This window comes from Mesorhizobium sp. M6A.T.Cr.TU.014.01.1.1, assembly GCF_004022765.1.
GTDB classification, from domain to species: Bacteria; Pseudomonadota; Alphaproteobacteria; order Rhizobiales; family Rhizobiaceae; genus Mesorhizobium; species Mesorhizobium mediterraneum.
Genome location: NZ_RZPG01000003.1, coordinates 111,289 through 222,272, shown reverse-complemented (window position 1 = coordinate 222,272; position 110,984 = coordinate 111,289). Strand labels below are relative to the sequence as shown.

Sequence of the window (110,984 nt, the reverse complement as noted above, 5' to 3'; positions counted from 1 at the left end):
CCCTGAGATAGCGGATCTGCACGGCCAGCGATTTCAGGAATGCCCGGTAAAAGGGAAATTCAGCGCCCTGCAGCACCACCGAGGAATGCTGCAGCCAGGCGATGACGCGCTTGGCCGTCGTGCCGGGCTCCCAGGCGACACCGGAAATTTGGCTGCCATGGATAGTGATCCAGTCGGAGACCAGCGCGCGCGCGTTGGCGGCGGCAAGCTCGGTGCCGGCGGCGCGCATATGGCGCAGCCAGCGAAAACCGTGCAGGGCCTTTTGCCATCCGGGATTGGGCACGGCGATCTGGAAGGGCGATTTGCCGCCGGTCTCGACCAGATGTCCCGACAGCGGATAGCGGCCATAGTAGATCTCCAGCGCGATCTGGGGGTCGGCCAGGCGCAGGTCCGGCGGAGCGATCAAAACGCGTTCCGGCGTGCGGCCGGAGTAGCGCCAGCGATAGACCGGCCCGGCGCGCAGGCGCCGGCGCGTCTTGCGCCAAAACTCCTTCGCGACAAGCGTCCATAGACGTGTCGTGCTGCCGGCAGCGATCGCCAAAAGCCCTCCTCATAGCCCTCAAGCCGAAGACAAGTTTATATGATTCAAGAACTTATGCGAAGGCGAATTCATCGGAAGCTTTGGAGTTCAGCCTGTTTTCCGCAGGATTCAACCTAAATAGTCGTCAAATTTTTAGCATTAGCCGGCTCTGCGCATCCGGGCGGCGAAGAAGCCGTCCAGGCCGGACCGTTCCGGTGAGCCGAGATCGAGATCGGCGGGCGTGGTGCGCAGCGTGCCTTGCGGCGTCAGGAACGGATCGATGCCGGCGATCTCTCCCGGGCGGAGCGGATCGTCGACGATATCAGCCGTCCCGGCGAGGAACGCGCGGTGAAGCGCCTCGCCTTCGAGCGGGTCGAGCGAACAGTTGGAAAAGACGATGCGCCCGCCGGGCCTGACCAGGGTGACGGCGCGGGCGAGCAGCCTTGCCTGCAGATCGGCGAGCTTTTCGACGTCGGCCGCGGTCTTCGTCCAAGGCACGTCGGGATGCCGCCGCACCGTGCCGGTCGAAGAGCAGGGCGCGTCGAGGAGGACGGCGTCGAACAGTTCCTTCGGCTCATATTTGAGCAGATCGGCCTGAACGATCTCTGCGGACAGGCCGAGCCGCTCGAGATTCTGCGAGAGCCGCGCCAACCGGTTCTTTGAGGAATCGATCGCGGTGACCTTGGCGCCGGCAAGTATCAGCTGGGCGGTCTTGCCGCCTGGGGCGGCACAGAGATCGGCGACGCGCAAACCCTTTATGTCGCCGAAGAGCCGGGCCGGAAGGCTGGCCGCGGCATCCTGAACCCACCAAGCGCCATCTTCGAAGCCTGGCAACTCGGTGACGGAGGCGCTGAGCTTTTCCACCCGCACTGTGCCAGTCGGCAGCACGATGCCGCCGAGCCGCTCGGCCCACAACGCGGGATCGGACTTGACGGTGAAATCGACCGGCGCTTCGTGCCGATGAGCGGCGAGAATCTGCCTGGCCTTGTCGACGCCATAGGCGGCCTTCAGCCGGTCGGAAAACCATTTCGGCGCTTCGTCGGTAGCGGCAAGCGCTGCAGCCAGCTCGGCCTGCTTGGACCGCGCCAGCGTGCGCAGCACGCCGTTGACGAGACCAGAGAAGCGCACCGTGCGCGGATCGGACTTGGCGTGGGTCACGGCAAGGTCGACGGCGGCGCTGTCGGGAATGTCGAGGAACAGGATCTGTGCAGCCGCCACATGCAGAATATGCGAAAGCGCGGTGGCATTGGGCGGCAGCGGCTTTTCCAGGCGGCGGGCCAGCAGCCCTGATATGGTCATGCGGAAGCGCAGCGCGGTGACCAGTATGGCGCGCACCAGCGCCCGGTCGCGGAGATCCAGCGCCTTGTATTGCGGATGGCCGTTCTCATGGTCGGTCAGCCCGTCAAGTGGCGTCCTCGCGTCGATGACGGCAGCAAGCAGCCGTGCGGCCGCCTTGCGCGCGGCAAGGCCGGCAACGGGCTCGCCGGGGCTCACTGCATTGTTTTCATGATCGCCTGAAATTCGGTGCCGGCGTTTCGCTTCGCTCACGACCACGGACCCTTGGGTCCGGTCGGATTGCGGCCCCAGGGATTGGATTTCGGCCGGGCCGGTTGCGCCGGCGGCTGCTCGGGCTGCTGAGCTGCCTTCTCCCACGGGCCCGAAGGCTGCTGCTCACCGGCCTGCTCTGGCATCGGAGCTTGCGGCCGCGACTGGGCGGATCCGCCACCGACCGCCATGTCCCGCGCCATCGCCTGCAGGGCCGCGATGCGGTTATCGGTATTCGGGTGGGTGGAAAACAGACTGTCCATGCGCTCCCCGGAAAGAGGATTGATGATGAAGAGGTGGGCGGTCGCCGGATTGCGCTCGGCATCCGGGTTGCGGATGCGTTCGGCGCCACGGGCGATCTTGTCAAGGGCCGAGGCAAGCCAAAGCGGGTTTCCGGCTATTTCGGCGCCGCGCCGGTCGGCCTCGTATTCGCGGGTACGACTGATCGCCATCTGCACGATCATCGCAGCAAAGGGCGCCACGATCATCGCCACCAGCACGCCGACAAAGCCGAACGGATTGTTGCTGTCGCGGTTGCCGCCGAAAAAGAAGGCGAAATTGCCGAGCATCGAGATCGCGCCGGCAAGCGTGGCGACGATCGTCATGGTCAGCGTGTCGCGGTGCTGCACATGGGCGAGCTCGTGCGCCATCACCGCGGCGACTTCTTCAGGCGACAGTTGCTGCAACAGTCCGGTGGTGGCGGCGACCGCGGCGTTCTGCGGGTTGCGGCCGGTGGCGAAGGCGTTGGGCTGCGGGTTGTCGATCAGATAGGTTTTCGGCATCGGCAGGCCGGCCTGTCTGGCGAGGCTCTGCACGATGGCGTAATATTCCGGCGCATTCCTTTCGTCGACCTCGACCGCGCGGTGCATCGACAGCACCATCTTGTCGGCGTTCCAATAGCTGAACAGGTTCATGCCGGCGGCAATCAGCAAGGCGATCACCATGCCGCCCGATCCGCCGATCAGATAGCCGACGCCCATGAACAGCGCGGTCATCGCGGCCAAAAGCATGGCGGTGCGAAGTGTGTTCATCGTCTGCTCCGTTTCTGCCGGCGCTGCGTAAAAGGGGTCGATCCTTGTCGGCTCATCGCTATATGATGGGAAACGCTTGGCCCTGTTTCAATCCGGGAATATCGCATGATCGACGAAACCAGTAAAACAGGCAAAACCGGTAATACAAATGCCGGCCCCGGTCACCGTGCGCTGCAAAAGACGCTGACGCCGGCAGCCCGCCGCGCCTTGGCGGAAGCGGAAGCACGGCGCGAACACTACCGCCAGCAGGAAGCCGCGATGCCCCGGGAGATCGGCGGTCGTGGCGGCAAGGAGCCCGGCCGCTATGGCGATTGGGAGGTCAAGGGCCTGACCAGCGATTTCTAGGCACGACCCTGATACTTGAGGCTTAGCAGACCTCGGCGGCGCGCTCCGGCTCGAGGGCGATCCAGCCGCGGTCGTCAACAGCGATACCGATCGCGTCGTAACCGGCGATTGCGGCATGCGGCGTTTGCAGCGGATGCTGGTGCGTGGCGCTGATCACCATGACCGCAGCACCTGCCGCCTCGGCCGCCGATATTCCGGCGGGCGCATCTTCGAAAACGAGGCAGTCGCGCGCATCGACGCCCAGCCGCTCGGCCGCCAGCCGGAAGCAATCGGGCGCCGGCTTGCCGTGGGAAACGTCCTCGGCCGCGACAAGGACGGCGGGAAGCGGGATGCCGGCGGCCGCGATGCGCAGGAGAGCCAGCTCGCGCGGCGCAGAGGTGACGATGGCCCAGCGCTCGGGCGGCAGCGACGCCAGAAACGCCGCGGCGCCGGCGATCGGAAGGATGCCGTCGATATCGGCCACCTCGGCCTTCAGAAGCGCATCGGCTTCGCGCATCGGGTCGACGCCTGGAAGCGCCAGCCGAGCTATGGTCTCAATCGCCCGCACGCCGTGGATCGTCGGCAGGAATGCAGCAACGTCGAGACCTTGCCGGTGTGCCCAATCTGCCCATACCCTTTCTGCCGCGGCAATCGAATTGACCACTGTGCCGTCCATGTCGAACAGGAAGGCTGCGAATTTTTTGCCTGCGAACATCTGCTATCCCGGGAGGTTGTTTCGAAGAGACCAAAGCCTGTCGATCGACCGTAACGTCGTGTCGGCTGCATGGGAAGGCGCGAGGCCGCGTTTTCGACAATGCCAGGGAACCACGGCGAGCCGTCTCGCGTTCACCAGACTGTCTTCCGCGATGCTCAAAAAGGGGTGGAACCGCGATGCTGATCCGGCTCGGCTACGAAATCGCCATCGACTGTGCGGAAGCCACCCCGGTGATTTCGCTGCTCGAGATCCACAAGGAGCGGCAGGCCGACATCAAGCGGCAGACGCGCGTGCTGACCTCGCCTGCCGTCCCAACCAGGCTCTATCACGACCTTTATGGCAACACCTGCCGTCGCTTCACGGCGCCTGGCGGCGGCTTTCGCATCCTCTACGACGCCGTCGTCGAGGACAGCGGCGAGGCCGACGAGGTCAACCTACTGGCCAGGGAAGTGCCGGTGGCGGAGTTGCCCGACGAAGTGCTCTGCTATCTGCTCGGCAGCCGCTATTGCGAGACCGACCACCTAGGCGGATTGGCCTGGCAGGTTTTCGGCCCTGTTCCATCCGGTTGGGCGCGGGTGCAGGCGATCGTCGACTATGTCCACAACCGTCTGTCGTTCGGCTACGGCTATGCGCGCCCGACACGCACGGCGGCGCAGGCGCATGAAGAGCGCGTCGGCGTCTGCCGCGACTTCGCTCATCTGGCGATCACGCTCTGCCGCTGCATGAACATCCCCGCCCGCTATGTGAACGGTTATCTCGGCGACATCGGCGTGCCGCTCGACCCGGCACCGATGGATTTTTCGGCGTGGCTGGAAGTGTTCCTCGATGGCAAATGGTACACGTTCGACCCCCGCCACAACATGCCGAGGATCGGCCGCATCGTCATCGCGCGCGGCCGCGACGCGACAGACGTGCCGCTGCTGCACAGTTTCGGCCCGCACCGGCTTGGGCTGTTCAAGGTCTGGACCTACGAGCAGGAAAGCAACTTGTTCAACCCGCCCCATCGCGGCGTCGACAGGACCGTCAGCGCGCAGATGCTGGCATAGAAGCGCAGGCGAACGGCCTGCGTCCCATTCTAATCGTCATCTGAGCTGTGGCCGTCTTATGGGTCTGATACGCCTGATCCGCTTCGGCACAGCCGGCCTGTGCCGGATCGGGATCGAGTTCTTGTGCTCCACGGCAGATGGCGGGATCTTGGTAAACGCTTCGTAAACGAAACTGCCGCAGCGGCTTGTCGTTTACCGGTTGTTCACCCTGTTGCGTTCCCAAACCAAGCAGAAACAACGGTTTGACAATGAGCCGTTGGCTGTTGGTCCCTTGGCGGCGCCATCCGGCCGGATTCCTGCAATGCGCCTTCACGCGGCTTCGAGGTCGCGGCGAATGGAGGCGGAAGCATGCGGCATTTTGGGGGTCTTGTTGACGCGATCGGCGGCTTCGCCAGGGATCGCAGCGGAAATTTCGCGGTTCTGTTCGGCATCGTCGCTTCGGTTCTGACGCTGGGCGCCGGCTTTGCCGTCAACGTTTCCCAGCTCTACAACGCCAAGTCGAGCCTGCAAGGCGTGGTCGATGCGGCGGTGACCTCGACGGCACGCGACCTGACGACCGGCGTCATCAAGGAGGCCGACGCCAACGCATCGGTGCAGTTGTTCCTTGACGCCAACAGCGAGGCAGGCATCCTGCAGGCCGACCAGATCGTCCTCGACAAACTGACGGTCGACAGGACCGCCAACACGGTCCAGGCGGACGTCCACGTCGACGTCGGATTTTATTTCCCGCTTTTCGGCATGGGTGACGTGAAACGCGTCGAAGCGTCGACGACAGCGCTCTATTCGGACAAGCAGATCGAAGTGGCGATGATGCTCGACGTGACCGGATCGATGGCGGCCAGCTGGTATAAGAACACCGACAAAATTGGCGACCTGCGAACTGCGGCTTCGAAGGCCGTGACCGATCTGCTCAAATGGAACCGTGACGAGAACGATCCCCGCATACGCATCGCGATCGTTCCCTACGCCGAAGCCGTCAATACAGGCGGTCTGGCCGGCACGGTTTTCGTCGAGACGGAACATGGGCCAGAGGTACCGCCGCCCACCGATGCGCCGGTCTCGGTCTCTTCTGCGACCCCTGCCGAGGACGAATGCGCCACCGAGCGCAAGGACAAGGATGGCTATGCCGACTATTCGTCTGACGGGCCTTACACGCCGCGCGTGGACAACAACGGTAAAACCTATCTGGCCAAAGTGAATCGGGACTACGATATGCGCAATTGCCCGTTGGCCGCGCTCGTCCCCCTGACGGCCGACGAAGACAAGCTGCTCAAGACCATCGACGATTTCACCGCTGCAGGCGTGACGGCCGGCGGCATCGCCGCGCAGTGGGGTTACTACATGCTTTCGCCATCGTGGCGCTCGGCGATAGCCGATGCCGGGCTGGGTGCCGGTCCCGCCAATTTCGACAAAAGGAGGGTGGCCAAGATCGCCATTCTGATGACCGACGGCCTATTCAATACGGCTTTTGCCAAGGGGCGCGGCGCGCCCAACTGGCAGGGTCAGGGCCAGACCTCGCGAAGCAATGCCGAAGCCATCTGCGGCAACATGAAGCGCGATGGGATCGAGGTATTCACGATCGGCTTCGATCTGAACGACCCGACCATGACGGTGAACGAGAGGGACCAGGCGAAGAGCGTGCTCAAGAACTGCTCTACCGCGGACACGTCTTCGCTGAAACACTATTACGAGGCCGCCACGGGCCCGGAGCTAACCGACGCCTTCAGCGAGATCACCCGAAACATCGAGAAACTCACCATCAAACGCTGAAGTGCCCCGCACAGACGGATGAACGTTCGGAGAAAAGGAATTGCGGACAAGGAAAAGGCCGCCGCTTCTTTCGAAGTCGGCGGCCTTCCGTGTTTCCGTCCATGGCGCGGCCCATGGCGGCGACGTTTTACGTCACCAGCCGCGCATCTCGCGCCTTAACGGGAAGACTGCTTCCCGAAAGTGCAATCCGCTGAGGCCACGTTCTGGAAAACGAAATCACTCGACATCGGATCACCTCCTTTCGATTTGTTGAACACGCCCTCATGATGGGGTGTCGATCCGCAAATGGCAAGGCGCCATGGTGAAAATGCCGTGCGAGCTTGTCGCTAGCGGCTTGCGACTATCCGATCGGACAGGCAAAGTCGGCGCCGGACCGCCAGCGTGCTGAGCATGAGAGGACGGGAATGGAGGCAGCCGACAAGGCAGCACGGATTGTTCGAACGGCTATCGAAACGCTGAAGCCGGGTTTCGCGGTCAGGCTGTGGACCGGCGAGCGGATCGGGCCGGTCACCGGCCCTGTGCTCACCATCAATGACCAGGACATCGTCTGGCAGGTGATCCGCCGGCCGTCCCTTTCGACGCTGATCGAAATGTGGATTTCCAAGACAATCGACGTGGAAGGCGGATCGCTGTTCGATTTCTACGCCCTGCCTTCGCAAGGCAAGCTCAGGACGAAGCTAAAGACATTGCCGAAACTCGCGATCTTGCGCGACTTGCCGGCCGTGCTGTTTTCGAGAAAGCAGATGGCGGCGCGGACCAACCTTTCCGGGCGCAACCCCTTCGTCAGCGGGTCGAACAGGCAAGCGATCCAGCACCACTACGACATTTCGAACGCCTTCTACCGCCTCTTCCTCGATGAACGCATGGTCTATAGCTGCGGCTATTTCACCGATTTCGCCAACGGCATCGACCAGGCGCAGAAAGACAAGCTCGACCACATCTGCCGCAAGCTCCGGCTGAAGCCGGGCGAAAGGCTGCTCGACATCGGCTGCGGCTGGGGAGCCATGCTCATCCATGCCGCGAAAAATTACGGTGTCGTCGGCCACGGCGTCTCGCTGTCGGAAGCCCAGACCCAGCTAGCCCGCGAGCGCGTCCGCGCCGAGGGGCTGGAGGATCGCATCACCATCGAGATAAAATCCTACGCCGAGCTGTCCGGCTCCTTCGACAAGATCTCGTCGATCGGCATGTTCGAGCATCTGGGGCTCGCCAACCACGCGGCCTATTTCTCGACCATCCATCGCCTGCTCAAGCCGGGCGGCATCTATCTGCATCACGCCATCACCCGGCGCGACAAGGGCAGCATCAAGAAGACCTTGCGCAAAGGCCCGGAATTCAAGGCGCTGATCAAATACATCTTTCCCGGCGGCGAGCTCGACACGATCGGGATGACGCTCGGCAATCTCGAAGCGCACGGCTTCCTCGTCTACGATGTCGAGAATTTGCGCGAGCACTACGCCCGCACCTGCCGCCTGTGGGCCGAGCGCCTGCACGCACGCTTCGACGAAGCGATCGCCGAGGTCGGCGAAGCCAAGGCGCGCCTCTGGCTGCTTTATCTCACCGGCTGTTCGATCACTTTCGAACGCGCCTCGGCGCAGATTTTCCAGACCGTCGTCACCAAGCGGGCGCGGGGTCCAAGCGGTCTGCCGCCGACGCGAGCGGATTTGTATCGATGATCAGCACACATGTTGCGTTCTGCCGCGATCCTTCGCGCCCCCCTCTGTCCTGCCGGACATCTCCCCCACAAGGAGGGAGATTGGCCGTCACCACGGCTTTCGCCAATCGCCGGCGTGGTATTCTGGGCGCGGCGCCCGAACTGCCGATCTCCCCCAAGTGGGGGAGATGTCCGGCAGGACAGAGGGGGCGCTGTCCCGCCCTCATCTCAAATGTTCTGCACCGCCTAAACGAACCGCATCATCTCTCGACACGGGCCGGCCGGTCGACCAAGCAGTAGACGCCGAGATTTGCGCACGTTGTGGCGGTTGCTGCCTGCATCAAGCCCTCTTGTTTTGCCGGTTGGCGACGAGGTCGTCGACGACCGCCGGATCGGCCAGCGTCGAGGTATCGCCGAGCGCGGCAAAATCGTCCTCGGCGATCTTGCGCAGGATGCGCCGCATGATCTTGCCCGAACGGGTCTTCGGCAGGCCCGGAGCGAACTGGATCTTGTCGGGCGTGGCGATGGCGCCGATGTCCTTGCGGACATGGGCGATGAGTTCCTTGCGCAGCTCCTCGCCCGGCTTCTCGCCTGCCATCAGCGTGACGTAACAGTAGATGCCCTGGCCCTTGATGTCGTGCGGATAGCCGACGACGGCAGCTTCCGAGACCTTGTCGTGGCTGACCAGCGCGGATTCGACCTCGGCCGTGCCCATGCGGTGGCCGGAGACATTGATGACGTCGTCGACGCGGCCGGTGATCCAGTAGTAGCCGTCGGCGTCGCGGCGGCAGCCGTCGCCGGTGAAATATTTGCCCTTGTAGCTCGAAAAATAGGTCTGTTCGAAACGCTCGTGGTCGCCATAGACGGTGCGCATCTGGCCCGGCCATGAATCGGCGATGCAGAGGTTGCCGCTTGCAACACCTTCCAGCACCTTGCCGTCGCCGTCCACCAGTTCCGGCTTCACGCCGAAGAACGGCCGCGTCGCGGAACCTGCCTTAAGGTGGGTGGCGCCGGGCAGAGGCGTGATCAGGATGCCGCCCGTCTCGGTCTGCCACCATGTGTCGACGATCGGCACTTTGCCGTTGCCGACGACGTTGAAATACCACTCCCAGGCCTCCGGATTGATCGGCTCGCCGACCGTGCCGAGCACGCGCAGCGATTTGCGCGACGTCCTGGCGACATGGGCGTCGCCGGCGCCCATCAGCGCGCGCAACGCCGTCGGCGCGGTGTAGAAGATATTGACCTTGTGCTTGTCGATGACCTCCCAGAAGCGGGACTGCGACGGGTAGTTCGGCACGCCTTCGAACATCAGCGTGGTGGCGCCGTTGGCGAGCGGCCCGTAGACGATGTAACTGTGGCCGGTGACCCAGCCGACATCGGCCGTGCACCAGTAGATGTCGCCGTCATGATAGTCGAAGACATGTTGGTGGGTCATCGAGACATAGACGAGATAGCCGGCGGTGGTGTGCAGCACGCCCTTCGGCTTGCCGGTCGAACCCGACGTGTAAAGGATGAACAGCGGGTCCTCGGCTTTCATCTTCTCAGGCTTGCACTCCGCCTTAACCGTCGCGACCTCGTCGTGGTACCAGACGTCGCGTCCGGCCACCCAGCCGGTCTTGCCGCCGGTGCGGCGCACCACCACGACCTTCTCGACTTTCGTTCCGGCCTTGGCGGCGATCTCGATCGCCTTGTCGGTATTATCCTTCAACGGGATCGGCTTGCCGCCGCGCAGGCCCTCGTCGGCGGTGATGACGAAGGTCGACTTGCAGTCGTCGATGCGGCCGGCCAGCGCGTCCGGTGAGAAGCCGCCGAAGACCACCGAATGGATGGCGCCGATGCGTGTGCAGGCAAGCATCGCATAAGCGGCTTCCGGGATCATCGGCATATAGATGGTGACGCGGTCGCCTTTCCTAACGCCGTGCTTCTTCATCACATTGGCGAGCCGGCAGACATGCGCGTAGAGCTCGTTATAGGTGATCTTCCTGTCGTCGTAGGGGTTGTCGCCTTCCCAGATGATGGCAGTCTGGTCGCCGCGCTTCTTCAGATGCCGGTCGATGCAGTTCCATGAGACATTGGTCTCGCCGTCCTCGAACCATTTGATCGAGACCTTGCCGTCGAAGGAGGTGTTCTTGACCTTGCTGTAGGGCTTGAACCAGTCGATGCGCTTGCCGTGCTTGCCCCAGAACTTGTCCGGGTTCTTCACGCTGTCGGCGTACCATTTCAAATAGGTGTCATTGTCGATCAGCGCATTCTTCTTCCACGCCGGCTGGACGCGATGGACATGAACCTCGGACATTTCTTCACTTTCCTCCCGAAACCAGGCCGCCCGGCTTGACCGCCGTCGGCATCACGGCGAAGCGGCCGCGAATTCGCGCGCATTATTAACAGTTCCGCGGTGACGGCAACATTAGACGTTGGATTTGCGCGGCGGGATGCCGCAGAAGCTTTTCCCACCGTTGTCAGCACTCGGGGTTGACGGCTGCTAACTTTATGATTTTGCATAGTAAACCCGGCTTCAACCAAGAAATATCAATAGACGATTAAGCAAATAGCGCGCACAATTTCGCATTGGGAGGAAAGGAGAATCAACCCAGAGGATCGAAATGCGCGACCAATCCGAAATGGACCTGATGCTTAGGGGATATGGCTTGACCACGGCCAAGATTCTTTATCATTTTCCCGATCATCCGCATCTGCTGCAGAGCTTCATCTGGCAGGACTACGACATCGCTCCGAAATTTCCGGTGCTGATCCGGTTCATCGAGTTTTGGCAGACCAAGCTCGATGGCCCACTGCATTCGGTGAGCTATACGCACCAGAAGCTGATCGCACCCAATGAATGGCACAAGGTCGACGGCGAGTTCGTGCTGCATTAGGGCATGTCGATATTCAGGTGAGGCCGGCCTGCGAATGGCGGTTTCCTGCGCTTCCGGTGCTCACGTACTTTAAGTACGCTCCGCTCCGGTTCTCGGAAGCCACCATTCTCGGCGCGCCCTGACCTGAATCTCAACATGCCCTGTCCCCGGGGCATTTGATGTATCGAGCGGGGTCAAACCGCAGGCGGGCTGAGCCTGGCAAAACCTTCCTGCCGGCGATACGGAAAATACGGATAGGGCGCGGTGACTTCGCTTGCTGCGTCGAGCTTCTTCATCTGGTCTGATGTCAATGACCAACCGACTGCGCCGAGGTTCTGGCGCAGCTGCTGCTCGTTGCGCGCGCCGACAATGACAGAGGCGACGGTCGGCCGCTGCAGCAACCAGTTGATGGCGATCTGCGGCACGGTCTTGCCGGTTTCCTGGGCGACAGTGTCGAGCGCATCGACGACCCGGTAGAGATGTTCGTCATCGACCGGCGGCCCGAAGCTCGCGGTGTCGTGCAACCGGCTTTTTTCCGGCAGTGGCTCGCCGCGGCGGATCTTGCCGGTCAGGCGGCCCCAACCGAGCGGGCTCCACACCAGCGCACCGACACCCTGGTCGAGACCGAGCGGCATCAACTCCCATTCATAGTCGCGCCCGACCAGCGAATAATAGACCTGATGGGCGACGTAGCGCGGGTAGCCATGCTTATCCGCCAGGCCGAGCGATTTCATCACCTGCCAGCCGGAGAAGTTGGAAACGCCGACATAGCGCAGCTTGCCGGCGCGCACGAGACTGTCCAGCGTCGACAGCACCTCCTCGATCGGCGTTGCGGCGTCGAAAGCATGCAGTTGCAGCAGGTCGATGTAATCGGTGCCGAGACGCTTGAGCGCGTCCTCGACGGCTTTGATGAGACGCGAACGGGAGGAACCGGCATCGTTGGGTCCGTCGCCCATCGGCAGCGAGGTCTTGGTCGAGATCAGCACGGCATCACGGCGGCCCTTGATGGCCGCGCCGAGCACTTCTTCGGAGGCGCCGTTCGAATAGACGTCGGCGGTATCGAACAGGTTGACGCCGGCCTCGAGGCAGATATCGATTAGCCGCCGCGCTTCCGTCGCATCGCTGTTGCCCCAGGCGCCGAACAGCGGGCCTGAACCGCCGAAGGTTCCAGCGCCGAACGAGAGTGCCGGGACCTTCAGGCCCGAGGCGCCTAGACGTCGATAGTCCATGGTTTTGCTCCTTGATGATGTCGGATGAGTTTTTTGAAGAGTGATTGAGGTTTGCCGACCTATGACCGCACGATTTCTGGTGTGGCGAGGACGGTATTTTGGTCGAGGCGAAGCGCCAGTGCCGCCACGGCCAGGGCCGAGAGCGGCAGCAGGGCCGCGACCCAGGTGATGGCGCCGAGGCCGGGACCATGGGCGATGACCATGCCGCCGAGCCAGGCGCCGGCGGCGTTGCCGAGATTGAAGGCGGCGATGTTGAAGGACGAGGCGAGGCTCTGGCCGGCGCCTTTCGCTTTCTCCAGCACCCACATCTGCAGCGGCGCCACAGTGGCGAAGGCGGCGGCGCCGAGCAGGCCGACATAGATGACGGCCATTGCCTGGCTGTGCAGGGCGAAGGTCATCGAGCCGAGCACCAGCGCCAGCACGACGAGACTGCCGAGAACCGAAGGCACCAGCCAGCGGTCGGCGAATTTGCCGCCGGCGAGATTGCCGGCGATGAGGCCGCCGCCGAAGACAAGCAGGATCGGCGACACGGCTGCTTCCTCAAAACCGGTGATCTCGGTCAGCAAGGGGGCGATATAGGTGAAGACGGCGAAGACGCCGGCATAGCCAAGCACGGTGGTGGCGAAACCAAGCAGAACCGGCGCGCGGCCGAGCACGGCGAGATCGCCGCGCAGGTCGCTCTTCTCCGGCTCTGTCTGGCTGCGCGGCACCAGCAGGAGAATGATGGCGAAGGCAACGATGCCGACAAGGGTTACAACCCAGAAGGTCGCCCGCCAGCCGAAGGCCTGGCCGAGCCAGGTGCCGAAGGGCACGCCGAGGATGTTGGCAATGGTCAGGCCGGTGAACATCAGGGCGATCGCCGAAGCCTTCTTGTTGGGCGCCACCAGCCCGGTCGCAACGACGGAGCCGACGCCGAAGAAGGTGCCGTGGGCAAAGGCGGTGAGCACGCGGGCACCCATCAGTGTCCAGTAGTCGGGGGCGAGCGCACAGGCGAGGTTGCCCAGCGTGAAGATCGCCATCAGCGCCAGAAGCACGGTTTTGCGCGGCCAGCGGCCGGTGGCGATGGTCAGCAGCGGCGCGCCGATGACGACGCCCAGCGCATAGCCGGAAATCAGTTGGCCGGCGGCCGAGATCGAGACGCCGAGATCGGTGCTGACGTCGAGCAGCAGGCCCATGATGACGAATTCGGTGACACCGATGCCGAAGGCACCGGCGGCGAGGGCATAAAGAGCAAGAGGCATGGCGGTTCCCACTTCGATCGCGGTCGTTTGATGGGACGCCGTGTCTTCCCACGCCCCGTCCCGGAAGATCGTGTCGCGATGTGCTGTGAACCAGCCTTGCGTCGGGCACATTGTCTGTGAAATAGATTCACGAATGGCGAGACCCGACATCAACCGCTCCGGCGAGATCGAAGTGTTCGTCCGCGTCGTCGAAGCGGGCAGCTTTTCGGCCGCCGCTCGCGCCTTGCGGATGACGCCGTCGGCGGTGAGCAAGCTGATTGCGCGCCTTGAGGCCCGTCTTGGCGCGCGCCTGGTCAGCCGTTCGACGCGCAAGCTGCAACTGACACCTGAGGGGGCGGCCTTCTTCGGCAGCGGCGTGCGCATCCTGGCCGACATGGCGGCAGCCGAGCGCGAGGCGGCGGCCGGTGCCACCCCGCGTGGGCGGCTGCGCGTCAACAGCTACGTGCCGTTCGGGCAGCACCGGCTGATCCCGCTTTTGCCGCGCTTCCTCGAACGCTATTCGGAAATCGCCGTCGATCTGGTTTTGACCGACAGTGTCATCGACCTGTTGGAGGAGCGCGCCGATGTCGCAATCCGCGCCGGGCCGCTCGGCGAATCACGGTTGGTCGCCCGCAAGCTCGGGCAAAGTCCGGTGGTCGTCGTCGCCGCGCCATCCTACCTCAGGACGCATGGCACGCCCCGAACGCCGGCCGATCTCGATCGTCACAACCGGATGGGTTTCTGCTTCGTGCGCCATATCGACGGCTGGCCTTTCGTCGGCGCAGCCGGCGAGACCATTGTCGTCCCGATCACCGGAAATGCGCTGGTCAGCGATGGCGAGGCGATGCGGCTGATGGCGCTCTCCGGAGCGGGCATCGCCCGGCTGGCACGCTGGCATGTGGAGCCCGACATCGCCGCCGGGCGGCTGGTACCGCTTCTGGAGGACTTCAACCCCGGCGATGAGGAGCTCACCCATGCCGTCTATGTCGGCCAGGGCAAGCACTTGCCGGCGCGGGTGCGGGCCTTTCTCGACTTTTTGGTCGAGACTGTCCGGTTGTCCTGAGCCCAAAAAAGATCGGGAGCCCGCCGGCTTCCGAAACGTCAAGCCGAAGAGGAGATTGAACTACTTTTTCGGCGCAAAGGGCGCCGGTTGCCGGCCATCACGCTCATCACGAAGGGTTTTTGCCAGCCCTGGCAGAAAGGCGCCGCCTCAACCAACCAGGCGCGCCACGATCGCGAAGGCCGTCATGCCAAAGGCGAGGGCGGCGAGCGGCAGGAGGAGCTCGACCAGCGCGGTCTTGGCGCTCATGCGGCCTTGCCCGGTATCGAATTCGCCGGTCATCCAATCCTCGAAGCTGTGGGCGGTCGCGGACGTCCGACGATGGTGTCGAAGCCAGACGCGCCCTGCAATGGCGGGCAACGCCACCGAGATGATGATGAATCCGGTCATGACGACGAGAAGATAGTCGGTATAGCCGCCGTCCCCGAAGCCCGCCCAGGCCGACAGCGCGTACCACGCGGCAAGGCCGACCATCGCCAGATAGACGTGCGGGTGCAGCCCGTTGGAGACATATCGGCTATGGGGAACGTGTTCCTTGCTCATGTTGCCCTCCTTTGGCATTGCAAAGGAACGGCCATGCTTGGTCGCTCGGGTTCTCCCACGGAGCTAGCGCGCAGCCCAGGCGTCGCAATGCGGTGCTATGACGCGGCCGCTACGATCGTCCAGCATTGCGACCGCGTCGGTGCCGTGAGGCCGAAATGGAAGTCAGATAGCCCAAGGGTTGAGGACCGTCACCCCGGTATCGTCGAAGTCGGCGACGTTGCGCGTAACCAGAATGAGGTCGTGGACGAGCGCGGTCGCGGCGATGAGCGTGTCGGCGCTGCCTCGTGTGCGACCTGCTGAAATGCGGCCCCAGGCCAAGGCGACCTCTACGGTAAGCGCAAGAATGCGATCGGCATTATCTCGGCGAAGTTCTCGCAACCAGAGATCAAGACGCGTGGCTCGTTGAGGATCGACTTTACGCAGCTTGACGATCCCGCGCTCGATCTCGCCGATGGTGATAACGCTGAGACTTATCGAATCCGGATCTATGGAAGCCAGCCAGGCAGTCGGCTTGGGTAAGCGTCGTTCCACATCCGAAACGATGTTCGTATCAAGCAGGTACATCAGAGGTCGATGTCGCGGATCATCGTATCCGAGCGACGGTTGACCTCCTCGGCAAAATCATCATCCCAGACCGGACCGGTCAGAAGATACTCTGCCAGCGTCTTCTTTTTTCCCGCCAGACGGTCATAGTCTTCGGCAGAAAGCACCACTGCTGCGCGCTCGCCGCGCAGGGTTACCGTCTGCGGTCCCTCGCTGCGCGCGCGCTGAACCACTTTGGAAAAGTTGTTCTTTGCATCCTGAAGGTGCCAGTTCATTGGTCTCTCCTAGCTAGCTTGGCTAGATATATACCTGACATGTCTGGGCATCAAGGCTGGACAAACGGTGGCAAAACGAAACGTTCGTTAACGGCTACCGAAGATCGCCGAGCCGATCCTGACGCTGGTGGCGCCGAAGGCGATCGCTGTCTCGTAATCGCCGGACATGCCCATCGAGAGCTTTTCTACCTTGGCCTCAACCCCAAGTTTCTCCAGCAGCGCGAAATGCGGGCCGGGATTCTCGTCGGCCGGCGGAATGCACATCAGACCTTCGATGGCGAGGCCATGAACCGTGCGGCAGCGGGTGACGAAGGCGACGGCCTCACGCGGTTCGATGCCGGCCTTTTGCGGTTCCGAGCCGGTGTTGACCTGGACGTAGAGCCTTGGCGACCGGCCTTGTCTGGCGATCTCCTTGGCGAGTTCGGCGGCGATCTTCTCGCGATCGACCGTCTCGACGACGTCGAACAGCGCGACCGCTTCCTTCGCCTTGTTCGATTGCAGCGGACCGATAAGATGCAGCTCGATGTCGGGGAAAGCTTCCTTCAGCGCCGGCCATTTTCCTTGTGCTTCCTGGACGCGGTTCTCGCCGAAGATACGCTGGCCGGCCTCGATGACCGGGCGGATATCGTTGGCGTCGAAGGTCTTCGAGACCGCGACCAGCGTCACCGCGCCGGCCTGCCGTCCCGCCTCGCGCTCGGCAGCGGCGATCTTCGCCTTGACCGTGAAAAACTGTTCGACGGCGCTCGTCATGCCTATATCTGCCTCTAGTTTTGATACTCGCCGGATCGCCGCAGTTGACGGGTCCGGCAATCCATGGTGAACACCGCGACGACATTTCCTGAGCCGCCGGGCATTGTCCGGCCGTTCGCGCATGCTTTTAAGTGAAAAACATCCGATGGCAACCGAACGATACAACCCGCGCGCATCAGAGCCCAAATGGCAGAAGGCCTGGGACGCCAAGAAGCTGTTCGAGGCTGACAACGACGACCCGCGCCCGAAATACTACGTGCTGGAGATGTTCCCCTATCCGTCGGGGCGTATCCATATCGGCCATACCCGTAACTACACGATGGGCGACGTGGTGGCGCGCTACAAGCGGGCCAAGGGTTTCAACGTGCTGCACCCGATGGGCTGGGACGCCTTCGGCATGCCGGCCGAGAACGCGGCCATGCAGAACAAGGTCCATCCCAAGGACTGGACCTATCAGAACATCGCCGTCATGCGCGAGCAGCTCAAGGTCATGGGCCTGTCGCTCGACTGGGCACGCGAATTCGCCACCTGCGATGTCGACTATTACCATCGCCAGCAGATGCTGTTCCTCGATTTTGTCGAGAAGGGTCTGGTGACGCGCAAATCCTCCAAGGTCAACTGGGATCCGGAGGACATGACGGTGCTTGCCAACGAGCAGGTCATCGACGGACGCGGCTGGCGCTCGGGCGCGCTGGTCGAGCAGCGCGAGCTGACGCAGTGGTTCTTCAAGATCACCGACTATGCGCAGGATCTGCTGGACTCGCTCGAAGGCCTCGACGACTGGCCGGAAAAAGTGAAGCTGATGCAGGCGAACTGGATCGGCCGTTCGGAAGGCCTGCTGATCCGCTGGCCGCTGGCCACCCCAGCTACTGGCCCAGCCACTGGCAAGGTGATCGACGGCGAAGATGAGCTGGAGGTCTACACGACGCGGCCCGACACCATCTTCGGCGCCTCCTTCATGGCGGTCGCAGCTGATCATCCGCTGGCGAAGAAGGCGGCCGAAAGCAACCCGGCGCTGGCCAAGTTCATCGACGAGGTTCGCCACATGGGCACTTCGGTAGCGGCACTGGAGACGGCCGAGAAGAAGGGTTTCGATACCGGTATCCGCGTCGTTCACCCATTCGACGCCAACTGGACGCTGCCTGTCTACGTCGCCAATTTCGTGCTGATGGAATACGGCACCGGCGCCATCTTCGGCTGTCCGTCCGGTGACCAGCGCGACCTCGACTTCGCCAACAAATATGGCCTGCCGGTCATCCCGGTGGTGATGCCGGAAGGCGAGAATCAAGGAAACTTCCAGATCATTGACGAGGCCTATGTCGGCGACGGCGTGATGATCAATTCGCGCTTCCTCGACGGCATGAAGCCGGATCAGGCGTTCGACGAGGTGGCGAAGCTGCTGGAACAAAAGACCATCGGCAACCGGCCGATGGCCGAGCGCAAGGTGAACTTCCGCCTGCGCGACTGGGGCATTTCGCGCCAGCGCTACTGGGGCTGCCCGATCCCGATGATCCATTGCGAGGATTGCGGCGTGGTGCCGGTGCCGAAGGCGGACCTGCCGGTCAGGCTGCCGGACGATATCGAGTTCGACCGGCCGGGCAATCCGCTCGACCGCCATCCGACATGGCGGCATGTCAAATGCCCGCAATGCGGCAAGGATGCACGCCGCGAAACCGACACGATGGACACGTTCGTCGATTCGTCGTGGTATTTCGCGCGCTTCACCGCGCCCTGGGCGAACGACCCGACCGATCCCAAGGCAGCGACTGAATGGCTGCCGGTCGATCAGTATATTGGCGGCATCGAGCACGCCATCCTGCACCTGCTCTATTCGCGCTTCTTCACCCGCGCCATGCGCGAGACCGGCCATGTCGATCTCGCCGAGCCGTTCAGGGGACTGTTCACGCAAGGCATGGTGGTGCACGAGACCTATCGGGTCGGCAGTGGGTCGAACAGCCGCTGGCTTGCGCCCAGCGAGGTGCGGCTGGAGGACGTCGACGGCAAGCGCCGCGCCATCGAAATCGCGACCGGCGAAGAGGCTGTAATCGGCCCGCTCGAAAAAATGTCGAAGTCGAAGAAGAACACGGTGAGCCCGGAAGAGATCACCGACGGCTACGGCGCCGACACCGCGCGCTGGTTCATGCTGTCGGACTCGCCGCCCGAGCGCGACGTCGAATGGACCGACGAAGGTGCGGCCGGCGCGCATCGCTTCATCCAGCGCATCTGGCGCCTGGTGTCGACGGCCGCCGAATCGCTTGCCGGCACCCAACCGGCAGCGGCGGAGGAGGGCGAGGCGGGGACTGTTTCCAAGGCCGCGCATAAGATCCTGAAATCCGTCGGCGAGGATATCGAAAAGCTCGCCTTCAACCGCGCCATCGCCCGCATCTACGAGCTCGCCAATGCGCTCACAACGCCGCTCAACGAGGTGGCCGAAGGCAAGGCCGGTGCGGCGCTGAAAGGTGCCTGCCGGCAAGCCGTCGACATCCTTGTGCATCTGATCGCGCCGGTCATGCCGCATCTGGCCGAGGAATGCTGGCAGACGCTCGGCGGCACCGATCTGGTCGCCGAACTGCCCTGGCCGGCGTATGATCCGTCGCTCGTCGTCGACAGCGAGATCGTGCTGCCGGTCCAGGTCAACGGCAAGAAGCGCGGCGATTTGACAATTGCCCGCGACGCGGACCAAGGTGCGGTCGAAAAAGCGGTTCTGGCTCTCGACTTCGTGCAGAAAGCGCTCGAAGGTAAGGCGCCGCGCAAAGTGATCATCGTCCCGCAGAGGATCGTCAATGTCGTTGCCTGACTTAGGGAAGACAGAAGTGACGTATTTGCTGCGCCGCGCAGCGCTTTGCGGCCTGGTCGCTTCGGTTGCGCTGGTTTCAGCCTGCACGGTGCGCCCGCTCTATTCGAGCGCGCCGTTGTCGGCCGGGTCGCAAGTCGGCGCTGCCGCCGAACTCGGGTCCATCTCGGTCAAGCCGGTCAACACCCGCTACGCTCAGCAGGTCCGCAACAACCTGATCTTCGCGCTCGGCCAGGGTGCGGGGGAGCCGGCTTCACCTGCCTATTCGCTTGATCTCGGCGTTAGCGAACTTGTCGAGTCCGCTGCAATCGTGCAGGTCACAACCGATGAGGACGAGCCGACGGCGGGCACGGTGACACTGACCGCGAACTATGTGCTGACCGACGCCAAGACCGGCACGACCATCGCGACCGGCAAGCGCTCGATAGCGTCGTCCTTCGACAAGCCCCGTCAGGAGTTTGCCTCCTACCGGGCGCAGATCGATGCCGAGAACCGCGCGGCGCGCGAACTGGCGGAGCTGCTGCGCCTGTCGATCGCCCAGGATCTGGTCAAGCACGGCAAGACGGTGGCGGGTTAACTTTCCGGCCTCGATCAAGACGTTCCGGCTCTCGCCCACAGCCGCTTGCTGGCGCACAAAAAAGGCCGATTGCTCGGCCTTTTTCATGAACGCGGCGTCTTGTTTTCAGCCGATCTTCTGGCCGGTCTTAGCCCAGTCGGCGAGGAACTGCTCCAGGCCCTTGTCGGTCAGCGGGTGCTTGACCAGCGCCTTCAGCGTTGCCGGCGGCGCGGTGATGACGTCGGCGCCGATCAGCGCGGCCTGCTTGACATGGTTCACGGTGCGCACCGAAGCGGTCAGGATCTCGGTCTGGAAATCATAATTATCGTAGATGGTGCGGATGTCCGAGATTAGTTCCATGCCATCCCAGCCGGTGTCGTCGATGCGGCCGACGAAGGGCGAGATGAAGGAGGCGCCGGCCTTGGCGGCGAGCAGCGCCTGGGTCGCCGAGAAGCAGAGCGTGACGTTGACCATGCGGCCGTCCGAGCGGATATCCTTACAGGCTCTCAGGCCGTCGAGCGTCAGCGGCACCTTGATGCAGACATTGTCGGCGATCCTGGCCAGGATCTTGGCCTCCGCCATCATGTCCTTGTATTCGGTGGCGACGACTTCGGCAGAGACCGGGCCCTTGACGATCTCGCAGATCTCCCTGGTGACGTCGGCGATCTTGCCGCCGGATTTGAGGATCAGCGAAGGATTGGTGGTAACGCCGTCGAGCAGCCCCAGATCGTTCAGGTCACGGATTTCATTGACATCGGCAGTGTCGACAAAAAATTTCATGGCGGGTCTCCTGAAGATTTTCATGTGCATGCCATGCACATTTGGGGTCGGCCTTTGCTCTAGACGAAAGTCGGGGCAAGGTCACGCCTCATGATCGAAGATTCGCCCTTTGTCGCAGCCGCGCCAGTGCTGGTGCCGATGCCCGCCGAGCGCCCCTACACCTATGCCGTGCCCGCCGGCATGCGCGTGGTGCCGGGCTCGATCGTGCGCGTGCCGCTTGGTCCGCGCCAGGTTGCGGGCATCGTCTGGGATGGCGCCGTCGAAAAGGTCGATGCCAAAAAACTGCGCCCGATCGAGCAGGTCTTCGACTGCCCGCCGATCGACCGCGCCATGCGCCGCTTCGTCGACTGGATCGCGCAATACACGCTGTCGCCGCCCGGCATGGTGGCGCGCATGCTGCTGCGGGCGCCGGAGGCCTTCGACCCGGAACCGTGGATCGAAGGGTTGCAACGCACCTTTGCCAAACCCGATCGGATGACGGGTGCGCGGATGCGCGTGCTGGAAACAGCCGAAGGCGGGCTTGCCTGGACGCGGTCCGGGCTGGCGCATGCGGCCGGCGTTTCGTCGACCGTCATCGACGGGCTGAAAGCGCAAGGCGTGTTCGAGACGGTCATGATCCCGCCGCGACCGGTCGTCGCAGCACCCGACCCCAGCTACGCCCAGCCTTCGCTGATGCCGGACCAGAGCGATGCGGCCGCCATGCTGCGCACCAATGTCGCGGCCGGCGCATTCGGCGTCACGCTGCTCGACGGCGTGACCGGGTCCGGCAAGACGGAGGTCTATTTCGAGGCGGTGGCGGCGGCGCTCGACCGTGGCAAGCAGGTGCTGATCCTGCTGCCGGAGATCGCGCTGACCCACGCCTTCCTCGAGCGCTTCCAGGAGCGATTCGGCGCCAAGCCGGCGGAATGGCATTCGGACCTGCCGCCAAGGATGCGCGAGCGTATCTGGCGGCAGGTGGCGGAAGGTGGAGTGCGCGTCGTTGCCGGCGCGCGTTCGGCGCTGTTCCTACCGTTCCGGGAACTCGGGCTGATCGTCGTCGACGAGGAGCACGACCCCGCCTACAAGCAGGAAGACCGCGTCTTCTACAACGCCCGCGACATGGCGGTGGTGCGCGGCCATATCGGCGGCTTTCCGGTCGTGCTTGCCTCGGCGACGCCGTCGGTCGAAAGCCGGGTCAATGCGAGCCAGGGGCGCTATGACAGGGCGGTGCTTGCGGCGCGCTTTGCCGAGGCGGCCCTTCCCGACCTGAAGACGATCGACATGCGCCGCGCCCCGCCGGCACGCGGCGGCTTCCTGTCGCCGGTGCTGCTTGGCCGTATGCGCCAGACACTGGAGAAAAAGGAACAATCGCTGCTGTTCCTCAACCGGCGCGGCTATGCGCCGCTGACGCTGTGCCGGGTCTGCGGTCACCGCTTCGGCTGCCCGGTCTGCTCGGCCTGGCTGGTCGAGCATCGCTTTCGTGGCCAGCTCGTCTGCCACCATTGCGGGCACAATGAACGCCGTCCCGAGGCCTGCCCGGAATGCGGCACGCTCGATCATCTGGTCGCCTGCGGGCCGGGCGTCGAGCGCATCGCCGAAGAGGTCGTTGCGCATTTCCCCGACGCCCGAACCATCGTGCTGTCGTCCGACCTGATGGGCGGTGTGCGGCGGCTGAGGCTGGAGCTTGAAGCCATCGCCAATGGCGAGGCCGACATCGTCATCGGCACGCAGCTTGTCGCCAAGGGTCACAATTTCCCCAACATGACGCTGGTCGGCGTGGTCGACGCCGATCTCGGTCTTGCCAATGGCGATCCGCGCGCCGCCGAGCGCACCTTCCAACTGCTCAGCCAGGTGACGGGCCGCGCCGGAAGAACCGGCAAGAAAAGCCTTGGCCTGCTGCAGACCTTCCAGCCCGACCACCCGGTGATGCGGGCGATCGTCTCCGGCGACGCCGAGGCTTTTTACGAGCGCGAGATCACGGAACGTGAACGAGCGGCGCTGCCGCCTTTCGGCCGGCTCGCCGGCGTCATCGTCAGTGCGGCGACGCGGGCGGAAGCCGAAGGGCACGCCCGCGGCCTGCGGCGTGCCGCACCGCAGGCAAGCGACCTGTTCGTGCTCGGACCGGCCGAGGCGCCGCTGTCGCTGATCGGCGGCCGCCATCGCTTTCGCCTGCTGATCCAGGGCGAGCGGCGCGCTGACATGCAAGGGTTCATCCGAGCCATGCTGGCCGAGGGACCGAAGATACGGGGCTCGGTGCGTGTGCAGGTCGATATCGACCCGCAGAGCTTTTTGTGATGGGCGAAGAATTAAGCCCTTGGCCCGCCCTCGGCGAATGGGTTCAGGTACGGTACATCGAGGATGGCGAAATGCCGGACATTGGCTGTCAAGACAGACAGGCCGTTCAAACGAGCAGTCGCTGCGATCAAGACATCAGCCAAGCCCGGACTGACACCTCGTGCGATAGTTGCGTCTTCCAGTCGTCCGGCTTCTCGCGCGATTGCAACATCGACGGGGAGGATGCGCTGGTCAAATTCGACAAGTAAACTTTCGAACCAGCGGCTGATGCGTTCCACCTTCGCATGTCCGCCTGACCGCTTCAGTTTGGCGATGCCTCTTTCCACCTCTAGAATAACGATCGACGACATATGCCAGGAGCCACGCTCCCGTTGTTCAGCAACCCACTTCTGCACATGTTGAGGAATCGGAGTGCGGCCAGGTGCAAAGGCCGAGAGAAAAGACGTATCAAGCAGATAGTCGCTCAAAACTCGACTTCCCGCGATGGCGATTCGTTCCGCTCAAGCTCGATGCCACCTGGGTATTGAAGCAGGAAATCCACGAAGTCTTTTTGGCTGTTTTGCGGATAGAGCTTCCGTCCCTCATCGATCGGTACAACCATGGCTGTCGGCTTGCCGTGCTTGGTAATGACAGTAGGCTCGCCATTCGCCGCCGCCGCCACGAGCACGGAAAGGCTCGCCTTCGCTTCTCGTAGCTGCATTGTCTTCATGCGAGAACTCCTTGTGGTCTCATGTGGTCACAATATAGGAATCGCACAGGAAAAGGAACAGCCCATCATGAAAACCCTTGGCCTCATCGGCGGCATGAGCTGGGAATCGACAGCGATCTACTACCGCCTGCTCAACGAGATCGTGCGCGAGCGGCTGGGTGGGCTGCATTCGGCGAAACTGCTGCTGTGGTCGTTCGACTTCGCCGAGATCGCCGAACGGCAGCACGCTGGCGACTGGCAGGGGGCGGGCGTTCGGCTGGTCGACGCCGCGCGCAAGCTGGAAGCAGCCGGCGCCGAAGGGCTGCTGATCTGCACCAACACCATGCACAAGCTGGCCGACACGGTGCAGACGGCGGTGTCGATACCGCTCATCCACATCGCCGACGCCACCGCCGTTGCGATCAGCCAGGCCGGCGTCAAGCGGCCGGCGCTGCTGGCGACGCGCTTCACCATGGAACAGGATTTCTACAAGGGCCGGCTCACCGACAAATACGGACTTCAACCGGTGGTGCCTGATCAAGCCGGGCGGGATATGGTTCATCGCGTGATCTACGACGAACTTTGCCAGGGCATCGTCAGTACCGAATCAAAGGCGGCCTACGTTGATGAAATCGCTCGCCTGCGGCGCGACGAAAAGATCGACGGCGTCATCATGGGGTGTACCGAGATCACCATGCTGATCGGCCAGCCGGACTTCGACATTCCTGTGTTCGATACGACGCGCATCCATGCCGAGGCGGCGGTCGAATTCGCGCTAGGTTGATGCGCTTTTCCTAAAGTGCCGGCGCCCATCTGGCGCATGTCTCTTCCTTCGCTAGAATGCCCGAAATTTCGAAGCAGCCATTTACGAGGGGACAAGATGGAATTTGCGTTTCCGTGGCCGATGAGCCAGGGCGAGTGGCTGGCGTGGTCGAGCGCTGTCGTGACGTTGCTGTTCGGCCTGCTGCTGTTCCTGGCGCCGGGGCTGGCCTTCCGCATCCTGCGGCTGCAGGTCAAGCCCGAGAAGGCGGCGGCGATCGCCGAAGGGCGCGGCAGGATGTCGGGCTTCTATCTCGGCGTTAGCCTGTGCTGCATTCTGCTGGCGCAGCCGCTGCTCTACATGGCGCTTGGCTTTTCCTGGCTGTTCACCGCCTTCGGCCGGCTTCTGTCGATGATGTCGGATGGCGCCAACACGCCTTTCAACTGGGTTTCAATTGTGGTGGAACTGGTGTTGGCGGCGCTGCCGCTTGCCTTCGCCTTCGGCTTTGTGCCTTGAATCAAAGGCTAATTCGGGGCCAGTCGTTGAGCTCGGCCGCCAGATGCGACAATAGTGCCTAAAACCATGCAGGACGACGCATTGCGGTCTTAAAATGCCTGTGCTAGACGGCAATCGACTTTCGGCCGGGGATAGCGGAAGCCGCGCCTCCGTGCTTGGAAAAATGCAGTAAGGTCAAAGATTTAGCCAGAGTTCTCGCTCGCGCCAATAATCTGCGGCCTGTCAGACAAGAGAAAAGACGGTCCGTGGCCCAATCGTCATCGCCAATCTCAGGTGTTGCAGAACGCTATGCGGGTTCGCTGTTCGAGCTCGCGCTGCAGGCAAACTCGGTTGCTAAGGTTGAGGCTGACCTCAACAGTTTCGCGACGATGCTCGAAGGCAGTGCCGACCTCACCCGTCTGATCAATAGCCCGGTGTTCTCCAGCGAAGACCAGGCCAGGGCCATTGCGGCGATCGCCGACAAGGCAGGGATCACCGGCCTCACCGGAAATTTCCTGCGCGTCGTCGCCCAGAACCGCCGGCTGTTCGCCATCCCTGGCATGATCAAGGCTTTCCGCCAGATCGCCGCCGAGCATCGTGGCGAGACCGCCGCTGAAGTCACCTCGGCGCATGCGCTGACGGCGGCTCAGCAAACCGAGCTGAAGGCGGCGCTGAAAAGCGTTGCCGGCAAGGATGTCGCGATCACCGTGACCGTCGATCCGTCGCTGCTCGGCGGGCTGGTGGTCAAGATAGGCTCGCGTCAGATCGATACGTCGCTCAAAACCAAACTCAATTCGCTCAAGCTTGCACTGAAAGAGGTCGGCTGATGGACATCCGCGCCGCGGAAATTTCCGCAATTCTGAAAGACCAGATCAAGAATTTCGGCAAGGAGGCCGAGGTCTCCGAAGTCGGCCAGGTTCTGTCCGTCGGTGACGGCATCGCCCGCGTCTATGGCCTCGACAATGTCCAGGCCGGCGAGATGGTCGAGTTCCCCGGCGGCATCCGCGGCATGGCGCTCAACCTCGAAGCCGACAATGTCGGCGTCGTCATCTTCGGCGCCGACCGCGACATCAAGGAAGGCGACATCGTCAAGCGCACCGGCGCCATCGTCGATACGCCTGTCGGCATGGGCCTGCTCGGCCGCGTCGTCGACGCGCTCGGCAACCCGATCGACGGCAAGGGCCCGATCAAGGCGACCGAGCGCAAGCGCGTCGACGTCAAGGCGCCCGGCATCATTCCACGCAAATCGGTGAACGAGCCGATGTCGACCGGCCTCAAGGCCATTGATGCGCTGATCCCGGTCGGCCGCGGCCAGCGCGAGCTGGTCATCGGCGATCGCCAGACCGGCAAGACCGCGATCATCCTCGACACGATGCTCAACCAGAAATCGGTGCACGATCACGGGCCGGAGAAGGAAAAGCTCTACTGCGTCTACGTCGCCGTCGGCCAGAAGCGCTCGACCGTCGCGCAGTTCGTGAAAGTTCTCGAAGAGCGCGGCGCGCTCGACTATTCGATCATCGTCGCCGCCACCGCTTCCGATCCGGCGCCGATGCAGTTCCTGGCGCCGTTCACCGCCTGCACGATGGGCGAGTATTTCCGCGACAACGGCATGCATGCGCTGATCAGCTATGACGATCTGTCGAAGCAGGCCGTCGCTTACCGCCAGATGTCGCTGCTGCTGCGCCGCCCGCCTGGCCGCGAAGCCTATCCGGGCGACGTCTTCTATCTGCATTCGCGTCTTCTGGAGCGGGCCGCCAAGCTCAATGACGACAATGGCGGCGGTTCGCTGACGGCGTTGCCGATCATCGAGACCCAGGCCAACGACGTGTCGGCCTACATCCCGACCAACGTCATCTCGATCACCGACGGCCAGATCTTCCTGGAAACCAATCTGTTCTTCCAGGGCGTCCGCCCGGCAGTCAATGTCGGCCTGTCGGTGTCGCGCGTCGGCTCCTCGGCGCAGATCAAGGCGATGAAGCAGGTCGCCGGCTCGATCAAGGGCGAGCTCGCGCAGTACCGCGAAATGGCGGCCTTCGCTCAGTTCGGCTCCGACCTCGACGCCGCCACGCAGCGCCTGCTCAACCGCGGTGCGCGCCTGACCGAACTCCTGAAGCAGCCGCAATTCTCGCCGCTCAAGGTCGAGGAACAGGTCGCGGTGATCTTCGCCGGCGTCAACGGCTATCTCGACAAGCTGGCGATCGACCAGGTCAGCAAGTTCGAGCATGGCTTGCTCAGCCACATGCGCTCGGCCGGCAAGGAGGTGCTCGACGGCATCCGCAAGGAGAAGGCGCTGTCGGACGATCTGCGCGCCAAGCTGAAGGCGGAGATCGACACCTTCGCCAAGACCTTCGCTTGAACGAAGCCGGACGGACGGGATCAGGTTTGAAGCATGCCTTCATTAAAAGACCTTCGTAACCGTATCGCCTCGGTCAAGGCGACGCAGAAGATCACCAAGGCGATGCAGATGGTCGCCGCGGCGAAGCTGCGCCGCGCGCAAGAGGCGGCGGAAGCCGCGCGCCCCTATTCGGAGCGCATGGGCGCGGTGCTGGCCAACATCACCCAGGCGATCGGCGGCGGCGGCGAGGCCCCGGCGCTGATGACCGGCACCGGCAAGGACGACGTGCATCTGCTCGTCGTCTGCACTGCCGAGCGTGGTCTGTGCGGCGGCTTCAATTCGCAGATCGCACGCTTCGCCCGCGACCACATCCGCAAGCTTCTGGCCAACGGCAAGAAGGTCAAGATCATCTGCGTCGGCAAAAAAGGGTTCGACATCCTGCGCCGCGACTACGCGGAGCTGATAATCGAGCGCGTAGACCTGCGCGAAGTGAAGACGCTCGGCTTCGTCAATGCCGATGCCATTGCCAAGAAAGTCATCCAGCTTTTCAACGAGGGCGGCTTCGACATCTGCACGCTGTTCTACTCGCAGTTCAAGTCGGTGATCAGCCAAGTCCCGACGACCCAGCAGATCATCCCGGCAGGTGTGGCTTCGGCTGCCGCCGAGACGACGGACGGCGGCAATGCCGTCTATGAATACGAGCCGGAGCCGGGCGAAATCCTCTCCGACCTCATCCCGCGCAACATCTCCGTGCAGGTTTTCCGTGCGCTGCTCGAAAATGCGGCCGGCGAGATGGGTGCCAAGATGAGCGCCATGGATAATGCGACACGCAACGCCGGCGATATGATCAACAAATTGTCGATCACCTACAACCGCCAGCGGCAGGCGCAGATCACCAAGGAATTGATCGAAATCATTTCGGGCGCCGAGGCGCTCTAGGCGTGCTCCCACGAAGGTCTGTGACCTTCATCGGATCGCGTGAGAAACAAAGAGACGAAAAGGGTAAAGACGATGGCGAAAGCAGCGACCCCCCAGAAGGCGGCCCCGAAGACCGCCGCGAAGGCGGCAGCACCGGCAAAGGCTCCGGCAGCGGCAGCAAAGGCCGCTCCGGCCAAGAAGGCGGCAGCGCCTGCCAAGGCTGTTGCGGCGAAGGCGCCGACCGTCGCCATCAAGAAGACTGGCTTGGCCGGCAAGGTTCGCCAGGTCATCGGCGCCGTTGTCGACGTGCAGTTCGGCGAACATCTGCCGGCGATCCTGAACGCGCTGGAAACGTCCAATGTCGGCAATCGCCTCGTGCTCGAGGTGGCCCAGCATCTCGGCGAGAACACCGTGCGCTGCATCGCCATGGACTCGACTGAAGGTCTGGTTCGCGGCCAGGACGTCTATGACACAGGCGCGCCGATCACCGTGCCGGTCGGCCCGGGCATGCTCGGCCGCATCATCAACGTCATCGGCGAGCCGGTCGACGAGGCAGGCCCGGTCGACGGCATCGAGATGCGCTCCATCCACCAGCCGGCTCCGACCTATGTCGAGCAGTCGACGGAAGCGCAGATCCTGGTCACCGGCATCAAGGTTCTCGACCTGCTTGCGCCTTATGCCCGCGGCGGCAAGATCGGCCTGTTCGGCGGTGCCGGCGTCGGCAAGACCGTGCTGATCCAGGAACTGATCAACAACGTCGCCAAGGCGCATGGCGGCTTCTCGGTGTTCGCCGGCGTCGGTGAGCGCACCCGCGAAGGTAACGATCTCTACCATGAGTTCATCGAGTCCGGCGTCAACAAGAAGGGCGGCGGCGAAGGCTCCAAGGCGGCGCTCGTCTATGGCCAGATGAACGAGCCGCCGGGCGCCCGCGCCCGCGTCGGCCTGACCGGCCTGACGGTCGCCGAATATTTCCGCGACCAGGGTCAGGACGTGCTGTTCTTCGTCGACAACATCTTCCGCTTCACGCAGGCCGGCTCCGAAGTGTCGGCGCTGCTCGGCCGTATTCCTTCGGCCGTGGGCTACCAGCCGACGCTGGCCACCGACATGGGCGCGCTGCAGGAGCGCATCACGACGACGACCAAGGGCTCGATCACCTCGGTGCAGGCGATCTACGTGCCGGCCGACGATCTGACCGACCCGGCGCCGGCGACCTCGTTCGCCCACCTCGACGCGACGACCGTGCTGAACCGCGCGATCTCGGAAAAGGGCATCTACCCGGCCGTCGATCCGCTCGATTCGACCTCGCGCATGCTCGACCCGATGGTCGTTGGCGAAGAGCATTACCAGGTCGCCCGCCAGGTGCAGTCGATCCTTCAGCGCTACAAGTCGCTGCAGGACATCATCGCCATCCTGGGCATGGACGAGCTGTCGGAAGAGGACAAGCAGACGGTCGCCCGCGCCCGCAAGATCGAGCGCTTCCTGTCGCAGCCCTTCTTCGTCGCCGAAGTGTTCACCGGCGCGCCGGGCAAACTGGTCGACCTCGCCGACACCATCAAGGGCTTCAAGGGCCTCTGCAACGGCGACTATGACCATCTGCCGGAAGCCGCCTTCTATATGGTCGGCGGCATCGAGGAAGCGGTCGAGAAGGCTCAGCGCCTGGCGGCTGAAGCGGCGTAATCAAGGCAATAGGGAGTAGTCAGTAGTCAGTAGTGAATAGCAGCCGGGTGATCGGGACAATTGTCCTCTCCCTACTCCCTACTCACTATTCCCTACTCACTAAATTGACATGGCTGAAGCTTTCAAATTCGAACTGGTCTCGCCGGAGCGCCTGCTGGTTTCCGAGCAGGTCGAATCCGTCGTCATTCCGGGCGCCGAAGGCGAAATGACTGTCATGGCGTATCACGCGCCGGTCATGACCACGATCAAGCCGGGCGTCGTCACGGTGAAGACCGCCGCCGGCAGGGAAGAACGCTACGTCGTGTTCGGCGGCTTTGCCGACATCGTTCCGGCTGGCTGCACGTTGCTGGCAGAATCGGCGGTAGCCGTCGGCGACATCGACCGCGCCGACCTTGCCCGCCGCATCCAGGAAGCCAGGGAAGACGCCGCCGACGCCAAGGACGATCAGACCCGTACCAAGGCCGAGCAGTTCCTTAGCCAGCTCACCACACTCGAAGGCGCCATCCTGCCGGCATAGAGGCTGGGCTATCCCTCGCCATTCAGGGCGAAGCGGAGCGTAGGTCCTGGGATTTATGCTACGACATCGGCCAAGAGTAGGACGGCCCAGGATAAAGCTTCCGTCGCGTTCCTTCGCGGCCCCCTCTGTCCTGCCGGACATCTCCCCCACGGGTGGGGAGATCGGCCGTCACTGCGGCTTTCGCAAATCTCCAACATTGCAGAACTGGCGCCGGCATCAGAGCTGCCAATCTCCCCCCTTGTGGGGGAGATGTCCGGCAGGACAGAGGGGGGCGCTGTCCCGCCGACCTCCGCAATCCGATCCTAGCCAGCGCTAGGTCCCCTAGGTTCATTCGCTCCGTATGCCGAGTGCGGCGAGGGCGAAGGCCACTCCGCCTTGCCGCAACCGTTCGAGATGGGCGGCCGCTAGGTCGATCAGCGTCAGGCGCTCTGTGCCGCCTTTGGCGAAGCCGGCCAGGTCGAACACCGCCGCCACCGCTTCGCCAGCCGATAGCTGTCGAGTGCCAAGTGCGGCCAGGGCCAAGTCGAGCGGGTCGGTGAAATGGTTTTCCGGCAGGGATTTGCCGCGCGCCTCGCAGGCGGCGATCCAGGCGGCCGCCACCAGCATCAGATGCGCGGGCGGGGCACCGGCACTCAGCCGCTCCATGGCGGAGGCAACGATGCGCTGCGGCAGTTTCTGGCTGCCGTCATTGGCGATCTGCGCCGTCCGGTGGGCAAGCGCGGTGTTCGAATAACGCTTAGCGAGTTGGGCCGTGTAGTCGGTCGTGTCTAGCCCGGCGCCCTGCGGCAGCGTCGGGATGGCCTCGGCCCATAATCCGTCGACGAATTGCCGGATCGCCGGATCGGCAAAGGCGCGGTCGACCGTCTCATATCCGCTGAGCAGGCCGAGATAGGCGATGGCCGAATGCGAGCCGTTGAGCAGCCTGAGCTTCATGTCCTCGAACGGCCCGACATCACCGACCATGGTGACGCCGAACTTTTCCCAGGCCGGCCTGCCCGCCGGGAAATCGTCTTCGACCACCCATTGGCAGAATGGCTCGGTCATCACCGGCCACGCGTCTTCGACGCCGAGCTGGCCTGATATCCGTGTCCGGTCGGCATCGGTGGTCGCCGGCACGATGCGATCGACCATGCTCGACGGAAACGCCACCTCGTCGGCGATATGGCGGGCGAGATCGGCATCGCCTGAAGTGGCGAGCCTGGCATCGCCTGAAGTGGCGAGCCTGGTACCGCGTAGCGCGGCGAATTCGACCAGCAGCCTGTGCAGCGTGGCGCCATTGGCCGGGAGATTGTCGCAGCAGAGCACGGTGAATGGCCGGATGCCGGCGGCACGGCGGCGCGCAAGCGACTCGGTCAGGAAACCATGCGCCGTTCGCGGCATTTGCGGGTTCGCCAAATCATGGACGATGTCGGGATGAGCTGTGTCCAGCCCGCCGCCCGCCGCCCTGAGATAGGCTTTTTCGGTGATCGTCAGCGTGACGATCGAGGTGCGCGGATCGGTCAGCGCGGCCAGCACCGCGCCCGGATCTTCCGGGGCCACCAGCATCGACAGGATCGAGCCGACGACGCGCAGGCTTTCACTGTCGCTGCTTCTGACCGCCAGCGTGTAGAGCCCGTCCTGCGGCGCCAGCGCGTCGCGTGTGTCGGCGCTGCGCAGCGAGACGCCGACAATGCCCCAATCCGTCTCTCCCGTCGCCAGGCAGTCGTCGACATAGGCTGCCTGATGAGCGCGGTGGAACGCGCCGACGCCGAGATGGACGATGCCTGGCACGATCTGGTCGCGATCATATCCAGGGATCGCGGCCAGAGCCGGCAATGCCTGCAGCGTGCTGTTGGAAAGGCGTCTGTTGGTCATGGTGCGGCGATCGTCCGGAGGCGTGGCTGGCAGCGGCGTAACATCCGTTTCCATCCTGCACAATGGGTCACCGCCATCAAGTCATCATATAACAACCCGATTTTTGTATGTTGACATTACTTCTTTCCGATCCTACCGATTGCCGTATTGGGAGGATTGATGTGGCCGTGCTGACCGATCCGGATTTGCTGTTTCCATCGGAGACGCGTCCGCTTTCGCTTGCCCGCGATCTTTACGCCGGCGTGAAGAACCTGCCGATCGTCAGCCCGCATGGTCACACCGATCCGCGCTGGTATGCGCTCAACGAGGCGTTTGCCGATCCGGCGCAATTGCTTGTTGTGCCGGACCATTACATCTTCCGCATGCTGTTCAGCCAGGGCGTTCGCCTTGAGGATCTCGGAGTGCCAACGCTCGACGGCTCACCGGTGGAGACCGACGGCAGGACGATCTGGCGGCGGTTCGCCGAGCACTATTACCTGTTCCGCGGCACGCCGACGCGGCTGTGGTTCGACCATGTGCTTGCCCATCTGTTCGGCATCGAAGAGCCGCTGACGGCCGCAACCGCCGACCGCCATTACGACATGATCGCGACCTTGCTGCAGTGGGAGAATTTTCGCCCCCGAGCGCTGTTCGAGCGCTTCAACATTGAGGTCATCGCGACGACCGAAGGCGCGCTCGACGATCTCAAATGGCACCAGATGATCCGCGACAGCGGCTGGGATGGGCGCGTCGTCACCGCCTATCGGCCGGACGCGGTCGTCGATCCCGATTTCGAAGGGTTTTCGGCCAATCTCGACCAGCTCGGAGAAATCACCGGCTGCGATACCGGTAACTGGGCCGGCTATCTCGATGCGCATCGCCAGAGACGAGCCTTCTTCAAGAGTTTCGGCGCGACCGCGTCGGATCACGGCCATCCAACGGCGGAGACCGCCAATCTGTCGGATGCCGCCGCGCAGGAGCTGTTCAACCGCATCCGCCGGGGCTCGGATGACGAGCGCGAGCGAAAACTGTTTCGTGCCCAGATGCTGACCGAGATGGCCAAGATGAGCCGCGACGATGGGCTTGTCTTGCAAATCCATCCCGGCTCCTTTCGCAATCACTCGCCTGCCGTCTTCCAGAGGTTCGGCAGGGACAAGGGTTTCGATATCCCGACCAGAACCGACTATGTGACGGCGCTGAAGCCGCTGCTCGACTGCGTCGGGCTGGAGCGCGACCTTACCATCATCCTCTTCACGCTGGACGAGACCAGCTATGCGCGCGAGCTGGCGCCGCTCGCCGGCGTCTACCCGGCGCTGAAACTCGGGCCGGCCTGGTGGTTCCACGACAGCCCGGAGGGCATGCGCCGGTTCCGCGAGATGACGACCGAGACGGCCGGCTTCTACAACACCGTCGGCTTCAACGACGATACCCGCGCTTTTCCATCCATCCCGGCTCGCCACGATGTGGCGCGTCGGGTCGATTGCGCCTTTCTTGCGCGTCTCGTCGCCGAGCACCGGCTCCGCGAGGAAGAGGCGCACGAGTTGGCGCAGGACCTTGCCTATACGCTCGCAAAAAAGGCGTACCGGCTCTAACGGCGCTTGCCGCCATCGTTCAAACGGGAGGAAACCAATGCTGCATTTTTCTAGACTGGCGGGAGCTACGCTGCTTGCCGCCGCACTGATGGCTGGAACGGCAAGCGCCCAGACGGTTCTGCGCTCGTCCGACACGCATCCGGACGGCTATCCGACGGTCGAGGCGGTCAAATATTTCGGCGAGCTTGTGAAGGAGCGGACGGCCGGCCGCTATACGGTCGAGCTTTATCATTCCGCGCAGCTCGGCGAGGAAAAGGACACGATCGAGCAGGTGCGCTCCGGCGTGATCGACCTCAACCGCGTCTCGATGGCGCCGTTCAACGGGCTTATTCCCGAAACCACCGTGCCTTCGCTGCCCTACATCTTCCGCTCGGAAGACCATATGCACAAGGTCATTGACGGAGCGGTCGGCGACCAGATCGCGGCGGCGTTCGAACAGGTCGGGCTGGTGCTGCTTGCCTTCTATGACGGCGGCGCGCGCTCCTTCTACAATTCGAAGAAGCCGATCAACTCTGTAGCCGATCTGGCCGGCATGAAGTTCCGCGTCATCCAGTCCGACATCTTCGTCGACATGGTGGCGGCACTCGGCGCCAACGCGACGCCGATGCCGTATGGCGAGGTGTATTCGGCGATCGAGACCGGGGTCATTGACGGCGCGGAGAATAATTTTCCGAGCTACGATACCGCCAAGCATGCGGAAGTGGCCAAGTTCTATTCGCTCGACGAGCACACGATGGTGCCGGAAGCCTTCGTCATGGCGAAGTCGAGCTGGGACAAGCTGACGCCGGAAGACCAGGCGATCTTCAAGGCGGCGGCCAAGGAAAGCGTCGCCAAGCAGCGTGAGCTGTGGGCCGCCAAGGTCAAGGAATCGCGTGCCAAGGTCGAGGCGGCCGGTTCGCAGATCACGACGCCGGACAAGCAGCCCTTCATCGACGCGATGGGCCCGGTCTACGAGAAGCACGTCAAGGACGACAAGCTGAAGGCCATGGTCGAGGCCATCAAGGCCGCGCAGTGATCAAGCGGCGGCGCGGGCATTCCGCGCCGCCATCCTCTTGCGGAGAGAACCGGTGACCTTCAGCCCAGAACAGAGACCGCCCCTTGCCGGCATCGCGCGCGTGATGTCGCGCGTCAGCACGGCGGCGCTGTGGATCGCCGGCATCGGGCTGGTGCTGATGACCGCCTTCGTCGCCTGGCAGGTGTTCGGCCGCTATGTTCTGAACCGCTCGCCGAGCTGGACCGAGCAGGGCTCGGTGATGCTGATGAGCTGGTTCATTTTCCTCGGCGCCGCCGTCGGCGTGCGCGAGAACTATCACCTCGGCTTCGACGTCCTGCTCTACGTGCTGCCGAAAAGCGGCAAGCGTTGGCTGAGGATGATCTCGGACCTCGTCGCGCTCGCCTTCGGCATCGGCATGATCTGGTATGGCAGCCAGCTGGTCGCCTTGACCTGGGGCGCCACCTTGCCGTCGCTCGGCATATCAGGGGGCTGGGACTACGTCCCGCTTGTCGCGGGAGGCGCGCTCATCGTGCTTTTCACGCTGGAGCGGATCGTGCTTCGCCTCTCCGGTGCGCCGATCGACGATGCGCTCGATGAACTGCCGCCGGCGGAAGTCGCAGCCGAACTCGACACAGCGAATGTGAAGGTCTGACGCCATGGAACTCTGGATACTCTTCGGCGTCTTCACCGTTCTGATGCTTATCGGCACGCCGATCGCTTTCTGCCTCGGCGTCGCAAGCTTTGCCACAGTCCTCTACATGGGCCTGCCGCCGCTCATCGTGTTCCAGCGCCTGAATTCCGGCATGAGCGTCTTTTCGCTGCTGGCCATTCCGTTTTTCATCTACGCCGGCGACTTGATGGTGCGCGGCGGCATCGCCAGCAAGATCGTCGCCTTCGCCGGCTCGCTCGTCGGCCACATGCGTGGCGGTCTCGGGCAGGTCAACATCGCGACCGCTACACTGTTCGGCGGCATTTCGGGCTCCGCGGTGGCGGAGGCGGCAGCGGTCGGCGGTTTGATGATCCCGCAGATGAAGGCGCGTGGATATGGAGCGGACTACGCCGTCAACGTCACGTCGATGGCGGCGCTGATCGCGTTGCTCCTGCCGCCGTCGCACAACATGATCATCTACTCGATCTCGGCAGGCGGAAAGATCTCGATCGCCGACCTGTTCACGGCCGGCATCATCCCGGGCCTGCTTTTGGCCCTGGCACTGATGGTCACCGCCTATTTCGTGGCGCGCTCCCGCGGCTATCCGACCGAGCCGTTTCCGGGTTTCGCCGCCGTCGCGCATCTCTTCGCTGTCGCGGTGCCCGGCCTGCTGCTGATCGCGATCATCTTCGGCGGCGTGCGATCGGGTATTTTCACGGCCACCGAGAGTTCCTGCATCGCCGTCATCTATGCGCTGCTCGTTACCGTCCTCGTTTACCGGCAGATGACTTGGGAAGGTTTCGTTCATGCCACCCATGGCGCCGTGCGCACCACGGCCATGGTGCTGCTCATCATCGGCATGGCGGCGGCGTTCTCGTGGTTGATGGCCTTCCTGAAAGTGCCGGCGGCGCTCATAGCCTCGATGAACGCGATCTCGGAAGATCCGCTGGTCGTGCTTCTCCTGCTCAACGTCTTGATGCTGTTCCTCGGCACCTTCATGGACATGGGGCCGACGATCATCATCTGCACGCCGATCTTCCTGCCCGTGGCACAGGCCTACGGCGTCGATCCGGTGCATTTCGGCGTCATCATGATCCTCAACTTCGGCATCGGGCTGAACACGCCGCCGGTGGGCGCGGTGCAGTTCGTGGCGTGCGCGGTGGGCAAAATATCCGTCTGGGAAGCGATGCGCTCGATCTGGCCATTCTATGGGGCAGGCCTCGTGGTGCTGGGGCTCGTCACTTACATTCCGGCCATCTCGCTATGGCTGCCGAGCGTCTTCAAATAGGGGTTGGCAATGGCATCGGATACGGCGATCAGCCTGAAGGTCGAACGCAAGCCCAAGCTGTCGGAGACCGTGGTCGCGGCGATCCGCAAGCAGTTGCAGGCGGGCGAGATCCAGCCAGGCCAAAAGCTGCCGACCGAGGGTCAGCTGACCGAAACCTTCGGGGTCAGCCGCACCGTCATCCGCGAAGCGCTGGCCAAGCTCGCTGCCGACGGTCTGGTTGAGCCGCGCCAGGGCGCCGGTGTCTTCGTCACCGAGCATATATCGACGATGTTCGGCGCGCTGGCCGCGGACATGGGCAGCAAGGATTCGATCGCGCTCAACGTGCTCGAAGTGCGCCTGGCGATCGAGATCGAATCCGCCGGGCTCGCCGCTATCCGTCGCAATGCCGCGCAGGAAGCGGCGATCCAGGAGGCGTTCTTCGAGTTCGAGAGGCTGCTCTTGAACAGCGAGCCGACGGGTCCGGCCGACCTTGCCTTCCACCGCGCGATCGCCAGCGCCACCAACAACCCGTTCTATGTCGAGATGCTCGACGTGCTCGGCCGGCGCGCCATTCCTTGCGACGTGACGTCACCGTGGTCCACCGAGCTCGCCCAATCCGACGTCTACCAGCGGGGACTGCAAGGCGAGCATCTGGTGATCCTGAATGCCATTACGACAGGCGATGCCGAGTCCGCGCGCGAAGCCATGCGCGCGCATCTCACCGCTAGCCAGCAGCGCTATCGTGAGCGGCTGCACGCACGTCAAAGTTTTTATGCTGAGTCGGTTAAGGCCGCGGCAACCGAATGACCAATGAGGCAGCCCAATGGGACAGCAATGAATCACACTGACAATCACACGGACTTCACCTCGCGCTTCGCCATCGACCCTGTTACCGCCGCGGCGATGGGGACGGACGAGCTTCGCCACAATTTCCTGATCGAAGGCCTGTTCCAGTTAGGCCGCATCGGCCTGACCTACACGCATTATGACCGCATGATCGTCGGCGGCGCCATGCCCGCGGGCACGCCGCTGCCGCTGGAGGCGATCAAGCCGACCGGGACCAAGAACTTTCTCGATCGCCGCGAAATGATCGCCGTCAACATAGGCGGCGCCGGCATGGTGAAGGCGAGCGGCCAATCCTACGAGCTGCAGCCGCGCGACATGCTGTATCTCGGCATGGGCGCCAATGAGGTGTCGTTCGCCTCAGTCAATCCGGCCGAGCCGGCCAAGTTCTATCTGCTCAGCGCGCCGGCGCATCAGAGCCATCCCAGCCAGCTGATCCGCATCGGCGATGCCAAGCGGCTCGACCTCGGCAGCCAGGCGACCTGCAACGAGCGCTCGATCTTCCAGTTCATCCATGCCGGAGGCGTCAAAACCTGCCAGCTCGTCGTCGGCATGACCCAGCTTGCGTCAGGCTCGGTCTGGAACACCATGCCGTGCCATGTGCATGACCGACGCATGGAGGCCTACCTCTATTTCGACCTACCGGAAGCGGCGCGCGTGTTCCATTTCATGGGCGAACCGGACGAGACCCGCCACCTCGTCATGCGCAATGAAGAAGCGGTGCTGTCGCCGGGATGGTCGATCCATTCGGGCGCCGGCACCTCCAACTACGCCTTCATCTGGGCGATGGCCGGCGACAATGTCGACTATACCGATGTCGATCCGGTAGCGATGGAAGAGCTGCGGTGAGCGACCTCTCGGCTTTCAGCCTCGCCGGCAAGCGCATCCTTGTCACCGGCGCCAACACCGGCATCGGTCAAGGCATCGCCCTGTCGATCGCGCGCGCCGGTGGTGCTGTGGTCGGCGTCGGCCGTTCGGCGATGGACGAGACGGCGGAAAAGGTCGCGGCGGTGGGCGGACGCTTCGAGGCGGAACGCTGCGATCTTGCCGATCATGCCGCCGCCCAGGCGATGCTCGATCGCGTCTGGGACGAAACCGGGCCGCTCGATGGGCTGGTCAACAATGCCGGCATCATTCGGCGCGCCGACGCCGTCGATCTGACGGAAGCCGATTGGGACGACGTCACGGACGTCAATCTGAAGACGGTCTTTTTTCTCGGCCAGAGCTTTGCCCGGCGCGTGCTTGCCGATCCGGGGCGGCGCGGCAAGATCGTCAACATCGCGTCGATGCTCAGCTTTCAGGGCGGCATCCGCGTCGCCTCCTATACCGCCTCGAAACACGGCGTGCTCGGCATCACCCGATTGCTCGCCTGCGAATGGGCGTCGAAAGGCATCAACGTCAACGGCATTGCGCCCGGCTATATCGAAACCAACAACACCGAGGCGCTGCGTGCCGATCCAGACCGCAGCGCCGCCATTCTGGCGCGCATTCCGGCCGGGCGCTGGGGCGGTCCGGAAGACATCGGCGACGCGGCTGTCTTCCTGCTGGCGCCGGCGTCCAACTATATGCATGGCGCGGTGGTGCCGGTGGACGGCGGCTGGCTGGCGCGATGAGGAGGATTTGGCGATGACCGGAACGAAGATCTTCTCGCACGCCGGCGAGGGCGCATGGACGCCGACGCCGGACGGCAATCGCAGGCGTGTGCTGCTGCACACGGACGAACTGATGATGGTCGAGTTCGGGTTCGACAAGGACGGTGTCGGCGCGCTGCATTCGCACCCGCATGTCCAGGCGAGCTACGTCGCCGAAGGCCGCTTCGAGGTCACCATCGACGGCAGGACCGAGATCCTGGAGACGGGAAGCAGCTTCATTGTCCCTTCCAACCTGGTTCATGGCGTCAGGGCGCTCGAGGCCGGGCGCCTGGTCGACAGCTTTACGCCGCACCGCGCCGATTTTATCGACTGAAGCCGCGTGAAGGCAGGTCATCGCGGCGTGTGTCCGGCCGAGGGGCAGGCGCTTCCAGCATATCCCGCAAACGAAAAGCCCGCGCCTCCGGAGAGACGCGGGCGTGTTGCCTGGGCGCTTGTGGCGCCGCGGTACTCAAAACATCACCGCAGAACCTGAACCTGCCGAATTATGATGAAGATAGGATTAACCGGCCAGAGTCGACGCGATATTCACAGCCAAAGCGAATAGGGGCTGGAATCACGATCCCATATCCGCCAATGAGGGAGATATTCTTTCAGTTGGCGCCGACGGAGACAGGACTTGAAGGGGGATCAAGTGTTCGAAACCGCGGTCAAGGCAGTCAGCTGGAGATTCGCCGGGGAGCTTTGGCAGGTCATGCCACCGCTGCTCCTGACCGTTCCCGCCCTGCCTTTTCAGGCGGCGCCGATCATAGAAATTCCCTGATGCAGGTATCGACGGCGAGCGTCCGGGCGGAGGATCCTAAGCGGCGCGTCCTGAAGGACGTGTTCGGCTTCGATGATTTTCGGCCCGGCCAGGACGCTGTGACGGAGGCGCTGCTGGCCGGGCGTCATGTGCTGGCTGTGATGCCGACCGGCGCTGGCAAATCGCTCTGCTATCAGGTCCCGGCGCTGGTCCTGGGCGGGCTCACCATCGTCGTTTCGCCCCTGGTGGCGTTGATGCAGGACCAGGTCGCCGCATTGCGTCTTGCCGGCGTGGCGGCCGATACGATCAATTCCTCACTCGACCGCGATGCCAATGTCGCCGCATGGCGCCGCGTTGCGGCGGGCCAGACGCGCCTGCTCTATCTTGCGCCGGAGCGGCTCATGACCGCGCGGATGCTCGAGGCACTGGCCAGGCTCGACATCCGGCTGATCGCCGTCGATGAGGCGCATTGCATCTCGCAATGGGGCCCGGCGTTCCGGCGCGAATACGAGGAGTTGTCGCGGCTGCGCGACATTTTCCCTGACGTGCCGATCATTGCGCTGACGGCGACAGCGGACGAGGCGACACGCACCGACATCGCTGCGCAGCTGTTCGCCGGGCGCGTCGAAACCCTGGTGCTGGGTTTCGACCGGCCGAACATCAAGCTTGGCATCGAGCCCAAGCAGGACGGCAAGCGCCAATTGCTGAGCTTCGTAGAGCGTCATGCCGGCCGTAGCGGGATCGTCTATTGCCTGTCGCGCAAGAAGACCGAGGAGATAGCGGCGTTCCTCGAGAAGAACGGCGTGCGCGCGCTGGCCTACCACGCCGGCATGAGCAAGGACGCGCGTGAAGCAAATCAAAACGCTTTCATGACCTTGTCCGGCGTGGTGATGGTGGCGACCATCGCCTTCGGCATGGGGATCGACAAGCCTGACGTCGCCTATGTCTTCCATACCGATCTGCCCGGCAGCCTCGAAGCGTACTATCAGGAAATTGGGCGCGCGGGCCGCGACGGGCGGGCTGCCGAGGCACATATGCTCTTCGGTCTCGGCGATATCCGCATGCGCCGGCTTTTCATCGAAGACGAGGACGCACCGGCGGAGCATAAAAGGCGCGCGCATGGCCGCCTCGATACGCTGATCGGCTATTGCGAAACGGCCCAGTGCCGCCGCCAGATCCTGCTTGGCTACTTCGGCGAAACAGCAATGCCTTGCGGCAATTGCGACAATTGCCTTGACCAGACGCCGCATGCGGATGGCGAGGCGGAGGCACGGATCATCCTCGCGGCCATCGCCCAGACCGGCGAGCGCTTTGGTGCTGCCCATGTCGTCGATGTTCTGCTCGGCCACGAAACCGAGAAGGTCCTGGCCAAGAACCATCACAGGCTTGCCAGCTTCGGGACCGGTGTGGCGCACAAGAAGGACGTGTGGCTGTCGCTGGTCCGCCAGCTCGTCGCGGGAGGGTTTCTGACATTGGACTCAGGCGGCCATGGCGGCCTCGCCATCGCCGAAAAGGGCCGTGAGCTGGCCCGTGGCGATGTCCCGTTCCGGTATCGCGTAGAGGTGCGGAACCGCGCACCGCGCGGCAAGACACGTCCCGATGCTGCCGCGTGCACGGAAGACCTGGATACCGCTCTCTTGGCCACGCTCAAGGCGGTACGGCTGCGTCTCGCCCGGGAGCGCCAGGTGCCGGCCTTCGTGATCTTCTCCGATCGCACACTGATCGACATGGCCGAACGCTGCCCGCGCGACCTCGACGCCTTCGCCGCAGTCAACGGTGTCGGCGCCGCGAAGCTTAGGGAATTCGGTCAGATTTTTCTGAGCGCGATCGCCGCGCACCAATCCGGGGCATCGGGCTGAGGGCTGTATCAACGCGATCATGCCGACAGCCACCAGACCACTCCGGCGCCGCAATCAGCACTTGCTTCGTCTCACCGCCGCGATCGCAGCCTCCTGCTGCCGCAAGCGCTCGATTCTCGCGCTCTGGCGGGCAGTGACGGTAGAGGCGACACGCCGGGCTCCCCATAGCCAATCCGGAATATTGGTTTTCGCGACTTTGCCCCGGGTGATCGCTGTCGCCGACATCTCCTTGGAAACTTCGCCCATGGCTACGTTGAGTTCGACACAGCTCATCTTGTCGTATTTCGCGGCATCGAAAGATGCGTGGAAGGGCGATGCGCAACCTCCGACAAATACGAAGCTGCCTATCAGAAGCGTGGCTGCAGTGATCGCCTTCATTTTTTATCAAGCAGGTTTGACGCCGACGGGCGAATATCAGAGGGTTCTCGATCTCGAGCCGCGGAGCGCTCCCGAGGTTCTGAGTAACGGACGCATATGACGTCTACAATACTCTGTTCGACGCGTCATTCCCCCTATTATCCTCGAAGAATTTCGAGAGAGCCGCTGCGGTCTGGTGAGGATGCTCTTCTGGAAAGAGGTGCCCGCCTGGGACAGGGCTTCCTTCAACGCTGTCGGCCCATTTTCTCCAAATAGCCAGCGGCCCGCCTTCCTCCGCATACCAGTTCTCCACGGCGCCTTCGCTACTCCATAGCGCCAGGAGCGGACACTCGATGCGACGACCGTTTGCCTGGTCCAGCGCGTCATGTTCACGATCGATCATGGCAGCGGCCCGATACTCTTCGCATATCGCATGAACATGAACGGCATCGCGAAGCGCATCGACATAGGCGTCCCTGACCTCCGCAGAGAACATTTCTGCCGGCGACCCCCACTGCACAATCGCATTGTCGACGATGGCATCGGGCGCCGCGCCTATCAGTCGCTCCGGCAGAGGCTCCGGTTGCGCAAGAAGGCTCCAGGGCCAGAAGCTCAGAGCCAGCCTGGCGTCCGCCCTATCCCACGCGGCGGCGGTGGGGATGACGTCGAGGACGGCGACTTTGGAGATTTCGCCGGGATGGTCGAGCGCCAGGCGATAGGCGACCCGCCCGCCGCGATCATGTCCGGCAACCATGAACTGCTCAAACCCCAGCCGCTTCATGACTTGAACCATGTCGCCGGCCATGGCGCGTTTGGCGTATGGACTATGATCGGCAGAGGAAATCGGACACCCGCTTTGCCCGTAGCCTCGAAGATCGGCGGCGATCACCGTAAAGCGGGGCGCCAATGCTGTGGCGATATCTCTCCACATCAGATGTGTCTCGGGAAAACCATGAAGTAGCAGCAGCGGCGGACCCGTTCCGCCGACCCTTGCGAAAATGGTCGTCTCGTCCAGTTGCAAGCTGGTGGCGCTGAAACCTGCAAACATTGTTCGTCTCCCTCGGCGTGCCCTCAGGCAACAACGCACAATTTAGCAGAAGGATCACGTCAGCTGCCGTGCCTGGTGGAGAGGCGGTAACGGAATTTCTCCTCAATGGCTGGTGCGGGTCACTGATATTTCGATCGGCGCACCCCATATGAGCGGCAAGAGTGTCGCTTAAGGGTTTGCTATGATGATTTCGCGTTCGAGCCGGTTTGCAGTTTTGTTTGCAGGACTGTTCCTGGCACTTTCCATGGTCACGGCCGATTACGCCGAGGCGCGCCGTGGCGGCAGCTTCGGCAGCCGCGGCACGCGCACTTTCCAGTCGGTCCCGCCGACGAGGACGGCGCCACAGCCGGCCGCGCCGGTCGAGCGCTCGATGACGCCCGCGACGAACAATGCGGCCCGCCAGACGCCGGCATCCCAACGACCAGGGATCTTCAGCGGCCTCGGCGGTTCGATGATGCGTGGCCTGCTGCTCGGCGGTCTGATCGGACTTCTTTTGGGTCAAGGGTTCGGCGGCTTGGCTGGCATGTTGGGCCTGCTGCTTCAAGGTCTGCTGATCGGCGGCGCGATCATGTTGGCCATCCGCTTTTTCCGGTCGCAATCGGCACGCAACCAAGCGCCCGCCATGGCCGGTGTTCCGCGGAGCATGGGCAACTTCGGGCGAAACGCGGCAGGCCAGCCCGAGACGGGCAACGTGTCGTCTTTCGCCATTCCAGGCATCGGGTCTGGATTTGGCCGGACGGCTCAAGCCTCCGATGAAATCACAATGACGCCGGCCGACCTCGACACATTCCAGCAACGGTTGACGGAGGTTCAGGAAGCGTTCGGACGCGAAGATCATGCTGGCCTGCGCCGGCTGGCGACCCCCGAGATGGTGTCGTACCTGTCCGAGGAACTTGCCGATAATGCCAAAAAGGGCATCAGGAACGACGTGTCTGACGTCAGCCTGTTGGAGGCCGATATTGCGGAGAGCTGGCGGGAAGACGATCGCGACTACGCGACGGCTGCGCTGCGCTACGAGTCTCTCGACGTGATGCGTGATCGCGCCAGCGGCAAGATCGTCGCGGGCGAAGCCGATCAGCCGACGGAAACGACCGAACTGTGGACCTTCACACGTCAGAACGGTGGCGACTGGAAGCTCGCAGCAATCCAGCAGCCCTGACCGATACGCTGCAGCCTCGGCCGCTCACGTCCTCTTGCGAGCCACGATGTAGGGACGGTTGTCGTTGCCCTTCGTTGCGTGGCTTTCGGTGGCAAGAACGTCGAAGCCCGCGGCACAGATATGCTGGCTCAGGTCTGCCGCCCGAAAGACGCCTGCATAGGGTGCTTTGCCGATCGCGTGCATTGCGGGCAGCAAGGCAAGCCGGATGAGTGGGTTCATATCGCCGACGCAGGGTGTCTTGGAGATGAACAAGCCCTCCGCTGCAAGTAAGGCGTGGATGCGGCGCAGAGTGCCAGGCAGGTCGCGGACCATATGGAGATAGTTGAATCCCAGAACCGCGTTAAACTGCTCGTCGTCAGGCGCAAGCGCGTCTACGGTCGCGGTGCGGAAGACAAGCGCCGGGATGGGGCCAGCGGCGTGTTTCTCGTTGGCAATCGCGATCATTCCGGCGGAAATATCCGTCGCAAGATAGTTTTGAACATCGCCCGCGAGCCGGAGCGCGGTTGTTCCTGTTCCGCAACCCAGCTCCAGCACCCTGTCGCCTGGTCCCAACAGGGCGCGGGTCCGGTCCAGCGTGCGCTCATATCCGGCCTGATCCGCAATCGCGCCCATGGCGTATTTCCGTGAACTGCGGTCCCAGAAGCGGGCGTCGCTCGCTATGCTCATGATGGTTGCTCCTCAGATCGCGGCCTCGCCCTAATCCGCATTAAGTTCGGCATTAAGAATGATCTGAGGCGAGTCGTGTCCGCTCAAGTCAAGTCCCGCAGAAGCTCGTTCGGCTAGATGCGGTGATTGGGCAGTTATTTCGCAGAATAGCGTAGACTCGGCGGAACTGGCGGAGAGGGAGGGGTCCAACTGTCTGGGCATTAAGGTTTCCTCACAGATATCGCTCGCCGTTGGCGCGGTGCTCGAAACAGAGCCAGTGCGGCGTCTGCCTCGGCTTGGCAAAGCTCCATCCCGCATTCTTGGCGCAGCCGGGATGCTGGCACCGATGGCGTATAATGCCGGGGCGAGTGACGGGCTCCATCGCATCCGGACGGCGGATCAGTATGTCACTCATGCTATGATCCTTCCTTCTGAGCAGGAGGTGGACTAGCCACCTCTGCGAACAATGCGGAAAGCACGAGTTCATGCATGTCGAGACGCAAAACCCAACCGCTCGGGAACGGCAGGGCATTCGGGTTAGGCGGCTTGCCGAAAGGTTCGAATCCTGTCGGGTGCAGCATTGCCGCGTTCGCTTGCCGACAACTATTCCTGCTGGAATTGACAGGGCCAATCTTCAGGCCTCGTCAAGCCAGAAGGCAACTCGGTCCGGGCGTCTCCGCAAGCCATGTTGAGCTGCCACTGGGACAGACCCGCCGAATTGGAAAGGTCGACGCCCTCGATACGGGTCAGAAAGAAAAAGGCGCGGTCAAAGTCTATCGACGCGGTGAACGTCGCTCCTCGGAAATCCGCCCGTGCGAGATTGGCAAACGAGAAGCGGCTGCCGCTGATATCGGCGTTATGGAACTGCGCACGCCCCAATTCTGCCTTTGTGAAATCAACGTTGGTCAGATTGGCGTCCTGGAAATTCGAGCGCTGCATTTCCGCGCTCGCAAACACAGCGCCCTGCGCGTCCATACGGCTGAAGTCGGTCCTGTAGGCCTCGATTCTGTCGAACCGGGCGCCTTTGGCGGTCGAGTCGGCCAGGGAAGCACGCACAAGCGTTGCCTTCTCAAGATTTGCCCCAAGGAGATTGCTGTTCCTGAGGTCGGTCGAAGTGAAATCAACACCGAACAGGTTCGCCCCGCTCAGGTCCTGTCCTTCTAGGATGAGAAGCTTCTTGTCACACTCGTGCCAATTGACGCCAGGCGTCGCGGCTGCGTGGCAATTGTGAGCAGCAGTGGCGTTCTGCCAAGCAAACATAGTGCAAACCGCTAGAACCAGGCCGGATGCGGCGTAAGCTCTGGTTCGCCTCAAAGTCATTGTTGCTGAACCTCTGCTACTCGCCGACACTCAACCTGACCACATCTGCTGACATTCGAGAGTGCTCCTCGTCTACACCACCGTCAACCCGGGAGCAGAGGACATGGCGACGGTCGCCGCAGATGCGCAGCGGACGTCAACAATGGGGAGCCTGCTCGGGTGCTGACCGCCACCGCCGGCGTCCGCTGCCGACAAGCGTGAATCCGCTTGGGTCCGCACCGATCGGTACTTCCCGACGGCGAGGTTGACCCGGCACGGGGGCTAGTCGCGTACCCTCATTCCGCTGTCGCATGAACCCCACGACTTCGCTTAGCGAGGCCGAAGTTGATCTCTGCCATCTATCAGGTCGAGGCATGAACCCCGCATATTTGTGTCGTAAGCTGACGTGCCGCGAATACGCCGTTCTCGGTAGGCGGGCTTTATGGCGGCGCGCAACCTATTCTTTGATTTTTATTAATGTAAACAATGCCATATGGCGGAGAGGGAGGGATTCGAACCCCCGATGGGCTTGCACCCATGCCGCATTTCGAGTGCGGTGCATTCGACCACTCTGCCACCTCTCCGCGGTCATGGTCCGCCGTTGCCGGCGCGGCGCACTAGATAACGGCTGGGCGGCCAGGTTACAAGGGCCAATCTGCCCGACGATCCGGCTTCTTGTCAGGTCGCGCGCTTAGCTTGAATGCGTTCGCGGCTCGCTGGCTGACTGCTCGCCTTGACTCGCGCCGAACCTTCGGTTAGGGACAGCGCGCAATCGGCGTGGAGGGTTCTTCCGCGCCGCTTGTTTTTTGAACCCGCAGACTGACAAAAAGACGGCCGAACCGCCTGAAGCGGTTCATCAAGGCCGACCGAACAGCGAAAGGCAAAAAATGTTCGCAGTCATCAAAACGGGCGGCAAGCAGTATCGCGTCGCCGCCAACGATCTCCTGAAGATCGAAAAAGTCGAAGGCCAGGTCGGCGATATCGTCGAGATCGGCCACGTGCTCGCGCATGGCGAGGGCGAGAATGTCACGTTCGGCGCGCCGTTCGTCGACGGCGCCTTGGTCACCGCCGAAGTCGTCGAACAGGGCAAGAACCGCACCGTCATCGCCTTTAAGAAGCGCCGCCGGCAGAATTCGCGCCGCAAGATCGGCCACCGCCAGCTTTTGACCACCGTGCGGATCGCCGAGATCCTGCTGGATGGTGCCAAGCCGACGAAGAAGGCCGCGGCCAAGACCGAGGCAAAGGCTGCTCCGAAGAAGGAAGCCAAGGCAGAAGCTGCGCCGAAGGAAGCCGAGGCCAAGGCAACCGAAACCGCCGCTCCGCTGTTCAAGGCGCCGAAGGGCGAGCCGGACGATCTGACCGTGATCAAGGGCATCGGCCCGGTCGCGGCCGGCCAGTTGAACGAACAGGGCATCACGACGTTCGCCCAGATCGCCAAGCTGTCCGACAAGGATGTCGCCAAGATCGACGAGCATATGCCGTTCAGCGCCGACCAGATCATGGACTGGCGCGAGCAGGCCAAGGAATTGGCGAAGAAGTAAAGCAAGCCGGCGCAATCGTCGCCGGATCGGACTTGAAACGGAACGCGAACGCGTTCATAAGACCTTTTAGGCGCCCCTGCGGCGCATCGGAGTTAGTTAGATGGCACACAAGAAAGCTGGCGGTTCGTCGCGCAATGGTCGCGACTCGCATTCCAAGCGGCTCGGCGTGAAGAAGTTTGGCGGCGAAGCCGTGATTCCGGGCAACATCATTATTCGTCAGCGCGGCACGACGTGGCATCCCGGCGTCAATGTCGGCATTGGCACGGATCACACGCTGTTTGCGCTCGAAGCTGGCGCAGTCACCTTCAACAAAAAAGCCAATGGCCGAACCTACGTATCGGTGAACCCGATGACGAAGGCCGCGGAGTAGCCGGTTCCGTACGAGAACACCGGCACCCATCTCGGGAACCGGTGTCTGGCCAAGCCAGGAAATGGATCAGGGGAGATGGGTTTCCATCTCCCCTTTTTCTTGTGCCTGGAGGACTGACATGGTTGCCGAAGCGGAAGACACAGACGGTGAAAGTTACGCGATAGATTGCCCGGTCGTGATGACCGAGCGGCTGGTGCTGCGGGCGCCGCGCGAAAGCGATATCGAGCAATTGGTGGTGCTCGCCGACAACCGCCATGTCGCCGAAATGCTGGCCCGCATGCCGCACCCCTATGGTGAGGCCGAGGCGCGTGCTTTCCTCGCGATGACGGCCTCGCGCCGGGCCGGGATTGCCTATGCCTTGACGCTGGCCGGGACCGAAACCTTCGTCGGTTGCGCCGGCCTCAACACCACCGATCGCGGGCTGGAGCTCGGCTACTGGATCGGCGAGCCCTACTGGAAGCGCGGCTATGCGACGGAGGCAGCGCACGCGCTGGTCGACCTCGCCTTCCAGAAGACGGCGATCCAGGTGCTGCATGCCTCGACGCGGGTCATCAATCCGGCCTCGCGCCGGGTCATCCACAAATGCGGCTTCCAATATGCCGGCCAGGGCATGCTGAACTCGATCGTCGCCGGCCAGGTGCCCGTCGAGCGCTATCGTCTCGACCGCAAGACCTGGACCAGCCTCAGGAACTGGGTGCATTTTTGAGGCGCGTTGATATTCAGGTGAGGCCGGCCTGCGAATGGCGGCTTCCTGCGCTTCCGGTGCTCACGTACTCTATGTACGCTCCGCTCCGGTTCTCGGAAGCCACCACTCTCGGCACGGCCTGCCCTGAATCTCAACACACCTCGGCGCATGGCCTCGAACCAAAGGTTCCGAAAGAATCATTGTGAATTCAAAAAGTCAGTTGCGAACCAAACTCGGGGTCAGGCCATCTCGACCCAGACCGGCAGGTGGTCAGAGCCGACCGCTTGCCGGTCGACCCACAGGGCCTTCGGCGATTTGGCGAGCGAGGCGCTGGTAAAGACATAGTCGATGCGCTTGTGGCGGCTGGCGTCGTCAGGCCGCTTGGGGTCGACCCAGGTGACGAGATCGGGGCTTGCGGTGGCAAGACGCAAGGCAACATCGACGGCAAGATCGGCGGTCACAGGCATGCCGAATTCGTGATCCGGGCGGCCGGCGAGTTCGACATATTCCGGCGATCCGGACAGCATGTTGAAGTCGCCCATGACGACGAAGGCTTCGGGACAAGGCAGGTCCGGCAGGCCGACTTCGGCGACGCCGGACAGCGCGCCGCCCTCGATCGCATAGTTCAACAGGCGCTGGCGCAGAAACCGGATCTGGCTCAAGCGTTCGAGCGGGCTGCGATGGTCGAGATGGGTGGAATAGAAGCGGATGAAACCAAGCGGCGTCTCGATCAGCGCCTCCAGCGCGCCGCGCTGGAAATTCATCAGTTCGAAACTGCGGCTGCGCGGCAAGAGGAGATTGCGCGACAGATGAACAGGCGTTTTCGACAGCACCATATTGCCGAGCTGGAAGGTGGTCGTGATGGCGCGGCTGTTTTCCAGGCGCGAGCCGACATTGGCCTCGAAATTGCTGCCGTAGACGGCGAAGTATTCGGGCAACGCCTTGGCGAGCTCGGCCACCATGTCGCGCCCGCCATTGTTGGGGTTGTTGCGCGAGACCTCCTGCAGCGCGATCACGTCGGCGCCGCGCACGGCGTCAGCAATGCGGCCGACATCGTAGCGGCCGTCGAGACCGACGCCGTAGTGGATGTTGTAGGTTACGAGCTTCATTGCGACTCCGGCCATGTTCATAAACAGCCTCGCCCTTCGCCCCGCCTTGGTTTAGAGCAGTGCCAAAGGTTTAGAGCAATGCCGCAAGGCCAATAACAGAAACTCAGCAATCCGATGAAATTTCTCGATCAAGCCAAGGTTTATATCCGCTCCGGCGACGGCGGCGCCGGTTCGGTGTCGTTCCGGCGCGAAAAATTCATCGAGTTCGGCGGTCCCGACGGTGGCGACGGCGGCCGCGGCGGTGATGTCTGGGTGGAGGCGGTCAATGGGCTGAACACGCTGATCGACTATCGCTACCAGCAGCATTTCAAGGCCAAGACCGGCACGCACGGCATGGGCCGCAACATGACCGGCGCCAAGGGCGCCGACGTGACGCTGAAAGTGCCGGCGGGAACGCAGGTCTTTGCCGAGGACAACGAGACGCTGATCTGCGACATGACGGTGGTCGGCCAGCGCTTCCTGCTTGCCAAGGGCGGCAATGGCGGCTTCGGCAACCAGCATTTCAAGACCTCGACCAACCAGGCGCCCCGCCGCGCCAACCCCGGACTGCCGGGCGAAGAGCTCAACATCTGGCTCAGGCTCAAGCTGATCGCCGATGCCGGCCTGGTCGGCCTGCCCAATGCCGGCAAGTCGACTTTTCTGGCTGCCGTGACCGCGGCCAAGCCGAAGATCGCCGATTATCCCTTCACCACGCTGCATCCGGGCCTCGGTGTGGCCCGCATCGACGGGCGCGAATTCGTCATCGCCGACGTTCCCGGCCTGATCGAAGGCGCGCATGAAGGCGTCGGCATCGGCGACCGTTTCCTCGGACATGTCGAACGCACGCGCGTCCTTCTGCACCTCGTCTCCGCACAGGAAGAAAATCCGGGGAAGGCTTACAAGACCGTGCGCACCGAACTCGATGCCTATGGCCATGGACTGATCGAGAAGGTCGAGATCGTAGCACTTTCCCAAGTCGACACGCTCGATGCCGACGCCCGCAGGAAGAAGGTCGCTTCGCTGAAACGCGCCGCCGGCCGCGCGCCGATGCTTTTGTCCGCGGTCACTGGCGAAGGCGTCGAAGCCGTTCTGCGCGCGCTGATGGCGGTGGTGGCCGAGGCACGCGAAGCTGTCGCCACGCCGGTCGAGACGCGCTGGAACAAATAGCGATGACCGCGCAGTCGCTGAGAAAATACCGGCGCATCACCGTCAAGATCGGCTCGGCGCTGCTTGTCGACCGCACGACGGGCCTGAAGCGCGACTGGCTGGCCTCGCTTGCCGACGACATCGCCGTGCTGGCTGAAGGCGGCGCCGAAATCCTCGTCGTGTCGTCCGGCGCCATCGCGCTGGGCCGCACCATTCTCGGCCTCGGCAAGCGGGCACTGAAGCTCGAGGAGAGCCAGGCGGCGGCTGCCGTCGGGCAGATTGCGCTGGCTGGCGCCTGGTCGGATGCGCTCGGCAAGGGCGGCCTGAAATCGGGCCAGATCCTGCTGACGCTCGGCGACACCGAAGAGCGCCGCCGCTATCTCAATGCGCGGGCGACGATCTCGACGCTGCTCAAGATGAAGGCGGTGCCGGTCATCAACGAGAACGACACGGTGGCGACCTCCGAAATCCGCTATGGCGACAATGATCGGCTGGCGGCGCGCGTCGCAACGATGATGGGCGCCGACCTCCTGGTGCTGCTCTCCGACATTGACGGGCTGTATACGGCGCCGCCGGCCAAAGACCCTGGCGCAAAGTTCATTCCGGTCGTCGACCGCATCACCCCTGATATCGAGGCAATGGCCGGTGCGGCGGCGTCCGAATTGTCGCGCGGCGGCATGCGGACAAAACTCGACGCCGGCAAGATCGCCACCGCCGCCGGCACCGCCATGATCATCACATCAGGCACGAGACTGTCGCCGCTGATGGCGATCGAGCGGGGCGAGCGGGCGACTTTCTTCCGTCCGAGCGCCAATCCGGTCAAGGGCTACAAAACATGGATCGCCGGGCAGCTCGAGCCGGCTGGCCGGCTGACTGTCGACGCCGGCGCCATCGGTGCGCTGCTGTCGGGCAAGTCGCTGCTGCCGGCCGGCGTCAAGCTGGTCAGCGGCAATTTCTCGCGCGGCGACACGGTGGCGATCCTGTCGCCCGAGGGCCGCGAGATCGCGCGCGGACTGGTTGCCTACGATGCCGCCGATGCCGTAAGGATCGCTGGCTTGAAGACAGCCGAGATCGAAACGGTGCTTGGCTACGAAGCGCGATCGGCGATGATCCACCGCGACGACCTTGTGGTGAGCGGCGCGGCCGACGGAGATGCGGCCCGCCATTGACGGCGCGCTACTGGTCAGGCTCACGCGGCCATTTGGGTGGGTTGCGATATCGATCCTGAAAGTCCTGGTATATCTTCAGAAGCTCGCTGCAACCTCCCAACTCCGCTTCGATGCCAGCCCTGGCACGTCGATCCACTTCGGCTTGGGGAACATCCTTGTCGTCTCCGACGACGAGATCACGGATGAGCGCGTCAGTCGTCATTGCTTCTGCCCCTTTTTCCTCTTCCATCCTTTTTTTGAATTCTGCCTCAAGCCGAGAGCGCGGCCCACATCCATGCAGCTCTTCAATAACGACGTCGATCTGGGAAAGCGGTGTCGGTGACGCGCCGCAATAGCGCTCAGCAAGTGCGAGGGACATCATCGAGCTTACCATAGTCATGGCCTTGCCGTCGGGGCTCTCGCCGGGTTCAAACTTGTCGTCGCAGTAGTCGGCGGCACGGAGGCCTGTTGGTATGAGCATCGCGCCGAGAGCAACGAGGATTATGACTCTCTTCATTCTGCTTCCTCAAATTTACGGCCATTGCCGCGAAGGCCGGCCGCGTGTAAATCCACCAGCTTCACTGGATCGGTCAAATGCTGAACAAACACCAAGGCGATGATGTAGCCAGTTTGATGGCACGGATAGGCCGCAGGGCGCGCGCTGCCGCCCGACCGCTGGCCATCGCCACGACCGCCGCCAAGAACGCCGCGCTTGTCGCCATGGCGGAGGCGATTGTCCGCCGCGAGCAGGATATTCTCGACGCCAACGCCATCGACATCTCGAATGGCCATGAGTCGGGGCTTTCCGCCTCCTTCATGGACCGGCTGAAGCTCGATGCCGCCCGCATCCGCGCCATGGCTGACGGCATCCGCGAGATCGCCGAACTCAGTGATCCGGTCGGCGATGTCATTGCCGAATGGGACCGCCCGAACGGGCTGCATATCGAACGCGTTCGCACGCCGCTCGGCGTCGTTGGCGTCATCTATGAGAGCCGGCCGAACGTCACGGCCGATGCCGGCGCACTTTGCCTGAAAGCCGGCAATCCGGTGATCCTGCGCGGCGGCTCGGATTCGCTCAACTCCTCGGCGGCGATCCATGCCTGCCTGGTCGAGGGGCTGAAGACGGCCGGTCTGCCGCAGGACGCCATCCAGCTGGTGCCGACCACCGACCGCGCCGCCGTCGGCGAAATGCTGAAGGGCCTCGGCGGCAATCTCGACGTGATCATTCCGCGCGGTGGTCGCAGCCTGGTCGAGCGTGTGCAGAACGAAGCTCGGGTGCCGGTCTTTGCCCATCTCGAAGGCATCTGCCATCTCTATGTCGACCGTTCGGCCGATCTCGACATGGCGGTCAAGATCGCCGTCAATGCGAAGATGCGGCGCACCGGTGTCTGTGGTGCGGCCGAAACGCTTTTGGTCGACCGTGCCGTCGCTTCCACCCATCTGGTGCCGATCCTTGACGCGTTGCGCGCGGCTGGATGCGAGATCCATGCCGACGCCGAAGTGCTGAAGCTGTTCTTCGACGCCAGTCCGGCGACCGACGCCGACTGGATTACCGAATATCTCGACGCGATCATCGCAGTGAGGCTGGTCGATGGCGTTGCGGGCGCGATCGAGCATGTCGAGACGTTCTCCTCGCACCACACCGAGGCGATCGTCGCCGAGGATGCCGGTGCAGTCGAACGTTTCTTCAACGAGATTGATTCGGCGATCCTTCTGCACAATGCCTCGACTCAATTCGCCGATGGCGGCGAATTCGGCATGGGCGCCGAGATCGGCATCGCCACCGGCAAAATGCATGCGCGCGGCCCGGTCGGTGTCGAGCAATTGACCTCGTTCAAATACCGCGTGCGCGGAACGGGACAGGTGCGGCCTTGACGCTACTTGCTCGAAGAACCTGAAGCTTTGCGCCCAGCCACCCCCCTCTGTCCTGCCGGACATCTCCCCCTCAAGGGGGGAGATTGCCTGTCATTTCTGATTTCGCCAATCGCCGGTGCTGCAAGATTTGCGCCTGCGATGAAGCCGCCAATCTCCCCCCTTGAGGGGGAGATGTCCGGCAGGACAGAGGGGGGCGCCTGACGCATGCTTTCCTCGCCCGAGCATCCCGTTCCCTCCCGCTACCTCAAAATGCCGCATGCCGAAAAGGGCCTGGCCGTCGGGCTGTTCGGCGGCTCGTTCAATCCCGCCCATGCCGGCCATGGCCTGGTCGCCGAGATCGCGCTCAGACGTCTGGCGCTCGATCAGTTGTGGTGGATGGTGACGCCCGGCAATCCGCTCAAGAACAAGCGGGAACTGACGCCGCTGACTGAGCGGCTCCGCCTATCCGAGCAGATCGCCAGGAACCCGAAGATCAAGGTCACCGCCTTCGAGGCCGCGCATCACGTCCGCTTCACCGCCGACACGCTGGCGCTAGTCAAGGCGCGCAATCCCGGCGTCGACTTCGTCTGGATCATGGGCGCCGACAGTCTGCGCGACTTCCACCGCTGGCAGCGCTGGCGCCAGATCGTCATGACGTTCCCGATCGCGGTGATCGACCGCCCTGGCGCGACGCTGTCCTTCCTGTCCTCGGTCGTTGCCAAGACCTTCGATTATGCACGTGTCGACGAGGGCGACGCGCCGCGGCTCGCCCGCATGAAGGCGCCGGCCTGGACCTTCATCCACGGCCCGCGCTCGTCGCTGTCGTCGACCGCGATCCGCAACATGGCGAAGGGCTGAGCCTGCACGGACCTCCCTTCTCCACAAGCAGAGGAGGCAAGTCCGGCCATGTCGCATTTGCGGCTGCTTTTCCCCGATCCGTGGGCGATCCTGCGCGCGCATGGCGATTCTCGAGCAAAACCAGACCAGACGCGATCCGGCGCAAGGCAGCCCGCCAACCCCGGCGATCGCCATCGCCAGCGTCGTCCTGTCGATGGCGCTGGTTGCGGTCGGTAACGGACTGATGTTCGCCTATATCCCGGTCCGGCTCGGCGCCGAGGGCTTCGATCCGACCTGGGCCGGGCTGATCGTCACCGGCCTTTCGGCCGGCGGCCTGGCAGGCTGCATCCTGACCGGTCCGCTGGTGCGGCGCGTCGGCCATGCTCGCGCGTTCATGGTGCTGTCGGCGTTGATTGTGCTGTCGAACGCCGCTGTCGGAGCCGGGCCGCACCCGCTGTCGTGGATCGCGGCACGCGCGCTCTATGGCTTTGCCATATGCGGCCTGTTCATCGTCGCGCAAAGCTGGCTGAACGACGTCATTGCCAACGCCATTCGCGGCAGGGTCATGGCCTTCTTCTACGTCGCCTATGTCGCCGGGCTCGGTGTCGGCTACGCCACACTGGCGCTGATCGATATAAGGGCTGCGGACGCGCCGCTGATCGGCATCGCCTTCACCGCGCTGTCGATCCTTCCGGTCGGGCTGACGCGGCTCGCCCAGCCACCGCCGCCGCAGGCGGCATCGGTCGCGCTTGGCCGGGCCTGGCGGATTTCGCCGGTCGGCGTCGCCGGCATGCTTGCCGTCGGCGGCCTGTCGATGACGATTTCGGGCTTCGCGCCGATCCATGCCACGGCCAAGGGCTACAGCCAGGCAGACGTGGCACTGCTTTTGTCGGCGATGCCGGTCGGCACATTGATCCTGCAGATCCCGCTCGGATGGATTTCCGACCGCACCGACCGGCGCTTTGTGCTGGTCGCCGCTTCGGCGCTTGCCTTGGCGGCGGGTCTGTTTGCGCTGGGCTTCGACGGCGGTGGGCTGGCGGCGCTGGTCGTCATCTATGTGGTCTGGGATGGCGCGTCGGAATCGATCTATTCGCTGGCCAGCGCGCATGCCGCAGACCGCGCCGGCAAGGACGACATGGTGGCGCTGTCCAGTTCGCTTCTGTTTGCGTGGTCGCTGTCCGGCTTCATCGTGCCCGGCATCGTCACCGGGCTTTCCGCTGTCTATGGAACGCAGGCCTTCATCTATGTGGCCATCGTCATTGCCGCTGTTTTTTGCCTGTTCGTGCTGTGGCGTGTGGTGGCGATGTCGCCTGTTCCCGCCGCCGAGACCGGCAATTTCGCGCCGATGAGCGCGCAGGCCCCACTGCCGGTGGAACTGGCCTTTCCGTCCGAAGAGCAGCGCCGCGCGGACAAGTAGACCTGCGGGAATTGATCATCTCACTGTCTGGTGGCCGCTTCCTGCCGCGGCGCTTCCGGCGGCGGCGCGGGTATAGAAATGCCTTCGCTGTCGAAAGCCTGCTTGGCGCGTTTGGTGAGATCGATCTGGGTGGCGAAGAAATCCGCAACCGAGGTCCAGTAGCGCAAGGTGATGGCGACGTTGCTGTCGCCGACGGTCGCCACAAACGCAATCGGCGCCGGCTCCCGCCTGACGCGCCGCTCGGCGGCGGCGACGCCAAGCATGGTCTTCTGCGCGAGATCGATATCGTTCCAGGAGCCGATGGTCAGCGTGATGTCGCCACGGCGGGCACCGTTGCGCGTATAGTTGCGGACAGGCTGGTTCCACAGCGTCGAATTGGGGGCGAGGACGTAGACGCCCTCGACCGTTCTCAGCGTGGTGGCGAACAGGCCGACTTCCTCGATGGTCCCGGCGATGGCGCCGACCTCGACATATTCGCCGATGCGGAATGGCCGTAGCGCCAGCAGCATGATGCCGGCGGCAATGTTCTGCAGCGTACCCTGCAGCGCCAGGCCGATGGCCAAGCCGATGGCGCCGATGGCGGCAATGATCGAGGCCGTCTGGACGCCGAACTGGCCGAGCACCATGATAACGACGAGGATCAGTATGGCGTAGCGGGCGATCCTCGAGAAGAAGTGGCGCAGCGTCACGTCGAAGCCATGGATATGGCCGAGGCCGGCATAGATCGAGCGCTGCGCGAGGCCGGCGACGATATAGCCGAGGACCAGCAGGATGACGGCGCCGATGGCGGAGAATGAGTACGAGACGATCAGCGCGCTGAGCTGCGCAAGGCCGGCCTGCACGGTGTCAACGGCATTCTCAGGGTCGATAGGCATGGCGGGAATCCGATTGGTCAATGCGCCGATAACCCCAGCAAGGCGGCAAGAGTTCCGATTTTTCTTCTGCGGAACCGGAAGAAACAGCACTTCGTGGACCACGGCAGGGTTGCCGTCTTGAAACTGCAACCCAACTCTGCCTATCTAAGGAGTGTCACCTGCTTTGAAGGGTGATTTGGTTGTTCTTGCTGCGAAAGGAAATACACTGAGAACAGCACTGCGGAAGAAGGCCGACATCGTGCCTTCGCCGGCCGGGATCAGCGTAAACGACGCCGTGTCCCGCGCCATCAACACAGTCCTTGTCAGTCTGGAAGACTCCAAGGCCGAAAACATCGTCTCAATCGACATTCAGGGAAAATCGAGCCTCGGTGACTATATGGTCATCGCGTCCGGCCGATCTCACCGTCATGTCTCGGCTGTCGCCGATCATCTCCTCAAGGCGCTCAAGGATGCCGGCCTCGGCACGGCGCGCGTCGAGGGACTGGCCGGCGCCGACTGGGTCCTGATCGATTCGGGCGATATTATCGTCCATGTCTTCCGTCCCGAAGTCCGCGACTTCTACAATCTCGAAAAGATGTGGCAAGCGCCGGACCTCGAGGAAGAGACCCTCCACTGAGCCGTAATTTGATTGATGCATGCCGTTTCCAAAAACCGGTGACCACTTTTGGCGACATGCATTAGCGGCTCTTCGAGGCAGGGATGAAAATTACAGTTCATGCCGTGGGCCGGATGAAAGCCGGCCCCGAGAAGCAGCTCGCCGACCGATATTTCGAGCGCTTCGCCAAGAGCGGGCCGGCCGTGGGTCTCGAATTCTCAGGTGTGGTCGAGATTCCGGAGGGCCGCGCCCAGACCGCCAACGAGCGCCGGCGCGAGGAAGGCCAGAAACTGCAGGCGCAGTTGCAGCCTGGTACCGCGCTCATGCTACTCGACGAGCGCGGCAAGAACTTTTCCTCCGAGGATTTCGCCGGCCGCATCGGCCTGTTGCGTGATGGCGGCCGCAAGGCGCTTATCATCGCCATCGGCGGTGCCGACGGTCACGACCAGTCGCTGCGCGATCAGGCCGATCTGATGGTGTCGTTCGGCGCGCTGACATGGCCGCACCAACTGGTCCGTGTCATGTTGGGCGAGCAGCTTTACCGGACGGCCACGATCCTGTCCGGCCATCCCTATCATCGCTCGTGAGCTTTGCAGGTTCCCACCCGAAACCGGTGGATTGGCGTGAGCCGCCCGGATTTTCGCCTCAATGCGTCACGAGGCTGTTTGCGGTCGGCAGGGCTCTCGAACATGGTTGATGGTTCGTTAACGACGCCACGCATAGAGTCGGGCTTCAATGTCTGAAGGTTGGAAATCGCGAACGGGCTTTTGGCGCGCACGCTGCGGCTTGGCAGCGGCGGCGCTCGTGCTGTCGTTCAGCGCCGCGCGGGCGCAGAACAGGCTCGACATGACGCCTGATCCGGACCAAAGCCGCGCCGAATACGAACGGGTGTCGAAGGAGATCACGCTTTCGTCCGAGCGGCTGGCCAAGCTCGCCGCCGACATGGCGACCGTCAAGAAGGATCATGCCTCGATCACCGCGGCGCTGATCCAGTCGGCGATGACCGAGCAGAAACTTGGTCAGGACATCGAGGACATCGGCGCCAAGCTGGAAGGGCTGAAAGGCGAGGAGCAGAAAATCCGCGCGTCGCTGGCCGCTAGACGCGACGTTCTGGCCGAGGTGCTGGCCGCGCTGCAGCGCATGGGGCTCAATCCGCCGCCGGCCATCCTGGTCAAGCCGGAAGACGCGCTGTCGTCGGTGCGCAGCGCCATCCTGCTCGGCGCCGTGGTGCCGGAACTGCGCCAGCAGACCGAGATATTGCTGGCGGACCTCAAGGAGCAGTCGCGGGTGACGGCCTCGATTGAGGCGGAGCGGGCGCGGCTGACGGCGGCAGTCGGCGAGCAGACGGCGGAAAAGAAGCGGCTCGGCATGCTACTTGAAGCCAAGCAGAAGCTTGAGGCCGAGACGCAAACGGCGCTGGCCGAGGAAAAGCAGCGATCCGCAGCATTGGCGGCCAAGGCCGGCAGCCTGAAGGAACTGATCGCCTCGCTCGAGGCCGACAAGGCCCGCAAGGCGGCCAATGCGGCGAAGGCAGCGGAGCAGAAGACCGCGGATGCCGACAAGGCCCCGACACAGGAGGGCCCGGCACAGACGGCCCCGGCACAGACGGAACTGGCGGCGCTGCCGGTCCCGGAAGCCAACCGGCTCACCGCCGCCGCACCGTTTTCGGCGCTTCAGGGGCAGATCGCGCTGCCCGTCACCGGCAAGATCAAGCGGCGGTTCGGGGCCAGCGACGGTAACGGCGCAGTGATGCTCGGTGACATGGTTGCGACACAATCGGGAGCCATCGTTACCGCGCCGGCGGACGGAAATGTGCTTTATGCGGGACCTTTTCGCTCCTATGGTCAACTCTTGATCCTGAACGCGGGTGACGGCTATCATGTCGTTCTGGCGGGGATGAGCAGAATCAGTGTCGCGTCTGGCCAGTCGGTGCTCGCAGGAGAGCCGGTCGGCGCGATGGGAGAGGCCCGGGTGGCGAGCACCTCGGCATCGAAGAATGGAAATGCCACGCCGGAGCTCTATGTTGAGTTCCGCAAGGATGGAAAACCCGTCGATCCGACCCCATGGTGGGCGGACCGTTTGTCTGGAAGGACGTGAGATGATGCGGAAACTGTCGCTTCTGTTTGCCGGTGCGCTAATGGGCGCATCCGCGATGAGCCTGGTCTATGGCGCGCCCGGCTCGACGGCGAACGCTGCGGGCTCCGAGACCTACAAGCAGCTGGCGATCTTCGGTGACATCTTCGAGCGGGTGCGGGCGCAGTATGTGACGCCGCCCGACGACAAGTCGCTGGTCGAAAACGCCATCAACGGCATGCTTACGTCGCTAGACCCGCACTCCTCGTATATGAACGCCGAAGAGGCGCAGGACATGCGCGTGCAGACCAAGGGCGAGTTCGGTGGCCTCGGCATCGAGGTCACGATGGAGAACGACCTGGTCAAGGTGATCACGCCGATCGACGATACGCCGGCCGCCAAGGCGGGCGTGCTTGCCGGCGATTATATTGCCAAGATCGATGGCGAGGAGGTTCGCGGCCTGAGCCTCAACGACGCGGTCGAGAAGATGCGCGGGCTGGTCAACACGCCGATCAAGCTCACCATCCTGCGCCAGGGCGCCGACAAGCCGATCGAGCTGACGGTGGTGCGCGACATCATCAAGGTCAAGGCGGTCAAGTTCCGGGTCGAGAACGACATCGGCTACATGAAGATCACCTCCTTCACCGAAAAGACCCATGACGACCTCGAGAATGCCATCGACACCATCAAGAAGCAGGTGCCGAACGAAAAGCTCAAGGGCTACGTGCTCGATCTGCGCCTCAATCCGGGCGGCCTCCTCGATCAGGCGGTGAGCGTGTCCGACGCCTTCCTAAACCGTGGCGAGATCGTCTCGACACGCGGCCGCGATCCGAAGGACGTCACCCGCTTCGACGCGCGGCCCGGCGACGACATCGACGGCAAGCCGCTGGTCGTGCTCGTCAATGGCGGCTCGGCCAGTGCGTCCGAAATCGTCGCTGGCGCGCTGCAGGATCTGCGCCGCGCCACGGTGGTCGGCACGCAGTCCTTCGGCAAGGGTTCGGTGCAGACCATCGTCCCGCTCGGCGAGAACGGCGCGCTGCGCCTGACGACGGCGCTCTATTACACACCGTCCGGCAAGTCGATCCAGGGCAAGGGCATCACGCCCGACATCAAGGTCGACCAGCCGTTGCCGCCGGAACTGCAGGGCAGGGACCTGACGCGCGGCGAGTCGGACCTCAAGGGCCACATCAAGGGTACCGACGAGGGCGATACCGGTTCGGGCTCGGCAGCCTATGTGCCGCCGGAGCCGAAGGATGATCTGCAGCTTATCTTTGCCGAGCAGTTGCTGCGCGGCGAGAAGACCGATCCGGCGTTCCCGCCGAATCCGGACAAGGCTGTTTTGAACCAGTAACGTCGATCGGCCGGGCAAACAGGTCTGGCCGCCTGATCGAAGCGATGTAATGCTGCCGGGGCCGCAAGGCCTCGGCAGTTTGATTCGGGGAACCGCGGCTGGGGATGCGGCTTGGCTGACATCGGCAATGACATCGAACGCCCGCTCGGACAGGCCGTCCGGCCGCCGCGCGCGGCCCGCAGGATCAGCGCCGGCGTGGTCACGGCCACTCTCCTGGTGCTGGCCGTGATCGGCGTCTCCGGCGCGATTGCGCTGCGTGAAAGACCGTTTCGAAAGCCGGAAGAAGTCGCCGTTTCGACGCCGAAGACGACCGCGGTGGTCGAATCCGCAGCGCCGGCCACTGAGCCCGCGCCGCAGGCGCAAGCGGGACCCAAGATAAGTGGGCCGCAGATCATCCATATGCCGACCGAAGCGGACGGTGGTCCGCCCAACGCGGCCATCGTCATCCACGACCCTTCGACGATCGGCCAGAACCTGAGGATCGCGCATATTCCCGACAGGGCGCTGATCGAGACCAGTGAGACCGGCCCGTTGCCGGTTCGCGCCGCCGACGGAAGGCGGCCGTTCGATGTCTATGCGCGGCCGTGGTCCGGTGCGCGCGGTGCGCGCGTGGCGATCGTCATCGGCGGGCTTGCCGTGTCGCAGACCGGCACGCAGGCGGCCATCGCCAAGCTGCCGGCCGAAGTGACGCTGGGCTTCGCGCCGCAGGGCAACAGCATCAGCCGCTGGATGCAGGCGGCGCGACAGAGAGGCCATGAGATCGTCATGCAGGTGCCGCTCGAACCGTTCGACTATCCGAACGTCAATCCGGGCCGCAACACGCTGACGGTCGCGGCGACACCGGACGAGAATTTGAAGAACTTGCGCTGGGCGCTGTCGCGGATGACCAACTACACCGGCGTCATGAACTATATGGGTGCGCGATTTTCGGCCGATGCGGCGGCGATGGCGCCATTCATGGCCGAACTCGGCAGGCGCGGCCTGGCCTATCTCGACGACGGCTCGTCGGCGCGCAGCCTCGCGTCCGACCTAGCACTGAAGGACGGCGTGCCCTTTATTGCCGGCGACACGTCGATCGACGCCGTGCAGGACCGGGGCGCCATATTGAAGAAGCTGGACGAGCTGGAAGCCACCGCGCGGGCGAAAGGCTTTGCCGTCGGCATCGGCTCGGCCTTCGACCTGACGGTCGACACCGTGTCGTCCTGGGTGATCGAGGCCAAGAAGCGCGGCATCGAGATCGTGCCGATTTCGGCAGTGGCGGTGGATCCGGAAAAAGGTTGAGCATGGCGAAGAGAAAACCGGTCGATCCCGAGACGCTGCCTTATCGCCCCTGTGTCGGACTGATGATACTCAATGGTGACGGCCTGGTCTGGGTCGGGCATCGCATTGCCGAGCCGGATAGCGAATTCGCCGGCACGACGCAGCTCTGGCAGATGCCGCAGGGCGGCATCGACAAGGGCGAGGAACCGCTGCAGGCGGCGCAGCGGGAACTGTATGAAGAGACCGGCATGCGCTCGGTCTCGCTGCTGGATGAGGCGCCGAACTGGATATACTACGACCTGCCGGCCGATCTGGTCGGCATCGCCTTCAAAGGGCGATATCGCGGCCAGACGCAAAAATGGTTCGCCTTCCGCTTTCACGGCGACGTGAGCGAGATTGAGATCAATCCGCCACCGGGCGGCCACACCGCCGAGTTCGACAAATGGGCATGGCGGCCGATGCAGGAATTGCCCGACCTGATCGTGCCGTTCAAGCGCAAGGTTTATGAGGACGTGGTTGCGGCGTTCCGGCATCTGGTTGCGTAGCTTGGCGCTAGCCGCGGTCGCGCCGACCACGGTTGCCGCGTCAGCGCGGTGGCCTTATTGATGGCCAATCCGCCGCAGACGGGGTTGGCATGAACGACGCCTCCAAAAAATCTCTTTCTGAAAAGGTTGCCGTCAGCGAGACAGCGGCCGGCGCCATATTGACCGTCGATCTCGGCGCCATCCGCGAAAACTACCGGCGGCTCAAGGCGCGGCTGGGCGGCGTCGGCTGCGCGGGTGTCGTCAAGGCCGACGGCTACGGGCTCGGCGGGCCCCAAGTGGCGGCAGCGCTGGCGGCCGAGGGCTGCGACATTTTCTTTGTCGCGCATCTGGTCGAAGGTGTCTTGCTGCGCCAGGCGCTCGGCTCACGGCCGGCGATCTACGTGCTGAACGGCATTCAGCCGGGCGCTGAAAGCGAAGCGGTCGAAGCGGAGCTGGGCGCGGTCATCAACAGCGTCGGCCAACTCGCCGCCTGGCGCGCGGCGGCGCAGCGGGCCGGCCGCACGCTTAAAGCTGCAATCCAGGTCGACAGCGGCATGTCGCGGCTCGGCATGGCGGCAGCGGAGGTGGAGGCCGTCGCTGCCGATCCGCAGGCGTTCGACGGTATCGACGTCACCTTTGTGATGAGCCATCTTGCTCGCGCCGACGAGCCCAAGCATCCGGCCAACGAGCAGCAGCGGCTGGAATTCGAGCGGCTGCGCAGGATGCTGCCAAAGGCGCCGGCCTCGCTCGCCAATTCCTCCGGCATCTTTCTTGGGCAGCCCTTTCATTACGACCTCGCCCGGCCCGGTGCGGCGCTCTACGGCATCAATCCGATGCCAGCGGAGGAAAATCCGATGCTGCCGGTGGTGCGGCTTCAGGCAAAGGTCATTCAGACGCGCAGCCTCGATAAGGGAGCCGGCGTCGGCTATGGCCATATTTTTCACGTGACCGAACCGCTGGCCGCAGCAACAATCTCGCTTGGCTATGCCGATGGCTGGCATCGTCGCGCGGCCTCAGCCGCCTGGTTCGAAAATGTGCCGCTGCCCTTCCTCGGACGCGTATCGATGGATTCGATCGTTCTCGACATTTCGGCCCTGCCGCCCGACAGGCTAAAGGCGGGCGACCTCGTCGAGCTGATCGGGCCGTCGCAGACGGTGGATCAAGCGGCCGGCCATGCCGGCACCATCGGCTATGAAATCCTGACCAGCCTCGGACACCGCTTTCACCGGCGCTATGTGACCGGCGCTATGTGAATGGATAGCGCGCGGGCTTTTTTTTATGCATGCCGTTGTCCCAAAACCGCTGCATACTTTTGGGCGACATGCTTGGGCACTTGGCGGACGCCGTAAAATCCGGCAGACAGAAAGCCACGATGCCGCGCCCCAAACCCCTGACGAGACGTCGTTCTGGAGAGCTATGCGATGAAGATCTTCGTGCTGGGGGGCGGCGTCATCGGAGTCACCACCGCTTATTATCTCGCCGAGGCCGGCCATGAAGTGACGGTGATCGACCGCCAGAAGGGCCCGGCGCTGGAAACCAGCTTTGCCAATGCCGGCGAGATCTCGCCCGGCTACGCCTCGCCCTGGGCCGGTCCCGGCGTCCCGTTGAAGGCGATCAAATGGCTGTTGATGAAGCATGGTCCGCTGGTGGTGCGGCCGACTCTTGATCCGCATATGTGGCTATGGCTGGTCAGGATGCTGCGCAACTGCACGGCCGAGCGCTATGCGGTGAACAAGGCGCGCATGGTGCCTCTGGCCGAATACAGCCGCGACACGCTGAAGGCGCTGCGCGAGGCGACCGGCATCGCCTATGATGAACGCGCCAAGGGAACGCTGCAGCTTTTTCGCACGCAACAGCAGCTCGACGGCACGTCAGGCGATGTCGAGGTGCTCAAGACATATGGCGTTCCTTACGAGATTCTCGATCCCGACGGCTGCATAGCGGCCGAGCCGGGGCTGGCAGGGGTGCGTGAAAAATTCGTCGGCGGCCTGCGGCTGCCGGGCGACGAAACCGGTGACTGCAAGATGTTCACCGACCGTCTGGCCGAGCTCTGCGTGGCGCGCGGCGTCACCTTCGAATACGACATGTCGATCAGGCGCATCATCCGCAAGCGCAACAGTATCGCCAACATCAATACCAGCAAGGGCTGGAAGACTGCCGACGCCTATGTGATGGCGATGGGCAGCTATTCGGCCAAGTTCATGCGCATGCTGAGACGGTCCATACCGGTCTATCCGGTCAAGGGCTATTCGATCACCCTGCCGATCAAGGATGCTGCCGCAGCACCGGTGTCGACAGTGATGGACGAGACCTACAAGGTGGCGATCACCAGGCTCGGCGATCGCATCCGGGTCGGCGGCACAGCGGAGATTTCCGGCTTCGACCTGAGGCTGCATGAAACGCGGCGGCGCACGCTCGAACATTCGGTCGGCGACCTTTTTCCCGGCAGCGGCGACATACGGTCGGCGAGTTTCTGGTGCGGGTTGCGGCCGATGACGCCGGACGGGCCGCCGCTGATCGGCCGCACCGAATTTTCCAACCTCTATCTCAACACCGGCCACGGCACGCTCGGCTGGACCATGGCCTGCGGCTCGGCCAAGGTGCTGGCCGACATCATCTCCAACCGGGTGCCGGACATCAATGTCCGCGATCTCGGACCGGAGCGATACCAGCGGTAGGACCAGAAGGCTTCCTTCATCGAGCCCGGCCTTTGAGGGCGGTGACTTCGCCCCAAAACTGCGCAGTGTTTTGGGGACATCACAATTTAAATGGGTCGGGTGAATCTCGTCAGACGAACAATCCCCGCTCCCGTTCCACTGCCTTGGTGATGAAGCTCGCGACGATCTGGACGCGGCGCAGCGGCCTGACCGATTCGTGATAGACCAGCCAGTAGGCGCGGCGGATCGGCGCGACAATGTCGACCGCTATCAGTTCCGGCATCGAGCGGGCGACGAAGGTGTGCAGGATGCCGATGCCGGCGCCGGAGCGCACCGCTTCGGCCTGGCCGAGCGCCGAGGAAATGGCGAAGCTGGTGCGCCAGTCGGCGCTGAACTCTGCCGCATAGTCGAGCGAGGGGCTGACGATGAGGTCCGGCACATAGCCGATCAGCGTGTGCCGGCCAAGCTCGGCGGGCGTCTTGGGCAGGCCATGCGCTTCGGCATAGGCCTGGGACGCGAACAGGCCGAGTGTGTAGTCGACCAGCTTGCCCGCCACCAGCCTGCCTTCGGTCGGCCGCTCGACGGTGATGGCGATGTCGGCTTCGCGCCTGGACAGCGAGAAGGAACGCGGCACCGGCACCAGCTGGATGGTGAGTTCGCGGTGGAGCGCCATCAGTGCGCCGAGGCGTTTGGCCAGGAAGGCGACGCCGAAGCCATCGGGTGCGCCGATGCGCACGGTGCCGGAGACATCGTCGCCTTCGCCCGCCACGGTCGAGCGCGCGGCGATCATATCGCCTTCCATGCGCTCGGCGATGTCGAGGAAGCGCTCGCCCGCCGGCGTCAGCTCGCTACCGGTGGTAAGCCGGCGAAAGAGTTTTGTGCGCAGCGCATCCTCCAGTGCGGCGATGCGGCGCGAGACAGTGGCGTGATTGAGCTCCAACCGCTTGGCCGCGCCGAGGATCTGGCCGGCCCGCGCCACGGCGAGGAAGATGCGGACGTCATCCCAGTTCATGGGAATGGTCCGTATGACGCCGATTACGGCAGCGCTCTAGGGCGCGCCCCTCTGTCCTGCCGGACATCTCCCCCACTTGGGGGGAGATCGGCCGGCCGCTCCGGCGGCGACTTTCTTGCAGCGTTGCGGGTTGGCGAAAGCGGGGATGACAGCCAATCTCCCCCCTCGTGGGGGAGATGTCCGGTAGGACAGAGGGGGGCGCGAAGGAACTCATCTCTCAATCCTTGCTGCTAGGGACCTGCATCCTTACTATTTGCGAGAATTGATGTTCTGCCGTCAATTGCTATCTATTTTACGCACAACGGTTGCGTTTTCGCTCGCGTTGCCATCGGTCGCGCAAAGGCGGACAATGCCACATCACAAATACAGGGAGAGAGATCATGATCGAATACGGTCATTTCATCGGCGGCAAGCGTGTCGCTGGGACCAGCGGCCGCAAGCAGGATGTCATGCAGCCGATGGACGGCACGGTGCGCGGCACGGTGGCGCTGGCTTCGCAGACGGAACTGCGCGCGGCGGTGGAAAACGCCAAGGCCGCGCAGCCCGGCTGGGCAGCGACCAACCCGCAGCGGCGCGTGCGCGTCTTGATGAAGTTCCTTGAACTGGTCGCCAAAGAGTATGATTCGCTGGCCGACATTCTGGCGCGCGAGCACGGCAAGACCATTGCCGACGCCAAGGGCGACATCCAGCGCGGGCTGGAAGTGGTCGAAGTCTGCATCGGCGCGCCGCATATGATGAAGGGCGAGTTCACCGATGGCGCCGGCCCCGGCATCGACGTCTATTCGATGCGCCAGCCGCTCGGCGTCGTCGCCGGCATCACGCCGTTCAATTTTCCGGCGATGATCCCGTTGTGGAAGATCGCGCCGGCCATCGCCTGCGGCAACGCCTTCATCCTGAAGCCTTCGGAGCGCGACCCGGGCGTGCCGTTGCGCATCGCAGAGCTGTTCATCGAGGCCGGCCTGCCGGCGGGCATCCTCAACGTCGTCAACGGCGACAAGGAGGCGGTCGACGCCATCCTCGACGACCCCGATATCAAGGCCATCGGTTTCGTCGGCTCTACGCCGATCGCCCACTACATCTATTCGCGCGGCACCGCCTCGGGCAAGCGCGTGCAGTGCTTCGGCGGCGCCAAGAACCACATGATCATCATGCCCGACGCCGACATGGACCAGACCGTCGACGCACTGATCGGCGCCGGCTACGGCTCGGCCGGCGAGCGCTGCATGGCGATTTCCGTCGCCGTCCCGGTCGGCAACGACACAGCCAACCGGCTGATGGAAAAGCTGGTGCCGCGTGTCGAAAGCCTGAAGGTTGGCCCCTCGACGGATTCGTCGGCCGATTTCGGCCCGCTGGTGACGGCGCAGGCGCTGGAGCGGGTCAAAGGTTATGTCGACACCGGCGTCAAGGAAGGCGCCAAGCTGGTCGTCGACGGCCGCGGCTTTTCCATGCAGGGCTACGAGAACGGCTACTATATGGGCGGCTGCCTGTTCGACAACGTGACATCAGACATGCGCATCTATAAGGAAGAGATCTTTGGGCCGGTGCTCTCGGTGGTGCGGGCGCCGACTTACGAGAACGCGATCAAGCTCGCCAACGACCACGAAATGGGCAACGGCGTCGCCATCTTCACCCGCGACGGCGATGCGGCGCGTGACTTCGCCTCGAGGGTCCAGGTCGGCATGGTCGGTGTCAATGTGCCGATCCCGGTGCCGATCGCCTACTACACCTTCGGCGGCTGGAAAGCGTCCTCCTTCGGCGACCTCAACCAGCACGGACCGGACGCGTTCCGTTTCTACACCAAGACCAAGACGGTGACCTCGCGCTGGCCGTCAGGTGTGAAAGATGGGGCAGAGTTCGTCATCCCGACGATGAACTAGCCGGACGGTTCCGGATTCAGATTGAAGACGAAGAGGCCCGGCTAGAAACCGGGCCTTTTTGCTGACCGGTCGCGGTCCATATATTCCTGAACGCTAATGTGATGGAACCGGGCGGGCAGCAGAAGTCTTAACTTGCAATCCTGCCGCGAAGGAGGCGCGGCAGATCAACCAACGGCGCTGGCGACAGCTGCGGGGGCATCGGTCGGCGCAAGGGAGGTGTCAGATGACACGTCTTATGGTGACGATACTTTGCGCCGCCGCGGCGGCGTTTTCCGCCGCCCCGGCAATGGCGGCCGAACAATGCGCGGCACGAGCCGACATGATCAAGGCGCTCGGCGAGAAGTTCCGTGAAAATCCGACCGCGCTCGGCGTCGTCAATCGGAATGTGATCGTTGAAGTCTTCGTTTCCGACCAAGGCACCTGGACCATCCTCGCCAGCGACACACGCGGTCAAAGCTGCGTGGTTTCGGTGGGTGAAGGCTGGGAGAGCGCGGTGACGACAGCGGCGCTGCCAGGCACCTGAGCGTGGCCCTTTTTTTGCTGCGGCCGCGGTTTCGGCATAGCCGCGCAGGCCGCGGTTCTCTGCGATCACCTTGAAACGGATCCACAGGCGCCCGCTGCGGGCGCCTGCTTGCGCTTTTTCGTTGCCGACACCATATATGGAACATAGTGGGAACATCAAAAATCGTCCCCGCTGATGACAGACCGGAACACGGAAAGGAACGACGCGATGGTGATGACGTCGGAACCGGCCTGGATCGTTTCGGCAAAATGAGGCGTCTCCCTTTGCCGGACGTGATGGCAAAGGAGGTGCCCTATGGCACGCAAATCGCTATTGGGTTGGGTGAAAACCCTGGTTCTTGCTGGCGCATTGGCGGCGGGTACGAACGCCGCAAGCGCCCAATATCAGTACTGCGTTGAACATGGCGATCTCGTCGCCCACCTGACTGAGAATTTCCAGGAAAGACAGTTTGCTTTCGGGCTGATCGGTCAAGTGGCGATCATGGAAGTTTTTGTCGCCGAGACCGGAAGCTGGACGATCATCGTCACCGATGTCGCCGGCAGAAGCTGCATCGTCGCGGCCGGCGAACATTGGGAAAACGTGGTGATCCCGGCCGACCAGGACGCATGACGGTCAGGACACATTGATCGGATGAGCGGTCTCAGCGCGTAGCGGCCGTCTCGGCATGGCCGCGTAGCAGCGCCATCAGGCGCTTGGCATCTTTAGCGGCAGCATCTTCGTCGCCGGCGAGGATCGAGCGGATCAGCGCGACGTGGTGCTCGGCCGATTCGGCGAGCCCGGTTTCGGCCTTGTAGCGGAACCAGAAGCGGCGGCTGTGGGTCTGCAAGGGGGCGGCCAGCCGTGCGGCGAAGGGGTTGTCGGCAGCCAGCGCCAGCGCCTCGTCGAGCGCCTTGTCGGCTTGAATGAAGGCCAGCACATTGCCTGATATCACCGCTTTCTGCATGGCCAGTGCCGCATCGTGAAACAGGTCAGCGGCTTCACGGGTGACGAAGCGGGCGGCCGAGCGGGCGAGAACCACCTCGATGCCACGCCGCGCATCGAGGACGCGCAACCAGTCGCCGGGATGGAGCGGGGCAATGGCGATGCCGGCACGGGGCCGGACATCCAGCAGTCCTTCCCAAGCCAGTCGCTGGATCGCCTCGCGCACCGGCGTGCGGCCAAGCCCGAGCCTGTCGATCAGGGCGCCCTCGGTGATGAAGCTTGCAGGCGCCAGTTCGAGCGTCACGATCATATGCTCGAGCACACGGTAGGCTTTCGCCGCCGCAGGCTCGAATGCCGGGCTTGTGTCACTGAATATCAAAGGTGAGCTCCTGATATATTTTCGATATATCATAGCGAAATCCGTGTTGACAGTCCGTTTCTTAATAAATATACGACTGATATATCAGATGGAGCGACCACCATGTGGACCGGAGTTTTCCCCGCCGTCACGACCAAATTCACTGAGGACGATCGTCTCGACCATGGCGAGATGGAGCGCTGCTTTGCGCTGCAGATGGAGGCCGGCTGCGACGGCATCATCGTCTGCGGCTCGCTCGGCGAAGGGCCGATGCTGTCACATGACGAGAAGATCGACGTGCTGAAGACCGCGCAGAAGATCGCAGGCAACAAGCCGGTTCTGCTGACGGTCAACGAAGCCGGCACGCGCGAGGCGGCGGCGATCGCGCGCCGCGCCGCGAAAGAGGGCGCCAACGGGCTGATGGTGGTGCCGAGCCCGATCTACCACACCAATGAGGAGGAGACGGTCGCCGCACTGCGCGCTGTCGCCGAGGCCGGCGACCTGCCGGTGATGATCTATTCCAACCGGCTTGCCTATCGTGTCGACGTTACCGTCGACCAGATGGAGGAGCTGGCGAAGGACAAGCGCTTTGTCGCCATCAAGGAATCCTCGGACGACATCCGCCGCTCGACCGAGATCATCAACCGCTTCGGCGACCGCTATGACCTGTTCACCGGCGTCGACAATCTGGCGTTCGAGGCGCTGTCGGTCGGCGCCATCGGCTGGGTGGCGGGGCTGGTCACCGCGTTTCCGCGCGAGACGGTCGCCATCTACCAGTTGATGAAGCAGGGTCGCCGCGAGGAGGCACTGAAAATCTACCGCTGGTTCCGGCCGCTGCTCGACCTCGACGTCTCGACCTATCTGGTGCAGAACATCAAGCTCGCCGAAGTCTTGGCGATCAACACCAACGACCGCGTGCGCATGCCGCGCCAGCCATTGTCGGGCGAGCGCCGCAGGACGGTCGAAAAGATCGTCAGGGATGCGTTGGCGGCAAGGCCGGAGCTGCCGACGTTTTGAGGCAGGCTCTCTTCTTCCCGTTTTACGGGGAGAAGATGGCGGCAGCCAGATGAGGGGCAGCGCCCACGTGCAAGGAATTTCCAAGTCGGCAAAAGCGGGGAGCCGCCCCTCATCCGCCCTTCGAGCACCGTCTCCCCGTGAACGAGGAAAAGGGGAAGACATCGCCATTATCGGCGGCGGCATCATCGGCGTCTGTGTCGCCGCCTATCTGGCCGAGGCAGGGCGAAACGTCACGATCTTCGATCGGACGGGGATCTGCGAGGAGACGAGTTCCGGCAATGCCGCCGCTCTGGCCTTTTCCGACGTGCTGCCGCTGGCCCACAAGGGCATGATCAGGCATCTGCCGAAATGGCTTGCCGACCCGCTCGGCCCGCTCAGCATCCCGCCCGCCTACCTGCCGAAGCTGCTGCCCTGGCTTGTCCGCTTCTGGCGCGCCGGGCGAACCGACCGCTACGAGGCCAGCCTCGCGGCGCAGGCAGGCATGATGCGGCTCGCCGAGGCCGAATGGGCCGGGCTGATGGCGCGCTCGGGCACCGGAAACATGCTGCGCGAGGACGGCTCGCTCGAACTTTACGAGAACGAGGCCGAGTTCAAGGCGTCGCTGCCCGGCTGGGCGGCGAGGCAGCGCTTCGGCATCGGCTTCAGCCATGTCGAGGGCGATGCGCTCGCCGCCTTGCAGCCGGGCCTGTCGCCGCGCTTCGTCAAGGGCACTTTCGTGCCGGGATGGAAGACCGTTACGGACCCGAAATCATTGGGCAAAGCGATCTGGGCCTATGCCGAGAAGAACGGCGCGCGTTTCGAAAAGGCTCGGATCGACCGTGTCGGAGCGGGGCAGGATGGCGCGACATTGACGCTGGCCGACGGCACGGCGCGGCAGGCAAAATGCCTCGTCATCGCCGCCGGCGCGTGGTCGCATCTGCTGGCGAAACATCTCGGCGACCGCATCCCGCTCGAAACCGAGCGCGGCTACAACACGACCCTGCCGAAGACCGCCTTCGACGTGAAGCGGCAACTGATCTTCTCCGGCCATGGCTTCGTCGTCACCCCGCTTGAAACCGGTGTGCGCGTCGGCGGCGCGGTCGAGCTCGGCGGCATCGAGCGGCCGCCAAACTACGCCCGCTCGAAAGCGCTGCTCGAAAAGGCCAAAAGCTTCCTGCCGGGGCTTGATCCAGCCGGTGGCCGCGAATGGATGGGGTTCCGGCCGTCGCTGCCGGATTCGCTGCCGGTGATCGGTGCCGCCAGGCAGGCCGGCACGATTGTCTATGCCTTCGGCCACGGCCATCTCGGCCTGACCCAGGCGGCTGCCACCGGACGCTTGATCCGCGATCTCATTCTCGGCCAATATCCGGTGTTTGATCTTTCTCCGTTTTCTCCGAACCGCTTCTGACGGGATCTAGAAATGGCGCGCCACTCCTTCTTCTGCATCGACGGTCACACCTGCGGCAATCCCGTGCGGCTTGTCGCCGGCGGCGGACCGCTGCTCCAGGGCGCGACGATGATGGAGCGGCGCGCGCATTTCCTGGCCGAATATGACTGGATCCGCACCGGGCTGATGTTCGAGCCGCGCGGCCATGACGTGATGTCCGGCTCGATCCTCTATCCGCCGACGAGGCCCGATTGCGACATCGCCATACTGTTCATCGAAACCTCGGGCTGCCTGCCAATGTGCGGTCACGGCACCATCGGCACGGTGACGATGGCCATCGAGCACGGGCTGATCAAGCCGAAGACGCCGGGTTTGCTCAGGCTGGACACGCCGGCCGGCCTGGTCACCGCCGAATACAAACAGGTCGGCGAATATGTCGAGGAGGTCCGCATCACCAACGTGCCGTCCTTCCTCTATGCGGAGGGCCTGACGGTCGAATGTCCGCAACTCGGCGAGATCAGTGTCGATGTCGCCTATGGCGGCAATTTCTACGCCATCGTCGAGCCGCAGAAGAACTATCGCGACATGGCCGAGCATTCCGCCGGCGACCTCATCGCCTGGAGCCCGGTGGTGCGGCAGCGGCTCAACGAGAAGTACTCTTTCGTGCATCCCGAGAATTCCGGCATCGACCGGCTGTCGCATATGCTGTGGACAGGGGCGCCGACCGACAGCCAAGCCGATGCGCGCAACGCCGTTTTCTACGGCGACAAGGCGATCGACCGCTCGCCTTGCGGCACCGGAACCTCGGCGCGGATCGCGCAGCTTCACGCCAAGGGCAAGCTTAGAGCCGGCGACGATTTCGTCCATGAATCGATCATCGGCTCGCTGTTCAAGGGCAGGGTCGAGAAGGAAGTCACGGTGGCAGGCAAGCAGGCGATCATTCCCTCGATCGGCGGCTGGGCGCGCATGACCGGATTGAACACGATCTTCATCGACGACCGCGATCCGTTCGCGCACGGATTCGTCGTCAAATAGAGAGGATCTTGACCCAAGGGAAACGAATGGAACGCAAAGATCGACTGCGTCGGCGGCGCAACGATCCCGCTCATCAACTTATTTTGACGGCGATTCCTTCGAAACGACGTGCATTTTGACGCCGAATCGTCAAAGACATTGCGTTATGCCAATGATAGGGTCCGCGATAGTCCAGAGGCCGGAAGGGAAAGAACGGGCAATCCGAGTGGCGTGCTTCAAAATCACGCATGACGATTAAAAAATGACGTTGCAATCCGGGCTCGAAACTTTACGACTAGGGGAAATACGAAAAGGAATGCGTCTGCATGGGCGACATTCCAGGGGAGCCACGACAGCATGCAGTATTTTGTCCAGCAGCTTATCAATGGGCTGACGCTGGGATCGATCTATGGACTGATAGCGATCGGCTATACGATGGTCTACGGTATCATCGGCATGATCAATTTCGCCCATGGCGACATCTTCATGATCGGCGCCTTCACCGCCCTCATTGTTTTCCTCATCCTCGGTGCGTTGTTCTACTCGGTGCCGGTGGTGATCGCGCTCTTGATCATGATGATCGTCGCGATGCTGTTGACCAGCCTGTATAACTGGACGATCGAGAAGGTGGCCTACCGGCCGTTGCGCGGCTCGTTCCGGCTGGCGCCGCTGATCACAGCGATCGGCATGTCGATCGCGCTGTCGAACTTCGTCCAGGTGACGCAAGGCCCGCGCAACAAGCCGATCCCGCCGATGGTGTCCAAGGTCTACAATATCGAGGGCATCAGCGTATCGCTGAAGCAGATCATCATCGTCGTCGTCACCGCGCTGCTGCTGGCGCTGTTCTGGTACCTGGTCAACAAGACCTCGCTTGGTCGAGCGCAAAGAGCGTGCGAGCAGGACCGCAAGATGGCGGCGCTGCTCGGTATCGACGTCGACCGCACCATCTCGATCACCTTCGTCATGGGCGCGGCCCTTGCCGCCGTCGCCGGCACGCTGTTCCTGATGTATTACGGCGTCATCGCCTTCTCCGACGGCTTCACGCCCGGCGTGAAGGCGTTCACCGCGGCCGTGCTCGGCGGCATCGGCTCGCTGCCCGGCGCCGTGCTCGGTGGGCTGATGATCGGCTTCATTGAGAGCATGTGGTCGGCCTATTTCTCGATCGACTACAAGGACGTCGCCGCCTTCTCCATCTTGGCGATCGTGCTGATCTTCCTGCCTTCCGGCATTCTGGGCCGGCCAGAAGTCGAAAAGGTCTGAGATCATGGCCGATACCGTATCTCCGGAGCGCGACATCGTCGCCACCCCTATGCAACGCGCCACGCGCGAGGCGCTTTATGCCGGCGCCATCGCGCTCGGCCTGTTCGTGCTGTTCATCGGCCTGAGGACCGATCAGAACATCTCGAACGAACTGATCCTCGTACAGCGCTGGTGGCTTCTCTTTACCGTGGTTGTGCTGACCATGGTCGGGCGCTTTGTCTATGTCGCCTATGGCCAACCCTTCCTGGCCAGCCAGAAGGTCGTCGACATCGCCACCGGCCTGTTGCCGGAGAGCGCGGCGACGCGGTTCTTCCGGTTGCCGTATTTCATCGCGGCCATCGTGATTGTTGCCGTGCTTGCTCTTCTGGCCGGCTCCCTCGATGATTTGCTGGGGCCGGGTCTTGCCGGTTACGCACGGTTCGCGCGAGCGCTGGCGATCATCTATGCCCTCGCCTCGGTGCTGTTCTATTTCCGCAGCTTCATCCATGCCCACTTCTCGGCATTGGGCATCGCCGCACTGGCGATTTATCCTGTCGTCGTCGTGCTGGTGCTTGCGGTGTACAGCGGATCGATGGTGGGCGGCTTTCAGGGCTCGCTGAAATGGGTCGACAATTTCGGCATCCAGATCCTGATCTATGTGATGCTGGCGTGGGGGCTGAATATCGTCGTTGGCCTCGCCGGCTTGCTCGACCTCGGCTATGTCGCGTTCTACGCCGTCGGCGCCTATGCCTATGCGTTGCTCGGCACGCATTTTGGTCTGTCGTTCTGGATCCTGCTGCCGGCCGCCGGGGCCATGGCCGCCTTCTGGGGCGTGCTTTTGGGCTTTCCGGTGCTGCGCCTGCGCGGCGACTATCTGGCGATTGTGACGCTGGCCTTCGGCGAGATCATTCGTCTCGTGCTGATCAACTGGCGCGAGGTCACCAACGGCTCGGCCGGTATTTCCGGTATCCCGAAGGTCTCTTTCTTCGGGCTGATGTCGTTCAACGTCGCGGACGAAAACTATATCGCCAAGGTGCTCGACATCGCCCAGTCGGGCGCCTACTACAAGATCTTCCTCTACTACCTGATCCTCGGGCTCTGCCTGCTCACCGCCTTCGTCACCATAAGGCTCAGGCGCATGCCCGTCGGCCGCGCCTGGGAAGCGCTGCGAGAGGACGAGATCGCCTGCCGCTCGCTCGGCATCAACACCACCACCACCAAGCTCACCGCTTTTGCCACCGGCGCCATGTTCGGCGGCTTCGCTGGCTCGTTCTTCGCTGCGCGGCAAGGTTTCGTCAGCCCTGAATCCTTCATCTTCCTGGAATCGGCGATCATCCTCGCCATCGTCGTGCTCGGCGGCATGGGCTCGCTGGTCGGCATCGCCGTCGCCGCCATGGTGATGATCGGCGGCACCGAGGCGCTGCGCGAACTCGATTTCCTGAAGCAGGTCTTCGGTCCAGATTTCACCCCGGAACTCTACCGCATGCTGCTGTTCGGTATAGCCATGGTCATCGTCATGGTTTGGAAGCCGCGCGGCTTCGTCGGCAGCCGCGAGCCGACAGCCTTCCTCAAGGAGAGCAGGGCCGTATCCGGCTCCTTCACCAAGGAAGGCCACGGCTGATGAGTGATGCGAGCCTATCCATGAACGATGCCATCCTGCAGGTCGAGCATCTGTCGATGAAGTTCGGCGGTCTCGTTGCCATCGGCGACCTGACCTTCCAGGCCAAGCGCGGCGAGATCACCGCGCTGATCGGGCCGAACGGCGCCGGCAAGACCACCGTGTTCAACTGCATCACCGGTTTCTACAAGCCGTCGGAAGGCATGCTCACGCTCAATCGGCGCGACGGCTCGAGCTATCTGCTTGAGCGCCTGCCGAATCATGAGATCCCGGCGCGCGCCAAGGTGGCGCGCACTTTCCAGAATATTCGTCTGTTCTCGGGCATGACGCTGCTGGAGAACCTGCTGGTGGCGCAGCACAACAAGCTGATGAAGGCGTCCGGCTACACCATTCTCGGCCTGTTCGGCTTCAGCGGCTACCGAACCGCGTCGGCCGAGTCGATCGACCTGGCTAGGCACTGGCTGGAAAAGGCCGATCTCGTCGACCGAGCCGACGATCCGGCCGGCGACCTGCCCTACGGCGCGCAACGGCGCCTGGAGATCGCGCGGGCCATGTGCACGGGTCCGGAGCTGCTCTGCCTCGACGAACCGGCCGCCGGCCTCAATCCGAAGGAATCGATGGCGCTCAACGAGCTCCTGATGGACATCAAAGACAACACCGGCACCTCAATCTTGCTGATCGAGCACGACATGGCGGTGGTCATGCAGATTTCCGACCATGTCGTGGTGCTCGAATACGGGCGCAAGATCTCGGACGGCAGTCCGCACGCGGTACGCACCGACCCGCGTGTCATCGCCGCTTATCTCGGGGTCGAAGACGAGGAAGTTGAGACTGTGCTGACGGAGGTCGGCGACGAAGACGTCATCGAGCAACTGGATACGGGCCCGGATTCGGCGCACGGGCCGGGCGCATCATCTTCGTATCTCGCCGGGCCGGTGACCGACACGGTCGGCCATAGCGAAGGCGAACGCGTCACGGTGTCGAAGGGCGCCTCGAAAGCCGGGCAGCTCGATGCAAGGTCGAGTGCCGCAGCAAGCAAGCCAAGCTCGAAGCCTGCCGCAGCCAAACCCAGCGCGAAATCTTCTGCCGCAGCAAAGCCAGCCACCAAGGCACCGGCCAAATCAAAGGCCGCGGGCGTTTCGAATCGGCTCACAGCACCGCGTGGCGGCAAGGCCGACAATCTGACCCGCATCAAGGGCATCGGCACGGTCAATGAGAAGAAGCTCAACCAGCACGGCATCTTCCATTTCGACCAGATCGCGGCATGGAAGAAGGCCGACGTCGTGGCCGTCGAAGCCTATCTGGCCTTCGACGGGCGCATTGCGCGCGAGGACTGGGTTGGCCAGGCCAAGCTTCTTGCCGCTGGCAAGGAGACGGAATTTTCGCGCCGCGTCGATGCTGGGAAGGTGGAGACAAGCCATGTCTCTGCAACGCCTGCGACGGGCAAGCGCGGGGGGCGCAAGTGATGGCCGGCACAACGCTGCTCGATATTAGGGGTGTCCAGACCTACTACGGCAACATCAGGGCGCTGAACGGCGTCGATGTCACCGTCAAGCAGGGCGAGATCGTGGCGCTGATCGGCGCCAACGGCGCCGGCAAGTCGACGCTGATGATGACCATTTTTGGTGCTCCACGGGCGCGGGCAGGTACCATCACCTTCGCCGGCACCGACATCACCCAGCTGCCGACCCATGAGATCGCGCGCATGCGCATCGCCCAGTCGCCGGAGGGCCGGCGCATCTTCCCGCGCATGACGGTGATGGAAAACCTGCAGATGGGCGCCAGCCTCGACAACCTCCAGCATTACGACGAGGACGCCGAGAAGGTGTTCACGCTGTTTCCGCGCCTGAAGGAACGCATTGCCCAGCGCGGCGGCACGCTGTCGGGCGGCGAGCAGCAGATGCTGTCGATCGCGCGCGCGCTGATGGCGCGGCCGAAACTGCTCCTGCTCGACGAGCCGTCGCTGGGCCTGGCGCCGCTGATCGTCAAGCAGATCTTCGACGCCATCCGCGAGTTGAACCGCACGCAGGGGCTGACCGTGTTCCTGGTCGAGCAGAACGCCTTCGGCGCGCTGAAGCTCGCCACGCGGGGCTATGTCATGGTCAACGGCAATGTGACGATGAGCGGCACCGGCAAGGAGCTGCTCGCCGATCCGGACGTGCGTGCCGCCTATCTCGAAGGCGGCCATCACTGAGTTCAGGAGTCTTCATCATGCAGGGCATTCTCTATGAGGAACCTTCGGTCTGGCAGTTCTTCTTCGTCACCTGCCTGCTTGGCGGCTGGGCGGCCTGGATGACGGGCAAGGCCTGCGCCCAGACATGGCGCAGCTTCGTCCAGTTGTTCGCTTACATGCTCGGCCTCGGCATCGCCGTAAGGTTCATCCATCACGCGCTGTTCGACGGCACGATGTTCTCGCTGCAGTACTACATCGTCGATACCATCGTCCTGATGATATTGGGCTTCATCGGCTATCAATACACGCGCACCAATCAGATGGTGACACAGTATAGCTGGCTCTACGAAAGAGCATCGCTTTTGAGTTGGAAACCAAAAGGTTGATGTTCATCATTAACGCCGTTTCGGGGATGAATCGGCGTGACAAGTGCCTGAAAATCGGCAAAGTACGTTTTCTGCGAGTAAAAGTGGGCATCGCATGAAAGCATCATCCACGCCCACTCTGTAAATGGGAGCGTTTTACATGAGAAAATCACTTTTGTCCGCCGTCGCCCTGACCGCGCTCGTCGCGTTCAGCGGAAGCGCGTGGGCTGACATCCTGGTCGGCGTGGCCGGTCCGATCACCGGTCCGAATGCCGCTTTCGGCGCGCAGCTGCAGAAGGGCGCCGAACAGGCTGTCGCCGACATCAATGCGGCCGGCGGCATCAACGGCGAGCAGATCAAGCTCACGGTCGGCGACGACGTCTCCGATCCGAAGCAGGGCATCTCGGTCGCCAACAAGTTCGTCGGCGACGGGGTCAAGTTCGTGGTCGGCCACTTCAACTCGGGCGTTTCGATCCCGGCATCGGAAGTCTACGCGGAAAACGGTATCCTCGAGATCACACCGGCCGCGACCAATCCGAAGTTCACCGAACGCGGCATGTGGAACACGTTCCGCACCTGCGGACGTGACGATCAGCAGGGCAGCATCGCCGGCGCTTACCTCGCGTCGAACTTCAAGGATGCCAAGATCGCGGTCATCCACGACAAGACGACCTATGGTCAAGGTCTTGCCGACGAAACCAAGAAGGCGATGAACGCTGCCGGCGTGACGGAAGTCATGTACGAAGGCGTCAATGTCGGCGACAAGGACTTCTCGGCGCTGATCGCCAAGATGAAGCAAGCCGGCGTTTCCATCATCTATTGGGGTGGTCTGCACACCGAAGCCGGCCTGATCATCCGCCAGGTGGCTGACCAGGGCCTCAAGGCCACGCTGGTTTCCGGCGACGGCATCGTGTCGAACGAGCTGGCCTCAATCGCGGGCGACGCGGTTGCGGGCACGTTGAACACGTTCGGCCCGGATCCGCGTCTGATCCCGGCGAACAAGGAACTCGTTGAGAAGTTCCGTGCGCAGGGCTTCGAGCCGGAGGCCTACACGCTCTACTCCTACGCCGCCATGCAGGCTATCGCGGGAGCCGCCACAGCCGCCAAGTCGAACGATCCGATGGAAGTTGCCAAGGCTCTCAAGGCGAATGGCCCGTTCAAGACGGTGCTGGGCGATCTTTCCTATGACGCGAAGGGCGATCCGACGCTGCCTGGCTACGTCATGTACGAATGGAAGAAGGGCGACGACGGCAAGTACACCTACATCCAGAAAATGTAAGCCTGTCGACGACGGCAGTTCCGGAATGCCCGGCGCTTCGCGCCGGGCATTTTTCGTTTGATGTGTTACCCGTTGTTAAAGCGTCCTTTGCGCATTTGAGGGAAACACACGGCGCTCAGAGCAAAAAGAATCGATTTAAATCGGTTTAATCGCCGCCCGATTTTGTTTGCGCTGCAGCATTTTCGCGTTAATCATGGCGCCAGTTTCCTTCCCCGTCAGCGTCCGGAGCCTTGTCCTTGGCAATTTCGAAGATCCTTGTCGCCAACCGGTCCGAAATCGCCATCCGCGTCTTCCGCGCGGCCAACGAACTCGGCCTCAAAACCGTGGCGATCTGGGCCGAGGAGGACAAATACTCGCTGCACCGCTTCAAGGCCGACGAAAGCTACCAGGTTGGGCGCGGGCCGCATCTGACCAGGGATATGGGACCGATCGAAAGCTATCTGTCGATCGAGGAGGTGATCCGCGTCGCCAGGCTTTCGGGCGCCGATGCCATCCATCCGGGCTATGGGCTGTTGTCGGAAAGCCCCGAATTCGCCGAAGCCTGCGCCAAGGCCGGCGTCGTCTTTATCGGACCCAAGCCGGATACGATGCGCAGGCTCGGCAACAAGGTCGCCGCGCGCAACCTGGCGATCGAGGTTGGTGTGCCGGTGGTCCCCGCTACCGAGCCGTTGCCGGACGATATGGAGGCGGTGAAGGCGCTCGCCAAGACGATCGGCTATCCGGTGATGCTGAAGGCATCGTGGGGCGGCGGCGGCCGCGGCATGCGCGCCATCCGCTCGGAAACCGATCTCGCCCGCGAAGTGACGGAGGGCAAGCGCGAAGCGAAAGCCGCCTTCGGCAAGGACGAGGTCTATCTCGAAAAGCTGATCGAGCGCGCCCGCCATGTCGAGGTGCAGGTGCTGGGCGACACACACGGCAATGCCGTGCACCTGTTCGAGCGCGATTGTTCCATCCAGCGCCGCAACCAGAAGGTGGTCGAGCGCGCGCCGGCGCCGTACCTCGAAATGTCGCTGCGCGAAGAGCTTTGCGATTACGCGCTGAAGATCGCCCGCGAGACGAGCTATGTCGGGGCCGGCACCGTCGAGTTCCTGCAGGATGCCGACACCGGCAAATTCTACTTCATCGAGGTCAATCCGCGTATCCAGGTGGAGCACACCGTCACCGAGCAGGTGACCGGCATCGACATCGTCAAGGCGCAGATTCACATCCTCGATGGTTTCGCCATCGGTACGCCGGAATCGGGCGTGCCAGCGCAGAAGGATATCAGGCTCAACGGCCACGCGCTGCAGTGCCGCATCACCACGGAAGATCCCGAGCACAATTTCATTCCCGACTATGGCCGCATCACCGCCTATCGCGGCGCCACCGGTTTCGGCATCCGCCTCGACGGCGGCACCGCCTATTCGGGCGCGGTCATCACCCGTTTTTATGACCCGCTGCTGGAGAAGGTGACGGCCTGGGCACCGACGCCGGCCGAGACCATCGCCCGCATGAACCGGGCTCTGCGCGAGTTCCGTATTCGCGGCGTGGCGACCAATCTCACCTTCCTCGAGGCGATCATCAATCACCCGAGTTTCGCCGACAATTCCTACACGACCAAGTTCATCGACACGACGCCGGAGCTGTTCGCGAGCGTGAAGCGGCAGGACCGCGCGACCAAGCTGCTCAATTATCTGGCCGATGTCAGCGTCAACGGCCATCCCGAGACGCGCGGCCGGCCGCAGCCGAAGGCCGACGCGGCGGCACCCATGGTGCCCTACCTCAATGGCAATGTGCCTGATGGCAGCAAGCAGAAGCTCGACGCGCTTGGGCCGGAGAAATTCGCGGCCTGGATGCGCGCGCAGAAAGAGGTGCTGGTTACCGACACGACGATGCGCGACGGGCACCAATCCTTGCTCGCGACGCGCGTGCGCACCTATGACATCGCCGGCATTGCCGGCACCTATGCGCGCGCGCTGCCGCAGCTTTTGTCGCTCGAATGCTGGGGCGGGGCGACGTTCGACGTCGCCATGCGCTTCCTCACCGAAGACCCGTGGGAGCGGCTGTCGCTGGTGCGCGAGGCAACGCCCAATTTGTTGCTGCAAATGCTTTTGCGCGGCGCCAACGGCGTCGGCTACACCAACTATCCCGACAATGTCGTCCAGCATTTCGTCCAACAGGCCGCCGCCGGCGGCATCGACCTGTTCCGCGTCTTCGACTGTCTGAACTGGGTCGACAACATGCGTGTCGCCATGGACGCGGTCGGCGCCGAGGGCAAGCTGATCGAAGCGGCGATCTGCTACACCGGCGACATACTCGACCCGGCGCGAGCCAAATACGACCTCAAATACTATGTCGCGCTGACCAGGGAGTTGCAGGCGGCCGGCGCCCATATCATCGCGGTCAAGGACATGGCCGGGCTCTTGAAGCCGACGGCGGCGCGCGCACTGTTCAAGGCGCTGCGCGAGGCGACCGATCTGCCGATCCACTTCCACACGCACGACACGTCAGGCCTGTCGGCGGCGACGGTGCTGGCGGCGGTGGACAGCGGTGTCGACGCCATTGACGCGGCGATGGACTCCTTATCGGGCAACACCTCGCAGCCTTGCCTGGGCTCGATCGTCGAGGCGCTGAAGGGCACCGAGCGAGATCCGGGCCTCGACCCGCAATGGATCAGGAACATCTCGTTCTACTGGGAGGCGGTGCGCAACCAGTATGCAGCCTTCGAGAGCGACCTGAAGGGGCCGGCCTCGGAAGTCTACCTGCACGAAATGCCAGGCGGGCAATTCACCAATCTCAAGGAACAGGCGCGCTCGCTCGGGCTGGAGACGCGCTGGCACGAAGTGGCGCAGACCTATCACGACGTCAATCTGATGTTCGGTGACATCGTCAAGGTGACGCCGTCGTCCAAGGTTGTCGGCGACATGGCGCTGATGATGGTAAGTCAGGACCTGACGGTCGCCGATGTCGAAAATCCAGCCAGGGATATCGCCTTCCCGGATTCGGTCGTGTCGATGCTGCGCGGCGATCTCGGCCAGTCGCCCGGCGGCTGGCCGGAGGCGCTGCAGAAGAAGGTGCTGAAGGGCGGTAAGCCGATCACTGTGCGACCTGGCTCGCTGTTGAAAGCAGCCAATCTCAAGGCCAGCCGCAAGGAGATCGAGGAGAAGCTCGAGCGCAAGCTTAGCGAATTCGAATTCGCCTCGTGGCTGATGTACCCGAAGGTTTTTTCCGACTTTGCCGCAGCCCAGGAAACCTACGGGCCGGTCAGCGTGCTGCCGACGCCGACCTATTTCTACGGCATGAAGCCGGAAGACGAGATCTTTGTCGACATCGAGAAAGGCAAGACTCTGGTGGTGCGCTGCCTGGCCATCGGCGATGTCGACGAGAAAGGCATGGTCACCGTGTTCTTCGAGCTCAACGGCCAGCCGCGCCGGATCAAAGTGCCGGATCGCGCGCATGGTGCTTCCGCCGCCAAGGCGCGGCGCAAGGCCGAGCCGGGTAACGAGGCGCATGTCGGCGCGCCGATGCCGGGCGTGGTCTCGGCACTTGCCGTCGCCGCCGGCCAGGCGGTCAAGGCCGGCGACGTGCTGCTGTCGATCGAGGCGATGAAGATGGAGACGGCATTGCATGCCGAGCGTGACGGCACAATCGCCGAAGTGCTGGTGAAGGCCGGCGACCAGATCGACGCCAAGGATCTGCTGATCGCATTCGGGTAAGGTGCGTTGATATTCAGGTGATGCCGGCCTGCAAACGCCAGCTGCCTGCGCTTCCGGTGCTCACGTACTTAAGTACGCTCCGCTCCGGTTCTCGGCAGCCACCGTTTTCGGCTCGGCCTGACCTGAATCTCAACACACCTTGGGGTGTGCCTAACCCTTCATGCCGCATCGATAACAGCTTGACCGGTCGCCCCCGGTCGGGCATCGAACCGCTGCAAATTCGCCGCGACACGTTCCTGAGTCGCGGCATGGAAAACGACGCGGAGAAAAAAATGGCCGACGACATCACCGAGACCAGCCAGACTGTTGCCGCCGGCCAGCTGCGTGCCTTCATCGAGCGCATCGAGCGGCTCGAAGAAGAGAAGAAGACGATCGCCGACGACATCAAGGAAGTGTTCGCCGAGGCCAAGGGCACCGGCTTCGACACCAAGGCGATGCGGTCGATCATCCGTCTGCGCAAGAAGGACCAGGCCGAGCGGCAGGAGGAGGAAACCATCCTCGACCTCTACAAAGCCGCGCTCGGCATGGTGTAAGGCTGGTAACAGCCCTGGGCGCCGGTTGCGGCACCCTCAATGGGTCGAAGCATGAGCGAATTCGACTTTGGCGTCCGCCGCGCCTCTGAATTCCGCCAACGCGGCTTCTGGACGCTGTTCGCGGAACGGCATCCGGAAGAAAGGGCGCTGATGGCGCGGCGCGGACCCTGGTTCTGGCAGCGCGGGCTGCCCGACTTCGCCTTGGTCCTTTCCATGTATGTCGCGCCGGCGCAGAACCATGTCGGCGTCTTCTTCGGCCGCAACGAGAAGTTCGGTGCCACGCAAGCCTGGTCGCGGTTGAAGCCGTTCCAGCCGGCGATCGAAGGCAGATTGAAACTCAGGCCGGAACAGAGTTGCGAGGGCCTCGGCATCAATTCGATGTGGCGGGTGAACTGCTTTGCCGAGGACAATTGGCCCGCCATGGCCGACTGGCTGGTGACGGAAGCATCGCGTTTCGAGCGCGCCGTTGCCGGGGTTCTGGGCGAGGGTGGCGAAGCCGGTTCGTGAATTCGCGTCGCAGCCGCTTGAGCTAGTTCGGCTTCGGCGTGTCGCGGCCGATCTGGTCGAGATGGTGTTGCAGCGCCAGATGGTCGAGCGCATCCATCGGCAGATTGGTGAACAGCGAGATGCGGTTGTTGAGCATGCGATAGGCATCGGCAAAGGCAAGATGCAGTTCGGCTTCGGTGCCGTCTGCCTTGGCTGGGTCCGGTATCGACCAGAGTGCGGTCATCGGATGACCCGGCCAGATCGGACAGGATTCGTTCGCGGTGCTGTCGCAAAGCGTGAAGATGAAGTGCATCTCCGGCGCGTCGGGCTCGGCGAACTCGTCCCAGCCTTTCGAACGGGCAAAGCTCGTATCGTAGTTGAGGCTTTCGAGCAGTTGCAGTGCGTAGGGATTGACCTTGCCCTTCGGCCGCGAACCGGCGGAAAAGGCCTTGAACCTGCCGACACCAATCCGATTGAGAATGGCTTCGGCCATAATGGATCGCGCCGAATTGGCGTTGCAAAGAAACAGCACGTTGTAGACATTATCGCTCATCTCAAGGCCTCCTTGACAGGCGACTGGATGATGGGGGCGGCAGATTCCGGCAATTTATCTCTGCCAAGATGCCGGCAAGGGCGACGTAGAAAGGTTTCACGACCGTTTGATGACAATCTGTCAAATCATATGCTTGCGTGCCGATGATCGACTTGCGTTGACAGGCTTGCTGCGTTCGACATTTCTGCGGCTGTCGAAAGAGAGAAGGCCGCGCCTATGAGTGCTCCCTTCGAAGGCGAAGGCGGTGAGGCAAGCCGCGCTCTGGGCTTCTTCCGCTCGCGCTGGCAAGGCACGGCCCCGCTCGATCGGCTGTTCTGGCGCGATCTTGTCCTTGTCGGCACGGCGATCAACATCGCAGTGTCGGTGCTGGCGCTGATCCTGCTCGGGCTAAAGCTGCCGCTCGCTCTCGTTCTGGCGGTGCATTTCGCGCCGGTGCCGTACAACTTCTTTCTGACTTTTGCGGTGTGGCGGACCGCCGAGAAATCCCCCAGCATCAAGGCTTCGCTGATGACGCTGGGGGCTGTGCTGTGGCTGATACTGGTGGTGGTGGTCTGACAGGACAGTGCTGCCAAAGTCGAATTCCAGTCAGGCAGCCGGCTCGAATTTCAGCGCGACGCCATTGATGCAATAGCGCAGGCCGGTCGGGGGCGGACCGTCCTCGAAGACGTGGCCGAGATGGCTGCCGCAGCGAGCGCAGTGGCATTCTGTGCGGACCATGCCGTAGCTGCGGTCGACGGTCGTCTCGACCGAACCGGGCACCGGGTCGTTGAAGCTCGGCCAGCCGGTGCCGCTCTCGAATTTCAGCTTGGACTCGAACAAGGGCTGGTCGCAGCCGACACAGGAAAAGGTGCCGGCGCGCTTCTCGTGGAGCAAGGCGCAACTGCCTGGCCGCTCGGTGCCGTGGTTGCGCATCACCGCATATTGCTCTGGCGACAGGCGCGCGCGCCATTCGGCATCGGTGCGGGTGACTGGGTAGGTATGGAAATCCATCTTTTTGCCTCTTAGCTCATGCCGCTATTTGGGTTGCCTTCCCAAGTTCGCCTAAAATAGGCATTCGTTACGGCGTTTGCCCATATTTTCGATGCCGCGAAGAATTCCTCAGGCGATCGCCGCGAGATACCGCGCAACCGACGCTGCAAATGCCGCCTTTGCGTCTCCGATGACGTTCTGGTTCCACCATGCGCCATAGATATGGTCGAACGCGAAAGGCTCCAGCGCGGCCTTGATGCCGAGCACTTTCGCCGCATTGAGCGGGATGTAGTTCGGGTAGCTGTACATGAAGCTGACATGGCGGCGCGTAGGCGTCACCTGCAAGATGTCGCCGGCCAGGATGGCGTCGCCGCCGTCGCGCTTCCAGTGCAGCACCTGGCCGCCGGCAAAGTGGCCGCCGCAACGGATAAGTGTCAGCGAGGGGTTTAGGGCGCGCGTCTCGCCTTCCCAACTGATAACAGCCGGATGCGGCCGCATGATCCACTTGCGATCATCGGCGTGCAGGTAGATCGGCACGCCGCCAAACGCTTCGCTCCACTCGACCATTGCCGAATAATAATGGCAGTGCGAAATGGCGATCGCGGCCAGGCCGCCCCGTCGGTTGATTTCGGCCACCGCCTCGTCATTGACCATCGAGATGCAGTCCCACAGCACATTGCCGTGCGGCGTTTGCGCCAGCAGCGCCCGCTGACCGATGGCGAAGCGCGGCTCGATGCCGAAGGCGAGCACGCCGGCGTCGTCTTTCATCACGATCCGATGCCCGGCAGCGAGTTCCTCCGGCGTGATCCAGGCCTGGCCCTCCCAGCGCACATATTGCCGCTCGTCCTCGCAGATCGGGCAATGGTCCGGCGGCGCGGCTGTTGCCGCGAATTGGACGCCACACTGCAGGCAAAGGAAACAGGTCATAGGCCTTCCTGTCTTGCGTTCCGAAAATCCACTCAGTGCTTCCTTGAAAGCTGTTTCGTCGCGGCTTCGAGCCCGGCGAGCGTCAGCGGAAACATGCGGCCGCCGAAGATATCGCGGATCATGGCGATCGAATGAGTATAGCCCCAGTGTTTCTCATTTTCCGGGTTGAGCCATACCGCGTTTGGCCATTGCTGCAGCAGGCGGTTGAGCCAGACGACGCCGGCTTCCGGATTCCAATGCTCGACCGAGCCGCCGGGATGCGCGATCTCATAGGGGCTCATCGAGGCATCGCCGACGACGATCACCTTGTAGTCCGGGCCATATTTGTGGAGGAGGTCGAAGGTCGGGATCACCTCCGCATGGCGGCGGCGATTGTCCTTCCAAACGCCTTCGTAAAGGCAGTTGTGGAAGTAAAAGTATTCGAGTTGGCGGAATTCGGCACGGGCGGCCGAAAACAACTCTTCGACGCTTTTGATGTGATCGTCCATCGAGCCGCCGACATCGAAGAACATCAGCAGCTTCACGGCATTGCGCCGCTCGGGCCGTGTCTGCACGTCGAGATAGCCATGTTCGGCCGTGGCGTGGATGGTGCCGGGCAGGTCGAACTCCTCCTCGGCGCCTTCGCGCACCCAGCGGCGCAAGCGCTTCAGCGCGATCTTTATATTGCGGGTGCCGAGCTCGACGGTATCGTCGAAATTCCTGAATTCGCGCCTGTCCCAGACTTTCACCGCGCGGCGGTTGCGGCTCTCATGCTGGCCGATGCGAATCCCTTCGGGATTGTAGCCGTAAGCGCCGAAAGGCGAGGTGCCGCCGGTGCCGATCCATTTCGAGCCGCCCTGATGCCGGCCCTTCTGTTCCTCAAGCCGTTTTTTCAGCGTTTCCATCAGCTTTTCGAAACCACCCAGCGCCTCGACCAGCTTTTTTTCTTCATCGGTCAGGTGCTTTTCGGCAAGCCGCCGCAGCCATTCCTCCGGAATGTTCTCGACGTCGACCGCGTTTTCGCCAGTCAGCGCTTCGACGCCTTTGAAGATGTGCGAAAAGACCTGGTCGAAGCGGTCGATGTGGCGCTCGTCCTTCACCAGTGCGGAGCGGGCGAGATAGTAAAAACCCTCGACGTCATAGTCGACCAGCCCCGCCTCCAGCCCTTCCAGCAGCGACAGATATTCCCGAAGCGAGACGGGAACCCGCGCGGCTTTCAGTTCGAGGAAGAAGGGGATGAACATCGTACGACTTTATCTGTGACCTTCGATCTTCTCCCGTGCGGCGCTGGCGATGAAAGCGGAACGCGTGAGGCCGCGTCGGCTCGCTTCGGCATCGATTGCCGCCAAAAGGCCTGCGTCGAGCGACAGATTGGCCCGGACAGGCCGGCCGGAATCGATCAGCACGGGGATCATCACGGCAGATTCGCCGGCAGCGCTATCGATTTCGCCCAGTCGGAGCAGATCTGCCACCGTGCGCGCGGCGGGCAAGGGCAAGTGCTTCGCCATTCGTGCCTCGGCCCATTCGCGAACGGCGGAAGTCGCATCGGCTATCGCCTCCTCGGGACTTGCGCCACCGCCGTGACACCCGGGAAGATCGGGCACCCGCACCCCCCAGACCTCATCTGCGCCGTCAAGAATTCCGACATAGTGCATCATGATTCGTCCCTAAATCCATCCAGCAAGCCGGGCGATCGACCGCGCGACACCCAGAGATTGTTCGCGATGCCGCGGCACGATGATCATGATCTCCGGCCTCTCCGGATGCTCATACTTCTCATGCTTGCCGCCGCCTACGTTCACCCAGCCATCGCGTAAAAGCCTCGTGACGATCTTGCGTTTGTTGGTCTCGATCAGTGGCACGGGCAGTCCTGATCATGCGCAATATATTGCGCAACAGCAGCTATTTCAATCGTCGGCAGCCATCACATCAAATCATACTCGATGAAGCCCGTGCGCCGCGCCACGTAGTCGTAGAGCTTGCGCGCGGTGGTGTTGGTCTCGTGGGTCATCCAGTAGACGTTCTTGACGCCGATCTTGCCGGCTTCCTGCTTCACCGCCTCGATCAGGGCGGCGCCGACGCCTTTGCCGCGCACGTCCGGGTCGGCGAACAGGTCCTGCAGATAGCAGTTGTTTACCTGCGACCAGCAGGAGCGATGATAGAGATAGTGCGTCAGGCCGACCGCCTTGCCGTCGAGGGTGGCGATGAACCCCTTCGGCTCGAACTCACCCGCCGTGAACAGCCGCTTCCAGGTGACGGCGTAGACGTCCTCCGGCAGCTTGGTTTCGTAGAAGGTGAGGTAGGCAGTCCACAGACGCTGCCAGTCGGCATGGTCGGATTGTGCCAGTGGGCGGACGGTGATCTCGGTCATTTCATTTCCCTCTGAGGTCTGCAACCCGATCCATCCCAACAGAATCGGAATCACGACTATCTTTGCCTATCCCGCCGGCAAATTATACTCGCGAAAAGCGGTCGCGAGCATGCGCAGCGCCTCACGTGCCCGCGGCGCCAAAGCATGCGAATGCAAAACGATCTCCGAAGGCGGAATTGGCGGCAGGCCGAGTTTGCGGCCCACCTCGACCAAGCCGGGGGGAACGACACGGTGGGCGAGGGCGGAAATGGCGAAGCCGGCCGATACCGCGATGTTGACGGCCGCGCCGCCACCGCCCACGAAAGCCTCACTCCAGGCGATGCCTGCCCTATCCAGCGCCTCGACCGCCCTCAGGCGGTCTGGGCAATTGCATACGGTGCTCAAAAGGGCCAGGCGCAATGGCGTTCCGGGCCGCCATTCGAAGGCAGGGGCCGCGAACCAGCCATAGTGGGTGCGCGACAGGGCTTCGCCGCGTCGGATGTCATCTTCCTGGTGCACGATCACAGCGTCGAGCTCGCCGCGATCGAAAGCTCCTTCCAGCATGGAGCTGGTGTCGATCCTTATGTTGAGCGCGAGCGACGGATCATGAGCATGAAGCTGGGCTATCAGTGTGGAAAGCTTAGGCCCCGCAACATGATCGACAAAGCCGAGAGCAAGCCGACACGGCGCTGCGGAAAACTCCGCGACGGCGCGTTCATGGGCGGCAAGGAATTCACGGGCCGCGGGAAGGAAAACCGCTCCTCTTGCGGATAGAGCCACACGGCGCGGGGTCCGTTCGATCAAACGCGCGCCGAGCTTTTCTTCGAGCCGGCGCAGCTTGACGCTGATCGTCGCCTGGGTGCTCCCCATCGCGGCAGCCGCCCGGGTGAAACTCTGCAGGTCGGCCACCATGACGAAGGTGCGCACGGCGTCGACATCAAGGCTGGTCATCGCGATCATTCCATTTTGTCATTTCTGAAATAGAAACGCATAGCCTTTTTTCATAGTCAAGGCTCGTCTATGTCATGTCGGCCGCAGTTAAGGGCGCCGCTCGCAGCCCCTGTGAATGCTCCGATGGAAAGTGATCGATATGACGTTTCAAATTGACCGAAACACCGTTGCGCTCGTGGGCGTCTGCCTTGCCTCGCTGCTGTTCGGCCTCGAAATCTCCAGTGTGCCGGTGATCCTTCCGAAACTGGAAAGCGTGCTCGTCGCCGACTTCAAGGATCTGCAATGGATCATGAACGCCTACACCATTGCCTGCACCACGGTGTTGATGGCGACGGGAACATTGGCCGACCGTTTCGGCCGCAAACACGTGATGGTGATCACCACCGTAGCCTTCGGCCTGGCATCTCTGCTGTGCGGCCTCGCACCGACCGCTCCACTTCTGATCGTCGCGCGCTTTCTGCAAGGCCTTGCGGGGGGCGCGATGTTCACCTGCAGTGTGGCGGTGCTGTCCCACCAGTTCCAAGACGGCAGTCAACGCGGCAAGGCCTTCGTTGCCTGGAGTATCGTCTCGGGCATCGGGCTTGGTTTTGGTCCAGCCATTGGCGGATTGATCGTAACGCTGTCGAGCTGGCAGTGGGTGTTCCTCATCCATGTGCCACTCGCCATCCTTGCCTTGGTCTTCATCGGTGCCGGTGTCACCGAATCATTCGATCGAAACGCCCAGAAGCTTGACCGGGCCGGCATCCTCACGCTCTCGTTTGCGGTGTTCGGCCTCTCCTATCTGATCACGCAAGGGGCTGATCTCGGCTCTGGCGCCCGCATCGGCGTGGCAAGCGCGGCCGTGCTGGCTTTCATCGCGTTCCTCGTTGCCGAAAAGATCAACCCCTATCCGATGTTCGATTTCTCGGTGTTCCGCATCCGCCAATTTTCGGGAGCGATCATGGGCGGCATTGGCATGAATTTCAGCTACTGGCCGTTCATCATCTATCTGCCGATCTATTTTTCGGGAGTGCTCGGCTACGACAGCACCACGACCGGTCTGTTGCTGCTCGTCTATACGCTTCCCCTCATGCTGATGTCCTCGATAGCCGAGCGCTTGCGCGCCCGCTTTCAGGCGCGGGTGGCGATCCCGCTTGGCTTGCTGACATTGGGGATCGGCTTCATCGCCATGAGGGTAGGCTCCGGGCTCGAGGGGGCCAACTGGCTGACCATGCTGCCCGGCACGCTGATCGCCGGCATCGGCATCGGCCTGACCAATTCACCGACTACCAACACCACGACCGGCTCAGTGTCGCCGGATCGTGCCGGCATGGCTTCCGGCATCGATATCAGCGCGCGCCTGGTCACGCTCGCCATCAATATCGCGGTGCTGGGCATGCTGTTGACGCAGGGGATTGTTTCTTATCTGCGGGACGCATTTGGCACGACCTTCGACCCGAATGAACTGCGCGCGCTGGCGGAAAAGATCGCCGCCGGAAATCTCGATGGCCTCTCGCAATACTCGCCCAAGCTCGCGACCCTCGATCCGTCGGGCGCCATCGTGCATGCCGCCTTGGTCAACGGTTTTGGCTGGGTCATGCTCTATAGCGGGATCGGCGTTCTTGCCCTTGCCGTCATCAGCTTCATTATCTTCGGCCCCAAAAATGTCGCGCTGCAGGAGGCAAGGGGCCATCATCCCGCTCAGACCGCAGGCGAGGTCCGCTCGTAGCAACGGCCTCCCAGCTCGGCGTCAGAGGCCGAGTTCTTGCGGTCCAGGATGACCGCCTCTCACCCCTGCCGTCTCGCCATGAAGGCCAGTCGCTCGAACAGATGCACGTCCTGTTCGTTCTTCAAAAGCGCACCGTGCAGCTTGGGCAGTGCGTTTTTCGGGTCGGCGCGCAAATCCTCAGGCGCGATGTCATCGGCGACCAAGAGCCTGATCCAGTCGAGTGCCTCGGAGGTCGACGGCTTCTTCTTCAGGCCCGGCACGTCGCGGATCTCGTAGAACTGGGTGAGCGCGGCGCGCACCAGGTTCTGCTTGATGCCGGGATAGTGCACGTCGACGATCCTGTGCAGCGTGTCGACGTCGGGAAAGCGGATATAGTGGAAGAAGCAGCGACGCAGGAAGGCGTCCGGCAGTTCCTTCTCGTTGTTGGAGGTGATGATGACGATCGGCCTGACTTCGGCGCGGATCGTTTCGCCAGTCTCGTAGACGAAGAACTCCATCCTATCGAGTTCCTGCAACAAATCGTTGGGGAATTCGATATCGGCCTTGTCGATCTCGTCGATCAGAAGCACCACCTTATTGGCCGTCGCGAAGGCATCCCACAGCTTGCCGCGCTTGATATAATTCCTGATGTCGTTGAAGCTGATATCGCCGAGCTGGCTGTCGCGCAGCCGCGAGACAGCGTCATACTCGTAGAGGCCCTGCTGCGCCCTTGTCGTCGACTTGACGTGCCATTCGATCAGCTCGAGGCCGAGCGCTGCCGCCACTTGCCTCGCCAGCTCGGTCTTGCCGGTGCCGGGCTCGCCCTTGACCAGCAATGGCCGCTCCAGCGCGATTGCCGCATTGACCGCCACCATCAGGTCCTTGTCGGCGACATAGGCCGCCGTGCCTTCGAAACGCATTCTTGCTCCTCGGTTTTTCATAGCAACCGTAAGGAGACGGTCCAGCCTGTGCAAGGCGCAGCAGCGAGGGCACGGTGAAACCTCATGCCGCGCAGCTCCCAGGCGGGTCTTTGTGACGAATTAAGCCGCGGAGCATGGCCGTCTCTCTGGCGCTTGGCCGATCGCCAGCCTATATTGGTTGTGACGGTCTGCGCTTCCCGGCAGGAGAACATTTTCCCCGGGGCCTTAATGATCCCTAGGGAGCTGTCCCTGGGAAGACCCGTGGGTTTTCTCATACGGCGCCCACCTACTTTGTAGGTTCCCGGGATCGCTCTCTCCACCGGTTGTGTGGATCGTCACTCGACGCAAAAGATCCACTCAAATTCGGTGGATCATGCGGTGGAAAACGTCGCTCCTAAAACTCCAATCAGATCCGACCTTTTCTACCTTGGCCCCATGACCTCTCCAAAAGAACTGAAAAGACATCTCCGCAAGGAAGCACTCGGACGCCGCGACGCGCTCGATCCGTTCTGGCGTGTGGAGGCAGCGCTCGAAATGGCCGAGACGGCGCGGGACAGCATTGCGATAGAGCCTGGCCAGATCGTCTCCGGCTTCTGGCCGATGCGCTCGGAAGTCGACGTCCGGCCGCTGATGTTTGCCTTGCGCGAAAACGGGGCACGGCTTTGCCTGCCTGCCATTCTCGACAAGACCACCATCGTCTTTCGCGAACTGGTGCGTGGGGCGCCGATGGTCGATATGGGGTTCGGCACCGTCGGGCCGCATGAGGAGGCCGAGGTGCTCGATCCCCAGGTGATGCTGGTGCCGCTCGCGGCTTTCGACGCGCGCGGCCACCGCATCGGCTACGGCGCCGGTTATTACGACCGCGCGATCGCGCGGCTGGTCGACAAGGGGCAGCCGCCCCGGCTGATCGGGATTGCTTTCGACTGCCAGGAGGTGGCGCTGGTGCCGGACGAGCCGCACGACATGGTCATCCCGGAAATACTCACCGAGAACGGGTTGCGCCAGTTCGCGCCGAAATTGTAGATAAGTTCCTGGACGCATGGTCTTTTCCGAAAGTCATGCAGCTTTTGTGCTTCGCTGACCTTTGGTTCGGGATCATGTTTAGATGAGACTTCTCTTCCTCGGCGATATGGTCGGCAAGACCGGGCGCACGGCAGTGTGGGAACAACTGCCCGGCCTGATCTCGGATTTCAAACTCGACTTCGTCATCGTCAATGGTGAGAACGCCGCCGGCGGCTTCGGCATCACCGAAGAGATCTTTCGCGAGACGATCTCGGCGGGCGCCGATGTCGTCACCACCGGCAATCATGTCTGGGACCAGCGCGACGCGCTGGTTTTCGCGCCGCGCGAGGAGCGCTTCCTGCGTCCGTCCAATTTCCCCAAGGGCACGCCGGGGCGCGGCTCCGGCGTCTACATCGCCAGGAATGGCGCGCGCGTTCTGGTCACCAACATCATGGGCCGGGTGTTCATGCATCCCGAACTCGACGACCCGTTCCAGGCCGGTGAGCGCGAGCTTGCCGCCTGTCCGCTCGGCGAGCAGGCCGACGCGGTGGTCATCGATTTCCATGCCGAGGCGACGTCTGAAAAAATGTGCTTTGCGCATTTCGTCGACGGCCGTGCCAGCCTCGTCGTCGGCACCCACACGCACCAGCCGACCGGCGACCACCATATCCTCAATGGCGGCACCGGCTATATCTCCGACGCCGGCATGTGCGGCGACTATGATTCCTCGCTCGGCATGGATAAGGAGGAGCCGCTCAACCGGTTTCTGTCGAAGGTGCCGAAAGGACGCTTCGAGGCCGCGACCGGCCCGGCGACATTGTGCGGCGTCGGCGTCGACATTTCGGATCGCAGCGGCCTGACCGAGCGGATTGCGCCGTTTCGTCGCGGACCGCGGCTCGAGGAAACTGCGCCATCTTTCTGGTCGTGACATTGATATCAACGCCTGCGATACCTAACTGCCGGCGACACTGCTCTAGATCGTAAGAGGGGACGACCTCCATGCAGCTCATCGAATTCCTGGCGCCACATTTCGCCTTTGTCTCCGATCCGACCGCGTGGGTCGCGTTGCTGACGCTGATCGTGCTGGAGGTCGTGCTCGGCATCGACAATCTGATCTTCATCTCGATCCTCACCAACAAATTGCCGGAGGCACAAAGGGCCCGCGCCCGACGGCTCGGCATTTCTGCCGCGCTGATCATGCGGCTGGTACTGCTTGCCACCATCTCGATCATCGTCCAGTTGACAGCGCCGGTATTCACCGCTTTCGGCCATGGTTTTTCCTGGCGCGACCTGATCCTGATCGCTGGCGGCCTGTTCCTCGTCTGGAAGGCGACCAAGGAGATCCACCACACGGTCGATCTCGAGGATCACCAGGACACGATGATGGGCCAGACGCTGCAGCTTTCACTGGCCGGCGCGATTTTCCAGATCCTGCTGCTCGACCTCGTCTTCTCGATCGATTCGATCATCACCGCGGTCGGCATGACGGACGAGATTGCCATCATGTATATCGCCGTCATCGTGGCGGTCACCGTGATGATGCTGGCGGCCGGGCCGCTCGCCGACTTCATCGCCAAGAACCCCAGCATCGTCATGCTGGCGCTCAGCTTCCTTCTGATGATCGGCATGACGCTGATCGCCGACGGCATGGGCTTCCATGTGCCCAAGGGCTACATCTACGCCGCCATGGGTTTTTCCGCCCTTGTCGAGGGCCTCAACATGCTGGCGCGACGTCGGAGAAAGGCAAAGGCCGGCGGGCACTGAGTTGTAAGCAGACACCTGCTTCGTGCAGACCTCGGAGGGCCGTACCGCGCATCCAATCAGGCTGTCTTGTCGGGGACGATGTCAGTGCTTCGAGTTACCGTCTCCCAGATGTCGGTCTCCTGCCGCAACGCGTCGAGCCTGCCACGGAATTGGTCCAAAGCGTCGCCCCCGATCAGAAGATGGACAGGAGGATTCTCCGCCTCGACGGCGGCGATGATCGCGCGAGCGCCGCGCGAGGGGTCGCCTGCCTGCTTGCGGTGGCCGGCCAATGTCTCGTCGCGCGATTTGCCAGCGGTGTCGGCATAGTCGTCGATGCGTGTTGCCGATTGTTTGATCGAGGCAGGTCCGCGGAAGTCGGTGCGAAATGCGCCAGGCGCGACCGCCGTGACCCCGATACCCAGCGGCGCCAGCTCCTTGGCTAACGTGTCCGACATCGCCTCGATACCGAACTTCACCATGTGATAGTAGCCAACGCCGGGATAGGTAACCAGGCCACCGATGGAACTGACGCTGACGATATGCCCTCGCCGGCGTGCACGCATCCCAGGCAGCACGGCCTTCACCAGGTTAACCGGGCCGAACAGGTCGGTCTCGAACAAGGTGCGGATGTCCGCATCCTCGCCCTCCTCGATCGCGGCGAGGTAGCCGTAGCCGGCATTGTTGACGAGCACGTCGATGCCACCGAAGCGATCCTCGGCTGCCGCGATCGCCTCATCGATCTGGTGCGCGGCTGTGACATCGAGCTCGACGGCAAGCGCCGCTTTACCGTGCGCGGCCACGAGGTCGGCAATGTCTGCGGTGCTCCGCGCGGTGACGACGACGCGGTAGCCGGCGGTGAGCGCCTGCTCCGCCAGCGCGCGGCCGAGACCTTTGGAGCAGCCCGTGATGAGCCAAACGGCGTCCTTCATGATCATGATCTATCTCCATCCATCCTTTGGTACCATCAGATATGGCGATCAACTCGGCGTTCGATTAGACTGAATTGATTGGAAGGGTCGTTGAACAGGATTACATGATGACGCGCGCCAGCCTGGACGACCTCGCCGCCTTCGCAGCCGTCGCCCGTGCACGAAGCTTCACGCGAGCCGCCGTGACGCTGGCGACATCCACCTCAAATCTCAGTCACACGATCCGCCGGCTTGAGGCGCGGCTCGGTTACCGTCTTCTCCAGCGCAGCAGCCGAAGCGTGTCCGTGACCGAGGCGGGCGAGACGCTGCTGGGGACGCTGGGGCCGGCACTGGAAAGCATCGATGGGGCGCTGGATGCGTTGGACCTGGGGCGAAACCGTGTCTCGGGAACGCTGCGTCTGACAACGACGCGGCAGGCCTATGAGGCGGTGGTCCGGCCCGTGCTGCCGGCTTTCACGACCGCGCATCCGGATGCAACGGTCGAGGTCCTGATCGACTATGGTTACCGTGACATCGTCGCCGACCGGTTCGATGCGGGCATTCGCCTTGGCGAAAAGCTGGAGCGGGACATGATCGCGCTCAAAGTCGGGCCCGAACTCAGCATGGCTATCGTCGCGACACCCGATCACGTCGCGAACTCGGCCCCCATCATCCATCCAAGCGATCTGACGCAACACCGGTGCATAAATTACCGGATGGTCACAGCCGGCACGATCTACGCCTGGGAATTTGAGCGCGACGGACAGGCTCTGGACGTAGGTGTCTCCGGGCCGCTCACATTCAATGAGCCCGAACTGATGCTCGAAGCGGTGCTGGACGGGTTAGGCATCGGGTATCTGCTCACCCATGAGGTTGCGCCTTATGTGAAGGACGGCCGACTTGTCCGGCTGTTATCAGAGTGGACGCCCCCATTCCCAGGCTTCCACCTCTACTACTCGTCGCGGCGACAGATGCGTCCGGTGTTGGCGGCGTTCATACAGGCGGTGCGTGGCCGCATCTGACTAGGTGATACGCGTTAAGGCCAATGAAAAAGCGGCTGCTCACGGATTCAAGTGAGCGACCGGGTGGTCTGACGGTACAGGGCGGCTTTTTATACAGTCTGCTCGTGAACACCCTTCGGGTGGCGGTCGCCGATCAGGCCAAGCGTCAGGCCTTGCTCCAGCCACGCCTTGGCGCCGGCGAGCACCAGCGCAAAGCCATCAGTCGAGCCGATCGCCTGCTTGACCTGCTCGTCGGCACTGCCGGCAAAGCCGAAATTGCGAACTTCGACGAAGGTCGCGCCTTCAGGCATCTCGGTAAAGGTCCAGACCACCGTGGTCGGCGGATCGCTCCATTGCATGACGATCTTTTCGTTCCTGACGAATTCGCTGACCGTGACCGGCGTCGAGACGCCGTACATGCGCCATTCCCAGCGAACCTCCTTGCCGCTGTCCAGCCTGCCGCTGCCATGAGTGAACCAGAATTTCGTCGTGATCGCCGGATCGACGATGGCTTCGAACATTTCTGCGACCGGCCGCCGGATCAGCATGCCGGCTTCGGCGGTCGGTGTCTCACGGATTTCCATATCGTCCTCCTTTCCGAACAGGCCTCCGTCACCAGGCGTCGGGTTCGCGCACCATGTGAACGATGTTGGCCGGATTGGTGATCCAACCGCCACGAAAACCCTCGCCCAGCGCCTCAATGGCGTCGCAGCGCACGATACCGGCCTTGGCGAGATGATCGGCTGCGGCCGGAAAATCGTCAGTGAACAACTCCAGCCAAACCTCTGCCTGGCTCAGCATCGGCGCTTCGTCGATCCATAGGCGATTGGGGCCGAGTTCGAAGCCGATAGCCGGCGCCTTGGCCGTGAACGGCTTCAGGCCGACGACGTCCCGGTAGAAGGCGATCGTGTCCTGGTACTGGTGTGGCGGCACTTTCATGGCGATGTTGATGCCGCCGGTGATTTTCGCAGTCATTCTTTCCTCCGTCTTCTCAGATATTGTCTTCGCTGGCCGGCTCGCCCTTCATCTCGCTGCGGTAATAGCCGTCGCGCAGGTTGATGCCGTATTCGACATAGGCCTTCATGCAGGCCAGCATCTGCGACCAGCCTTCGCAATTGAGGTAGGACTTCTTCAGGCCGACCGCGTCCTCGTGCCAGCCGGTCTCGGCGATGGTGACGAAGGTGCCGCCGTCATCCAGCGGCTCGAAATTCATCTCGATGCGCGTCTTGTAAGCCGGCTTGCCGTCGGCGTCGGTGGCGTCCCAGCGCAGCACGATGCGGCTGTCTTTTTCCACCTGGTCGACCTCGACCGGGACCTTGCCCCACCAGACGACGCCGGCGCCTGCCACCAGCGGCGCGCTGGCGCCGCCGATCGTGGTGAAATAGCCGCTGAGCTTGGTCGGATTGACGACTGCGTCGAAGACCTCGGCGACCGGTTTGCCGATGCGGCCCGAAACTCTGAATCCAAGAGACATATCCACAGCTCCTTCCTTGATCAGGCCGATATTATGTTATAAAAATATAACATGTCAAGCAAAGCGCAGGACGACAATGTTTTCAAGGCGCTGGCGCATCCGCGCCGGCGTGCGCTGCTGGACGAGCTGAAGGACGCGCCGCGGACCACCGGCATGCTGTGCGATGCCTTTCCAGACATGGACCGCTGCACCGTCATGCTGCATCTGAAAGTGCTGGAAGAAGCCGACCTAGTCGTGGCGCGGCGCGAGGGCCGCGAACGCTGGAACCATCTCAACGCGCTGCCGATCAAGCAGATCCACGACCGCTGGATCAGCCAATACGCCACGCACGCGATCAGCATTCTCGACCGGCTGAAATCCGATCTGGAAGAATGAATGGCCGCAGGAATGCAGCTGGCGGGCGCTTTGCGCACCGCGCTTACGGCGCGGCTGGACGAATTGAGCCGATTTATCTATAAGCCGGCCATTCCGAGATAGAGCGCCGTACGTCCATCCGGACGCACCAGGGGCGTTCTGAAATTTTGAATTCGAGCATTTTGGCAAAAGGCGAGGTGACTACCTCGCTGCAGAATGCTCTGCCAAGAAGACGACAGGGGTGCCATGGCTGGCCATTCACAGTTCAAGAACATCATGCACCGCAAGGGCCGCCAGGACGCGGTGCGGTCGAAAATGTTTTCCAAGCTGGCGCGCGAAATAACCGTCGCCGCCAAGAGCGGCACGCCGGATCCGTCGATGAACCCGCGCCTGCGCTTGGCCGTGCAGAACGCCAAGGCGGTGTCGATGCCGAAAGACAATATCCAGCGCGCCATCAACAAGGCATCGATGGGCGACGCCGAGACTTACGAAGCCGTGCGCTACGAAGGCTACGGACCCGGTGGCGTCGCGCTCATCGTCGAGGCGCTGACCGACAACCGCAATCGCTCGGCGTCGAATGTGCGCGCCGCCTTCACCAAGGCCGGCGGGGCGATGGGGGAAACCGGCTCGGTGTCGTTCATGTGGGACCGTGTCGGCGAGATCTTCTATCCGGCGTCAGTCGGCAGCGCCGAGAAGGTCATGGACGCGGCGATCGAGGCCGGCGCCGACGACGTCCAGTCAGACGAGGAAGGCCACACGATCTATTGCGCCTTCGAGAATCTCGGCGAGGTGTCGAAGGCGCTGGAAGGCGCGCTCGGCGAGGCGGAGTCGGTGAAGCCGATCTGGAAGCCGCAGACCAACATTGCGGTCGACGAGGAGCGGGCACAGTCGCTGATGAAGCTGGTCGCGACGCTCGAGGACGATGACGATGTGCAGAGCGTCTACGCCAATTTCGAGGTCGACGACGAGACCATGGCGAAGCTCAGCGCGGCATGAGCGGAACTCAGCCAGACATGAGCGGAGCTCAGTCCGAGATATGAGCGGAGCTCAATCTGACATGACCGAAAAGCCGCTGCCGACCATCCGCATCACCTATTGCACGCAGTGCCAATGGCTGCTGCGGGCCGGCTGGATGGCGCAGGAGCTGCTCTCGACCTTCGGAACGGATCTGGGCGAGGTCACGCTGGTGCCCGGCACCGGCGGCATTTTCACCATTTCCTGCAACGACACGCTGGTCTGGGACCGCAAGCGCGACGGCGGCTTTCCCGATGCCGCAAAGCTCAAGCAGCTGGTTCGCGACGTCATCGATCCGGACCGCGATCTCGGCCATGCCGACCGGAAGGGCCATAAGTCAAAAGACCCCACATCAAAAGACCCTGCCTGACGTAGGGTCTTTTGCGTTTCTACCCCTGCATTCACCGCCATCCCATGATGAAGCAGCCCAGAGCTGCGATGGCGGTGATGGTGCGGACATGGTTCCACATCACCCAGTCCCTGAGATAGGTGGTCCACACGGCGGCGCCGTTGGCGCTTGCCGGATCGACGGCGGCCAGAGCGTTGTTGAGCGGCACGTTGAAAATCATGGTCACGATCAGGTTGCCGACGAGATAGATCAGGGCGCCAGCGAGAAGCCACAACGAACCCGGCTGGTTCCAGCCGAGGATGGCGCCGACGGCGAGGACAAGGCAGATCAGCCCTGTGCCGAAAAGCGCGGTCATGAATATCGGCGTCACCGCGGTGACGTTGATCGAATTCATCGCGGCGATGCCTCCCGCGGCAGGCATGCGGGCGAGGCCCGGCATGACGAAGCTGGAGAAGGCGAAGAAGACACCAGCGACGACGCCGGAGCCGAGCGCGGCGATGAAGGTGAGGGTGGGAAGCAGTTTCATGATCATGTCAGTTGCTCCAGATGCCGGTAGCGGCGGTTTCGGTTACATAGGCGGAAAAATCTTTTGGGGCGCGGCCGAGCACGCGCTGGACGCCGTCAGTCAGCGCCTCGTTGCGGCCGTCGAGCACCTCGATGAACAGCTCGTTGAGCAGCCAGGCGAACTCGGCCGGCAGCTCGTACCCGGCTACCGCTGCGGTGAACTCGGCATGCGAAATCCTGACAAACCGGATGTCGCGACCGCTCGCCTTGCCGATCTCGGCGACCGCGTCGGCGAAGCTCAGCAGCCGTGGCCCGGTCAGCTCGTAAAGCTGGCCGATATGGCTTTGCTTGGTAAGCACCGTCACGGCGGCGTCGGCAATGTCGTCAGCGTCGACGAACGGTTCTCCGACATTGCCGACCGGCAAAGCCACCTCCCCGGCGAGCAGCGGATCGAGCAAAAAACTCTCGCTGAAGTTCTGGGAAAACCAGGCGCAGCGCAGGATCGTCCAGTCGGCGCCTGAGACTTTCAGCATCTCTTCGGCACGTTGCGCTTCCGTTTCGCCGCGCCCCGACAGCAGCACCAGCCGGCGCACACCGCGCTCCACGGCAAGGTTGGCGAAGGCGCCGACCGCTTCGGCCGCACCGGGCACCGCAAGATCAGGATAGTAGCTGATGTAGACGGCGCCGACACCATCAAGCGCAGGTTCCCAGGTCGTGTCGTTTTCCCAGTCGAAGGGCGGCGTGCCCGAGCGCGAGCCGATCCGCACCGGCAGGCCCTGCGCCGCCAGCTTGTCCGCGAGACGACGGCCGGTTTTGCCTGTGCCGCCGAGGATCAAAGTCGGTTTTTTCGCTGTGTCGTTCCTGGTGGTTCTCCTTGCTGAAAACATGAGTTTTCCTCACATTTGCAAAACGTGATAAACCCTCGTATTTTGTGAGTCAAGCCAGTTTGTTGGCCAATTTGTTGGATCATTCGCCAGGAGACAGTGATGGAAGGCTCGACCGTATCGGGTTCACAGGATGGCCAGATCGCGTTGCCGCGCCGGGCGCCAAGCCAACAGCGCAGCCGCGAGCGGGTCGAGCGGATGCTGGCTGCCGCCTCCGCGCTGATCGCCGAGCAAGGCAGCGATGCCATGCGCATGGGCGAAGTGGCGGAACGGGCCGGCGTGTCGATCGGATCGCTCTACCAGTTCTTCCCGGACAAGCGGGCGATCATCTGGGCGCTGGCCGAGCGTTACACCGCCGAAAGCCAGGCCTGCATCTCAGCGGCGCTGGCAGATGTCATCGATGCCGAAGGCCTGCGGCGGGCGTTTTCGGAGCTGGTGGATATCTATTACCGGCTGTTCCTAGCGTCGCCTGTCATGCGCGACATCTGGTCGGGCACGCAGGCCGACAAGGCGCTGCGCGAACTCGAGTTCGCCGACAGCCGGGCCAACGCTGACTTCCTCACCGCCGTGTTGAAGCGGCTGCGGCCTGCCGCCGATCCGCCGGCGTTGGAAACGACGGCATTTCTCATCTGGCAGATGGGCGAGGCCACCATGCGGCTGGCAATCTCGGTCGAGCGGCAAGAAGGCGACGACCTGGTCGCCGCCTACAAGCGCATGGCGCTGCGCGAACTGGTCGGCGAATAGGCCGCATTTCGGCAACAAAAAAACCCGCCACGAGGGCGGGTTTCTTCTATCCGAGAAAGGCCTGCGGCTTAGAGGCCGAAACCTTCGAAACGCTTCTTGAACTTCGACAAGCGGCCGCCGCGATCGAGCAGGGTCTGCTGGCCGCCGGTCCAGGCCGGATGGGTGGTCGGGTCGATGTCGAGGTTCATCGTGTCGCCTTCCTTGCCCCAGGTCGAACGGGTCATGTATTCGGTGCCGTCGGTCATGACGACCTTGATGGTGTGGTAGTCGGGATGGATGTCGGTCTTCATTGTGCTATTCCTGGTTCGCCGGCGCTGACGAGCATAAAGCCTGCGTCGATGCGCCCCTTTTTAAAACTCGAAGCCGCAGCTATTGAGGAGCCACGGCTTCTAAAACGGTCGGCGAGCCTATACATCAGCCGGAATTGAATCACAAGGCCGCGGTAAGCGCATATTGAGGCGCATACCCATAAGAGCCAGAGGAAACGGTCATGGCGCACACTAGCGGCGATGCAGACGAGCGTAGGCGCTCGCTCAAGCCGCTGCGGCGCCTGTTCCCCTACATCACCCGCTACCGGAAAATGGTCATTGGCGCGGTCGTCTCGCTGACCGTCGCGGCGGCGACGACGCTGGCGCTGCCGCTGGCGGTGCGGCGGATGATCGACCACGGCTTTTCCGCTTCCGATTCCAGTTTCATCGCCGAGTATTTTGCCATGCTGGTGGTGATGGCTGCCTTGCTCGCTGCGGCGTCAGCCAGCCGCTACTATTTCGTCATCACGCTCGGCGAGCGCGTCGTCGCCGACATCCGCAGCGATGTGTTCCGCCATGTCACGACGCTGTCGCCATCCTTCTTCGATACCGCCCAGTCGGGCGAGATCGTGTCGCGGCTCGCCGCCGACACGACGCAGGTCAAGTCGGCGGTCGGTGCCACCGCTTCGGTGGCGCTGCGCAACGTCATCCTCGGCCTCGGCGCCGTGGCGATGATGGTCTTCACCAGCCCGAAACTGTCGGGCCTCGTCATCGCCGCCATTCCGGTGATCGTGCTGCCGCTCGTCGCCTTCGGCCGTTCGGTGCGGCGCAAATCCCGGCTGGCGCAGGACACGCTGGCCGACGCCACGGCCTATGCCAGCGAGCAGATCGGCGCGGTGCGCACGCTGCAGGCCTTCACCAACGAGAAGCTCGTCACTGGGCATTTTTCATCTGCCGTGGAAACCGCGTTCGAAGCGGCGCGATCCTCGATCTTTGCCCGCTCCTTCCTCACTTTCTTCGCCATCTTCATGATCTTTTCCTCGGTGGTGGCGGTGCTGTGGTTCGGCTCGCGCGACGTGCTTGACGGCACGCTGTCGCCGGGCACGCTCGGCCAGTTCCTGCTCTATTCGGTGTTCGCCGCCGGCGCCCTCGGCGCGCTGTCAGAAGTGTGGGGCGAGCTTTCTCAGGCGGCGGGTGCTGCCGAACGGCTGACCGAGATCCTGGCCGAGAAGTCCGCGATCCAGGCGCCCGCGCATCCGAAACTGCTGCCGGCGACGGCCAGAGGCGCAATAAGTTTCGACGACGTATCGTTCTCCTACCCCGCTGGGCCCGACCGCGCCGCCGTCCACGGCCTGAGTTTCCAGGTCAAGCCCGGCGAGACGGTGGCGATCGTCGGCCCCTCCGGCGCTGGCAAGAGCACTGTCTTTTCGCTGCTTCTGCGCTTCTATGATCCCGAGACGGGCAAGATCATGATCGACGGCGTTAACGTGCGCGAGGCCGACCCCGTCGCCATACGAGAGCGCATCGCCATCGTGCCGCAGGATGTCACCATTTTCGCGGCCAGCGCACGTGACAACATCGGCTTCGGCCGTCCGGACGCCAGCGACGCCGAGATCGAGGCGGCGGCCAAGGATGCGCTTGCTGACGAATTCATCCTCAAACTTGAGAAAGGCTATGACAGCCAGGTCGGCGAGCGCGGCGTGACGCTGTCCGGCGGCCAGCGCCAGCGCGTGGCGATTGCCCGCGCGATTCTGCGCGATGCGCCGATCCTTCTGCTCGACGAGGCGACCTCGGCACTCGACGCCGAAAGCGAGACGCTGGTGCAGACGGCGCTGGAACGGCTGATGCAGGACCGCACCACGATCGTCATCGCCCACCGGTTGGCGACGGTGCTGAAGGCCGACCGGATCCTGGTCATGGATGGCGGCTGCATTGTCGAGGAAGGCACCCACCAGAGCCTCGTCGCCAAGGGCGGCATCTATGCGCGGCTGGCCAAGCTGCAATTCGAAACCGGGGCGAGTGCTTTCAGAGGTGCTGCCGAGTAAACAGGGGGTATCTGCGCCGCGATTCTACTGCCGCCTCACGCCGCTCCATACCGCTTGCGCAAGTGATCGGTGAAGTGTGCGGCGTTCAGTTTTTCACCTGTCGCCCGTTCGAGCAGCTCCGGCGTCGACCAGCGCGAGCCTTGCGACCAGATCTTTTCGCGACGCCAATTGTTGATGGCGCTGAAGTCTCCCTTGGCGAGATCCTCGTCGGCGGAGGGATGGTCTCTGGTCAGCGCCGCCCATTGCTGCGCCGCCATCATGGCGCCCAATGTGTAGGACGGGAAATAGCCGAAGGCGGCACCCGGCCAGTGCACGTCCTGCATCGGTCCGTCGGCCGGGTTGTCCGATGTCGACAGACCGAGATAGTCGCGCATCTTGGCGTCCCAGGCCTCGGGTAGGTCGGCGGCCTCCAGCCGCCCCGAGACAAGCTCCTGCTCCAGCTCGAAGCGCAGGATGACGTGCAGCGGGTAGGTGACCTGGTCGGCGTCGACGCGGATCAGGCCGCGCTCGACCCGATGCACATGCGGCAGGATGTCGTCGATCGACCAGGCCTCGCCGAGGTGCCTTTCGACCACCGGCAGCGCCCAGCGCCAGAATTCCGGATTGCGACCGATCTGCTTCTCGACGAACAGGCTCTGGCTTTCATGCACGGCCATGCCGCGCGCCTTACCGAGCGGCCAGTGCGCCCACGACTTCGGCAGGTTCTGCTCGTAAAGCGCGTGGCCGGTCTCGTGCAGCACGCCCATCAGCGCCGACAGGAAGTCGGTCGTCTTGTAGCGGGTGGTGATGCGCACGTCGCTCGGCACGCCGCCGCAGAACGGATGATGCGACACCGAAAGCGAGCCGTGCGTCAGGTCGAAGCCGACCGCCGCCATCATGGCGAGGCCAAGCTCGCGCTGCTTTTCGATCGCATAGCTGCCCGAAAGTGGCTTCAGCGGGCGCTTCGTCAGCCGCGCCTCCTGCACGGCCAGTGCCTCCGGTACGAAATCCCTGAGGAAGGTCTTCAACTCGGCGAAGACCGGCGTGATGTCGGCGGCGCGGTTGCCGGGATCATATTGCTCCATCAGCGCGTCATACGGATCGAGGCCGAGCACGTCGGCGCGAAGCGCTGCTTCCTCGCGCACCAGCGCCACGACGCCTTCGAGCGCCGGCAAAAACCCTGCCCAGTCGTTTTTCGCGCGCAGGTCGCGCCAGAGCTGCTCGGAGCGCATGCGCGCCGTCGTTTGGCGCTCGACGAATTCGACCGGCAGGCAGGTCAGGTTGGTGTATTGCCGTCGGAACTCCTTGACCGCTGCCTGCTGTTCCTCGTTCAGCGTTTCCTGCTCGGCCGCCGCGATCCAGTCGGCGATCTCCGGCGCGGTCGCTCTGGCGTGATGCATGCCGGCCAGCGCCGACATCGCTTCGGCGCGCTTTTCGCCGCCGCCGACGGCCATGTGGGTCGCCTCGTCAGCACCGAGAATGGCGAGCGCATGTTCCAGCGCTTCGAGCTTGTGGCCGAGGTCGTCGAGTTTTTGAAAGGACATGGCAGGTTCCGCTGAATTTGAACGGCGGGAAAAGATACCAATGCGCGGGCATTGGCAACCCTGAAGGCCGTTTTGCGACGGGCGCTTTGATCGCGCCATACCTCGACGTGATCTGGCGGTAGCAAGGGGCATCCTGCGGAAGCGAGGACGGCGTGATCAATATCGCCTCGCCGGCCTTTGCGCGTCCCAAAAGGATGCGCGGCGCTGTCATGAAAGAGGCTCCCGCGGGGCAAAAGCCCCGAGGGCGCCGGGCAGTCCATTCCTCGATATGATCAGCCGTTTGGATTTCCGCCATCGGTGTAGTCGCCGATGTTGAAGGCGTTACCAGTGTCGAACAGCAGCGCCTGGTCGACATTATCGAGCCGGCGCAACAACTGCCGGTATTGCGCGCCCGGTATCCTGCCATGGTCTGTCGTAGCCACTCTCTCGGCGGCCTGGCTGATATGGGCCGCCCGCATGTGCAGCCTTTGTGCCTCGGCCGGCGTGATCGTGTTCTCCTGCCTCGCGTCCGCGATGCCCTTGTCCACGCCCTGAACCTGATCGATCAAGCTTGTCACGCGCGGACCGTAGAAAACGGTCGGCGTCGCCTCGTCGAGGGCGCCTTTGTGATGTCCGGCGGCGTAGGCGCCCGCGAACGGAACGGCGATGAGAAATGCGGTGAGGGTTGCAGTCCTGAGAGTCTTGAAAGAGCGCACGGCGGCGTCTCCTTTTATCGGGGAAGACGGCGGCTTGGGCCGCTCCGCCTTCCAGTCGCGGGCCGTCCGGTTCCGTCGCGTCGCGATGAGGGAGGGCATCGCCGGCGGTTCTCGGCCTTGCAACGGAAGCTAGGAGCGGGCCGCAGCAAAGTGTAATTAAAAAAAGATAATCTTTTCAGGCCTTGTTGACCACGAACCGGCGCCCTAGCTGGCGCCGCTCCGCCACAAATCGCCCCCGGACCGATGTCTGGTGTCCCGCATTCCCCACAGCATTCGAGATAAAAGCCTGCCTTCGTTGCGGAAGGGATCATGCGCAAAATCAAAGGATCATGCGCAAGATCAACTGCGGCGCTGTAATGGATGATTTCAGCCCCTTGGATAATTTGGGCCGTAGCCGTTTGGATAATATCCGCCATCGGCGCCGTTGCCGATAAGGAAGGCGCTGCCGGTGGCAGCCCGCAGCTTTTGGCTCACATCATCGAGCTGCGCCAGCAACTGCTGATATTGCGTGACCGGTATCGTTCCATCTCGCGCCGCCCTCTGGGCGGCCCGATCAAGTTGGGTGATCTGCGTGCGCAAGTCACGCGCCTCGCCCGGCTCGAGCTGGTTCGCCTGCATGGCGGCCCGGATACCCGTATCCACGCTCTGGATCTGATTGATCAAAGCTGTCTCACGCGGGCCGGCGTAGGCGCCAGCAAACGGAACGGCGACGAGAAGTGCGGCAAGCGTTGCAGTCCTGAGGCTTTTGGGCCTGAGGGTTTTGGGAGTGAAAGAGCGCATGGTTGCGTCTCCTTTTACTGGGGAAGGCGGCGGTTGGGACGCTCACCTTCCGGCCGTGGGCCGTCCGGTTCCGTCGCGTCGCGATGGGCGGTTCCACCGCCGGCGGTTCTCGGCCCCTTGGTACAACCTAGGAGCGGTTCTCGGCAAAGTGTAATCAAAAAAAGGTAATCTTTTCAGACCTTGACGGTCTGCGCTGGCACGCTAAATCCGCGCGTTCGCCCTGAGCCTGCCCGGTCTGGATCAACGCTCGGTCAGTTTCAGCTCGATGCGGCGGTTCTTGTTGCGCGCGTCTTCGGTGTCGGCGGGGTCGAGCGGCTGGAATTCGCCGAAGCCGGCCGCAACCAGCCGGTTGGCCGGCACGCCGTTCTCGATCAGGAACTTCACCACCGAGGTCGAGCGCGCCGTCGACAATTCCCAATTGTCGCGGTAGCGGCCGGTGCCGGACAGTGGTTTGTCGTCGGTGTGGCCGTCGACGCGCAGCACCCAGTTGATCTCCGGCGGAATCTCCTTCTGCAGGTCGATGATGGCGTCGGCGAGCTTCTTCATCTCGACCTTGCCGGCGTCGTTGATCACTTCGGAGCCTGTCGGGAAAAGCACTTCCGACTGGAAGACGAAGCGGTCGCCGACGATGCGGATGTTCTCGCGATCGGCGAGGATTTCGCGTAAGCGCCCGAAGAAGTCGGACCGATAGCGGTTCAGTTCCTGCACACGTTGCGCCAGTGCGACGTTCAGGCGGCGGCCGAGATCGGCGATCTTGGTGTTGGACTCGCGATCGCGCGTTTCGGACACGTTGAGCGCTTCTTCGAGCGCTCCGATCTGCCTGCGCAGCGCCGCGATCTGCTGGTTGAGGATTTCAACCTGGCTCAGTGCCTGCTGGCTGATCTGGCGCTGGCTGTCGAGTTCGCCCGAAAGTGCCGTGGCGCGCTGGTTGGCCGCGTCGCCGGCACCCGCACCTTGCGCCAGCAATTGCTCGAGCCGGCTCTTTTCCGCCTCCGACGCCGACAGCGACGCCTGCAAATTGGCGAGCGAATCTTCCTTGTCCTGCGTCGTCGAGCGCTCCAGCGCCAGAAGCTGGGTCAGTTCGTTGATCTGCAAATTGAGGCGATTGAGCACCGTGTCCTTGCCGGAGATTTCGCGACCGAGCAGGAACTGCGCCAGCACGAAGACCGTGAGCAGGAACATGATCGCCAGCAGCAACGTCGACAGCGCGTCGACGAAGCCCGGCCAGTAATCGATGCGGCGATCGTTACGCCGGCCCCTGGCGAGAGCCATGCTAATGGACTCCAGGCTTCTTCAGGGCGTCGGCGATCTTCTCCAGCGTGGTGCGCATCGCCTTCTGCTCGTCCGATTGGGCCTCGACCCAGTCGCGCATGATCTGCTGCTCCGAGCGCATGTTCTTGACCAGGCCCGAAATGCCGTCGGCAAGGTTGGCCATGGCGGTGGCGACGCGCGGATTGGCGCCGCCGCCATTCTCCTGCATGTTGCGCAGTTTTTCAGACAGGACGCGGATCTCGTCGGAGGATTCGGTCTTGGCTGGATCGGCGACGACGATGTCGGACGACAGGTCGGTGACCGAGGACAGCCAGTTTTCGAGCTCGGTGTAGAAGCGCGTCTGGGCGCGGCCAGCCTGCAGGTCGAGGAAGCCGAGCACCAGGGAGCCGGACAGGCCGAACAGC

The 110,984-nt window shown here is 63.0% G+C and carries 114 protein-coding genes, 1 tRNA gene and 1 other RNA gene (2 of these 116 only partly in view); 69 read left to right on the top strand and 47 right to left on the bottom strand.

The window, feature by feature from the left end:
• From EN885_RS06010 to htpX, 3 genes are all read right to left on the bottom strand, one after another.
• Nucleotides 1-541 carry the 5' portion of a heparinase II/III family protein gene (locus tag EN885_RS06010; protein ID WP_095487613.1) on the bottom strand. Its footprint begins 1,184 nt before the window's first position, so 541 of the gene's 1,725 nt are visible here — the first part of the coding sequence; it begins with the start codon at nucleotides 539-541; its stop codon lies beyond the left edge, outside the window.
• Between the two features lie 138 nt (nucleotides 542-679).
• Entirely contained in the window at nucleotides 680-2,074 is a 1,395-nt protein-coding gene (locus EN885_RS06005) for an RsmB/NOP family class I SAM-dependent RNA methyltransferase (protein WP_164897790.1), read from the bottom strand.
• Nucleotides 2,065-3,096, bottom strand: coding sequence for a zinc metalloprotease HtpX (htpX, locus tag EN885_RS06000; protein ID WP_128241796.1), 1,032 nt, complete (start codon nucleotides 3,094-3,096; stop codon nucleotides 2,065-2,067). The genes EN885_RS06005 and htpX overlap by 10 nt, the downstream gene beginning before the upstream one ends.
• Nucleotides 3,097-3,201: 105 nt before the next feature.
• Between htpX and EN885_RS05995 the strand changes: the two genes are divergently transcribed.
• Nucleotides 3,202-3,441: a DUF1674 domain-containing protein gene (locus EN885_RS05995; protein WP_164547085.1), complete on the top strand. Its 240-nt coding sequence runs from the start codon at nucleotides 3,202-3,204 to the stop codon at nucleotides 3,439-3,441.
• Nucleotides 3,442-3,463: 22 nt separating this feature from the next.
• Here EN885_RS05995 and EN885_RS05990 read toward each other — a convergent pair whose 3' ends face one another.
• Nucleotides 3,464-4,135: an HAD-IA family hydrolase gene (locus EN885_RS05990; RefSeq protein ID WP_095487607.1), complete on the bottom strand. Its 672-nt coding sequence runs from the start codon at nucleotides 4,133-4,135 to the stop codon at nucleotides 3,464-3,466.
• A 176-nt stretch (nucleotides 4,136-4,311) separates the two neighbouring features.
• On the opposite strand from EN885_RS05990, the gene EN885_RS05985 reads away from it, so the two are divergent.
• The 3 genes from EN885_RS05985 (at nucleotide 4,312) to EN885_RS05975 (ending at nucleotide 8,624) form a co-directional block, all read left to right on the top strand.
• The gene (locus EN885_RS05985) at nucleotides 4,312-5,181 is read left to right on the top strand and encodes a transglutaminase family protein (RefSeq protein ID WP_126104464.1); all 870 of its coding nucleotides are present in this window, start codon (nucleotides 4,312-4,314) and stop codon (nucleotides 5,179-5,181) included.
• 348 nt (nucleotides 5,182-5,529) lie between these two features.
• Entirely contained in the window at nucleotides 5,530-6,951 is a 1,422-nt protein-coding gene (locus EN885_RS05980; protein ID WP_128241795.1) for a pilus assembly protein, read from the top strand.
• A gap of 404 nt (nucleotides 6,952-7,355) precedes the next feature.
• Nucleotides 7,356-8,624 (top strand): cyclopropane-fatty-acyl-phospholipid synthase family protein, encoded by a 1,269-nt coding sequence (locus EN885_RS05975; protein WP_095487603.1) that lies wholly within the window; start codon nucleotides 7,356-7,358, stop codon nucleotides 8,622-8,624.
• A 318-nt stretch (nucleotides 8,625-8,942) separates the two neighbouring features.
• Here the strand turns inward: EN885_RS05975 and acs are convergent, their stop codons facing one another.
• Complete coding sequence (acs, locus tag EN885_RS05970) at nucleotides 8,943-10,898, bottom strand: acetate--CoA ligase (protein ID WP_128241794.1); 1,956 nt, start codon at nucleotides 10,896-10,898, stop codon at nucleotides 8,943-8,945.
• Nucleotides 10,899-11,205: 307 nt separating this feature from the next.
• Between acs and EN885_RS05965 the strand changes: the two genes are divergently transcribed.
• Nucleotides 11,206-11,478, top strand: coding sequence for an usg protein (locus EN885_RS05965; RefSeq protein WP_095487597.1), 273 nt, complete (start codon nucleotides 11,206-11,208; stop codon nucleotides 11,476-11,478).
• Nucleotides 11,479-11,651: 173 nt separating this feature from the next.
• Here the strand turns inward: EN885_RS05965 and EN885_RS05960 are convergent, their stop codons facing one another.
• Together EN885_RS05960 and EN885_RS05955 are read right to left on the bottom strand one after the other, a co-directional pair.
• A complete protein-coding gene (locus EN885_RS05960; RefSeq protein WP_095487595.1) occupies nucleotides 11,652-12,686 on the bottom strand; it encodes an aldo/keto reductase in 1,035 nt (344 codons plus the stop codon).
• A gap of 59 nt (nucleotides 12,687-12,745) precedes the next feature.
• Entirely contained in the window at nucleotides 12,746-13,927 is a 1,182-nt protein-coding gene (locus EN885_RS05955; RefSeq protein ID WP_128241793.1) for an MFS transporter, read from the bottom strand.
• Between the two features lie 133 nt (nucleotides 13,928-14,060).
• On the opposite strand from EN885_RS05955, the gene EN885_RS05950 reads away from it, so the two are divergent.
• Nucleotides 14,061-14,969: a LysR family transcriptional regulator gene (locus tag EN885_RS05950; protein ID WP_128241792.1), complete on the top strand. Its 909-nt coding sequence runs from the start codon at nucleotides 14,061-14,063 to the stop codon at nucleotides 14,967-14,969.
• 147 nt (nucleotides 14,970-15,116) lie between these two features.
• Here EN885_RS05950 and EN885_RS05945 read toward each other — a convergent pair whose 3' ends face one another.
• The 4 genes from EN885_RS05945 to EN885_RS05930 form a co-directional block, all read right to left on the bottom strand.
• On the bottom strand, nucleotides 15,117-15,509 hold the full coding sequence (locus EN885_RS05945; RefSeq protein ID WP_128241791.1) for a hypothetical protein: 393 nt from the start codon (nucleotides 15,507-15,509) through the stop codon (nucleotides 15,117-15,119).
• Between the two features lie 162 nt (nucleotides 15,510-15,671).
• Nucleotides 15,672-16,073: a type II toxin-antitoxin system VapC family toxin gene (locus EN885_RS05940; RefSeq protein WP_128241790.1), complete on the bottom strand. Its 402-nt coding sequence runs from the start codon at nucleotides 16,071-16,073 to the stop codon at nucleotides 15,672-15,674.
• Entirely contained in the window at nucleotides 16,073-16,327 is a 255-nt protein-coding gene (locus EN885_RS05935) for a type II toxin-antitoxin system Phd/YefM family antitoxin (RefSeq protein WP_095487585.1), read from the bottom strand. The genes EN885_RS05940 and EN885_RS05935 overlap by 1 nt, the downstream gene beginning before the upstream one ends.
• Nucleotides 16,328-16,414: 87 nt before the next feature.
• A complete protein-coding gene (locus tag EN885_RS05930; protein ID WP_095487583.1) occupies nucleotides 16,415-17,077 on the bottom strand; it encodes a YggS family pyridoxal phosphate-dependent enzyme in 663 nt (220 codons plus the stop codon).
• A gap of 145 nt (nucleotides 17,078-17,222) precedes the next feature.
• Here EN885_RS05930 and leuS point away from each other — a divergent pair, with 145 nt between their 5' ends.
• Both leuS and lptE read left to right on the top strand, forming a co-directional pair.
• Complete coding sequence (gene leuS / locus EN885_RS05925) at nucleotides 17,223-19,874, top strand: leucine--tRNA ligase (RefSeq protein WP_095487581.1); 2,652 nt, start codon at nucleotides 17,223-17,225, stop codon at nucleotides 19,872-19,874.
• Nucleotides 19,861-20,448: an LPS assembly lipoprotein LptE gene (gene lptE / locus EN885_RS05920; protein WP_128241789.1), complete on the top strand. Its 588-nt coding sequence runs from the start codon at nucleotides 19,861-19,863 to the stop codon at nucleotides 20,446-20,448. Before leuS ends, lptE begins: the two co-directional genes overlap by 14 nt.
• 105 nt (nucleotides 20,449-20,553) lie before the next feature.
• Here lptE and fsa read toward each other — a convergent pair whose 3' ends face one another.
• Complete coding sequence (gene fsa, locus EN885_RS05915; RefSeq protein ID WP_095487577.1) at nucleotides 20,554-21,207, bottom strand: fructose-6-phosphate aldolase; 654 nt, start codon at nucleotides 21,205-21,207, stop codon at nucleotides 20,554-20,556.
• A 90-nt stretch (nucleotides 21,208-21,297) separates the two neighbouring features.
• On the opposite strand from fsa, the gene EN885_RS05910 reads away from it, so the two are divergent.
• Entirely contained in the window at nucleotides 21,298-23,481 is a 2,184-nt protein-coding gene (locus tag EN885_RS05910) for a primosomal protein N' (protein ID WP_128241788.1), read from the top strand.
• 11 nt (nucleotides 23,482-23,492) lie between these two features.
• Here the strand turns inward: EN885_RS05910 and EN885_RS05905 are convergent, their stop codons facing one another.
• Nucleotides 23,493-23,948, bottom strand: coding sequence for a type II toxin-antitoxin system VapC family toxin (locus tag EN885_RS05905; RefSeq protein WP_095487573.1), 456 nt, complete (start codon nucleotides 23,946-23,948; stop codon nucleotides 23,493-23,495).
• Nucleotides 23,945-24,190 (bottom strand): type II toxin-antitoxin system prevent-host-death family antitoxin, encoded by a 246-nt coding sequence (locus EN885_RS05900; RefSeq protein ID WP_095487571.1) that lies wholly within the window; start codon nucleotides 24,188-24,190, stop codon nucleotides 23,945-23,947. Before EN885_RS05900 ends, EN885_RS05905 begins: the two co-directional genes overlap by 4 nt.
• A 67-nt stretch (nucleotides 24,191-24,257) precedes the next feature.
• Here EN885_RS05900 and EN885_RS05895 point away from each other — a divergent pair, with 67 nt between their 5' ends.
• From EN885_RS05895 to EN885_RS05860, 7 genes are all read left to right on the top strand, one after another.
• Complete coding sequence (locus EN885_RS05895; protein ID WP_095487569.1) at nucleotides 24,258-24,953, top strand: aspartate/glutamate racemase family protein; 696 nt, start codon at nucleotides 24,258-24,260, stop codon at nucleotides 24,951-24,953.
• Nucleotides 24,954-25,049: 96 nt separating this feature from the next.
• On the top strand, nucleotides 25,050-25,445 hold the full coding sequence (locus EN885_RS05890) for a DUF4345 family protein (RefSeq protein WP_095487567.1): 396 nt from the start codon (nucleotides 25,050-25,052) through the stop codon (nucleotides 25,443-25,445).
• Between the two features lie 245 nt (nucleotides 25,446-25,690).
• Nucleotides 25,691-26,251 (top strand): F0F1 ATP synthase subunit delta, encoded by a 561-nt coding sequence (locus EN885_RS05885; RefSeq protein ID WP_095487565.1) that lies wholly within the window; start codon nucleotides 25,691-25,693, stop codon nucleotides 26,249-26,251.
• The gene (gene atpA, locus EN885_RS05880; protein WP_095487564.1) at nucleotides 26,251-27,780 is read left to right on the top strand and encodes a F0F1 ATP synthase subunit alpha; all 1,530 of its coding nucleotides are present in this window, start codon (nucleotides 26,251-26,253) and stop codon (nucleotides 27,778-27,780) included. Before EN885_RS05885 ends, atpA begins: the two co-directional genes overlap by 1 nt.
• A 33-nt stretch (nucleotides 27,781-27,813) precedes the next feature.
• A complete protein-coding gene (locus tag EN885_RS05875; protein WP_095487562.1) occupies nucleotides 27,814-28,698 on the top strand; it encodes a F0F1 ATP synthase subunit gamma in 885 nt (294 codons plus the stop codon).
• Nucleotides 28,699-28,770: 72 nt separating this feature from the next.
• The gene (gene atpD / locus EN885_RS05865; RefSeq protein WP_164897789.1) at nucleotides 28,771-30,354 is read left to right on the top strand and encodes a F0F1 ATP synthase subunit beta; all 1,584 of its coding nucleotides are present in this window, start codon (nucleotides 28,771-28,773) and stop codon (nucleotides 30,352-30,354) included.
• Between the two features lie 109 nt (nucleotides 30,355-30,463).
• A complete protein-coding gene (locus EN885_RS05860; RefSeq protein ID WP_128241786.1) occupies nucleotides 30,464-30,871 on the top strand; it encodes a F0F1 ATP synthase subunit epsilon in 408 nt (135 codons plus the stop codon).
• Between the two features lie 327 nt (nucleotides 30,872-31,198).
• On the opposite strand, the gene EN885_RS05850 is transcribed toward EN885_RS05860, so the two are convergent.
• Entirely contained in the window at nucleotides 31,199-32,725 is a 1,527-nt protein-coding gene (locus tag EN885_RS05850) for a mannitol dehydrogenase family protein (protein WP_164897788.1), read from the bottom strand.
• Between the two features lie 161 nt (nucleotides 32,726-32,886).
• Between EN885_RS05850 and uxaC the strand changes: the two genes are divergently transcribed.
• The 9 genes from uxaC (at nucleotide 32,887) to recQ (ending at nucleotide 42,299) form a co-directional block, all read left to right on the top strand.
• Nucleotides 32,887-34,296 (top strand): glucuronate isomerase, encoded by a 1,410-nt coding sequence (uxaC, locus tag EN885_RS05845; RefSeq protein ID WP_128241784.1) that lies wholly within the window; start codon nucleotides 32,887-32,889, stop codon nucleotides 34,294-34,296.
• 37 nt (nucleotides 34,297-34,333) lie between these two features.
• A complete protein-coding gene (locus EN885_RS05840) occupies nucleotides 34,334-35,311 on the top strand; it encodes a TRAP transporter substrate-binding protein (RefSeq protein WP_127206166.1) in 978 nt (325 codons plus the stop codon).
• Nucleotides 35,312-35,414: 103 nt separating this feature from the next.
• Complete coding sequence (locus EN885_RS05835) at nucleotides 35,415-35,942, top strand: TRAP transporter small permease (RefSeq protein WP_128241815.1); 528 nt, start codon at nucleotides 35,415-35,417, stop codon at nucleotides 35,940-35,942.
• A 4-nt stretch (nucleotides 35,943-35,946) separates the two neighbouring features.
• Entirely contained in the window at nucleotides 35,947-37,227 is a 1,281-nt protein-coding gene (locus EN885_RS05830) for a TRAP transporter large permease (protein WP_128241783.1), read from the top strand.
• 9 nt (nucleotides 37,228-37,236) lie between these two features.
• Nucleotides 37,237-38,013 (top strand): FadR/GntR family transcriptional regulator, encoded by a 777-nt coding sequence (locus tag EN885_RS05825; protein WP_126104481.1) that lies wholly within the window; start codon nucleotides 37,237-37,239, stop codon nucleotides 38,011-38,013.
• 27 nt (nucleotides 38,014-38,040) lie between these two features.
• A complete protein-coding gene (kduI, locus tag EN885_RS05820; RefSeq protein WP_095487549.1) occupies nucleotides 38,041-38,898 on the top strand; it encodes a 5-dehydro-4-deoxy-D-glucuronate isomerase in 858 nt (285 codons plus the stop codon).
• The gene (gene kduD, locus EN885_RS05815) at nucleotides 38,895-39,662 is read left to right on the top strand and encodes a 2-dehydro-3-deoxy-D-gluconate 5-dehydrogenase KduD (protein WP_095487547.1); all 768 of its coding nucleotides are present in this window, start codon (nucleotides 38,895-38,897) and stop codon (nucleotides 39,660-39,662) included. The genes kduI and kduD overlap by 4 nt, the downstream gene beginning before the upstream one ends.
• A gap of 13 nt (nucleotides 39,663-39,675) precedes the next feature.
• Nucleotides 39,676-40,014 carry a cupin domain-containing protein gene (locus EN885_RS05810; protein WP_095487715.1) on the top strand — a complete coding sequence of 113 codons (339 nt, stop codon included), beginning with the start codon at nucleotides 39,676-39,678 and terminating at the stop codon, nucleotides 40,012-40,014.
• Between the two features lie 446 nt (nucleotides 40,015-40,460).
• Nucleotides 40,461-42,299 carry a DNA helicase RecQ gene (gene recQ, locus EN885_RS05805; protein WP_128241782.1) on the top strand — a complete coding sequence of 613 codons (1,839 nt, stop codon included), beginning with the start codon at nucleotides 40,461-40,463 and terminating at the stop codon, nucleotides 42,297-42,299.
• A gap of 54 nt (nucleotides 42,300-42,353) precedes the next feature.
• Here the strand turns inward: recQ and EN885_RS05800 are convergent, their stop codons facing one another.
• Nucleotides 42,354-42,677: a hypothetical protein gene (locus EN885_RS05800; RefSeq protein ID WP_127288342.1), complete on the bottom strand. Its 324-nt coding sequence runs from the start codon at nucleotides 42,675-42,677 to the stop codon at nucleotides 42,354-42,356.
• Between the two features lie 103 nt (nucleotides 42,678-42,780).
• Nucleotides 42,781-43,704 carry an alpha/beta hydrolase gene (locus EN885_RS05795; RefSeq protein ID WP_095487532.1) on the bottom strand — a complete coding sequence of 308 codons (924 nt, stop codon included), beginning with the start codon at nucleotides 43,702-43,704 and terminating at the stop codon, nucleotides 42,781-42,783.
• Between the two features lie 184 nt (nucleotides 43,705-43,888).
• Between EN885_RS05795 and EN885_RS05790 the strand changes: the two genes are divergently transcribed.
• Nucleotides 43,889-44,863: a Tim44 domain-containing protein gene (locus tag EN885_RS05790; RefSeq protein WP_095487713.1), complete on the top strand. Its 975-nt coding sequence runs from the start codon at nucleotides 43,889-43,891 to the stop codon at nucleotides 44,861-44,863.
• A 24-nt stretch (nucleotides 44,864-44,887) separates the two neighbouring features.
• Here EN885_RS05790 and EN885_RS05785 read toward each other — a convergent pair whose 3' ends face one another.
• The 4 genes from EN885_RS05785 to EN885_RS05770 all read right to left on the bottom strand — a co-directional run bounded on the left by EN885_RS05785 (nucleotide 44,888) and on the right by EN885_RS05770 (nucleotide 47,391).
• Nucleotides 44,888-45,529, bottom strand: a complete 642-nt coding sequence (locus tag EN885_RS05785; protein ID WP_095487530.1) for a class I SAM-dependent methyltransferase — start codon at nucleotides 45,527-45,529, stop codon at nucleotides 44,888-44,890.
• A gap of 211 nt (nucleotides 45,530-45,740) precedes the next feature.
• Nucleotides 45,741-45,923 (bottom strand): hypothetical protein, encoded by a 183-nt coding sequence (locus EN885_RS05780; protein WP_127205609.1) that lies wholly within the window; start codon nucleotides 45,921-45,923, stop codon nucleotides 45,741-45,743.
• A 188-nt stretch (nucleotides 45,924-46,111) separates the two neighbouring features.
• Entirely contained in the window at nucleotides 46,112-46,828 is a 717-nt protein-coding gene (locus EN885_RS05775) for a pentapeptide repeat-containing protein (RefSeq protein WP_095487528.1), read from the bottom strand.
• A gap of 473 nt (nucleotides 46,829-47,301) precedes the next feature.
• A tRNA-Ser gene (locus tag EN885_RS05770) sits at nucleotides 47,302-47,391 on the bottom strand.
• A gap of 303 nt (nucleotides 47,392-47,694) precedes the next feature.
• Between EN885_RS05770 and EN885_RS05765 the strand changes: the two genes are divergently transcribed.
• The 3 genes from EN885_RS05765 (at nucleotide 47,695) to EN885_RS05755 (ending at nucleotide 49,424) form a co-directional block, all read left to right on the top strand.
• The gene (locus tag EN885_RS05765; RefSeq protein WP_095487711.1) at nucleotides 47,695-48,348 is read left to right on the top strand and encodes a 50S ribosomal protein L21; all 654 of its coding nucleotides are present in this window, start codon (nucleotides 47,695-47,697) and stop codon (nucleotides 48,346-48,348) included.
• Nucleotides 48,349-48,448: 100 nt separating this feature from the next.
• The gene (gene rpmA / locus EN885_RS05760) at nucleotides 48,449-48,718 is read left to right on the top strand and encodes a 50S ribosomal protein L27 (protein WP_095487526.1); all 270 of its coding nucleotides are present in this window, start codon (nucleotides 48,449-48,451) and stop codon (nucleotides 48,716-48,718) included.
• A gap of 118 nt (nucleotides 48,719-48,836) precedes the next feature.
• Nucleotides 48,837-49,424, top strand: coding sequence for a GNAT family protein (locus EN885_RS05755; RefSeq protein WP_095487524.1), 588 nt, complete (start codon nucleotides 48,837-48,839; stop codon nucleotides 49,422-49,424).
• 218 nt (nucleotides 49,425-49,642) lie between these two features.
• Here EN885_RS05755 and EN885_RS05750 read toward each other — a convergent pair whose 3' ends face one another.
• Nucleotides 49,643-50,512, bottom strand: coding sequence for an endonuclease/exonuclease/phosphatase family protein (locus EN885_RS05750; protein WP_128241781.1), 870 nt, complete (start codon nucleotides 50,510-50,512; stop codon nucleotides 49,643-49,645).
• 114 nt (nucleotides 50,513-50,626) lie between these two features.
• On the opposite strand from EN885_RS05750, the gene obgE reads away from it, so the two are divergent.
• Together obgE and proB are read left to right on the top strand one after the other, a co-directional pair.
• Entirely contained in the window at nucleotides 50,627-51,658 is a 1,032-nt protein-coding gene (obgE, locus tag EN885_RS05745; protein WP_095487520.1) for a GTPase ObgE, read from the top strand.
• Nucleotides 51,659-51,660: 2 nt separating this feature from the next.
• Nucleotides 51,661-52,806: a glutamate 5-kinase gene (gene proB / locus EN885_RS05740; RefSeq protein WP_095487518.1), complete on the top strand. Its 1,146-nt coding sequence runs from the start codon at nucleotides 51,661-51,663 to the stop codon at nucleotides 52,804-52,806.
• A 7-nt stretch (nucleotides 52,807-52,813) separates the two neighbouring features.
• Here proB and EN885_RS05735 read toward each other — a convergent pair whose 3' ends face one another.
• Nucleotides 52,814-53,302 (bottom strand): hypothetical protein, encoded by a 489-nt coding sequence (locus tag EN885_RS05735; protein ID WP_095487517.1) that lies wholly within the window; start codon nucleotides 53,300-53,302, stop codon nucleotides 52,814-52,816.
• A 77-nt stretch (nucleotides 53,303-53,379) separates the two neighbouring features.
• Here EN885_RS05735 and EN885_RS05730 point away from each other — a divergent pair, with 77 nt between their 5' ends.
• The 3 genes from EN885_RS05730 to EN885_RS05715 all read left to right on the top strand — a co-directional run bounded on the left by EN885_RS05730 (nucleotide 53,380) and on the right by EN885_RS05715 (nucleotide 56,893).
• Nucleotides 53,380-54,660 (top strand): glutamate-5-semialdehyde dehydrogenase, encoded by a 1,281-nt coding sequence (locus EN885_RS05730; RefSeq protein WP_095487516.1) that lies wholly within the window; start codon nucleotides 53,380-53,382, stop codon nucleotides 54,658-54,660.
• Between the two features lie 249 nt (nucleotides 54,661-54,909).
• Complete coding sequence (locus EN885_RS05720; protein WP_095487709.1) at nucleotides 54,910-55,497, top strand: nicotinate-nucleotide adenylyltransferase; 588 nt, start codon at nucleotides 54,910-54,912, stop codon at nucleotides 55,495-55,497.
• Between the two features lie 100 nt (nucleotides 55,498-55,597).
• Nucleotides 55,598-56,893, top strand: coding sequence for an MFS transporter (locus EN885_RS05715; RefSeq protein ID WP_095487514.1), 1,296 nt, complete (start codon nucleotides 55,598-55,600; stop codon nucleotides 56,891-56,893).
• A gap of 20 nt (nucleotides 56,894-56,913) precedes the next feature.
• Here EN885_RS05715 and EN885_RS05710 read toward each other — a convergent pair whose 3' ends face one another.
• Complete coding sequence (locus EN885_RS05710) at nucleotides 56,914-57,768, bottom strand: mechanosensitive ion channel family protein (protein WP_128241780.1); 855 nt, start codon at nucleotides 57,766-57,768, stop codon at nucleotides 56,914-56,916.
• A 238-nt stretch (nucleotides 57,769-58,006) separates the two neighbouring features.
• Here EN885_RS05710 and rsfS point away from each other — a divergent pair, with 238 nt between their 5' ends.
• The 8 genes from rsfS to EN885_RS05670 all read left to right on the top strand — a co-directional run bounded on the left by rsfS (nucleotide 58,007) and on the right by EN885_RS05670 (nucleotide 66,249).
• Nucleotides 58,007-58,384 (top strand): ribosome silencing factor, encoded by a 378-nt coding sequence (gene rsfS / locus EN885_RS05705; RefSeq protein WP_095487705.1) that lies wholly within the window; start codon nucleotides 58,007-58,009, stop codon nucleotides 58,382-58,384.
• An 83-nt stretch (nucleotides 58,385-58,467) separates the two neighbouring features.
• Nucleotides 58,468-58,950 (top strand): 23S rRNA (pseudouridine(1915)-N(3))-methyltransferase RlmH, encoded by a 483-nt coding sequence (gene rlmH / locus EN885_RS05700; RefSeq protein WP_095487512.1) that lies wholly within the window; start codon nucleotides 58,468-58,470, stop codon nucleotides 58,948-58,950.
• A gap of 148 nt (nucleotides 58,951-59,098) precedes the next feature.
• Entirely contained in the window at nucleotides 59,099-60,460 is a 1,362-nt protein-coding gene (locus EN885_RS05695) for a murein hydrolase activator EnvC (RefSeq protein ID WP_128241779.1), read from the top strand.
• Nucleotide 60,461: 1 nt separating this feature from the next.
• A complete protein-coding gene (locus EN885_RS05690; protein ID WP_126104493.1) occupies nucleotides 60,462-61,787 on the top strand; it encodes a S41 family peptidase in 1,326 nt (441 codons plus the stop codon).
• A gap of 111 nt (nucleotides 61,788-61,898) precedes the next feature.
• Nucleotides 61,899-63,068 (top strand): divergent polysaccharide deacetylase family protein, encoded by a 1,170-nt coding sequence (locus EN885_RS05685; RefSeq protein ID WP_128241778.1) that lies wholly within the window; start codon nucleotides 61,899-61,901, stop codon nucleotides 63,066-63,068.
• Between the two features lie 2 nt (nucleotides 63,069-63,070).
• Nucleotides 63,071-63,592: an RNA pyrophosphohydrolase gene (locus EN885_RS05680; RefSeq protein WP_095487505.1), complete on the top strand. Its 522-nt coding sequence runs from the start codon at nucleotides 63,071-63,073 to the stop codon at nucleotides 63,590-63,592.
• Between the two features lie 89 nt (nucleotides 63,593-63,681).
• Entirely contained in the window at nucleotides 63,682-64,824 is a 1,143-nt protein-coding gene (gene alr / locus EN885_RS05675) for an alanine racemase (RefSeq protein WP_128241777.1), read from the top strand.
• A gap of 168 nt (nucleotides 64,825-64,992) precedes the next feature.
• Complete coding sequence (locus tag EN885_RS05670) at nucleotides 64,993-66,249, top strand: D-amino acid dehydrogenase (RefSeq protein WP_128241776.1); 1,257 nt, start codon at nucleotides 64,993-64,995, stop codon at nucleotides 66,247-66,249.
• A 109-nt stretch (nucleotides 66,250-66,358) separates the two neighbouring features.
• Here EN885_RS05670 and EN885_RS05665 read toward each other — a convergent pair whose 3' ends face one another.
• Nucleotides 66,359-67,240, bottom strand: a complete 882-nt coding sequence (locus EN885_RS05665; RefSeq protein WP_128241775.1) for a LysR family transcriptional regulator — start codon at nucleotides 67,238-67,240, stop codon at nucleotides 66,359-66,361.
• 380 nt (nucleotides 67,241-67,620) lie between these two features.
• On the opposite strand from EN885_RS05665, the gene EN885_RS05655 reads away from it, so the two are divergent.
• The 3 genes from EN885_RS05655 (at nucleotide 67,621) to EN885_RS05645 (ending at nucleotide 70,249) form a co-directional block, all read left to right on the top strand.
• Nucleotides 67,621-69,117: a CoA-acylating methylmalonate-semialdehyde dehydrogenase gene (locus tag EN885_RS05655; RefSeq protein WP_128241774.1), complete on the top strand. Its 1,497-nt coding sequence runs from the start codon at nucleotides 67,621-67,623 to the stop codon at nucleotides 69,115-69,117.
• Nucleotides 69,118-69,340: 223 nt separating this feature from the next.
• The gene (locus EN885_RS05650) at nucleotides 69,341-69,640 is read left to right on the top strand and encodes a hypothetical protein (protein ID WP_095487495.1); all 300 of its coding nucleotides are present in this window, start codon (nucleotides 69,341-69,343) and stop codon (nucleotides 69,638-69,640) included.
• 294 nt (nucleotides 69,641-69,934) lie between these two features.
• A complete protein-coding gene (locus EN885_RS05645) occupies nucleotides 69,935-70,249 on the top strand; it encodes a hypothetical protein (protein ID WP_095487493.1) in 315 nt (104 codons plus the stop codon).
• Between the two features lie 31 nt (nucleotides 70,250-70,280).
• Here the strand turns inward: EN885_RS05645 and EN885_RS05640 are convergent, their stop codons facing one another.
• Nucleotides 70,281-70,973 (bottom strand): GntR family transcriptional regulator, encoded by a 693-nt coding sequence (locus EN885_RS05640; protein ID WP_245458143.1) that lies wholly within the window; start codon nucleotides 70,971-70,973, stop codon nucleotides 70,281-70,283.
• A gap of 69 nt (nucleotides 70,974-71,042) precedes the next feature.
• Here EN885_RS05640 and EN885_RS05635 point away from each other — a divergent pair, with 69 nt between their 5' ends.
• The 12 genes from EN885_RS05635 to EN885_RS05580 all read left to right on the top strand — a co-directional run bounded on the left by EN885_RS05635 (nucleotide 71,043) and on the right by EN885_RS05580 (nucleotide 85,725).
• Nucleotides 71,043-71,936, top strand: a complete 894-nt coding sequence (locus EN885_RS05635; protein ID WP_128241773.1) for a dihydrodipicolinate synthase family protein — start codon at nucleotides 71,043-71,045, stop codon at nucleotides 71,934-71,936.
• A 49-nt stretch (nucleotides 71,937-71,985) separates the two neighbouring features.
• On the top strand, nucleotides 71,986-73,323 hold the full coding sequence (locus EN885_RS05630) for an FAD-binding oxidoreductase (protein WP_128241772.1): 1,338 nt from the start codon (nucleotides 71,986-71,988) through the stop codon (nucleotides 73,321-73,323).
• 12 nt (nucleotides 73,324-73,335) lie between these two features.
• A complete protein-coding gene (locus EN885_RS05625) occupies nucleotides 73,336-74,337 on the top strand; it encodes a 4-hydroxyproline epimerase (RefSeq protein WP_128241771.1) in 1,002 nt (333 codons plus the stop codon).
• 336 nt (nucleotides 74,338-74,673) lie between these two features.
• On the top strand, nucleotides 74,674-75,576 hold the full coding sequence (locus tag EN885_RS05620) for a branched-chain amino acid ABC transporter permease LivH (protein ID WP_127205694.1): 903 nt from the start codon (nucleotides 74,674-74,676) through the stop codon (nucleotides 75,574-75,576).
• Nucleotides 75,577-75,580: 4 nt separating this feature from the next.
• Nucleotides 75,581-77,176, top strand: a complete 1,596-nt coding sequence (gene livM, locus EN885_RS05615) for a high-affinity branched-chain amino acid ABC transporter permease LivM (protein WP_127205693.1) — start codon at nucleotides 75,581-75,583, stop codon at nucleotides 77,174-77,176.
• Nucleotides 77,176-78,639, top strand: coding sequence for an ABC transporter ATP-binding protein (locus EN885_RS05610; protein ID WP_128241770.1), 1,464 nt, complete (start codon nucleotides 77,176-77,178; stop codon nucleotides 78,637-78,639). The genes livM and EN885_RS05610 overlap by 1 nt, the downstream gene beginning before the upstream one ends.
• The gene (locus EN885_RS05605) at nucleotides 78,639-79,367 is read left to right on the top strand and encodes an ABC transporter ATP-binding protein (protein ID WP_126107320.1); all 729 of its coding nucleotides are present in this window, start codon (nucleotides 78,639-78,641) and stop codon (nucleotides 79,365-79,367) included. The genes EN885_RS05610 and EN885_RS05605 overlap by 1 nt, the downstream gene beginning before the upstream one ends.
• A 17-nt stretch (nucleotides 79,368-79,384) precedes the next feature.
• On the top strand, nucleotides 79,385-79,732 hold the full coding sequence (locus tag EN885_RS05600; RefSeq protein WP_126104501.1) for a DUF6867 family protein: 348 nt from the start codon (nucleotides 79,385-79,387) through the stop codon (nucleotides 79,730-79,732).
• A 139-nt stretch (nucleotides 79,733-79,871) separates the two neighbouring features.
• Nucleotides 79,872-80,990, top strand: coding sequence for a branched-chain amino acid ABC transporter substrate-binding protein (locus EN885_RS05595; protein WP_095487475.1), 1,119 nt, complete (start codon nucleotides 79,872-79,874; stop codon nucleotides 80,988-80,990).
• 236 nt (nucleotides 80,991-81,226) lie between these two features.
• A complete protein-coding gene (gene pyc / locus EN885_RS05590; protein ID WP_128241769.1) occupies nucleotides 81,227-84,685 on the top strand; it encodes a pyruvate carboxylase in 3,459 nt (1,152 codons plus the stop codon).
• A gap of 272 nt (nucleotides 84,686-84,957) precedes the next feature.
• A complete protein-coding gene (locus EN885_RS05585; RefSeq protein WP_023800031.1) occupies nucleotides 84,958-85,218 on the top strand; it encodes a DUF2312 domain-containing protein in 261 nt (86 codons plus the stop codon).
• Between the two features lie 51 nt (nucleotides 85,219-85,269).
• Nucleotides 85,270-85,725, top strand: coding sequence for a hypothetical protein (locus EN885_RS05580; protein ID WP_128241768.1), 456 nt, complete (start codon nucleotides 85,270-85,272; stop codon nucleotides 85,723-85,725).
• Nucleotides 85,726-85,747: 22 nt separating this feature from the next.
• Here EN885_RS05580 and EN885_RS05575 read toward each other — a convergent pair whose 3' ends face one another.
• Nucleotides 85,748-86,257 (bottom strand): arsenate reductase ArsC, encoded by a 510-nt coding sequence (locus EN885_RS05575; protein ID WP_128241767.1) that lies wholly within the window; start codon nucleotides 86,255-86,257, stop codon nucleotides 85,748-85,750.
• Between the two features lie 216 nt (nucleotides 86,258-86,473).
• Between EN885_RS05575 and EN885_RS05570 the strand changes: the two genes are divergently transcribed.
• Nucleotides 86,474-86,812, top strand: coding sequence for a hypothetical protein (locus tag EN885_RS05570; RefSeq protein ID WP_126104504.1), 339 nt, complete (start codon nucleotides 86,474-86,476; stop codon nucleotides 86,810-86,812).
• Between the two features lie 30 nt (nucleotides 86,813-86,842).
• Here the strand turns inward: EN885_RS05570 and msrB are convergent, their stop codons facing one another.
• The 7 genes from msrB to EN885_RS05535 form a co-directional block, all read right to left on the bottom strand.
• Nucleotides 86,843-87,247 (bottom strand): peptide-methionine (R)-S-oxide reductase MsrB, encoded by a 405-nt coding sequence (msrB, locus tag EN885_RS05565; RefSeq protein ID WP_128241766.1) that lies wholly within the window; start codon nucleotides 87,245-87,247, stop codon nucleotides 86,843-86,845.
• A 108-nt stretch (nucleotides 87,248-87,355) separates the two neighbouring features.
• Nucleotides 87,356-88,153 carry an MBL fold metallo-hydrolase gene (locus tag EN885_RS05560; RefSeq protein WP_128241765.1) on the bottom strand — a complete coding sequence of 266 codons (798 nt, stop codon included), beginning with the start codon at nucleotides 88,151-88,153 and terminating at the stop codon, nucleotides 87,356-87,358.
• 32 nt (nucleotides 88,154-88,185) lie between these two features.
• Nucleotides 88,186-89,376: a VWA domain-containing protein gene (locus tag EN885_RS05555; RefSeq protein WP_128241764.1), complete on the bottom strand. Its 1,191-nt coding sequence runs from the start codon at nucleotides 89,374-89,376 to the stop codon at nucleotides 88,186-88,188.
• A gap of 9 nt (nucleotides 89,377-89,385) precedes the next feature.
• Nucleotides 89,386-89,790, bottom strand: coding sequence for a type II toxin-antitoxin system HicB family antitoxin (locus tag EN885_RS05550; RefSeq protein WP_206437544.1), 405 nt, complete (start codon nucleotides 89,788-89,790; stop codon nucleotides 89,386-89,388).
• A 9-nt stretch (nucleotides 89,791-89,799) separates the two neighbouring features.
• On the bottom strand, nucleotides 89,800-89,994 hold the full coding sequence (locus EN885_RS05545; protein ID WP_128241763.1) for a type II toxin-antitoxin system HicA family toxin: 195 nt from the start codon (nucleotides 89,992-89,994) through the stop codon (nucleotides 89,800-89,802).
• Nucleotides 89,995-90,056: 62 nt separating this feature from the next.
• On the bottom strand, nucleotides 90,057-90,503 hold the full coding sequence (locus EN885_RS05540; protein ID WP_128241762.1) for a GNAT family N-acetyltransferase: 447 nt from the start codon (nucleotides 90,501-90,503) through the stop codon (nucleotides 90,057-90,059).
• A 66-nt stretch (nucleotides 90,504-90,569) separates the two neighbouring features.
• The gene (locus EN885_RS05535; RefSeq protein ID WP_128241761.1) at nucleotides 90,570-91,433 is read right to left on the bottom strand and encodes a LysR family transcriptional regulator; all 864 of its coding nucleotides are present in this window, start codon (nucleotides 91,431-91,433) and stop codon (nucleotides 90,570-90,572) included.
• Between the two features lie 139 nt (nucleotides 91,434-91,572).
• Between EN885_RS05535 and EN885_RS05530 the strand changes: the two genes are divergently transcribed.
• Entirely contained in the window at nucleotides 91,573-93,141 is a 1,569-nt protein-coding gene (locus EN885_RS05530) for an MFS transporter (RefSeq protein WP_128241760.1), read from the top strand.
• 59 nt (nucleotides 93,142-93,200) lie between these two features.
• Here the strand turns inward: EN885_RS05530 and EN885_RS05525 are convergent, their stop codons facing one another.
• On the bottom strand, nucleotides 93,201-94,040 hold the full coding sequence (locus EN885_RS05525; protein WP_128241759.1) for a MoxR family ATPase: 840 nt from the start codon (nucleotides 94,038-94,040) through the stop codon (nucleotides 93,201-93,203).
• Nucleotides 94,041-94,222: 182 nt separating this feature from the next.
• On the opposite strand from EN885_RS05525, the gene ssrS reads away from it, so the two are divergent.
• The 4 genes from ssrS (at nucleotide 94,223) to EN885_RS05505 (ending at nucleotide 96,806) form a co-directional block, all read left to right on the top strand.
• A non-coding RNA gene (ssrS, locus tag EN885_RS05520) (6S RNA) lies at nucleotides 94,223-94,378 on the top strand.
• Nucleotides 94,379-94,475: 97 nt separating this feature from the next.
• Nucleotides 94,476-95,063, top strand: a complete 588-nt coding sequence (locus EN885_RS05515) for a 5-formyltetrahydrofolate cyclo-ligase (RefSeq protein ID WP_126104513.1) — start codon at nucleotides 94,476-94,478, stop codon at nucleotides 95,061-95,063.
• 82 nt (nucleotides 95,064-95,145) lie between these two features.
• Entirely contained in the window at nucleotides 95,146-95,970 is an 825-nt protein-coding gene (locus EN885_RS05510) for a YmdB family metallophosphoesterase (protein WP_126104514.1), read from the top strand.
• 71 nt (nucleotides 95,971-96,041) lie between these two features.
• Nucleotides 96,042-96,806, top strand: a complete 765-nt coding sequence (locus EN885_RS05505) for a TerC family protein (RefSeq protein ID WP_095487453.1) — start codon at nucleotides 96,042-96,044, stop codon at nucleotides 96,804-96,806.
• A 56-nt stretch (nucleotides 96,807-96,862) separates the two neighbouring features.
• Here EN885_RS05505 and EN885_RS05500 read toward each other — a convergent pair whose 3' ends face one another.
• On the bottom strand, nucleotides 96,863-97,720 hold the full coding sequence (locus EN885_RS05500; protein WP_128241758.1) for an oxidoreductase: 858 nt from the start codon (nucleotides 97,718-97,720) through the stop codon (nucleotides 96,863-96,865).
• 101 nt (nucleotides 97,721-97,821) lie between these two features.
• Here EN885_RS05500 and EN885_RS05495 point away from each other — a divergent pair, with 101 nt between their 5' ends.
• On the top strand, nucleotides 97,822-98,715 hold the full coding sequence (locus EN885_RS05495; RefSeq protein ID WP_164897786.1) for a LysR family transcriptional regulator: 894 nt from the start codon (nucleotides 97,822-97,824) through the stop codon (nucleotides 98,713-98,715).
• Between the two features lie 89 nt (nucleotides 98,716-98,804).
• On the opposite strand, the gene EN885_RS05490 is transcribed toward EN885_RS05495, so the two are convergent.
• Genes EN885_RS05490 through EN885_RS05480 form a run of 3 tightly spaced genes read right to left on the bottom strand, consistent with a single transcriptional unit; the run spans nucleotide 98,805 to nucleotide 100,168 of the window.
• A complete protein-coding gene (locus EN885_RS05490) occupies nucleotides 98,805-99,278 on the bottom strand; it encodes an SRPBCC family protein (RefSeq protein WP_128241756.1) in 474 nt (157 codons plus the stop codon).
• Between the two features lie 28 nt (nucleotides 99,279-99,306).
• Nucleotides 99,307-99,669, bottom strand: a complete 363-nt coding sequence (locus EN885_RS05485; RefSeq protein ID WP_128241755.1) for a hypothetical protein — start codon at nucleotides 99,667-99,669, stop codon at nucleotides 99,307-99,309.
• 16 nt (nucleotides 99,670-99,685) lie between these two features.
• Nucleotides 99,686-100,168, bottom strand: coding sequence for an SRPBCC domain-containing protein (locus EN885_RS05480; protein WP_095487447.1), 483 nt, complete (start codon nucleotides 100,166-100,168; stop codon nucleotides 99,686-99,688).
• Between the two features lie 51 nt (nucleotides 100,169-100,219).
• On the opposite strand from EN885_RS05480, the gene EN885_RS05475 reads away from it, so the two are divergent.
• The 3 genes from EN885_RS05475 (at nucleotide 100,220) to EN885_RS05465 (ending at nucleotide 101,906) form a co-directional block, all read left to right on the top strand.
• A complete protein-coding gene (locus EN885_RS05475) occupies nucleotides 100,220-100,543 on the top strand; it encodes a metalloregulator ArsR/SmtB family transcription factor (RefSeq protein ID WP_095487445.1) in 324 nt (107 codons plus the stop codon).
• Nucleotides 100,544-100,768: 225 nt separating this feature from the next.
• Nucleotides 100,769-101,518: a YebC/PmpR family DNA-binding transcriptional regulator gene (locus tag EN885_RS05470; RefSeq protein WP_023800014.1), complete on the top strand. Its 750-nt coding sequence runs from the start codon at nucleotides 100,769-100,771 to the stop codon at nucleotides 101,516-101,518.
• A 61-nt stretch (nucleotides 101,519-101,579) separates the two neighbouring features.
• Entirely contained in the window at nucleotides 101,580-101,906 is a 327-nt protein-coding gene (locus tag EN885_RS05465) for a SelT/SelW/SelH family protein (RefSeq protein WP_128241754.1), read from the top strand.
• A 31-nt stretch (nucleotides 101,907-101,937) separates the two neighbouring features.
• Here the strand turns inward: EN885_RS05465 and EN885_RS05460 are convergent, their stop codons facing one another.
• Nucleotides 101,938-102,417, bottom strand: coding sequence for an anthrone oxygenase family protein (locus tag EN885_RS05460; protein ID WP_127206420.1), 480 nt, complete (start codon nucleotides 102,415-102,417; stop codon nucleotides 101,938-101,940).
• A 1-nt stretch (nucleotide 102,418) separates the two neighbouring features.
• Nucleotides 102,419-103,276, bottom strand: coding sequence for an NAD(P)H-binding protein (locus EN885_RS05455; protein ID WP_128241753.1), 858 nt, complete (start codon nucleotides 103,274-103,276; stop codon nucleotides 102,419-102,421).
• A 99-nt stretch (nucleotides 103,277-103,375) separates the two neighbouring features.
• On the opposite strand from EN885_RS05455, the gene EN885_RS05450 reads away from it, so the two are divergent.
• Nucleotides 103,376-104,017 (top strand): TetR/AcrR family transcriptional regulator, encoded by a 642-nt coding sequence (locus tag EN885_RS05450; protein WP_128241752.1) that lies wholly within the window; start codon nucleotides 103,376-103,378, stop codon nucleotides 104,015-104,017.
• A 68-nt stretch (nucleotides 104,018-104,085) separates the two neighbouring features.
• On the opposite strand, the gene rpmE is transcribed toward EN885_RS05450, so the two are convergent.
• Entirely contained in the window at nucleotides 104,086-104,307 is a 222-nt protein-coding gene (gene rpmE, locus EN885_RS05445; RefSeq protein ID WP_006327661.1) for a 50S ribosomal protein L31, read from the bottom strand.
• A 200-nt stretch (nucleotides 104,308-104,507) separates the two neighbouring features.
• Here rpmE and EN885_RS05440 point away from each other — a divergent pair, with 200 nt between their 5' ends.
• Nucleotides 104,508-106,310, top strand: a complete 1,803-nt coding sequence (locus tag EN885_RS05440; protein ID WP_128241751.1) for an ABC transporter transmembrane domain-containing protein — start codon at nucleotides 104,508-104,510, stop codon at nucleotides 106,308-106,310.
• Nucleotides 106,311-106,345: 35 nt separating this feature from the next.
• Here EN885_RS05440 and EN885_RS05435 read toward each other — a convergent pair whose 3' ends face one another.
• The 5 genes from EN885_RS05435 to EN885_RS05415 form a co-directional block, all read right to left on the bottom strand.
• A complete protein-coding gene (locus EN885_RS05435; RefSeq protein WP_128241750.1) occupies nucleotides 106,346-107,833 on the bottom strand; it encodes a carboxypeptidase M32 in 1,488 nt (495 codons plus the stop codon).
• Between the two features lie 272 nt (nucleotides 107,834-108,105).
• Complete coding sequence (locus tag EN885_RS05430) at nucleotides 108,106-108,528, bottom strand: hypothetical protein (protein WP_128241749.1); 423 nt, start codon at nucleotides 108,526-108,528, stop codon at nucleotides 108,106-108,108.
• A 366-nt stretch (nucleotides 108,529-108,894) separates the two neighbouring features.
• Nucleotides 108,895-109,191, bottom strand: a complete 297-nt coding sequence (locus tag EN885_RS05425; RefSeq protein WP_348627368.1) for a hypothetical protein — start codon at nucleotides 109,189-109,191, stop codon at nucleotides 108,895-108,897.
• A 357-nt stretch (nucleotides 109,192-109,548) separates the two neighbouring features.
• Nucleotides 109,549-110,580 carry a peptidoglycan -binding protein gene (locus EN885_RS05420; protein WP_127288377.1) on the bottom strand — a complete coding sequence of 344 codons (1,032 nt, stop codon included), beginning with the start codon at nucleotides 110,578-110,580 and terminating at the stop codon, nucleotides 109,549-109,551.
• Between the two features lies 1 nt (nucleotide 110,581).
• Nucleotides 110,582-110,984: the final stretch of a MotA/TolQ/ExbB proton channel family protein gene (locus EN885_RS05415; protein WP_095487693.1), read on the bottom strand. The gene runs 623 nt beyond the window's last position; only the last 403 of its 1,026 coding nucleotides appear in the window; its start codon lies off the right edge, out of view; its stop codon occupies nucleotides 110,582-110,584.

Bases quoted from the DNA above. Each gene is read 5' to 3' on its own strand.
- EN885_RS05645 (WP_095487493.1), top strand. From the start codon at position 69,935: ATGGCACGCAAATCGCTATTGGGTTGGGTGAAAACCCTGGTTCTTGCT.
- EN885_RS05890 (WP_095487567.1), top strand. From the start codon at position 25,050: ATGGAATTTGCGTTTCCGTGGCCGATGAGCCAGGGCGAGTGGCTGGCG.
- EN885_RS05625 (WP_128241771.1), top strand. From the start codon at position 73,336: ATGGCGCGCCACTCCTTCTTCTGCATCGACGGTCACACCTGCGGCAAT.
- EN885_RS05540 (WP_128241762.1), bottom strand. From the start codon at position 90,503: ATGACCGAGATCACCGTCCGCCCACTGGCACAATCCGACCATGCCGAC.
- EN885_RS05435 (WP_128241750.1), bottom strand. From the start codon at position 107,833: ATGTCCTTTCAAAAACTCGACGACCTCGGCCACAAGCTCGAAGCGCTG.
- leuS (WP_095487581.1), top strand. From the start codon at position 17,223: ATGGCAACCGAACGATACAACCCGCGCGCATCAGAGCCCAAATGGCAG.
- EN885_RS05690 (WP_126104493.1), top strand. From the start codon at position 60,462: ATGATGCGGAAACTGTCGCTTCTGTTTGCCGGTGCGCTAATGGGCGCA.
- EN885_RS05995 (WP_164547085.1), top strand. From the start codon at position 3,202: ATGATCGACGAAACCAGTAAAACAGGCAAAACCGGTAATACAAATGCC.
- recQ (WP_128241782.1), top strand. From the start codon at position 40,461: ATGCAGGTATCGACGGCGAGCGTCCGGGCGGAGGATCCTAAGCGGCGC.
- EN885_RS05775 (WP_095487528.1), bottom strand. From the start codon at position 46,828: ATGACTTTGAGGCGAACCAGAGCTTACGCCGCATCCGGCCTGGTTCTA.
- EN885_RS05985 (WP_126104464.1), top strand. From the start codon at position 4,312: ATGCTGATCCGGCTCGGCTACGAAATCGCCATCGACTGTGCGGAAGCC.
- EN885_RS05480 (WP_095487447.1), bottom strand. From the start codon at position 100,168: ATGTCTCTTGGATTCAGAGTTTCGGGCCGCATCGGCAAACCGGTCGCC.
- EN885_RS05710 (WP_128241780.1), bottom strand. From the start codon at position 57,768: ATGCCTATCGACCCTGAGAATGCCGTTGACACCGTGCAGGCCGGCCTT.
- EN885_RS05650 (WP_095487495.1), top strand. From the start codon at position 69,341: ATGACACGTCTTATGGTGACGATACTTTGCGCCGCCGCGGCGGCGTTT.
- EN885_RS05555 (WP_128241764.1), bottom strand. From the start codon at position 89,376: ATGTTCATCCCCTTCTTCCTCGAACTGAAAGCCGCGCGGGTTCCCGTC.
- EN885_RS05485 (WP_128241755.1), bottom strand. From the start codon at position 99,669: ATGACTGCGAAAATCACCGGCGGCATCAACATCGCCATGAAAGTGCCG.
- lptE (WP_128241789.1), top strand. From the start codon at position 19,861: ATGTCGTTGCCTGACTTAGGGAAGACAGAAGTGACGTATTTGCTGCGC.
- EN885_RS05810 (WP_095487715.1), top strand. From the start codon at position 39,676: ATGACCGGAACGAAGATCTTCTCGCACGCCGGCGAGGGCGCATGGACG.
- EN885_RS05560 (WP_128241765.1), bottom strand. From the start codon at position 88,153: ATGACCTGTTTCCTTTGCCTGCAGTGTGGCGTCCAATTCGCGGCAACA.
- EN885_RS05455 (WP_128241753.1), bottom strand. From the start codon at position 103,276: ATGTTTTCAGCAAGGAGAACCACCAGGAACGACACAGCGAAAAAACCG.
- EN885_RS05755 (WP_095487524.1), top strand. From the start codon at position 48,837: ATGGTTGCCGAAGCGGAAGACACAGACGGTGAAAGTTACGCGATAGAT.
- EN885_RS05965 (WP_095487597.1), top strand. From the start codon at position 11,206: ATGCGCGACCAATCCGAAATGGACCTGATGCTTAGGGGATATGGCTTG.
- EN885_RS05630 (WP_128241772.1), top strand. From the start codon at position 71,986: ATGAGGGGCAGCGCCCACGTGCAAGGAATTTCCAAGTCGGCAAAAGCG.
- EN885_RS05945 (WP_128241791.1), bottom strand. From the start codon at position 15,509: ATGAGCAAGGAACACGTTCCCCATAGCCGATATGTCTCCAACGGGCTG.
- EN885_RS05980 (WP_128241795.1), top strand. From the start codon at position 5,530: ATGCGGCATTTTGGGGGTCTTGTTGACGCGATCGGCGGCTTCGCCAGG.
- EN885_RS05465 (WP_128241754.1), top strand. From the start codon at position 101,580: ATGACCGAAAAGCCGCTGCCGACCATCCGCATCACCTATTGCACGCAG.
- EN885_RS05735 (WP_095487517.1), bottom strand. From the start codon at position 53,302: ATGAAGAGAGTCATAATCCTCGTTGCTCTCGGCGCGATGCTCATACCA.
- EN885_RS05635 (WP_128241773.1), top strand. From the start codon at position 71,043: ATGTGGACCGGAGTTTTCCCCGCCGTCACGACCAAATTCACTGAGGAC.
- EN885_RS05720 (WP_095487709.1), top strand. From the start codon at position 54,910: ATGCCGCATGCCGAAAAGGGCCTGGCCGTCGGGCTGTTCGGCGGCTCG.
- acs (WP_128241794.1), bottom strand. From the start codon at position 10,898: ATGTCCGAGGTTCATGTCCATCGCGTCCAGCCGGCGTGGAAGAAGAAT.
- EN885_RS05595 (WP_095487475.1), top strand. From the start codon at position 79,872: ATGAGAAAATCACTTTTGTCCGCCGTCGCCCTGACCGCGCTCGTCGCG.
- EN885_RS05620 (WP_127205694.1), top strand. From the start codon at position 74,674: ATGCAGTATTTTGTCCAGCAGCTTATCAATGGGCTGACGCTGGGATCG.
- EN885_RS05850 (WP_164897788.1), bottom strand. From the start codon at position 32,725: ATGACCAACAGACGCCTTTCCAACAGCACGCTGCAGGCATTGCCGGCT.
- EN885_RS05665 (WP_128241775.1), bottom strand. From the start codon at position 67,240: ATGAACTGGGATGACGTCCGCATCTTCCTCGCCGTGGCGCGGGCCGGC.
- EN885_RS05840 (WP_127206166.1), top strand. From the start codon at position 34,334: ATGCTGCATTTTTCTAGACTGGCGGGAGCTACGCTGCTTGCCGCCGCA.
- EN885_RS05715 (WP_095487514.1), top strand. From the start codon at position 55,598: ATGGCGATTCTCGAGCAAAACCAGACCAGACGCGATCCGGCGCAAGGC.
- EN885_RS05575 (WP_128241767.1), bottom strand. From the start codon at position 86,257: ATGAGCGATAATGTCTACAACGTGCTGTTTCTTTGCAACGCCAATTCG.
- EN885_RS05580 (WP_128241768.1), top strand. From the start codon at position 85,270: ATGAGCGAATTCGACTTTGGCGTCCGCCGCGCCTCTGAATTCCGCCAA.
- EN885_RS05475 (WP_095487445.1), top strand. From the start codon at position 100,220: ATGTCAAGCAAAGCGCAGGACGACAATGTTTTCAAGGCGCTGGCGCAT.
- EN885_RS05440 (WP_128241751.1), top strand. From the start codon at position 104,508: ATGGCGCACACTAGCGGCGATGCAGACGAGCGTAGGCGCTCGCTCAAG.
- EN885_RS05955 (WP_128241793.1), bottom strand. From the start codon at position 13,927: ATGCCTCTTGCTCTTTATGCCCTCGCCGCCGGTGCCTTCGGCATCGGT.
- EN885_RS05800 (WP_127288342.1), bottom strand. From the start codon at position 42,677: ATGAAGGCGATCACTGCAGCCACGCTTCTGATAGGCAGCTTCGTATTT.
- EN885_RS05825 (WP_126104481.1), top strand. From the start codon at position 37,237: ATGGCATCGGATACGGCGATCAGCCTGAAGGTCGAACGCAAGCCCAAG.
- EN885_RS05795 (WP_095487532.1), bottom strand. From the start codon at position 43,704: ATGTTTGCAGGTTTCAGCGCCACCAGCTTGCAACTGGACGAGACGACC.
- EN885_RS05695 (WP_128241779.1), top strand. From the start codon at position 59,099: ATGTCTGAAGGTTGGAAATCGCGAACGGGCTTTTGGCGCGCACGCTGC.
- EN885_RS05785 (WP_095487530.1), bottom strand. From the start codon at position 45,529: ATGAGCATAGCGAGCGACGCCCGCTTCTGGGACCGCAGTTCACGGAAA.
- fsa (WP_095487577.1), bottom strand. From the start codon at position 21,207: ATGAAATTTTTTGTCGACACTGCCGATGTCAATGAAATCCGTGACCTG.
- EN885_RS05860 (WP_128241786.1), top strand. From the start codon at position 30,464: ATGGCTGAAGCTTTCAAATTCGAACTGGTCTCGCCGGAGCGCCTGCTG.
- EN885_RS05780 (WP_127205609.1), bottom strand. From the start codon at position 45,923: ATGAGTGACATACTGATCCGCCGTCCGGATGCGATGGAGCCCGTCACT.
- EN885_RS05670 (WP_128241776.1), top strand. From the start codon at position 64,993: ATGAAGATCTTCGTGCTGGGGGGCGGCGTCATCGGAGTCACCACCGCT.
- EN885_RS05835 (WP_128241815.1), top strand. From the start codon at position 35,415: ATGTCGCGCGTCAGCACGGCGGCGCTGTGGATCGCCGGCATCGGGCTG.
- EN885_RS05610 (WP_128241770.1), top strand. From the start codon at position 77,176: ATGAGTGATGCGAGCCTATCCATGAACGATGCCATCCTGCAGGTCGAG.
- msrB (WP_128241766.1), bottom strand. From the start codon at position 87,247: ATGGATTTCCATACCTACCCAGTCACCCGCACCGATGCCGAATGGCGC.
- EN885_RS05950 (WP_128241792.1), top strand. From the start codon at position 14,061: ATGGCGAGACCCGACATCAACCGCTCCGGCGAGATCGAAGTGTTCGTC.
- alr (WP_128241777.1), top strand. From the start codon at position 63,682: ATGAACGACGCCTCCAAAAAATCTCTTTCTGAAAAGGTTGCCGTCAGC.
- EN885_RS05640 (WP_245458143.1), bottom strand. From the start codon at position 70,973: ATGATATATCGAAAATATATCAGGAGCTCACCTTTGATATTCAGTGAC.
- EN885_RS05605 (WP_126107320.1), top strand. From the start codon at position 78,639: ATGGCCGGCACAACGCTGCTCGATATTAGGGGTGTCCAGACCTACTAC.
- livM (WP_127205693.1), top strand. From the start codon at position 75,581: ATGGCCGATACCGTATCTCCGGAGCGCGACATCGTCGCCACCCCTATG.
- EN885_RS05935 (WP_095487585.1), bottom strand. From the start codon at position 16,327: ATGAACTGGCACCTTCAGGATGCAAAGAACAACTTTTCCAAAGTGGTT.
- obgE (WP_095487520.1), top strand. From the start codon at position 50,627: ATGAAATTTCTCGATCAAGCCAAGGTTTATATCCGCTCCGGCGACGGC.
- rpmE (WP_006327661.1), bottom strand. From the start codon at position 104,307: ATGAAGACCGACATCCATCCCGACTACCACACCATCAAGGTCGTCATG.
- EN885_RS05900 (WP_095487571.1), bottom strand. From the start codon at position 24,190: ATGAAGACAATGCAGCTACGAGAAGCGAAGGCGAGCCTTTCCGTGCTC.
- EN885_RS05990 (WP_095487607.1), bottom strand. From the start codon at position 4,135: ATGTTCGCAGGCAAAAAATTCGCAGCCTTCCTGTTCGACATGGACGGC.
- EN885_RS05510 (WP_126104514.1), top strand. From the start codon at position 95,146: ATGAGACTTCTCTTCCTCGGCGATATGGTCGGCAAGACCGGGCGCACG.
- EN885_RS05505 (WP_095487453.1), top strand. From the start codon at position 96,042: ATGCAGCTCATCGAATTCCTGGCGCCACATTTCGCCTTTGTCTCCGAT.
- htpX (WP_128241796.1), bottom strand. From the start codon at position 3,096: ATGAACACACTTCGCACCGCCATGCTTTTGGCCGCGATGACCGCGCTG.
- EN885_RS05600 (WP_126104501.1), top strand. From the start codon at position 79,385: ATGCAGGGCATTCTCTATGAGGAACCTTCGGTCTGGCAGTTCTTCTTC.
- EN885_RS05655 (WP_128241774.1), top strand. From the start codon at position 67,621: ATGATCGAATACGGTCATTTCATCGGCGGCAAGCGTGTCGCTGGGACC.
- EN885_RS05470 (WP_023800014.1), top strand. From the start codon at position 100,769: ATGGCTGGCCATTCACAGTTCAAGAACATCATGCACCGCAAGGGCCGC.
- EN885_RS05910 (WP_128241788.1), top strand. From the start codon at position 21,298: ATGATCGAAGATTCGCCCTTTGTCGCAGCCGCGCCAGTGCTGGTGCCG.
- EN885_RS05495 (WP_164897786.1), top strand. From the start codon at position 97,822: ATGACGCGCGCCAGCCTGGACGACCTCGCCGCCTTCGCAGCCGTCGCC.
- proB (WP_095487518.1), top strand. From the start codon at position 51,661: ATGACCGCGCAGTCGCTGAGAAAATACCGGCGCATCACCGTCAAGATC.
- EN885_RS05530 (WP_128241760.1), top strand. From the start codon at position 91,573: ATGACGTTTCAAATTGACCGAAACACCGTTGCGCTCGTGGGCGTCTGC.
- EN885_RS05765 (WP_095487711.1), top strand. From the start codon at position 47,695: ATGTTCGCAGTCATCAAAACGGGCGGCAAGCAGTATCGCGTCGCCGCC.
- EN885_RS05680 (WP_095487505.1), top strand. From the start codon at position 63,071: ATGGCGAAGAGAAAACCGGTCGATCCCGAGACGCTGCCTTATCGCCCC.
- EN885_RS05570 (WP_126104504.1), top strand. From the start codon at position 86,474: ATGAGTGCTCCCTTCGAAGGCGAAGGCGGTGAGGCAAGCCGCGCTCTG.
- rlmH (WP_095487512.1), top strand. From the start codon at position 58,468: ATGAAAATTACAGTTCATGCCGTGGGCCGGATGAAAGCCGGCCCCGAG.
- EN885_RS05750 (WP_128241781.1), bottom strand. From the start codon at position 50,512: ATGAAGCTCGTAACCTACAACATCCACTACGGCGTCGGTCTCGACGGC.
- EN885_RS05830 (WP_128241783.1), top strand. From the start codon at position 35,947: ATGGAACTCTGGATACTCTTCGGCGTCTTCACCGTTCTGATGCTTATC.
- EN885_RS05875 (WP_095487562.1), top strand. From the start codon at position 27,814: ATGCCTTCATTAAAAGACCTTCGTAACCGTATCGCCTCGGTCAAGGCG.
- kduI (WP_095487549.1), top strand. From the start codon at position 38,041: ATGAATCACACTGACAATCACACGGACTTCACCTCGCGCTTCGCCATC.
- EN885_RS05930 (WP_095487583.1), bottom strand. From the start codon at position 17,077: ATGACGAGCGCCGTCGAACAGTTTTTCACGGTCAAGGCGAAGATCGCC.
- EN885_RS05460 (WP_127206420.1), bottom strand. From the start codon at position 102,417: ATGATCATGAAACTGCTTCCCACCCTCACCTTCATCGCCGCGCTCGGC.
- EN885_RS05730 (WP_095487516.1), top strand. From the start codon at position 53,380: ATGCTGAACAAACACCAAGGCGATGATGTAGCCAGTTTGATGGCACGG.
- EN885_RS05420 (WP_127288377.1), bottom strand. From the start codon at position 110,580: ATGGCTCTCGCCAGGGGCCGGCGTAACGATCGCCGCATCGATTACTGG.
- EN885_RS05500 (WP_128241758.1), bottom strand. From the start codon at position 97,720: ATGATCATGAAGGACGCCGTTTGGCTCATCACGGGCTGCTCCAAAGGT.
- EN885_RS05585 (WP_023800031.1), top strand. From the start codon at position 84,958: ATGGCCGACGACATCACCGAGACCAGCCAGACTGTTGCCGCCGGCCAG.
- EN885_RS05790 (WP_095487713.1), top strand. From the start codon at position 43,889: ATGATTTCGCGTTCGAGCCGGTTTGCAGTTTTGTTTGCAGGACTGTTC.
- EN885_RS05975 (WP_095487603.1), top strand. From the start codon at position 7,356: ATGGAGGCAGCCGACAAGGCAGCACGGATTGTTCGAACGGCTATCGAA.
- atpA (WP_095487564.1), top strand. From the start codon at position 26,251: ATGGACATCCGCGCCGCGGAAATTTCCGCAATTCTGAAAGACCAGATC.
- EN885_RS05450 (WP_128241752.1), top strand. From the start codon at position 103,376: ATGGAAGGCTCGACCGTATCGGGTTCACAGGATGGCCAGATCGCGTTG.
- EN885_RS05895 (WP_095487569.1), top strand. From the start codon at position 24,258: ATGAAAACCCTTGGCCTCATCGGCGGCATGAGCTGGGAATCGACAGCG.
- EN885_RS05550 (WP_206437544.1), bottom strand. From the start codon at position 89,790: ATGATGCACTATGTCGGAATTCTTGACGGCGCAGATGAGGTCTGGGGG.
- EN885_RS05960 (WP_095487595.1), bottom strand. From the start codon at position 12,686: ATGGACTATCGACGTCTAGGCGCCTCGGGCCTGAAGGTCCCGGCACTC.
- EN885_RS05515 (WP_126104513.1), top strand. From the start codon at position 94,476: ATGACCTCTCCAAAAGAACTGAAAAGACATCTCCGCAAGGAAGCACTC.
- EN885_RS05525 (WP_128241759.1), bottom strand. From the start codon at position 94,040: ATGCGTTTCGAAGGCACGGCGGCCTATGTCGCCGACAAGGACCTGATG.
- EN885_RS05490 (WP_128241756.1), bottom strand. From the start codon at position 99,278: ATGGAAATCCGTGAGACACCGACCGCCGAAGCCGGCATGCTGATCCGG.
- rpmA (WP_095487526.1), top strand. From the start codon at position 48,449: ATGGCACACAAGAAAGCTGGCGGTTCGTCGCGCAATGGTCGCGACTCG.
- EN885_RS05535 (WP_128241761.1), bottom strand. From the start codon at position 91,433: ATGACCAGCCTTGATGTCGACGCCGTGCGCACCTTCGTCATGGTGGCC.
- EN885_RS05940 (WP_128241790.1), bottom strand. From the start codon at position 16,073: ATGTACCTGCTTGATACGAACATCGTTTCGGATGTGGAACGACGCTTA.
- atpD (WP_164897789.1), top strand. From the start codon at position 28,771: ATGGCGAAAGCAGCGACCCCCCAGAAGGCGGCCCCGAAGACCGCCGCG.